The sequence below is a fragment of the Edwardsiella sp. EA181011 genome, assembly GCF_000800725.1.
In the GTDB taxonomy this organism is placed as follows: domain Bacteria; phylum Pseudomonadota; class Gammaproteobacteria; order Enterobacterales; family Enterobacteriaceae; genus Edwardsiella; species Edwardsiella anguillarum.
Window position 1 is genome coordinate 1265988 of the sequence record NZ_CP011364.1, and the last position, 115343, is coordinate 1381330.

A 115343-nucleotide genomic window follows, 5' to 3' on the forward strand; every position below is an offset into this window, starting at 1 on the left:
CCTTTGAGGGGTCGCTGGGCGTTCCGGGCTGGATCGTCGGGGTGGTTCTGGCCGTGCTGACCGGTGGGGTTATCATGGGCGGGCTGCGCAGTATCGCCTCCTTCACGGAGAAGGTGGTGCCGACCATGGCGGTATTTTATCTGGTCGGCGCGCTGCTGATCCTGGGCCTGAACGCCCACTATATTCTGCCGGCGTTCAAGGCCATCTTCGTGGCGGCCTTCAACCCACAGGCGGTGCTGGGCGGCGGCGCGGGGATCGCTATCCAGCAGGCGATGCGTTTCGGTATTGCCCGCGGCCTGTTCTCGAACGAGGCCGGGATGGGATCAACGCCGCATGCCCACGCGGTGGCCAAGGTGAAACACCCGGAGCAGCAGGGCTTTATCGCCATGATGGGGGTGTTCGTGGTGTGCGTGATCGTCACCCTGACGGCGCTGGTGATCATCACCTCTGGCATGGCGATGTGGCAGCAGGGTGGGCAGGCGCAGGCCTCTTTCCTCGGCGTATTTTCAGGCCAGGGGATTGCTGTGACCCAGCAGGCGTACTCCTATGTTTATGGTCACTTTGGCAGCCTGTTTATTTCCGCCTCACTGTTCTTCTTCGCGTTCTCGACCATCATTGGCTGGTACTACTATGCGGAGACCAACGTGCGCTATCTGTTTAACTCGCAGAAGGCGGTGCGGGTGTATCAGCTGCTGGTGGTCGTCTTTATCTTCATCGCCTCTTTCTTCCACGTGGAGCTGGTGTGGAATATGGCCGATATGTTCAACGGCCTGATGGTGCTGCCGAACCTCGCGGCGCTGCTGCTGCTGTCGCCGGTGGTGATCCGTCTGACCCGCGAGATCGGCCAGCGCCGCCACGGTAGCGCGGTCGCCGAAGGCGAATGACCTAGTCGGGCGTTAGCATCACGGCGGCAGGGGGCTCCTCTGCCGCCGTTTTACTTAGAGGTACAGATAGATAGCGAAGAAGTGACAGGCGCTGCCGCCGAGGACAAAGGCATGCCAGATGGCATGATTGTAGGGAATGCGCCGGCAGACGTAGAAGATAACCCCCAGGGTATACACGATCCCCCCAGCGCCAGCAGCGCGATCCCCGCGCCGGAGAGGCGCATCGCCAGCTGATAAATCACGATTAGCGAGAGCCAGCCCATGGTCAGATAGGTGATCAGCGAGACGATCTTAAAGCGGTGGGCGAAGGCCAGCTTAAACAGGATCCCCAGCAGCGCCAGCGTCCAAATTACCGCCATCAGCCCGCGCGCCAGCGGTGAATCCAGCCCGATCAGTAAAAAGGGGGTATAGGTTCCGGCGATCAGCAGATAGATGGCGCAGTGGTCAAAAACTTTCAGCCAGCGCTTGGCCGCCCGGTTAGGGATGGCGTGGTAGAGGGTCGAGGCCAGAAACAGCAGGATCATGCTGCCGCCGTACAGGCTGTAGCTGGTAATGGCCATCGCGCTGGCGCCGCTGCCGACGGCCTGTACCAGCAGCAGAACCAGCCCGACGATCCCCAGAATAAAACCGATGCCGTGGCTGATGCTATTGGCGATCTCTTCGGTCAGAGAGTACCCCGGTTGCAGCGGGGAAGCGGTTGTCATCATCGTATGATCTCACGCAGCGAAGCCCGATCCACGTCGGACTTAGGTAAGCCGGGGACATGCCTCCCAGCTCCAGGTCATTCCGCCAGCGACGGAACGACCTAGAGTAGCTGAGAATGATTCCAGTGTACACGTGTACGCTAAAAAAGCGGCGCGGCGCGCGGCCATATAATGAGAGTTGATGTGCTTAAAATCACAAATAGTCACCGTGATTATTACTTTTACAACAGCGGATCGCCGCCGTCAGGGCCACTTTTTGCCGCTGCGCGGGGGATTGTCGGGGGTTATGGCTATCTTGTTGAATTTATTAAACTGATTTTTAAACAAAAAAGAGATCTTCTGCACGGAAAACGTCCAACTCATTAATTTGATGAGAATCTCAATTAATGTATTATTCCTGCGTCGTTTTTCTCCGCAATCGTGAACGCAATCGATTACGCTTTTTAAAAAACTCTTACTTGATCACAGTTTTCTGTATCCGTTTATTTCTATAATGCGCCAGGCCAACGAGCGGGCGTTCGCGCGAGTGATGGCTGATTTGTGGCGATGTTGACATGTTGTCGTTGTCTCCCTCTGCGCGGGGAGCTTTTTAAGGTAAGTGGCACTCATATGAAAAAAACAATTTTAGCTGCGGGCGCTCTGCTGTCCTGTCTCTCCACCAGCGTCACGGCAACGGCGGCGGACAATAACGGCGAGTATCTTTCCGACTGGTGGCATCAGAGCGTGAACGTGGTGGGTAGCTACCATACTCGCTTTGGGCCGTTCCGTACCAATGATGTGTACCTGGAGTACGAAGCCTTTGCCAAGAAGGACTGGCTCGATTTTTATGGCTATGTTGACGTACCGAAGTTCTTCGGCGCCGGCAACACGGTCGATAAGGGGATCTGGGATAAAGGCTCCCCGCTGTTTATGGAGATCGAGCCGCGCTTCTCTATCGATAAGCTGACCGGCTTGAACCTGGGCTTCGGTCCGTTCAAAGAGTGGTACTTCGCTAACGACTATGTCTTTGACATGGGGCGTAACAGCGATAGCCGCCAGAATACCTGGTATATGGGTCTGGGGACCGACATTGATACCGGTCTGCCGATGGGCCTGTCGCTGAACGTGTACGGCAAGTACCAGTGGGAAAACTACGGTGCAGCCAACGAGAATAGCTGGGACGGCTACCGCGTGAAGGTGAAGTACTTCGTGCCGTTGACCGAGCTGTGGGGCGGCAACCTGAACTATATCGGTTTCACCAACTTTGACTTCGGCTCCCGTCTGGGCGACAAGTCCGGGGTCGGCAGCAACGGCAATCAGCTGCGCTCCAATAACTCCATCGCCTCCAGCCATATTTTGGCGCTGAACTACACCCACTGGCACTACTCCGTGGTGGCTCGTTACTTCCATAACGGCGGCCAGTGGAAAGAGGGTGCCGCGCTGGGTGAAGATCTGCATCCGACCGGCTGGGGTTACTACCTGGTGGTGGGGTACAACTTCTAATCCCACGCCATGTCTGCATCAGGGCCCCGCTGCGACGGGGCCTTTTTCATGGCTAAAAAGAGGAAGGCGCGCAGGAAAACGAGCTGTTTTTCTGTGCCGCGTTTTACGCCATGATGTCGGGATTGTGCGGCGAACTTTCTGGCCTAAGGAGCTATCATGACCCGACACCTCAGCAAGGATACCCAACTGTGCATGTCGCTGGCGGCGCGCCCGGGAAACTTTGGCACCCGCTTTCATAACTACCTGTATGACGCGCTGGATCTGGATTATCTGTATAAGGCCTTCACCACCTGCGATATCGTCGCCGCTATCGGCGGCGTCAGGGCGCTGGGTATCCGCGGCTGCGCTATCTCCATGCCGTTTAAGGAGGCGGTGATCCCGCTGGTGGATGAGATGGATGCCTCGGCCGCCGGGATCGGATCGGTGAATACCCTCGTCAATACGGAGGGCTGGCTGAAGGCCTATAACACCGATTATATCGCCATCGCCCAGCTGCTGCGCCAGTATGCGCTCGATCCCACCATGTGCTTTGCCCTGCACGGCAGCGGCGGCATGGCCAAGGCGGTCGCCTGCGCGCTGCGGGACGCGGGGTTTACCCGTGGCTATATCGTGGCGAAAAACGCCGAGTCCGGTCAGCGTCTGGCCGCGCAGTATGGCTATACCTGGTACCGAGAGCTGCCGGTGCAGGCGCCGGCCGAGCTGCTGATCAACGCCACGCCGGTGGGGATGCTCGGCGGCGAGTTTGCCAGCGCGCTGTCATTTCATCCCGCGCTTATCGCGCAGGCCCGCGCGGTGTTTGAGGTGGTGGCCATACCGATAGCGACGCCGCTGGTTCAGGCGGCGCGGGCGGCGGGCAAAACGGTGATCACCGGGGCCGAGGTGTTCGCCATCCAGGCGGTGGAGCAGTTTGTCCTGTATACCGGCATTCGGCCGGAGCACGGGCTATTTTTACAGGCCGCCGCCCACGCCCGGGGAGAGTGACGCCCGACCGCGGGCGTCGGCTGTGTCGGGCGCGATGGAGGCTATTCCGGTTGATCCGCGATGCGATAGGGCAGGGGCGACAGCGCGAGCTGGCTCCGCGCATCGTCGCGTACCCGTAGTACGCTGTCTGCCGGGAGATCGCTGCTCAGCACCGCCTGCAGGTAGATGTCGCCGTCGGCCAGCCGCTGTGCCGCCAGCACCGTACCGCTGCGCCGCCAGCTGTCGCCCAGACGCAGCTCCAGATCTTCGCTGGCGTGCGGTAGCCGTTCTGCGCTACCGCGCAGCCAGAACAGCGCCCGCCGGTTGGCGCCGCGGTATTTGGCCCGCGCCACCATCTCCTGGCCGCTGTAGCATCCCTTGGTAAACGAGATCCCGCCCAGCGCCTGCAGGTTTACGGCCTGGGGGAGGAACCGATCGCAGCTGGGCTCATCGATGATCGGGAGCCCGGCTTCGATATCCAGCGCCAGCCACTGGGCGCTATCCGCCAGGCGTGCGCGCGCGGCCAGCGGGGTGAGGAGCCGCGCCGCTTCATCCGCATCATCGCAGATCAGCAGGTAGCGCGGCTGCGGCCAGGCCATATAGAGCAGATGGCTACGGCCGGCCTGCAGCAGCGGCGCATCGGCGTCCGGCAGCCGCGGGAAGAGTGTGCCGAGGGCCTCGCTGGCCTGCGCGCCGGCGACGCCCAGCAGCACTGCCGTCTCATCGCTGGCGATGCTGACCTTGGCAAATACCGCATACTTTTTCAGCTCCAGCGTCTGCAGGGTGGCCACGCTGCGGCGCAGCAGATAGGTGAAGCCGTCGCCGCGGCGCAGCAGGCGCAGGCTGCTCCACAGCTTGCCTTGGGCGTCGCAGTGGCCGCACAGCGTATGCTGCGTGGCGGTCAGCGCCAGCACGTCGGCGGTAAGCTGCCCCTGTAGGTAGCTTGGCGCATCCGGGCCGCTGACGTTGATCGGCAGCCAGTCATCCAACCGTATCAGGGTCAGGGGAAGGTGCTCTGCGGCCAGAGGCGGCTGCGGGGAGAAGGGGGCGTTAAGGTTCATGAGAGTTCCCTGTAAGGTCATACCGGACGTAGTGACCATGGTAAGAAAGCTCGCCCGCAATGCCAATGGTTAATTGCGCTCGATGTGGTTACGTTCAGAAACTGGGCGGTCTCGGCATGAGGTGTTGCGTAACACATTGCAAATCCTGAATAAAAAAGCACGAATAACAAATATTATCCGTGGCAGCGTGGGCAAAATATGACAGAGTGTTAAGGGATTTTCTAAATCAAACGGGTTTTCGCGCTAGAATAAGAGTCAGATTGGCGCGGGATACCGCCAGCGATGCCGGCGTGTGGGCCGGCGTCCCGTCAGTTACCAAATAGAAAACGAAGTCGGAGTGGATGAGTCATGGATATCAATAATAAAGCGCGGGTTCACTGGGCGTGCCGCCGCGGAATGCGCGAGCTGGATATCGCGATTATGCCTTTCTTTGAACATGAGTATGATGCGCTTAACGATGCCGATAAACAGACCTTTGTCCGCCTGCTGGCCTGCGACGATCCTGAGCTATTTAAATGGCTGATGAACCAGGGTAAGCCGGACGACGCTGATCTGGCCCGTATGATTACGCTGATTCAGACGCGAAATAAAGAACGTGGTCCTTTGGCGCTGTAACGTTCACGTCTCCTGGCGTACCCAGGTGATGTTTCTGCTGGGGCACGGCGCGCTGGTTTTGGCGATCCTGCTGGCGCCCTGGCCGGAAAACTACAGCGCATTCTGGCTGGTTCTGCTGGTGGCGGTGATCTTTGAGTGTATCCGCAGCCAGCGTCGGATTGCGCGTAACCGCGGTGAGCTGCAGCTGCTGGCGCCGCAGGTGTGGCACTGGCAGCTGCGCGAGTGGCGCCTGGCCCGGCGCCCCTGGGTTAGCGATCTGGGGGCGCTGCTGATTCTGCAGAGTACCCATGGTGTACCGTGCCGCCGCCGTCTGTGGCTGGCGGCCGACAGCATGAGCCGAGAAGAGTGGGGGCAGCTGCGCCGCGCGCTGCTCGATACGGGCGACGATCGCGCATAGCGAATCGCCGCGCTGGCGTGGTCGCTACAGCAGCTCGGCCGTCTCTAGCATGATCTGCTGGCACCAGCGCTGGAGCCGTGCCTCGCTGAGATCGAACTGGCTAACCTCGTCCAGCGCAAGGCCGGCAAATAGGCGTCCATCGTCCAGCGTTGCCCGAGAGGCGGTGAACGTATAGCCCGCCGTCGGCCAGTAGCCAACCGGGCGGGCGCCGAGCGTCAGCAGGCGATCGTGCAGCATGCCGAGCGCGTCCTGAAACCATTCTCCGTACCCCTGCTGATCGCCCATGCCATACAGCGCGACGATTTTTCCCGGCAGCGGCGGCAGCGCGTCCCACGCGGCCTGCCAATCCTCCTGCTGCTCACCGAAGTCCCAGGTGGGGATCCCCATGATCAGCATGTCGTATTCCGTCATTCGCGCGGGCGAGGTGTCGCGGATGTTGTGCAGGGTGACCAGATCGGCGCCCAGAATGTCGCGAATTCTCTCGGCGGCCATCTCGGTGTAGCAGGTGCTGGAGCCATAAAAAAGACCGATTTTCATTGTGCGTTTGCCATGATTGCCCAAGCGGATACGGGCAGTGTAACAGATTTGAAACCACTGACCGCATCCTGTAGGCTGGCCGTCGATAAGGCGCCGCACGTAGCGTGCAGGCGGGATACCATACAGCGATATTACGGGTTAAGGAGTCGGGGTGCACGAACAGGATCAGGCGCTGATCGAACAGTTTTTGGATGCGCTGTGGCTGGAGAAGAATCTGGCGGAGAATACCCTGGCCTCCTATCGTCAGGATCTGCGCACGCTGGCCGAATGGCTGGCCTGTCACGATCTGACCCTGCTGACGGCGGCGCACGGCGATCTGCAGGACTTCTTCGCCCAGCGCATGGACGGGGGCTATAAGGCGTCCAGCTCGGCCCGTCTGCTCAGCGCGCTGCGCCGCTGCTATCAGTATCTGTACCGGGAGACGCTGCGTGGCGACGATCCGAGCGCGCAGTTGGCCTCGCCCAGGCTGCCGCAGCGGCTGCCGAAAGACCTTTCTGAAGCCCAGGTGGGCGCCCTGCTGCAGGCGCCCTCCATCGATACGCCGCTGGAGCTGCGTGATAAGGCGATGCTGGAGCTGCTGTACGCCACCGGCCTGCGGGTGTCCGAACTGGTGGGGCTGGCGCAGGAGGATATCAGCCTGCGTCAGGGCGTAGTACGGGTGATCGGCAAAGGCAACAAAGAGCGCCTGGTTCCCCTTGGGGAGGAGGCGATCTACTGGATTGAGTACTATCTGGAGTATGGCCGTCCGTGGCTGGTGAACGGCCAGACGGTTGCGGCGCTGTTTCCCAGCAATCGCGCCCGCCAGATGACGCGCCAGACCTTCTGGCACCGGATTAAGCACTATGCCGTCCTGGCGGGGATCGATGCGGAGCGCCTGTCACCGCACGTGCTGCGCCATGCGTTCGCTACCCATCTGTTGAACCATGGCGCGGATTTACGTGTCGTACAGATGCTTTTGGGGCACAGCGATCTTTCCACTACCCAGATTTATACCCATGTAGCGACAGAGCGTCTGAGACAGCTACATCAACAGCATCATCCCCGCGCCTGAGCGGAGGGCAATTCAAAGGAATTCATTATGAAGAAAAGCGTGATTTGGTTGGCATTACTGGCGACATCCGTCAGCGGCCTGGCCCGGGCAGATGATGCCGCGATCCAGCAGTCCCTGAAAAAGCTGGGGATCCAGCAGGCGCAGATCCAGGCGTCGCCGGTGGCCGGTTTGAAGACGGTCTTCAGCGAGGGCGGCGTGCTGTATGTAACGGACGATGGCAAGCATATCCTGCAGGGGCCGATGTATGACGTCAGCGGCGCGGTGCCGGAAAACGTCACCAATCAGCTGCTGATGAAGCGCCTGGATAAGCTGGCGCCAGAAATGATCGTCTATAAGGCACCGAAGCAGAAGTATGTGATCACCGTCTTTACCGATATCACCTGCGGCTACTGCCATAAGCTGCACGCCCAGATTAAGGAGTACAACGATCTGGGGATCACCGTGCGCTATCTAGCCTTCCCGCGCCAGGGGCCGGACTCCAAGGCGGAGAAGGATATGCAGTCGATCTGGTGTATGGCGGATCGCCGCAAGGCCTTCGACGATGCGCTGAAGGGCGAGACGATTTCACCGGCGACCTGTGATGTGAACATCAAGTCTCACTATGAGCTGGGCGTGCAGTTTGGCATTCAGGGGACGCCGGCGATCGTGCTGAGCAACGGAATGGTGATCCCTGGCTATCAGGGGCCGAAAGAGATGCTGGCGATGCTGGATGCCCAGGCCCAGATGAGCCAGAAGAAAGGTTAATGTTTTGACGATGAAGACACGGCTTTGCCGGCGAGAGGCGGCGGCGGAGAGTCAGCTGCCGGATGAGATACCGCCGCTGCTGCGCCGTCTGTACGGTAACCGCGGCGTGCGCAGCGCCGCCGAGCTGGAGCGCGGGGTGAAGGGGCTGCTGTCGTATCAGCAGTTGAGCGGTATTGAGCGGGCGGTGACGCTGCTGCAGGAGGCACTGGCGCAGCGTCTGCGGTTGGTGATCGTCGGTGACTTTGATGCGGACGGCGCGACCAGCACCGCGCTGTCGGTTCTGGCGTTGCGCGCCATGGGCTGCGATAGCGTGCAGTATCTGGTGCCCAACCGTTTTGAGGATGGCTACGGCCTTAGCCCGGAGGTGGTCGAACAGGCCGCCGCCATGGGGGCGGAGCTGATCATGACCGTGGATAACGGCGTCTCGTCGCACGCGGGGGTCGAGGCGGCCCACGCGCGCGGGATCCGCGTGCTGGTGACCGATCACCACCTGCCGGGAGAGACGCTGCCGGCGGCGGAGGCCATCGTCAACCCGAATCTGGCCGACTGCGATTTTCCCTCCAAGTCGCTGGCCGGCGTCGGCGTCGCCTTCTACCTGATGCTGGCGCTGCGCCGTCATCTGGTAGAGCAGGGCTGGTTTGAGCGTCTGGGGCGCCCTGCGCCCAATCTGGCCGATCTGCTGGATCTGGTGGCGCTGGGCACCGTGGCGGACGTGGTCGCGCTGGATACCAACAACCGTATCCTGGTGCACCAGGGGCTGAACCGTATTCGTGCCGGGCGCTGTCGTCCGGGGATCCGCGCGCTGCTGGAGGTAGCCAAGCGCGATGCCCTGCGTCTGAGCGCCAGCGATCTCGGTTTTGCCCTGGGGCCGCGCCTCAACGCCGCCGGGCGGCTGGACGACATGTCGCTGGGGGTGGCGCTGCTGCTGAGCGAGGATATGCCGCAGGCGCGTGCGCTGGCCTGCGATCTGGATACGCTAAACCAGACGCGCCGCGAGATAGAGCAGGGGATGCAGAGCGAGGCGTTGGCGATCTGTGCCGGGCTGGAGCGCACCCTGACGCAGCTGCCCTACGGGCTGGCGCTCTACCATCCCGAATGGCATCAGGGTGTCGTGGGGATTCTGGCCTCGCGTATCAAAGAGCGCTTTTACCGTCCGGTGATCGCCTTTGCTCCGGCCGGAGAGGGGCTGCTGAAGGGATCGGGGCGCTCGCTGCCGGGGCTGCACATGCGCGATGCGCTAGAGCGTCTGGACACCCAATACCCGGGGCTGATGCAGAAATTTGGTGGCCATGCGATGGCGGCGGGGCTGACCATTGAGGCGGCGCGCTTTGACGACTTCCGTCATCACTTTGATGCGCTGGTGGGCGAGTGGCTCGATCCGGCCCAGCTGGAAGGGGTGGTTTGGTCGGACGGGGCGCTGAGCAGCGATGAGCTGACGCTGCCGGTGGCGGAGCTGCTGCGCGACGGTGGACCCTGGGGACAGGCGTTTCCGGAGCCGACCTTTGACGGTCAGTTTCGCATTCTGCAGCAGCGTCTGGTCGGGGAGCGCCACCTTAAGCTGATGCTGGAACCGCTGGGCGGTGGCCCGCTGCTGGACGGCATCGCGTTTAATGTGGATACCGCCCTGTGGCCGGACGCCAGCGTGCGTGAGGTGGAGCTGGCCTATCGGCTGGACATCAATGAGTACCGTGGCAATCGCAGTGTACAGTTAATGATCCAACACCTCTGGCCGCGCTGAGGCAGGGTCAGCAAAATCATGTATTGTAGAGGGGTAACGAAAGTTACCCCTCTTGTTTATTAGCATAATTAATAACTGGGGCGCGCAGATTAGTAAATTCGTTGAACTTCCGCGTTAAGTGCCGGATTTTACAGCAACAGTGCAGGATCTCTGCGTAGGGTCTGCCATTTCTGCAAACGAGTTGCTATAGTCTGTAGGGGTAATGGGATGGGGATTTAGGTTATGCCTTTGCCAGCGTATGGCGAGATATCCCGTTACTTTGCGTTTGTCCTTTTGGCCGGGGGCCGTATGACGGCACCGTGTTTCCCGACCGTTGCACTTTTAAAGAAGATAACAATCTATGTTTGAAATTAATCCGGTAAAACACCGTATTCAGGACCTGTCTGCGCGGACAGATGTTCTGAGGGGGTATCTTTGACTACGATGCCAAGAAAGAGCGCCTGGAAGAAGTAAACGCCGAGCTGGAACAGCCGGATGTCTGGAATGAACCGGAGCGTGCGCAGGCACTGGGCAAAGAGCGTTCCTCCCTGGAAACCATCGTCAACACCATCGATGAAATGCACCAGGGGCTGGAGGATGTATCCGGATTACTGGAGCTGGCGGTAGAGGCCGACGACGAAGAGACCTTTAACGAGGCCGTCGCCGAACTCGATCTGCTGGACGTGAAGTTGGGGCAGCTGGAGTTCCGCCGCATGTTCTCCGGCGAATACGACAGCGCCGACTGCTACCTGGATATTCAGGCCGGCTCCGGGGGAACCGAAGCGCAGGACTGGGCCAGCATGCTGCTGCGTATGTATCTGCGCTGGGCTGAATCCAAGGGCTTCAAAACCGAGATTATCGAAGAATCTGAGGGTGAAGTGGCCGGTCTGAAGTCCGCCACCATCAAAATTAGCGGTGACTATGCCTATGGCTGGCTGCGTACCGAAACCGGCGTGCATCGCCTGGTGCGCAAGAGCCCGTTTGACTCGGGCGGTCGTCGCCATACGTCGTTCAGCTCCGCCTTTGTTTATCCTGAAGTGGATGACGATATCGATATCGATATCAATCCGGCGGATCTGCGTATCGACGTTTACCGCGCCTCTGGCGCCGGTGGTCAGCACGTCAACAAGACGGAGTCCGCCGTGCGTATTACCCACATTCCGACCGGGCTGGTGACGCAGTGCCAGAACGACCGTTCCCAGCATAAGAACAAAGATCAGGCCATGAAGCAGATGAAAGCCAAGCTTTATGAACTTGAGATGCAAAAGAAAAATGCTGAACGGCAGCAGATGGAAGATACCAAGTCCGATATCGGTTGGGGTAGTCAGATCCGTTCTTATGTGCTGGATGACTCCCGCATAAAAGATTTACGTACTAGCGTTGAGACACGTAATACACAGGCCGTGTTAGATGGCGACCTGGATAGGTTTATTGAGGCAAGTTTAAAAGCCGGGTTATGAGGAAACACTATGTCTGAACAACAGCAACAAGGCGCCGAACAGGCTCTGGACTTAAACAACGAAATGCAGGCTCGCCGCGAGAAACTGGCGGCTCTGCGTAAGGAAGGCATCGCTTTCCCTAACGATTTCCGCCGCGACACCACCTCCGATAAGCTGCACAGCCTGTATGACGGTAAGAGCAAGGAAGAGCTGGAAGCGCTGAACGTTGAAGTTTCCGTTGCCGGGCGCATGATGACCCGCCGTATCATGGGTAAAGCCTCTTTCGTTACGCTGCAGGATATGGGTGGCCGTATTCAGCTGTATGTTGCCCGTGACGATCTGAAAGATGATGTTTACAGCGAACAGTTCAAGAAATGGGACCTGGGTGACATCATCGGCGCACGCGGTACTCTGTTCCGCACTCAGACCGGCGAGCTGTCCATTCATTGCCACTCTATCCATCTGCTGACTAAGGCCCTGCGCCCGCTGCCGGACAAATTCCACGGTCTGTCTGACCAGGAAACCCGCTATCGCCAGCGTTATCTGGACCTGATCGCCAACGAGTCTTCCCGCGAGACTTTCCGTACTCGCTCCAAGATCCTGGCCGCTATCCGCAACTTCATGGTCAACAAAGGCTTCATGGAGGTCGAAACCCCGATGATGCAGGTGATCCCGGGGGGCGCCTCCGCCCGTCCGTTCATCACCCATCACAATGCGCTGGACATCGATATGTACCTGCGTATCGCGCCGGAGCTGTACCTGAAGCGTCTGGTGGTCGGCGGCTTCGAGCGCGTGTTCGAAATCAACCGTAACTTCCGTAACGAAGGCGTCTCTCCGCGTCATAACCCCGAGTTCACTATGATGGAACTCTATATGGCCTACGCGGACTACAAAGACCTGATTGTGCTGACCGAAGAGCTGTTCCGCACCATCAGCCAGGATGTTCTGGGCAGCAGTGTGGTGCAGTACGGCGATCAGACCTTCGATTTCGGCAAGCCGTTCATCAAGATGAGCATGAAAGAGGCCATCTGCCACTACCGTCCAGACATCGCCTCTGCCGATCTGGATGACATGGATAAGGCCTGCAAGATCGCCGAGTCCCTGGGCATCAAGATCGAGAAAAGCTGGGGCCTGGGCCGCGTACAGTGCGAAATCTTTGATGAAACGGCAGAGAGCCAGCTGATTCAGCCGACCTTCATCACCGAATATCCGGCTGAGGTTTCTCCGCTGGCGCGCCGTAACGACGAGAACCCGTTCATCACCGACCGCTTTGAATTCTTCATCGGCGGCCGTGAGATCGGTAACGGCTTCTCCGAGCTGAACGACGCCGAAGATCAGGCGGAGCGTTTCCTGGATCAGGTGAAAGCCAAAGATGCCGGCGACGACGAAGCCATGTTCTACGACGAAGACTACGTGACCGCGCTGGAGCACGGCCTGCCGCCGACCGCCGGTCTGGGCGTGGGTATCGACCGTATGATGATGCTGTTCACCAACAGCCACACCATCCGTGACGTGATCCTGTTCCCGGCGATGCGTCCGCAGAAATAAGCGTTGTCCTCATCGCGTATCAGCCCCGGCATCGCCGGGGCTTTTTTTTTGTCATCTACGCCGGTTTTCGCCTGTTACCAGCCATAGGCGATACCGGCACCCACGACATCCCCTTCGGCGCTGTTCCACGCAGAGGCCAGACGAATGTCGGTGTGCGGCGTTACCTGGTACTGCGCCCCGACGGCCAGCGCGTTGGCGTTCTGATAGTTGGCGACGCCCACCCCGACGCTAACGGTCTGCCGGGGGGTATAGGGAATATCGGCCATCGCGGTGACGGAGGCGATACCGCCATTGCTCTCGTTATGCTGGTCGGTCATCTGCTGCTGCAGCCGGTTGACTCGTCCTTCTATCGCATGGCCGAACCGGTTGAGGCGCGCATTGGCTGCCTGCATATCGTTACGCTCTGTATTGCTTAAGCTACGGCTATATCCCCGTAGCTGGCTGACGTTGACCGCATCCGTCGCCTGCGTGCCTGCGCTGAGGTGGGTGAGCTGACGCGTGCTGCCGGGGGCGCCGATAGAGACGCTGTTGACGCGCGCGGTCTGGCTGTTGGCGCCGAGGGCGACGCTGTTCATATAGGAGGCTTGGCTATCGTTGCCCAGCGCCATGCTGCTATACCCGGATGCTCGTCCGCTGACGCCGATGGCGGTGGAGTAGCTGGCGCTGGCCTGGGCATCGTCGCCCAGCGCTATCGCGTTATCGGGCGTGGCCTGGGCCCCATCGCCGAGCGCCGTGGAGTGCTGTCCCGCCAGGCTGGCGGCCCCGGCGGCCAGCCCAGACTGTTGGCTGCGGTTTTCGTTACCGATGGCGACGCTGTTGGCGCCGCCGGAGTAGGACTCGGCGCCGATGGCGGTAGCGGCGTCGCCGCGGGTACGGCTGCTGGCGCTGAGCGCCATATCATAGCTGCCGCCCGCGCAGTTACTGTCGTTGCCCAGATGCACATCCAGGATCCCGCGATGGACGGCGGCGGCGTTAGGGAGTGCCGGCGCCGCGACGGCGTCGTCAAACGGTGAGACGGTCAAAAGAACGGCGGTAGAAATAATACTGATGCGGAATAGGGACATCGTAATATCCTCTTTTTTATCAATGATGGCTCAAGTATTAAAACTGTTGGATATTATGATGTTGTATTTGTAATCTGCCGTTTTCTTATGCAAATTGCGCTCTGTATTTTTAGATAATCTCCCGCCGTGTCAGCTTTCGGTTGCAAATGTTTTCTCTGACATACTTATTGGCTATTTCAGGCGATCAATTACGTTGTGATTACTGTTTCAGGTGATATTTCAGGGCATGTTTCAACTGTCATCCTCTCGCCAGCGCTCCCGGGGAGAGCGCTGGCGAGAGGGGCGAAAGGGTAGAACGTCTGCCGTGGAGAGGGAAGGCGGCGGCCGAAATGGTGAAGAAAACGGCACATGGGCGGGTTGATAAGATATCTGCTGAAATATTCATCACTTAGCTCAGTTTCCTCTTGCTGCGGCGAGGGAAGTGACTATAATGGTTCACACATCGCGGGCGTAGTTCAATGGTAGAACGAGAGCTTCCCAAGCTCTATACGAGGGTTCGATTCCCTTCGCCCGCTCCAGATTTGCAAACCCTCGCCTCGGCGGGGGTTTTTGCTTTTCGGGCCCGGAGCGGGTCCCCCGGCATAGCCCGCGGCTTTCACGAGATAAAAAAAGGGACAGGCCGTCGCCTGTCCCATCGCGTCAGAGCGGATCAGTTAAACCATCCGCTGGCCTTGTCTGCGGCGGCCTTGCCCGCATTCTCAATCCCGCTTCCCATCCGCTCCTTGAGGTGCTTATCGCCCTCGCTCTCGTTGCGAATGGCGTCGCCGACGGCGGATTTGTTGCTGATTTCAGCGCGTCGTTCAGCCGCATCCAGCTGCATCTGGTTTTTCTGCTCTTCATCCACCAGCTTGCTGCGGGCATGATTACGGGCTTTGGACAGCTCCAGCTCCGCGCGGCGCGCGTCCATCTCCATTTTCATGTTCTCCAGCTCCATCTGTCGCAGCTGATCTTGGTAGGACTGCTCGCGCTGCTTATCGGCCATCCGTTCCTGATGCGCCTCCCGCTGTGCGGCAAGCTGCTGCTGCTCCCGCTTGAGGCGGGCTTGCGCGGCGGCACGCTGGTGCTGTGCGGCGACGGCCTGCTCATGGCGTAGGTGGGCCTGGCGGGCGGCTTCTTCCTGCGCCTGTCTGCTGGCCTCCTCTCTCACTCCCTGCTGTTCGGCGGCGGCGACCGCGTTTAGCTGGGATGAAAGCGGATTGGCGCAGGTCAGCGTCGGTATCGCCAGCAGCAGGGCGATTAATGGCTTGCGCATATTAGACCCCGCTTATGACTTTTTCGGGCAGGCCGCGTTTGGCTGGATACGGGTTTCCCCTTGCTCCATAGAGATCACCAGCGCGACACCCGGCTGGAACTGGCAGGTTTCGCCAACCTGAGTCGAGGTGTAGATCTTGCTGCCCTCTTTATAGGTCAGGGAGACGCCGTGCACCAGTACCTTGTCTTTGACCAGTGAGCCCGCGGCGGCGCCGGTCGCGGCGCCGGCGGCACCGCCGGCAACGGCGCCGGCCTTGGAACCATGCCCCAGGTTGTAGCCGCCGGCGGCGCCGGCAACGGTGCCCAGGATCGCGCCGACGGTCTGCGCCATCTCTTTGTTCTCTTTATTATCTACAGCAACCTTGGCAGGCAGAATAGAAATAATATTGACGGTTTTGCTCTCCTGCTTCTGATTCAGCTGCGTCGGATTATAAACATCGGCGGCATATTGGTCCGCATTATTCATACAGCCGGAAAGGAATAAAGAGGAGGATAACGCTAGCAGTGCACAGGAAGTTTTTAATTTCATTTAATATACCATTCTCTGTCAAAAAACGCATGGCGGCACGAGATGCCGCGGCGGAATATCGTTACGCAAGAGTTCTCTCACCGTCTATGACGGTGAGTGGGAGGAAGAGGAGTTGGACAATCGAATTATTCTGCCGGTTTGATTATAAAAGTTGATGCATTTGCACTCTAGGACGATGATGCATCGTCCCTGATGCAGCGCAAGGAACGACAGACTAATTTATAACTGATTGGATTTAACGCTTTTTATCTTCCGGGAGTGATTCTATGACCGATGTCTCATGCTGTAAACCCTGAGGTTGGGCCATTGTGCTTTGGAAAATGCTTAACATTTGACTTAGTACGCTATTGCCGGCTGCTGATTTGGCTTAGTCCGCGGCGCTGAGGGGGATAAGGTATAATATATAAAATGAGTTAATGTGTTTGTCGTGTATTTACCGATAGACATAAACCGTTAGGTTATTTGACGATGGTCAAACTGGAGGGCGCAATAGTATAAAAAATGGTTTAATGTTGGCTTGGTTTTTTCAGTTTATTACATTCCTGTTGTCTGGTTTTCTCTATTATATTCCGTGTTGTTATTTTATGTTGTATAAAATAGTGGATTAAGCCCCAGTGCCGATAGTCGATCGACGTCTCTGTTCGTTAACCCGGCAGCGGAGGTATATCAAGATATCAACTGCCGGGTAAACGATGCCGTGGGCGGTGTGGTCTAACGGGTATACAGCGACGGCATGCCCTCTGGGCGGGTCTTAAAGCGGCGGTGTAGCCAGAGATACTGCTCTGGTGCACGCAGGATTTCGCGCTCGACGATGCGGTTCATGAAGGTGGCGGCCTGTACCATGTCGTGCGCCGGGTAGCCTTCCAGCTCGGGCTCGATAATTAACTGATAGCCCTGAGCGTCGGGTTTGCGGATCAGGACGGTGGTCAGTATCACGGCGTTGGATAGCCGGGCCAGGGTGGCGGTGCCGTTGGTGGTGGCGGCGTTGCTGACGGCAAAGAATGGCGCAAAGGAGCTGCCGCGCGGGCCGTAGTCCTGATCGGGGGCGAACCAGACCGCCTCGCCGCTTTTCAGCGCTCCGACGATCCCTTTCAGGTTTTTGCGATCCAGCATCTGTTTATTGCCGCGCGAGCGCCCGCGGGTCTGTAGATATTCCAGCACCGGGTTGTTATGCGGGCGGTAGACCGCCATCATGGGGTTGCACAGCCCCATGACCCGTCCCCCGAGATCGAGCGACATAAAGTGGACGCCGACGACCAATACCCCTTTCCCTTTCGCGCGCGCCGCCTGCATATGCTCCAGGCCAGAGACATCGAACCAGCGGCGGATGCGGCGATCTGACCAAAACCAGGCGATGCCGAGCTCAAACAGTGAGATCCCCAGGGACTTAAAGTTTTCCCGGACGATGTGTTCGATCTGCGCCGGCGTCTTCTGTGGAAAGCATAGCGTCAGGTTTTGACGGGCGATGGAGGCGCGCCGGGCCATCAGCCGCATGGCGCACAGGCCCAGAAAGCGCCCCAGGGCGCAGATCCAGCGGTAGGGCATCTGTACCAGCAGGTAGAGCAGGCCGATACCCAGCCACAGGCTAAGGTAGCGGGGATGCAGGTACGCCTGGCGGAAGTGAAACGGCTTTTTCATTGAAAACCTTATTTTTATCTATTGGACTGCTTATTATTTTTATCGCGATGGCAGGATGGTGCAGCCATGGTTTTTTGATGTTATTTTTATCTGTGTCTTTGGGTGTTGATATCTATCTATTTAATTAATGTGCCTCTATTTCCTATATATATTGACAGGTTTTATGACGCTTCTTTTGTATTATGCCTGTTTCCAGCCATGGTGACGCCGCGGAGAGGGGAGCATGTCCGCTGATCTCTGATTTTCAGATAAAACCTACTGTTAGCGGGTAAACGGCGCATCAGAGAAGAAGGCCGGCGGGAAGACCCCCGGGAGCTTAGGTCGAATAAATGCGGAATGTTTGCCCTATGGCTGCAAACCAGCATCGCATTAACTCACGCACGGGGGGTTTTAGCAAGTTCTATTTTGTCAGGATAGTGCGGTGGAGGTAGAGGATTAGTCTGATAAATATTGTTGCGCTAGTGATATATAAAATATATTCACCTGGTACCGTTTGATTTAAGCGTATCCGGAGTGGCGAAGGGCGGCGTTGCTGCGGCCCCTCGCTTACCGATAGGCGGGCGTTAGCCGCGGTTGAGCGTTAGCTCCAGCGGCTGCGCGGCGCGGGTGGTGACGCGCAGCAAGGTATTATCGCCCTGGCGGATCAGGCTGGCGCCGCTGGCCGGCTGCGCCAGCTGCCAGTGCCCTTTCAGCGTCAGCTGTGCGTGCTGGGGCGTCGGCTCACTGCTGCGCCAGGGACGGGAGTAGATGCTGACCTCTTTCTGTTTGCCGTCGGCGCCGCGCTGTTCGGGATCGTCCCCCTGATACAGCGCCAGATCCGGGTTGACGATGCTCAGGCGCAGGGTGTCTTCGCCCGGCGCCAGCATGGCCATCAGCGGCGCGTCGACGGCGAGCAGCAGACCGTCGCCCTGGCGCTGGGCGGCGCGGAAGAAGGCGTAGCCCTCCTGCCCGCTGTTCTGATCGCGGACGGCGTGCAGCGTGTCGTCCTTTTGCAGAACCCGGTAGGCGGGGGCCTTGGCACCGGGATCATCGATAGCGATGGCATACTCATATCCCTGCTGCTGCGGCGCGGTGCCGTGCAGCAGGCTGGCGACGGCAAACAGCCCCTGCGTCGGCGCATCGTTGCGATCGTCGACGGAGTGCTGCTGGCGGTAGCTGACCCGTACCTGCTGACCCGCCGGTAGCCAGTAGCTGTTACCCGCCGGATCGACCAGATGGGCCGCGCCCTGCAGCGTCCGCAGGCTGTCCGGCTGATTGATTCGCTCTCCGTTGACGCCGATCGGCTGCTGCTGTGGGACGGCAAACTGGAACAGGGTGGTCTCTGTCGGGTGCTGACTGTCGCTGTTACTAATGCCGGAGCCCAGGGCGATCACGCGGTTATCGAACAGGAAGTAGGATTTATTCGCGCGCAGACTCTCCTGCCCATACTTGCTGTGGCCGTGCAGCTTCATCGCAAACATGCTGTTGCCGTCCAGCGCGTTGGCGCCAGCGTAGTTTTCCGTCGACAGCAGCATCTCCTCAATGCCCGCCCCCGGCAGCTGGTTCAGCTGTGCCTTGAGTTGAGGATAGGGCAGGATCACCGTCGTGGTGCCCGGATAGCGGTTCCAGTCCCAGCCCGCGTGGCGGAATCCCTGTTGTGCCTTATCGGCCGGGATGATCTCCAACTGACCATACTGTAGGTATCGGCCATAGCGGTTGTTCTTCTCATAGCTTTCGTTACCCACCAGATAGCGACTGAAACCGCGGGCGATGGCCAGCCAGGATCGGCCGTCGCTCTGCTGCCCTGCGCGGCGCTGGATGGCCATCGCCGCATAGTTCATCGCCCAGGCGCCGCTGGGCTCGGCCTCGGCGGCGATCGCGGCGAACTGCGCCTCTCCGGCCAGACGGGCATAGGCGGCGGCCAGCGCTGGATCGACCGGCTGACTGCCGTCCGGGGTACCGGCCAGCGCCATCCACTTAAACGGCGCAATGGTAATGCTGTGCAGGCCGGTGGGATGCCGGCCGCTGAGGGTCAGCGGGATCTGGGTCTCTTTGGTGTAGATGCGCATTTTTAGCAGCACCTCTTTCAGTCGCTGGTGCGCCTCCGTCGGCAGGCGGAAAGGCGAGCTACTCATGGCGTAGACCGTCGGTGCCAGTCCGCCGAAGGCATCCTTAGCGTAGGCCGGGTAGTGCTGAGAGTGATGGAAGATAGCGCCATCGGGCTTAAAGCCGCCGCCGACCCCCCTGGAGCTTAATACGGTTTTCGCCAGCCACTGGCTGGTCTGGGCCAGCAGCGCGTCGCGCTGGGCGGGATCGGGTAGCATCAGAATGCTCTTCACCATCCACTGTAGCTGGGTGTTGAGGATGTCCACATTGGCATCCACAATGTCTGCCGCAGGTTCAAAGATGCGCCCGGTGGCGTTGTACCACATCATGGCCTGCTGCGTCGGCGCTAGCAGATGGTGCTGGGCCAGCAGGTTGCGCTGAACAAACCAGGCGTCGAACAGCTCCCGGGTCTGATAGCCGACGTGGGTGATGATCTGGTAGCCGCTGCCGCGGGCGAAGCCCTGATCGAGGACATAGCGGGTGGTATCCAGGAACTGGCGCTGCAGCGCGTCGCGCTGCTGTGCCGTCAGGCTGTCGCTGCGCAGGTAGCGCGCGCTTTGCAGCAGCGTTTTACCGACGTCGCGAATGGGATTTCCCGCGGTGAGGGCATCGAGGGTCTGCGGGGTGAAGACCCCCTTCACCTTCATAAAGTGTTGGCGGTTAGGGTGGTCGAGCGGGGTTCCACCGACGGTACCATCCGCCAGCGTACGGATGCCCAGACGGCGGTAGGCCTCAAGGTTCTGCTCGATCTGTTCGGGGCTGACGCGGCTGTCGCTGCGGATCCCCTGGTAATCGTCGAAGCGACGGTACAGCGAGGCGCTCGGACCGCTGCTGTCGCTGAACGCGACATCGAAGTTGAGGGTGGGGAAGCGCTGACGCAGCATCTCGTCATACATCAGCAGCGCGCTCCAGTTTTTGCTGACCATGTCGTTGACCGCGCGATTGGCAAACGGCGTCGTATAGTCGGGGAGCGGCCAGCGGTTATCCACCGGCACCGCCGGCATCAGCTGATCAAAATAGAGCGTGCCGGCCTGGGTCGGCGCGGTGATGGTCAGACGATCCATCGCGGCGCTCGGCGTACCCTGCATATCGCGATAGGGGACGGCGATGCCGCGCCAGCCCTGAAAGTTGAGGCCGGCCTGAAAGTGGGCGTCGCTGCGTTCGCCCTGGCCAAAGCGGAAGGTGAGCGTATCGTCGACGGGCCGCTCGTTGTAAACCCAGACCATAAAGGTCAGCGGGGTTGCGCTGTCGGCGGCGTCGCGGTAGCTGATCGGGGTCTTCACGGTCAGGGTGGCGCCGGGCTGATAGCGCCACTGCAGCGCATGCTGCCCATCTTTGGCGCGCAGATCGCTGATGCGTAGCGTGGCATTATGGGTGGAGATCGACGCCGGCAGCGTCTGTTCAAACAGATAGACGTGACCGGCGCCCGGCTCCTGGCTGACCGATGGCAGGGCGGCGCAGAGGGGAGCGGACAGACAGGCCAGCAGCCCCAGGGTGATGGTATTGATGCCGTAATGGTTGTGCATGGGCAGGTATCCCGTAATCAAGCGTGGGCGGTGCGGACGGGAGGCCCCGTCCGCGATCCGGTTAGGGCATTTTCTTCAACGCAATCTGCTGTGGAATGCCGAAGTCGATGCTGAACCGCAGGCGGGTTTCGTCGCCGCGCGTGGCGCAGGCGATCCCGTCGACCGGCGTGGCAGGCTGCCAGCGTCCCCGCAGGGTGACCTCGATCGTGACCGGTTTCGCCGCCTTCTGGCGCGTCATGTTCAGATCCGGCGTCACGGCACTGAGCACCAGGCCGCCGTCCTGCGGCCGGGTCATCACGATGGCCGGGCGGTTGACGCCGATCACCGGCCCCTCCTTCAGGGTTTGCGCCCGGTAAAAGGCATAGCCGGTGACCTGGCTGGCGTTGTCGCGGATCACGTGTACGCCATCCCGGCTGCGGATAACCGTGAAGGGTGCATTCCCCGGCTTCAGCTGCTGCGCCAGCTCGCGCATGCGCTGCGGCGTGGCGTCAAGCACTACCAGGTACTGATAGGTGCCGTTCTTGACCGCCGTACCGTGATTGAGCCAGGCGACGCTGAACTCCCCCTCCGTCGGGGCCATGCTCTTATTATCGGCGGAGCGCTGCAGCTGGCGGCGCACCTCTGCCGTCGGCCCCTGCACCAGCAGGTAGCCGTTGCCATCGGCGTCGATCAGCCAGTCGCCGTTCTGCAGGTTGCCCTGCCAGGCGGCTGCGTCGATACGCTGACCGTTGACCCAGATGGCGCTGTCGCGCCCCGGGGCGTTGGCCAGCTGGAACAAGGTGGTCTCCAGCGCGTGTTTACCGTCGCTGCTGTTCAGATCGCTGCCGACCATGATCAGGCGGTCATCAACGGCCAGGACGCTTTTCAGCGCGCTCAACGCCTGATCGAAGCTGGGCTGATCACGCATCGGACGCAGATCGAAGGCCAGCATGCCGTAGCGGCCATCCAGCGACGAGGCGCCGCTGAATGGGTGAGCACCGCGCTGCATCAGGGTGTGGCGATTCGGGCTGTTGAGCGCCTCCAGCGGCAGGTGCAGCGTGGTCGCCCCCGGCATGCGGTTCCAGTCCCATCCCGCCTGGCGGTAGCCCTGCTCCTCCTGCGGGCCGTGAGAGACGATCTGGACGACGCCGTGGCTCTGGTAGCGGCCATAGCGGTTGTCCTTAAGGTAGATCTCAGAGGACCAGACGTTGCTGTTAAACGCCTTCAGGGTCACCATCTTGTCGCGCCAGCGATGAATGCCGAAGGCGCCGCCGTTGAAGGCATAGAACCCCTGCGGCAGTGCCGCCGGTTGAAGGGGCTCGCCGAACAGGGTCTTCGCATCCGCCGCCGTCTTATTCGCCAGGCGCAGGTAGATGGCGGCTAGGGTGGCGTCAGGCCGTTTGCCGTAGGACATGGCCAGCCAGTAATAGGCGTTGGTCAGACTCTCCAGCGAGGGGGAGTTAAACGGGTGGTGCCCGGCCAGCGAGATACCGGTCTGCGGGTTGCTGTAGATCCAGGCGGCCACCATGGCCTGTTTGAGCTTGTCCAGCCCGTCCTGCTGCAGGGCGAAGGGGGTGCCGCGTAGCAGATAGGCCAGCTGGGCCGCATTCTTGAACGCCGGGAAGGAGTAGCCCGGGTAGTTCCCCTCATGGCGCCAGGCGGTGCCGTCGGGACGCAGGCCGTCGTTACTGCCCGGCGGCGTCTGGGCCAGAGCATCGCTGATGTAATGGCTGAAGCTGTTTAGCAGGTCGATACGCTGCTGCGGGTCGGGCTCCAGCAGCAGCAGGGCCAGATGCTGGCGCGACAGGGTATTGAAGTAGTCCAGGTTGCTGCTCTCGGGCCCGACCTTCATGTCGAAGCTAGCCTTAAACTCGCGTGAGTACCACAGCAGGGCGTCGTAGACCGGCTGCGTTAGCTTGGCCTGATCCAGCACCGGGGTCATCAGCAGCGCCGAGATGTACCACCAGCGGGCGCTGTAGCCCCAGTGGTGGGTGGTGACCAGACCGCTGCCCTGGGCGAAGCCCTGGTCGAGCAGGTGACGGGTCATCAGCAGATACATATCGGCCAGCTGGCGCTGCACGGCAGGATCGCGGCTTTGACGATAGGCGTGGCTGATGTTGAACATCAGCGTGGTGTAGTCGCCTAGGATGACGTAGCGATCGAACTTGGCCTTATCCTGCGCGCTCAGGTGCTCCGGCTGGTAAAGGATCTTCTGTTTATCGGTGATCAGGTGGCGGCCGCTGAGGGTGCCGTCGGCGGCCTGGCGGATCTGCAGGGCGTCGAAGGCGGCGCGCAGTTTGCCCAGATCCGCCTCGGCTTTCAGGGTGCTGTCCTGCGGGCCGTTGACGAATTCGTCGATCAGGCGCTGGCGGATCAACTCGACGCCGGCCTGGCTGGCGGGTGTCATCGCCAGCGTCGGCGTGGCGCGATGGAACTGGATCTCCGGCTCGGTATAGCGGGTTTTGACATGGTAGTCAGACCATTGATAGCGTGCGTCATCCACCGAGATCATCACCCGGTCAATGAACAGGCGGCCTGACTTCTCGCCGGACGGCGCTCGGAAGCGAATGGTGTCGATGCGATCGCCGAGGGTGCGGCCCACGCTGGGCTCCGCCGCGTCCTCGTCGCTGCGTACGCCGGCGCCGCTCATCTCCCGGTTGGCCAGATCGTTGTTCAGCGAGACGCCGACGGCGCGCCAGCCGCGGAAGTTCAGCTTGACCTGGGTGCCGGCGTCGGCCTCATTGGTGCCGTTCAGGCCATTGCCAAGATCGACGGTCAGGACGCCATCGATGGGATGCTCGTTATAGATCCAGAAGGAGAGGACCGGCGTGGCGGCCCGTCCCCAAATCTTGGAGACCTGGGCATCCGTTGGAATATTCATGGCGTGGCGCAGCAGCAGGCTGCCGCCGCGCTGCCAGTCCCAGACCAGCGCCCGTTCCCCCATGATGGCGCGCTTATCGCTCAGGGCGACGCGCGAGCCGGATGTGGTGGTGATGTCACGGAGATCTTCCGGCTGATCAAAGCTGTAGATCTGCGAGCGCATCATCTCGGCGCGATCGCGGGCGTTGGCGTCCGGGGCCGCCGTGGCCGCCGCGTTGAGTAGCAGGGCGGCGATGGAGGCCGCCAGCAGGGTGCGATGCATGGATAACATGGTAGATTCCCTTTCCCAAGTGCGCCGATTAGAAACGATTGCCCAGGGTCAGGCCGATAACGCCTTCGCCGTAGCGGTCATCACGGTTATAGCCCAGACCGATCCCCAGGTTGAGCGATTCGCTGATATCCATGCGCGCGCTGGCATCGACGCGCAGCTGATTGCCGCCCACCCGGGCGCCAACGGTCTCAAAGGTCGAGCCGCCGTTGGTGATGGAGACCAGCGCATGCTGCTGGCGGATACGGCGGTCGCCGTCGAGATCGTGCAGATAGCTGACCTGCATCGATGGCGTCAGCGTGCCCCAGCCGGTGGCGTACTGCGCCCAGGCGCTCAGGCCGCCGCCCAGGTGGTTCAGGCTGTATTTCTGGCTGCTGCTGCTCAGGGAGAGGATGGAGCCGTTTTCACGCCAGGAGTCAAAGTTGAGCCACTGGTACTGGTAGGTGAGCATCGGGCGCAGGTGCAGGGCGCCCAGCTCCAGATTCAGGCCCGCGTTGAGCTGGTAGCCCGCCTGGATGCCGGTATAGTCACCGTTGGCCTGGGTTTCGCCCTGCCAGCCGCTGTCGCCGCCGATATGACGCTCGCTGTTGACGCGCAGATAGCCGATGTTGAGGTTACCGTCGGCGAATAGCATGCCGCTGCGCCAGCCGAGGTAGGGCATCAGCTCGACCGCATCGATGCGTTTGCTCTGGGTCACGCCGCGGCTATCGGCCTGGCTATGGCTATAGCCGAGGGCGAAGCCGAGCATGGCGCTATCGTCGATCTCCTGATCGGCGCCCAGGCTGATGCCGTAGCGGTTCATGCGAAAGCCGGTGGCGTAGTCATTGCCGCTCTGGGTGCCGTGGCCGTACAGGGTATTGACCCACAGGTTCCAGCCGCTGTCACGCTCCTGCAGCGGCAGTTGACCCAGGTAGCCGAGCTGGCGCTGGGCGATATTGTTCCGCATGTCGCCGACCAGCTGGTTGGCGGCGCGGATCTCACTGCCGTCGCCGTTGGGGGTCATCTGGTTGGCCAGCGTCGCGATGGCTTCGGCATTGCTGCCGGCGGAGACCAGCAGCGCCAGCGCCTGGTCAGAGGCGGCGCTGTGGGTACCGTTAAATTCGCTGAGTACGTTGGGGACGATAAAGGCGGTGGTGCGCAGCGCGTTGGCCGAGGCGCCGCCGTAGCTGACGCCGTAGTTGACGATCAGCTGATTGCCGCTGACGCCGCCGTTCATCTGCGGTGGAGAGGGCTCTATCCAGGAGTTGGTCTGGGTCAGCAGCGGGGAGATGTCGAACTTGGCGCCATCCGTGCCGGTGATAGTGACCTTGTCGGGGTTGGTGATGCCCCCGGTGGCCTCGATCAGGATGATATCTTTATTGATAATGTTCGAAATATTACTGCCGTTGTAGCCCATGCTGACGGTGCTGCCCTCCTTATGGAGAGAGAGCTTGTCGACCCGCAGTATGGCCTCATCCAGGTTGGTCCGGTCGTTGAGCTGAAAGAGCAGATTACTGCCTTTCTGGTTTACAAAGGTTCCGCCGAAGTGGATGGTGCTGTCTTGTCCGATTATGGTCAGCGTGCCCCAGTTTTCGATCGTATTAAACCCGCTGATATTGTTACCGTTGAAGATGGCGGTACTGTTGTTAAGGGCAAAGTTGATCTTGTTACCTTTTTCGGCGTTACCGTTGCCCAGGATATCGCCGATAATAGTGCTGCCGTCGACGATGTCTGCACGCATCGGACCGCTGGCTTGACGAAAGTCCATGGCGATGCCATTGCCACCTTGAACGGTCGCACCGCCTTTGACACTGAAGATACGCCCGGGAGTGAAACTCCCGTCGACCTGAATGGCGGTGCCCTGTTCACTGATAACGTTGGCGCCGTTGATATAGACATTGCCGGTGACCGTGGTGCCAGCTGCAACCAGTATCGCGGGGGTGTCCGGAGCATTGACGACAATATTTTTATTTAGCGTCGCGCCACTCCCGCCAATGATCATGGTATCGCAGATATCGCTGGCAGGATCGCAATCTGCCGCCCAGGCAGTATTGTAGAGTGCAGAGATAATGGCGGTATAAAGGAAAAGATGCTGGTATTTATTCACGTGATAACCTCGGCGTTGGCAAAATTTATTAATGAATTAGAAACTCGCGCGTACGGCGACCTTAAAGTAGTCGTACTCGGTTTTCTTATCGCTATCTTTGGTTTTGATTTTTTCGTGATAATACTCAGTCATGACACGCCACTGGTTATTAATTGGGTAAGCCAGTTGCAGTGTGTAGCGTGACATATCCTTCTTGATCACATCACCCAGAGCGTTGCGCTCGGTAATTTCGCTGAATACCGACTGACGGGTTGAGGGTGAAATGACTAAGCCGATGGGGGTGTTCCAGTTTAAATACACACGCACCTGCTGGTTACGCTGGAGTTCACGGGTTGCAAACTCATTTTGCTTATTGGCGTGTTTGCCACTTTGAAAATAGGCGACGGTGGTGTTGATATTCGGGGTGATAAAGTAGCGGATGCCTGGCTCTAGCTCCCAGGAGAGATAGTCGGTATTGGTGGTCAGTCCCTTTGCCAGGTTCTCCTTCTTCTCCATGCTGAACATGCCGCTGCCCGCCAGCGCCCAGCTGTTGGAGAGGTTATAGTAATAGGATGTCTTGGTGCTGTAGAAGTCAACGGTAATACGGTTACCGTTGTCATACGTGGTTGTGTCCTGACGCACCTTGAAGCTGGGCTGAACCCAACCATTATTGATCTTGTAACGATAGCCAGCCTGGAGATCCAGACGCTGATAGCGGCTGTTATTATCGGCTTCACGCTGACGTAGTCCGGCATCAAAATACCAATTGGATTTGGTTGGGTTAATATTGATATCTAAGCGGTAACCCGAGTAGTTCGCCGGCGTATCATAATCGGCGGTTTCCCAAGAAAATATAGTGTTAATATTGGCCGCCTGCGTGCTCAGGGAGGTCAGCGACAGCGCAATAAGCGATCCCAGAAGTAATTGATTGTGCTTGTTCATAGCATTCCTTACGATAATAACAACCGTGATGAATTAATGCTTTTGCTGGTATTGTTATGATTATTTTCGAACGCAAACCAAACACCGCCCTTACTGTCGACAGCGCCGACAGTAAGGATGCGGGGGAAATACGTACGATGGGTGGCGTTAGCTGGCTTTAGCGCACTCGGCCACTTTTTTGTTCAGTTTATTGGTGGTGGCGGTGGTAAATTCGACCGGGCGCCAGGAGTCACCGGTTTTTTCCAGCCATGGAATTAATTCTTCATCGGTGATTTTTTTAATCAGAGCGTCATTGCCAGAGGCAATATTCTTCATCTGATAGGGATCGTTAACATTATCGTACAGGGTATATTTCAGCGGCTGGCCATCTTGGCGATCGATAACCAGAGTGTGGCTGGCCGTGCGTACGCCGCGGCGGCCGAAGGAGGGCTCGCCGTAGGGGACAAACAGGTATAGCTGAGAGCTGGCCGTTTCGCCCTTGCCGTGGGTGATACGCGCTGCCAGGTTGCTGCCCTCGACCGTGCCGGGGATCCACTGCTCCAGCCCCATCAGACCGAGGATGGTCGGGTAGATGTCCGGCGCCGACATCAGCGCATCATCGCTGCCCGGGGCAATCTTGCCCGGCAGGCGGAACATCATCGGGATACGCATCGCCTCTTCATAGGGAACGTTCTTGGTCGGCTGACCGTTGGCGCCCAGGCAGCAGCCGTGATCGGAGAAGAACACCACCAGGGTGTTCTCCGCCAGCCCCTGCTTGTCCAGCTCGGCCAGAATACGGCCAAACTGTTCATCGACCCCGTTGACCATCGCCATATACTCCTTGAAGTACTGCGGGCCATAGCCCTCCTGGTAGTTGGCCTGCCAGTCGACGTTAGGGCGGGTGTTGAGATCGCGCGAGCTCTTGCCCGGGAAGCGGTCTAAGTATTTTTGTGGTACCTGATCGTAGGGGGAGTGCGGCGGGTTCATGGACACCACCAGCGCGAACGGCTTGTCGGCGGCGCGGAAGCTGCCTTTCTCATTGCGCAGGAATTTAATGGCCATGTCGGCTTCGTGTTCGGCGCTCCACTGATCGACATACATCGGCGATTCGCGCGGCGTATTATTGCCCCAGTACATCGGGCGCATATGCAGATCGTAGGTGCCGTAGGAGTACCAGAAGTCAAAGCCATGGCGACGATCCGGGGCGGTCCAGTCGTTCCAGTAGCGCCCTTCCATCGGGTTGTTGTAGCTCTCGATAAAGGGGGCCTGGGGAGCGTCCAGATGCCATTTGCCGATGTAGCCGGTGCTGTAGTCCAGCTTTTTCAGTACGTCTGACCAGCACTGGGCGTAGCGCGATAGCTCAATCCCGACCTTGCCGCCAAAGTCATGCGCGTTGCCGGTGATGCCGTTGCGGATCGGGTACTGCCCGGTCATCAGCATGCCGCGAAATGGCGTGCATAGCGGGTAGTTGGATACGGCCTGGCGCATCACGCGAGACTGCTTGGCGAAGGTGTTCAAATTCGGCGTCAGCGAGGGGTCCTGTCCCATAAACTGCAGCGCCTGGGCGCGGAATTCGTCGGGAAACACGATCAGCAGATTCGGCGCATCCGCCGGTCTGGCCTGGGCGCCTTTTCCCTGCTCCTGCCCCAGCGTGGCGGCGAGGGCGGCCGGCGCAGAGATGGCTGCACCTCCGGCGGCCAATCCTTTCAGAAAGCTCCTGCGAGTAACGGACATCAAACCCCCCTTCTTTATTTTTGCGTTTTCTTTCGTTTGGTTTTTACACATCTTATTTATACTTTTTGTGCAGCTCAAATCATAAATTAACGAAAGTTATGGAAATAAAAGCAAGATCACACTAAATGCACCACAGCGTGACGAAGGGGGGGATGAGGGATAAAAAAACTGTGAGGTACTTAACAGGTATTACCGCATAGCATACGGTTTTTAAAGGCGTTAATGTGCGAGCGCTGGACGGAAATCGCGAAGGTTAAGGGGGGATTTTCGTGGTGAGCCGCCGCGGTGCCGGGGGGGATTGTCGCGCGCCGAAAATAGCACCGCATGCAATCGAAAGCGTCGTGATTAATAGATAAATAACTATAAATCATGTTATTGCATATGTTTTGTTTTATAAAAATCAAAACGAAAGCTTTTTCCGAGGTGATATTGTGCAATAAATGATCTTTCGCTTTCAATTTTTTTCGTTATTGGCGTGGGGCGCCCGCAGCAGCCCGGCGACGGCCGTGATCTCCTCCTGCAGCGAGGCGATAAAGGTCTCTACGGCGGCGGAGCCGGGGCGGTGGCGGGGGCGGATCAGGCTGACGGTAAAGGGGACGGCTACGCTGAAGGGACGCCACGCCAGCCCGCGGCCGGCGAAGTCCAGCGCGGTCAGCGGATTGACGATGGAGAGCCCGATGCCCTGACGCACTAGGGCGCAGACGGCGGCGGCGCTGTGGGTTTCTGCCACCATCCGGCGTGCGACCCCGGCCCGTTGAAACAGGGCATCCAAGGTATGGCGATAGCTATCGCCGGCCGACAGGCTGATATAGGGCTGCGCCGCAAAGTGCGCCGGGGTCAGGATGGCGTGGCGCAGCAGCGGGTGGTCGTCCGGCAGTACGCAGACCTCATTCAGCGTCGCCAGGGCGTGGCGCTCGCAGCCCGGCGGCGTGCTGCACTCTTCCGTCAGCCCCAGATCGTAGCGCTGGGCCGACAGCCACTCCTCCAGCAGGGGGGACTCCTGTGGGGTAATGGTAAGGCTGACCTCCGGATAGGGGGCGAGAAAGCGGCGGCAGACCTGCGGCAGCAGGGACTGGGAAAATGCCGGCAGACAGACGATATCCAGCGTGGCCCGGCGAAACTGGCGGATCTGGCTGGCGGCATCCTCGATACGCTCAAGGCCATAGTAGGCGCGCTTCACCTCTTCAAACAGCTGCAGCCCCTGGGCGGTTGGCCGCAGACGACCGCGCACCCGCTCGAACAGCTTTAGCGCCAGCAGCTGCTCAAAGCGGGCCAGTTCGCGGCTGACGGTCGGCTGAGAGGTGTGCAGCTGCGCGGCGGCCTCGGTGAGGTTGCCGCTGGTCATCACGGCATGAAAGATGGCGACCTGACGCAGGGAAATGCGGTGCATGGCGGGCTCCGGCGGCGCGTGGCTGTACAGGAAACGGGCTGATTCTATATCATAAATGAATAGACTCGTGACAAATAGATATTTTTTATTCGCTCTGCGCGCTGTTACATAAAGGGGAATGCTGATTTTTCCGGAGTCTTTTGCCATGCCCTATCCTCTGAATCAGGCCGGTTATGCCCTGAATGACACGCTGCTCTCCTCTCTGCCGGGCCGCTTTGGTACGCCGTTGTGGGTTTATGACGCTGCGCTGATCGAACGCCAGATTTCCTCCCTGCGCGCCTTCGACACCATTCGCTTCGCGCAGAAAGCCTGCTCTAACCTGCATATTCTGCGCCTGATGCGTCAGGCCGGTGTGAAGGTGGATGCGGTATCGCTGGGGGAGATTGAGCGGGCGCTGGTGGCGGGGTTTCGCCCGGGCGGCGACGATGAGGAGATCGTTTTTACCGCCGACGTGATCGATGAGGCGACGCTGGATCGGATCTGCGCGCTGGGGATCACGGTTAACGCGGGATCCTGCGACATGCTGCGTCAGCTGGGCCGTCGGGCATCCGGGCATCCGGTCTGGCTGCGCATTAATCCAGGCTTTGGCCATGGCCACAGCCAGAAGACTAATACCGGCGGAGAAAACAGCAAGCACGGCATCTGGCATCAGGATTTGGCACAGGCGCTGGCCCTGATCGATACCTATGGCCTGCGTCTGGTCGGCCTGCATATGCACATTGGCTCCGGCGTGGATTACGACCACCTGGCTCGGGTCTGCGATACGCTGGCCAACCAGGCGATTGCGCTGGGGCGTGATATCCGGGCGATTTCCGCCGGCGGGGGGCTCAGCATCCCCTACCGCGACGGCGACGCCGCGGTGGATGTCAGGCACTACTATGGGCTGTGGGATGCCGCGCGGCGGCGTATCGCCGCACATCTGGGGCATCCGGTGGGTCTGGAGATTGAGCCGGGACGCTATCTGGTGGCGCAGTCCGGCGTGCTGCTGGCGCAGGTGCGGGCGGTGAAGTCGATGGGACAGCGCCACTTTGTCCTGGCAGACGCCGGGTTTAACGATCTGATGCGTCCGGCGATGTACGGTAGCCATCACCATATCTCACTGCTGCCACAGGACGGGCGCGACGTCGCGACGCCGTGTATCGAAACGGTGGTGGGGGGCCGCTGTGCGAGTCGGGCGATGTGTTTACCCAGCGCGAGGGGGGAAAGGTGACCTCGTGCGCGCTGCCGGCGGCGCAGGTGGGAGACTGGCTGGTGTTTCACGATACCGGCGCCTACGGCGCCTCGATGTCTTCCAACTATAATAGTCGTCCGCTGCTGCCGGAGGTGCTGGTGGAGGGGGATAGGGTCCGGCTGATCCGTCGTCGTCAGCGAATGGATGAGCTATTGGCGCTGGAGCAGGTATAATGATTTCAGGCGTTGTTCTGCGCTATTGCTCTCAAATTAAACATATTAAATTGTTGCCTTATGTTTCATAGGCCAACAATAACGTTATTTAACTAATTAGATCATATTTCCCCCAGAGCGGATCGCCTACACTCAGCGGCCTGATTTCTTACTGCGAGATTGGGTTGGGGCGTTTCCCGTAGCGGGGCGGCAGCGGCGATCATATTGGCCCGGAGCAAGGCGCGAGCGGCAAGATGCGTCACCCCCGATACGCCGTGAGTCACGCAGCGCCGGGCCTCAGGCCCCGCTGCGTGACGCGCGCCAGAAATGGGAGCGCCGCACCGTCGGATCGGTGTCACAGGGCCTTTGCGTCCCGCCCCCCCATTTCTGGCTCAGCGTCGACGCCACGCACCGTTACAGCCATGGGATACAGTCGAGTATGAATAGCACGAAAACCTGTTCGTTATCGCGCCTGGAGCCGATCTGGCAGGATTTGTTGCATCAGGCGACGCAGAGTCTGCTGGCTCAGCGTTCGCTTCTCGAGCTGATGCGTGCCCTGCATCAGCTCTCCTTCTCCGCGATCCGCTTCGATCGCGTCAATATCCTGCGCTTGGATCCGCTGCATAACCGCATCACCCTGTATCGCTACGATCCGCAGCAGGATCGAGTGATTCAGGACGGCGATGTCCTGCTGGCCGATGGCCCAGGCGGGCGGGTCTGGACCGAACAGCGTCCGGTCTGCTGCTCGGGCGCCGATTTCTGCACTGACTTCGCCGCCGTCGCCACGCTGCCGCACTATGCCGGGATTACGGCCTATTGCCAGCTGCCGCTGACCACGGATCGGCAGCGTCTGGGCGGTATCGAATTCATTAAGTATCGAGCCGATGCCTTCAGTGAGGGAGAGCTGGCGCTGGCGGCGCCGCTGGCTGAGATCGTGGCGCAGATCTTTGAGCGTCTGCTGGAGCGGGAGCAGTTTCAGCAGCAGGAGGAGCTGCTGCGCCGGGAGCGCGACCACTTCCGTATTTTGGTGGACGTGACCAACGCGGTGACCTCCAAGCTGGAGATGGATGCGCTGGCGGCCGAGGTTTCCAAGGAGATCCACCGCTTCTTCGGCATCGACTACATCGGGCTGTCGCTGATCGAGCAGGGCGACGAGCGCCTTAAGTCCTATATCACCGGCTATCAGAACGGTAAGGCGGTGCTGCGTGAGCAAAAGCTGCTGCCGCTGGCCGGCTCGCTGGCCCAGCGGGTGATCCAGGATAAGACCCTGTTGTTGATGGATCTCTCCGACTCCGCCCGCCTAGCGCCGCAGGATCGTCAGCTGGCGCAGATGCTGAGCTTTGGCAACCGTACCGTCTGCCAGCTGCCGCTGATCTTTGGCAATAAGGTGCTGGGGGTGCTGAAGCTGGCCCAGTGTCAGGCGGGGGTCTTTAATCAGCGTAACCTGAAGCTGCTGCGTCAGATCGCCGCCCGCATCGCCATTGCCGTCGATAATGCGCTGGCCTACGGCGAGATTTCACGCCTGAAGGACAGCCTGGTGCATGAGAACCGCTATCTGACGGAGTGCATCCGCCAGGAGGGCGATTTTGGCGAGATTGTCGGCCAGAGCGAGGCGATGCGCAGCGTGCTGGAGCAGGTAGAGATGGTGGCGGCCAGCGACTGCAGCGTGCTGATCCTGGGGGAGACCGGCACCGGTAAGGAGCTGATCGCGCAGGCGATCCATAACCTCAGCCTGCGTAATCAGAAGCGGATGGTCAAGATGAACTGCGCCGCCATTCCCAGCGGCCTTCTGGAGAGCGATCTGTTCGGCCACGAGAAGGGGGCCTTTACCGGCGCCAGCGCCCTGCGCATGGGGCGCTTTGAACTGGCCAACCACGGCACGCTGTTTCTGGACGAGGTCGGGGATATTCCGCTGGAGCTGCAGCCCAAGCTGCTGCGGGTGCTGCAGGAGCGCGAGATCGAGCGTCTGGGCGGCAGCCGGGTGATCCCGGTGGACGTGCGACTGATCGCCGCCACCAACCGCGATCTGAAGCAGATGGTGCAGGATCGCCAGTACCGCAGCGATCTCTACTACCGGCTCAACGTTTTTCCTATCGTGATTCCACCGCTGCGGGAGCGCCCCGAGGATATCCCGCTGCTGGTTAAGTTCTTCACGCGCAAGATAGCCAAGCGGATGAACCGCACTATCGACAGCATTCCAACGGAGACCATCCGCGTGCTGAGCCAGCTGCCCTGGCCGGGCAACGTGCGTGAGCTGGAGAATATTATCGAGCGGGCGGTGATCCTGAGCCGTGGCCCGGTGCTGAATCTGCCGCTGGATGAGCTGCAGTATCATCTTTCTCCGCCGCTGGCCAGCCGCAGTATGCCGGGTCAGGCGCCGATGGCACTCGCGTCGCCGGCGCCGGGGGAGCAGAGCGAGCGAGAGCGCATCCTGCAGGTGCTGCGCGAATGCAACGGTATCGTCGCCGGGCCGCGCGGTGCGGCGGTTCGCCTGGGGCTGAAGCGTACGACGCTGATTTCGCGCATGCAGCGCCTGGGGATCTCGGCCCACGACGCCACCCCGTAGCGTCAGGCGTCGCCAGTGGTGTCACGGCGGCATCGACATTAGTGTCGATGCCGCCGTCGTTTTGGGGGGACCGCACGCCGCGCGGCATTCCCTCTGGCGATAAACGCATCATCTGCGCTGAAATACGTTATTTAAGTTACTAATTTCCTGTAAAACATCATACAAATAATTAATAATTAAAACTGGCACGTATCCTGCTTATTTTGGTGACCGACGGGCGGTGATATAGACTGCGCGCCGGCCGCACGGCGCATCACATCGCGATGCGCGCAATCTCTGGAGTATGGTGGAGTAATTACTATGAAGGTCAGCGAACTAACTGAGAAGTCGCTATTTATCCATAATAAGAATGAGAAGCTGATGGCGCAGTGGGCGACCTATAAAAGCAGCCTGATCAAGGCGACCACCTCTTCCCGGCTGAAGATTTTCCATGAGTTCAGCTGCGGTGACGGCGACAGCGTCAACTTTACCGTGTTTGACCACTTTATGGTGGAGATCCGTCTGGCCGGGGAGTTTTACAGCAAGACCATTCAGTACGGCCTGCGGCTGAGCGGCGGCGATGAGGATCGCTTTGTCGAGCTGGGACGGGCGACCTTTGACGACGAGGGGGTCCTGGATGGCCGGGTTAGCAACCGCGACCGCGATGGCGTGCTGGAGCACTACCTGGAAAAAATTCAGTCGCTGTATGACACCCTGTATCATGCCATGCAGGACAGCCGTCCGCTGCATGAGGTGCTGTTTGCCCGCTGGGGCGGCAACGTTCCCGCCTGATATTCAGGGGGAAAACACCGGGCGGAGATGCCCGGTGTTGAGCCGCTATCAGCAGATGCGCGGCAGCGGTTCGCTGTGCGGCAGGTCGAGCAGACGCGCCGCGCCGAACAGGCCGACCAGACGCACCTGACGCCGATCGGTGGCGACGCCGATGGTGGCGGCATCTGCCCCCAGCGGGTGGGCATGCAGGCAATCCAGCACTGCCTGCTCCGCCTCGGGCGCGACGGCCAGCACCAGCTTGCCCTCGTTGGCGAAGTTGAGCGGCTCCAGCCCCAGCAGCTCGCAGATCCCGCGCACCGCGTCTTTTACCGGCAGCGACTTCTCGTCGACATCCATGCCGCAGCCGCTGGCCTGGGCAAACTCATGCAGAATGGCGGTAACGCCGCCGCGGGTGGCATCGCGCAGGGCGCGTACGCCTGGGATGTTGCGTAGCGGCGCGATCAGCGGCGCCAGCACGGCGCAGTCGCTGCTCAGCTCGGCCTCCAGCCCCAGCTTTTCCCGCAGATTGAGGATGGTGGCGCCGTGATCGCCCAGGGTGCCGCTGACGATCAGACGATCGCCCGGCTGGATCTCGGCGGCCGCCCAGCGGATGTCCGCCGGAATAGCGCCGATGCCGGCGGTATTGATAAAGATCTTATCCGCCGCGCCGCGCTGCACCACCTTGGTATCGCCGGTGACGATCTGGATCCCGGCGTCGCGTGCCGTCTGGGCCATGCTCTGTACCACCTGCTCCAGATCGCGCAGCGGCAGCCCTTCTTCCAGGATGAAGCCGCAGGAGAGAAACTTGGGATAGGCGCCGCTGACCGCCAGATCGTTGGCCGTGCCGCAGACCGCCAGCTTACCGATGTTACCGCCGGGGAAGAAGATAGGATCGATCACGTAGCTGTCGGTAGTGAAGGCCAGCCGATCGCCCAGCTGGTTGAAGCCGCACAGTGGCAGACGCGCCTGATCTTCACGGGCGTTGAGCGCCGGATTGTCAAACAGCGGTAAAAACAGGGTATCGAGCAGCTGTTGCATCGCCAGGCCGCCGCTACCGTGCGCCATGGTAATCACATCGTCCTCAGACCATTTGCTCATGCTTATTGCTCCATTCCTCGACGGTACTGGTAGAACGCCGCGCAGGCCCCTTCCGAAGAGACCATCAGCGCGCCAAAGGCATTCTGGGGGTTACAGCGGGTGCCGAACAGCGGGCACTCCGCCGGTTTGCAGCGTCCGGTCAGCACATCGCCGCAGCGGGCGAGTGGATCGTCGGCCACGCACTGGCGCCGGGGGTGAAAACGCTGCTCGGCGTCAAACTCGGCGTAGGCCGGGCTCAGGGCCACCCCGGAGTGTGCGATTTCGCCGAGACCGCGCCATTCGCTGCTGTCGCGGGTGACAAACACCTCATCCAGCGCCCGCTGCGCCAGGGCGTTACCGCTGTCTGGGACGATACGGCGGTACTGGTTTTCCACCTCGCAGCGCCCATCGCACACCTGGGCCAGCAGCATGTCCAGAGACTGCAGGATATCCAGCGGCTCAAAGCCGGTGATCACCAGCGGCTTGTGAAACTCATCGCAGATAAAGGCATAGGGGTGGGCGCCGATCACCATGCTGACGTGCCCCGGTGCGATAAAGCCATCTATGCGCACGTCGGGCTGCTGCAGCAGGCTGCGCAGCGTCGGGGTAATGGTGATGTGCTGGCAGAAGACGCTGAAGTTTTTCACATTCTGGGCGCGCGCCTGCTGCAGGGTGACGGCGGTGCTGGGCATGGTGGTCTCAAAGCCAAGGCCGAAGAAGACCACCTCGCGATCCGGCATCTGCTGCGCCAGATTCAGCGCATCGAGGGGGGAGTAAACGATGCGTACGTCCGCCCCCTGACGCTTGGCGTCGAGCAGGGAACCGCTGCGGCCCGGCACGCGCATGGCGTCGCCAAAGGTGCAGAACACCACGCCGGGGCGGCGGGCGATCTCCACGCACTGGTCGATACGTCCCATCGGCAGTACGCAGACCGGACAGCCCGGGCCGTGTACGAACTCGATCTCCTTGGGCAGCAGCTGATCGAGGCCAAACTTGAAGATGGCATGGGTATGCCCCCCGCACACCTCCATGATCTGCAGCGGCAGGCGGCAGGTGGCCGGCAGCTGGCTGACGCGCTGGCGGATCTTCGTCAGCAGCGCCTCCGCCAGCTGGGGATCGCGGAATTCATCAACAAACTGCATTTATCACTCTCCGCTGCGCGCCGCGCCGGCGCCGACGCGCATAAAGTGCGCCACGTCGGCCTCTACCGCTTCCATGGACTTCAGCGCCTCCAGCGTATCCTGCGCCTCCTGCTCGTCCAGCACGCTCATGGCGAAGCCGACGTGCACCAGCACCCACTGACCCAGCAGATCGCGGGTGTCGCCTTCGCACACCAGCGCGATGTTGACGTCACGCTTCACGCCGCAGACGTCGACCTGCGCCAGCTGGTGGATATCGTCGCCGACGGCGACCACTTTTCCCGGAATTCCCAGACACATTATTGATTTTCTCCCAGCGTGGTTTCCAGCCAGGCCAGCCAGGCGTCCATTCCCTCTCCGCTGGTGGCGGACAGCTGGATCACCTGGATCTGCGGGTTGATGCGTCGCGCGTTGGCAATGCAGGCGTCGACGTCGAACTGCAGGTAGGGCAGCAGATCGATCTTATTGATGATCATCAGGCTGGAGGCTGCAAACATATGTGGATATTTCAGCGGCTTGTCTTCACCCTCGGTGACAGACAGCACCGCGACTTTATGGCGTTCGCCCAGATCGAAGCTGGCCGGGCAGACCAGATTGCCGACGTTTTCAATGAACAGCAGGCTGTGGTCCGGCAGCGCCAGGCGGTGCATGGCGTCATGTACCATCTGAGCATCCAGGTGGCAGCCTTTGCCGGTGTTGACCTGAATCGCGCTGACGCCGGTGGCGCGAATGCGTTCGGCGTCGTTGGTGGTCTGCTGATCGCCTTCGATCACCGCGCACGGGAAGCGACTGGCGATGCGCTTCAGGGTTTCAGTCAGCAGGGTGGTTTTACCGGAGCCAGGGCTGGAGACCAGATTCAGCGCAGCAATATGCTGGCGGGTGAAGTGTTCGCGATTATGCTCGGCCAGCGCGTTGTTTTTGCTCAGTACGTCCTGCTCTATCTGCACCATGCGGCGCTGGCTGATGCCCGGCGCGTGGGCGCCCGCCTCACCGTGGCCATAGTCCAGATCGTCGTGATGCTGATGGGGCGCGAACGCCGTCTCTTCGGCATGGCTATGGGCATGAGAGTGGGCATGGCTATGCTCGTGCTCGTGCGCATGGTCATGATGGTGGTTATGCTCATGACTGTGGGCATGCTCAGGGTGGCCATCGTGGCTATGGGCATGCTGCTGTGCCTGTTCAGGCGTCGCGAAGACATAGTGATAGTGGTGGTGCACATCGCCATTATGGTGGTAGTGATGATGCACATTCACGACGCGTGCGGCGTCCTGGCTCTCATGGCGATGGCCATGATGGTGGTGACCGTGGTGATGCGCATGACCGTCGCTGTCGTGACGGTGGGCGTGATGGTGTTCGTCGCCTTCAATATGCAGTTCGCCGGCTGCACAGCCGCAGGTGGTACACATATAGGGGATCTCCTGAGCGTTAGGGTTACTCAATCTCAATCTGTTTGATTTGCATGCTGTCACCGCCGTCGACGCGCAGATTGTGGCTCTGGCAGTGCGGGCAGCCCGCATCGTGGCTGGTTACCGTGATCGGGCGGCTGCAGCTCCAGCACCAGGCCTGGGCCGGAACGGTGTTGATCCGCAGCGCGCAGCCTTCGGCCAAGGTGCCGCGACAGACGATGTCAAAACAGAAGGTTAATGCGCTCTCTTCAATACAGGAGAGGGCGCCAATGTCCAGCCAGACCGACGTGACACGCTTGGCGCCGCTGTCGCGCGCCTGGCGTTCAATGATGTCAAATGCGCTTTGGCAAAGGGATAATTCATGCATGGTCATTTTTCTTTCGTTGTGCCGGGCTTATCCTCGGGGAAAGCGGACGGCTGAACCTTGATTACCGTCATCAGTTCACCGATTCCTCGGCGCTGCATGACGCCTGCGCGGGATCTATCGCATCTTTTAGGCAGTGAGCGGCGATGATGGCCTGACCGAGAGCCAACGCGCCGTCTCCGGCGGGCAGGCGCAGGGGCAGCAGCAGACGGTAGTCCGCCAGGCGCGCCAGCAACAGCTGACGCAGCAGTCGATTGTGCAGTACCCCGCCGGACAATACCAGCGTTTGGCACCCTTCGCGTTCGGCGTGGTAGCGCAGCAGCGCCGCCAGACCGTCGGCGAGCGCCCGGTGAAAGGCCAGCGCGCGCAGGGGCACCGGCGCCTGCCAGCCGAGCCAGTTGCGCCAGAAATCGCCCATTGCCAGCTCGCCCTGCGCGTCGAGGCTCAGGGTTACCGGCGTCTCCTGGGGCCAGGCTAGCCAGGCCTGCGCCTCTAAGCGGCAGGCCGCCTCACCCTCAAAGCTTATCTGCTCGTGACAGAGATCCAGCGCCGCCGCCGCCGCGTCAAACAGGCGCCCGCAGGAGGAGGCGCGCGGACAGTTCAGGTCGCGATCGATGGCCCGGGCCAGCAGCGGCCAGTTTTTTGCCTGTATCCGCTGAGTTTCCGGGTAACGCGGCCACTCAGGGACAAAGCGCAGCAGCTGGGCTAGCAGATTACGCCAGGGCTGACGGGCGGCCAGATCGCCGCCGGGCAGCGCCACCGCCGGCAGACCGCCCAGGCGGGTGTACCCCCGGTAGTCGACCCGCAGGCATTCGCCGCCCCAGAGCTCCCCCGACTCACCGTAGCCGATGCCGTCCAGCGCCAGACCGATCAGCGGGGTCTCCTGCGGCGTAATCCCGTGCTCGGCCATGCAGGCCGCCAGGTGCGCATGGTGATGCTGCACCGCGATCAGCGGCAGTCCGCGCGCGTCGGCCTGCTGCTGCGCCAGCCTGTGGCTGTGGTAGCCGGGGTGGCGATCGCAGGCGATGGCGCGCGGGCTGAATTGGTACGTTTGCAGTAGTAGCTGCCAGGTCTGCAGGAACTGCTGTTGAATGCGCGCCTCGCCCAGATCGCCCAGATGCTGGCTGAGCAGGGCGCGTCCGCGCTGCAGCAGGCAGAAGGTGTTTTTCAGATCGCCGCCGACGGCGGCGATGTCTGGGAGCGTGCTAAAGGGCGCGGGCAGCGCGATGGTGTCCGGCACATAGCCGCGCGCCCGGCGCAGCATCTCGCTCCCCTCCGGCGCGTAGCGCACTAGCGAGTCGTCGGCGCGCTGGACGATATCGCGGTTGTGCAGCAGCCACAGATCGGCGATCCCCGCCAGATCGCTCAGCGCCTGGGCGTTATCCAGCGCCGGCGGCTGGCCGCTGGCGTTACCGGAGGTCATCACCAGCGGCCGTCCGATACGCGCCATCAGCAGGTGGTGCAGCGGCGTGCCCGGTAGCATCACGCCGACTTCGTCCAGGCCGGGGGCGACCCCGGTCGGTACCGCGTCGGAGGCGGGGATCAGGACGATGGGCGCCGCCGGGCTGCTCAGCAGGGCCAGCAGCCCGGCGTCCGGCACGGTGCGGCAGTAGCGCGCCAGCCAGCTTAGGTCGGGCAGCATCAGGGCCAGCGGCTTGCCGGGGCGCCGCTTGCGTTCGCGCAGGCGGGCGATGGCGGCGTCGTTTTCGGCGTCACAGGCCAGATGAAATCCCCCAGCCCTTTGACGGCGACGATATGTCCGGCATTCAGCGCCCGGGTGACGGCCTGCCAGGCCGCCTCGCCTTCGCGCCGGTCGGCGCCGTCGGCGCCGCAGCTCCACATCGTCGGGCCGCAGAGGGCGCAGGCGGTCGGCTGGGCATGAAAGCGCCGGTCGGCGGGATCGCGGTACTCGCGGGCGCAGGCCGGGCACAGCGGAAAGTCGGCCATGGCGGTAAAGGGGCGATCGTAGGGCATACGGCGGATGATGGTAAAACGCGGGCCGCAGTGGGTACAGTTGATGAACGGGTAGCCGTAGCGGCGGTTGGCCGGGTCGCGCATCTCAGCCAGGCAGCGCGGGCAGGTGGCGGCGTCGGGCACGATCTGGGTATCCATGGCACCCTGGCGGCTGTCGACGATCCGGAAGCCGTCCGCGGGCGTCTCTGCCCAGGGGTGCCGTTCGATGGTATCGATACGCGCCAGCGGCGGACAGTCTGCGTACAGTCGCTGAATCAGCGTGTCCAGATCTGCCGGCAGACGGACCACCAGCCAGACGCCGCCGGCGTCGTTGCTGACCTCGCCGTGTAGCCCCAGCGCCTGGGCTATCTGCCAGACATAGGGGCGAAAGCCGACGCCCTGAACCTTTCCTTTTATCCGTAATGCGATGGCGTTGTGTTCCAAAAAATAACTCCGTGCCAGCGCGCTGCGGGGCTGGCTTTGATACCTGGGTTGTCCGGGGATAGCGGCGCTGCGCTGGTTGACCGGGGATAAGCCTAGCGGCAGCGGCGCCAGGCCGCTTTGATATCAGGCAGCCTACACGCAAATCGCAGCGCGTTAAATAAAGCGAACGGTGAATAAATTGTCGCAAATGGGCCGAGGGCCGTGCAACGCGGCATGTCACATCTGAGCGTTGGCTCTCGCTTTGCCGCGGTGCGCCGGTGGCGGGGGAGACCCCCGCGAGAACGGTGGAGAGGGGCGTACGCCCGTTTACAGCAGATCGCCCAGGTTATCGAAGGCGGCGCGCTGGCGTCGCTCCTGGATCAGCGCCTGCATGGCGTTGCGATCGATAAGCTTCAGGGCCTTGGTCGGGCAGGCCTCCACGCAGGCCGGGCCGTTGGCGCGGTGGTTGCACAGATCGCACTTGTTGGCCTCAGCCTTGCTGCTGCTGATACAGCCGCTGCTGCCGTAGCGCTGTGTCACCGTGGTGGTGACGACCTCCATGGTGCCGTAAGGACAGGCGACCACGCAGGTCTTGCAGCCGATGCATTTTTCCTGGTCAACGCAGATGAAGTCCTGCTGGCGGCTGATGGCGCCGTTGGGGCAGACATTGGCACAGGGGGCGTCTTCGCACTGACGACACAGGATCGCCGTGCTGATGTTGTCTCCCTTAATGACGTGAATGCGCGGGGTGAAGTTATCGCGACTGAGGTTATGCAGCTCGCTCTCCTCCCGGTGGGCCATGACGCAGGCGATTTCGCAGGTACGGCAGCCGATGCATGTTTTGGGATCCGCAATGACAAACCGATTCATTCAATTACTCCCGATATCGTTATAGTGTCGCGCCGTGGAACCCCGGCGGAGCCGCTGCTGCCGACCCCGCCGGACGGTTATCAAAAGTGATACGCGGCGTGTTAGTTTGATAATCCGCTGCGCACCCCGTTGATAAGGCGTTCAAAGGCGCGTTATTGTTTTGAGAGCCGTAGCCCGTTACCCCTCTGCGCTTTCGCGCAGATGTCGCTTGATACTGTCATACTCACGTTCCACGTAGGCTTCCGCCGCCGGCTGATCGGCGATGGCCTCCAGGGTGACCGCGCAGTATTTGTATTCCGGCGTCTTGGTAATGGGGCTCAGGTTCTCCGCGACCAGCTCGTTGCAGGCGCCGATCCACCACTGGTAGGTCATGTAGACTGCCCCGCGGTTGGCGCGCTCGCTGACGGCCGCCCGGCTGATGACCTTGCCCTGACGGGAGCGGATCCACACCAGATCCTGATCGCGGATGCCAAAGATCTTGGCGTCCTCGGTATTGATCTGGATATAGCCCGGTTCGTCGGCCAGCGCGGCCAGCGCCTTGCAGTTACCGGTCATGGAGCGACAGGAGTAATGGCCCACTTCGCGAACCGTCGCCAGCACCAGCGGATAGTCGTCGCTGACGCGATCGATCGGCGGGCGCCATTCGCAGGTAAAGAACTGGCCTTTGCCATTGGGCGTGTCGAACTTGCCGCCCTGGTACAGGTACTGGGTGCCGGGGCTTTCCAGCGTCGGGCACGGCCACTGGATATAGGCCAGATCCGCCATCTTCTCATAGGTGGCGCCGTAGTAGATCGGGCACAGCTCGCGCAGCTCGTCCCAAATCTCCTGGGTATCGCTGTAGCGCATCGGGTAGCCCATCGCCGTTGACATCAGGCCGATGATCTCCCAGTCGCGCTTCACGTCGCCCACCGGCTCCACCGCTTTATAGAAGCGCTGGAAACCGCGATCCGCGGAGGTATATACACCTTCGTGTTCGCCCCAGCTGGTGGCCGGGAAGATCACGTCGGCGATGGCCGCGGTCTTGGTCATGAAGATGTCCTGCACGATCAGCAGATCGAGCTGTTCGAAGGTGCGGCGAATCGTGGCGAGATCCGGCTCGGTCTGCAGCGGATCTTCGCCCATCACGTAGTGCGCCTTGATCAGCCCGTGATCGATATTGTGCGGTACCTCGCTCAGGGCGTAGCCGATCTTGTCATTCAGCTTTTCAACGCCCCAGGCCTGGGCAAACTTCTCCAGTACGCCCGGCTGATTCACGTACTGATAGCCGGGGAGGGTGTTGGGTAGCGCGCCCATATCGCAGGCGCCCTGTACGTTGTTCTGCCCGCGCACCGGGCCGACGCCGACGTGGGGCTTGCCCAGGTTGCCGGTCAACAGTGCGATGCTGGTCAGGGTACGTACGGTCTCCACCCCCTGATAGAACTGGGTAACCCCCATGCCCCACAGAATGGTGGCGCTGGGTGCCTTGGCATACATCCGCGCCGTCTCGCGGATCATCTGGGCGCTGATGCCGGTGGTCTCTTCAACCGATTCCGGGGTGTAGGCGGCGACCAGCTCGCGGAAGGTATCAAACTCCTCGGTATGCTGTTCGATAAACGCGCGATCGTGCAGGTTCTCCGCGATGATCACCTGCGCCATCGCGTTGAGGAACGCAATGTTAGAGCCGTTCCTCAACGGAACGTGGATGTCGGCGATGCGCGCGGTTTCAATGCGACGCGGATCGCAGACAATGATTTTTGCCCCTTTCGCCTTCGCATGGAGGATGCGACGGGCGACGATGGGGTGAGAGTCCGCGGCGTTGTAGCCGAAGACAAAAATGCAGTCAGTATCTTCAAGTTCGACGATAGAGTTGCTCATGGCGCCGTTACCGACCGATCGCTGCAGACCTGCAACCGAAGGGCCGTGTCAGACGCGTGCGCAGCAGTCGATATTGTTAGTACCGATAGCCGCGCGGGCGAACTTTTGCATCACGTAGTTGGCTTCGTTGCCGGGACCGCGCGATGAGCCGGTGGTCATAATGGCATCTGGGCCGTACTTCTCTTTGACCGCCAGCAGACGGGAGCTGGCGAAGGCGATCGCCTCGTCCCAGGAAACCGCTTCCAGTTTGCCGCCGCGCTCGCGGCGGATCATCGGTGACTTCAGGCGCGGGGTCAGGATTTTGGTATCGTGGATAAAATCCCAGCCGTAGTACCCTTTCAGGCACAGCTCGCCCTGGTTCGTCACGCCATTCGCCCCTTCGGCACGAATAATTCTGCCGTTATCCACCACCAGGTTGATTTTGCAACCCGAGGCGCAATAAGGGCAGACCGTGATGACTTTCTTCATCAACATTGCTCCTATTTTTATGACCACCGGACGTCGCGTACCCGTCCGGCGTAACTATCTACAGAGAGCCTTGGCGCATCGGTGTGCGTCCCGCCTGTCATGTACGGGCGGCGGCACAGAGGCCGTTCGCCGCGCTCTCCCGATTACATATGCATGATGCGTGCCAGGTTTTCCTATCAAGCCAGGTGGCCTAATTGCCTGAACTATAAAGGCTGGCGTGGGAATCCCGTGATGATCCGCATCAAAGTGCCGATGGACTCGACAAAACTGTCGCACAATTTTGGCACCCTGCCCGGCATCGCACGTCAGATCTCGCCTGAGGGCACCGTCAGGCGTGCGATGCCGCCGTCGTCGCCCCAGCGGTGCAGGCGCTGATACAGCGTCTCGACCGCCTCTTTGACCGGCTGCATCATCGGCGCGTAGAAGGCCACGATGGCCGGCTGGATCCCGATGAAGGTGATATCGTCCACGTCTTCGCGCAGCTGGGCTATCAGGTAGCTCAACGGCAGGTTATGGGTGGTGACGATAAACAGCTCGGCGATGTCGCGCTCGTCGATAATGCGGATTTCGCCCGGCTCTAGCCCCATTTCCGTCGCATCGACGATCAGCAGCTTCTGCGGGCGCAGTTCGCGCACAGTGTGGGCGCAGCTTTCCGGGCTGCTGCCGCCGTCAATGACCTGCCAGCCGGGGATGGGGTGCCCGCACAGCTTCTCCGCCAGCAGCGGGCCGGCGCCGTCGTCGCCCATCATGCTGTTGCCTACGCACAGGATTAGATTGTCAGCCATTGTGTCGTTTCACCATCAGATAGATTGTTGGTTCATTCTCGATCAGCTGCAGCGCGTCGATCAGGCTGCGGCTCCACGCCTGCTGCGGGGGCGTCATCGCCGGCAGCGCCCGATCCAGCGCGCAGGCCAGCGTGTGGATATGGCTGATATCGATGCCGATCTCGCCAAAGCGCAGCACGCCTTCCAGCTTGCGCCGCGCCTCGCCGGTCTCCAACTGCGCTATCCACGCCCGGTAGTCGCTCAGGGGCAGGGACATGCAGGGCTTCAGGCAGTCGATCACTCCCAGGTGATGACCGATGGCCAGGCTGTAGTAGATAACCTCTCGCGCCGCCGGCGGCGTTGCTGCTTCATCTTCAGCCTGCTGGACAAACTTGGCGTTGAGGATGTGAAACACCACCGTTGGATCGGGAAAGTAGGCGGACGCGCGTTCGGTCATCGGCGGTCTCCCCGCGGGGCGGCATCGCTGCACACCTGCATCAGCCGTCCCATGACCTCGCTCAGGCGCGGATCGTTTTCCGCCGCCAGGAAGCGGTCGAGGCGCTGCTCCAGGGTATCGGCGTCGCGGCTGGCCAGCAGGGCCATAAACTTGTCGGCCAGTTGGCGACCATAGCGGTAGCCGGACATGCGTCGCGCCTCGCGGTCGATCAGCACCCGCAGGGTCTGCGGGATATCCGGGTGCAGGATGGCCGCCTGCTCATCATCCTGCTGGCTATGGTGCTGCGCCTTGAGCTTTTGATCCAGCAGGCCGAGGGCGACGGCAAAGCCATACAGGGTCGCCGCCGGCGTCGGCGGACAGCCGGGGATATAGACATCCACCGGGACGATTTTATCGGTGCCGCCCCAGACGCAGTACAGATCGTGAAAGATGCCGCCGCTGCAGCCGCAGGCGCCGTAGGAGATAACGATTTTGGGGTCGGGGGCCGACTGGTAGGCGCGGATCGCCGGAATGCGCATGGCGCGGGTCACCGCGCCGGTGAACAGCAGAATATCGGCGTGGCGCGGCGAGGCAACCACCTTGATGCCGAAGCGCTCCGCGTCGAACAGCGGTGAGATGGCGGCGAAAATTTCAATTTCGCAGCCGTTGCAGCCGCCGCAGTCAACGCGGTAGACATAGGCCGATCGGCGGATGTCCTTCAGCAGGGTCTGCTTCAGGCGGGCCGCCTGCGCATCCAGCGTGATGGGCACCGGCTGGCCGTTAGCGTCGCGCGGACCGATTAACGCGCCCGCCGCCGGCGGGGTAGTGATGATCTGGCTCATTGTGACGCCTCCGGCATCAGGTGACGGCCCAGCGCAATGCGCGCCGTCGGGATCATGTTGTGTTGACGCTTGCACGCCGGACAGGTTTCAAACTGGGCCCGGCGCGCCTCGGCCTGTTCGACCGTTAGGTGACCGGCCTGGACCAGCAGGGCCATGGCGTAGTCGATCTCTTTCTGCGCGGCGTAAGGCGCGCCGCACTCGATGCAGCGGCAGACGCGGAACTCGGCGCGCTGCTGCAGATCCTCTTTGCGCCACACCGCCAGCTCAAACTCCGGCGACAGCACGATGGCGGCGGTGGGGCAAACCTCCTCACAGCGGGCGCAGAAGATGCAGCGCCCCAGATTGAGTGCCCAGGTCCGTACGCCGCTGGCGGCGTCGGTCTGCATGGTCAGGGCGTTGGCCGGGCAGGCGGCGGTGCAGGCGCCGCAGGCGATGCACTGCTGGGCATCATACTGCGGCTTGCCGCGGAAGTTGGCGTCGACATCCAGCGGACGCGCCGGATAGGCGACGGTAGCGTGGCGATGACGCAGGGCAGTTTTTAACAGTTTCAGCATAGTCTCTCGTCTCCGGCGATCACTTCAGCGGTGAGTCCTTGCGCTCCAGTCCATAGCGTTCGATCTCCTTATAGGGCACGGTGACCGATTTGCGTCGGTTGACGTCCACCAGGGTGACGCGGTCGGTACAGGAGTAACAGGGGTCAAGACTGCCGATGATCAGCGGCGCATCGGATACGGTATTGCCGCGCAGCATGTAGCGCAGGGTCGGCCAGTTGGCATAGGTCGCCGCGCGGCAGCGCCAGCGATACAGCTTCTGGTTGTCGCCGGTCATCGACCAGTGGATGTCGTCGCCGCGCGGCGCCTCGGTAAAGCCCAGGGCAAAGCGCTGCGGAATATAGGTAAAGCCCTCGACCGCCAGCGGGCCGCCCGGCAGGTTGTCCAGGCCGAACTCGATCATGTTGAGGGCGGTAAACACCTCGTTAATACGCACCTTGACGCGCGAGATGACGTCGCAGCCCTGCTCGCTGTGAACCTGCATCGGTAGCAGATCGTAACCGGCGAACGGATGGTCGGCGCGGGTATCGCGCGCGTGGCCGCTGGCGCGCACCATCGGGCCGACGTTGCTGAAGTCGCGGGCGATCTGCGGGTCGAGGCGGCCGATACCGACGGTGCGCTGTTCGATATTGGGGGTGCTGAACAGGATGTCGACCAGGGTTTTGACCTCGGCGCGCATCTCTGCGGCCAGACGGCGGGTGGCGATCATGTCCTCTTTGAGCATGTCGCGACGGATGCCGCCGATCAGGTTCAGTCCGTAGGTTTTGCGCGAGCCGGTGAGGATCTCCGCCATCTTCATCGATTTTTCACGTACCCGGAAGAACTGCATGAAGCCCGAGTCGAAGCCGACGAAGTGGCAGGAGAGCCCCAGGTTGAGCAGGTGGCTGTGCAGACGCTCCACCTCCAGCAGGATGGAGCGGATGGCCTGGGCGCGCTGCGGCACCTGGATGCCCAGCGCGTTTTCGACCGAGCTGGTGTAGGCGGTGCTGTGGGCAAAGCCGCAGATACCGCAGACGCGGTCGGAGAGAAAGGTGACCTCGTTGTAGCCCATGCGGGTCTCCGCCAGCTTTTCCATGCCGCGGTGGACATAGAACAGGCGATAGTCGGCGTCGACGATGTCTTCGCCGTCCACGAACAGGCGGAAGTGGCCCGGCTCGTCAGAGGTGATGTGCAACGGGCCGATAGGAACGATTTTACCGCTGCTGCTGTCGTTGACGAAGGGGTAGGTCTCGCGATCGGTGGTCGGCGCCGGGCGCTGACGATAGTCCATCGCATCCTTGCGCAGTGGGTAGAGCTCGTCCGGCCAATCGTCCGGCAGCACCAGGCGGCGCTCGTCCGGCAGGCCGACGGCGATAAGCCCATACATGTCGCGGACTTCGCGCTCGCCCCACACGGCGGCGGGCACCCGCGGCGTGACCGACGGGTATTCGCGGGTCGTGGCGTCGACCAGCACCTTGACGGTTATCCAGCACTTGGTACCGCGCTCCATCGATAGAACGTAGTAGACCGCGTAGCTGCCGCACAGCGGGCGCTCGTCGTTGCCGAACAGGACGGAAAGCCAGCCGCCCTGCTGGTAGTACAGGTATTCGACCACCTCCGGCAGCATGCCGGTCTTCACCGTGATGGTGGCCTGGGTATCGGTCTGCCAGCTCTCCTCGATAATGGCGTGGGGGAACTGTTGGCGCAGCGCCGCAATGTAGTGTTGTCCGGTGTGTTGTGTCATTTTACTTTGCGGCCTCATGGAGTGTGCCAAAAAAGGGAAAACGGGTCGTCGTGGCGATGGATGTCATGGTTCGCCTCACGCGATCAGCCAGGAGAAGAACGCCAGCAGCGCCAGGCCGAAGCCGGTCCAGGTGGCGTAGCCGGTCTTCAGGAAACGCAGGCGCGCCATGCTGTTTTCCAGCAGGGAGATGACGACGATGCCGATCAGCAGCTTGACCAGCGCGATGACCAGCGCCAGCAGCAGGGCACCGCCGCTCAGGGTGGTGCTCTGCCCCCAGGGGATGAACACCGCGATGAACAGCTGCAGCACCACCAGCTGCTTTAGACTGATGCCCAGCTTGAGGATGCCCAGTGCGCAGCCGGCGTACTCCGTCAGGGGCCCCTCCTGCAGCTCCTGCTCGGCCTCGGCCAGATCGAACGGTAGCTTGCCCATTTCAATGAAGGTGGCGAAGACGCAGGCCAGCAGCGCCAGGCCGAGCGCCAGCGAGGCGTGCTGATGCCAGTCATACACATAGCCCCCCATCAGCCCCAGGTTGCTGGAGCCGGCCAGCAGCGCGGTCACCCACAGTCCGAGCATCAGGATCGGCTCGACCAGAATGCCCAGCAGGGATTCACGGCTGGCACCGATGGCGCTGAACGGGCTGCCGGTGTCCAGCCCCGCCAGGATGAAGAAGAAGCGGGCGACGGCGAACAGGTAGACCAGGGTAATGACGTCGCCCAGTCCCGGCAGCGGCGTGCTGCGGGTGACCAGCGGCAGGGCGCTGGCGATGGTCAGCATGGTGCCGACCATGACATAGGGCATCATCTGGAACAGCGCGCCGCTGCACTGCGGCGCGATATTCTGGCGCCGCAGCAGCTTAGCGATATCGCGGTACTCCTGCAGGAGACCGGGGCCTTGTCGGCTGTGCATGCGCGCCCGCAGTACGCGCGAGATACCGCTGGCCAGCGGCGCCAGCGCCAGCAGGATCAGCGCCTGGCCCAGAGCCAGGGCAAAAATGGAAAGTGAACTCATCATCACATCATCTCCTCAGGAGAACACGGCAACCAGCAGCAGCGCCAGTTCGCACAGCGCCAGTACCGGGTAGACACGCAGGGCGCCCTCGCTCAGCAGTCCACCGCACAGCGGCGCCGGATTGCAGACCCGACGCAGGGCAAACAGCGGGGAGAACAGGACGCGCAGCGGCTGGGCAAAGCCGCCGGCGGTAACCACCATGCCCGCCTCATGGCCGTAGCCACAGGTCCAGGCGTCGCCGTGGCGGCGCGCCGGCAGGCGGCTGCCGCGGTACAGGGCGGCCAGCAGCAGCGGCAGCAGCGGGAAGGCCAGCAGCAGGAGGGTCATCAGCGGCGGCGACAGCAGGGTCAGATTACCGCTGCCCGGCGACATGATGGCGCCCATCGTCAGCGCATCGCTGCCGATGGCCAGCCGCAGCACCTGCGCGCTGAGACGCAGCAGCGCGGGAACGACCCAGGGGGCGCCGACCCCAAACAGCACGCAGCACAGGCTGAGCAGCAGGGTTGGCAGCAGCATATTCCACGGCGTCGTGCCCGGGTTGGCCGCCGCCTCGCTACGCGGGGCTCCCAGGAAGGTCATGCCGAAGATTTTGGCTACGCACATTACCGCCAGCGCACCGGCGATCGCCAATGCCACCATCGCCAGCGGCGCCAGCAGGCGCAGGGCGCCGGCGCCGTTCTGGCTTAGGCTGAACAGGGACTGGTAGGTGTACCATTCACTGACAAACCCGCTCAGTGGTGGCAGGGCCGCCATGGCCATCAGCGCCAACAGCATCATCAGTCCCAGTAGCGGCATACGGCGCAGTAGGCCCCCCATCTTATCGATGTCGTGCAGGCCGGTGGCGTGGATCAGGGCGCCGCTGCCGAAGAACAGCCCGCCCTTAAACAGGGTGTGGTTGATCAGGTGGAACAGCCCGGCCAACAGCCCCATCACCGCCAGCAGCGGACTGCCTAGTGCGACACCGATGACGCAGGCCGACAGGCCGAGCAGGATGATGCCGCTGTTTTCCACGGTGTGATAGGCCAGCAGGCGGCGCAGATCGTGCTCCGCCAGGGCGTATAGCCCGCCGATAAAGGCGGTGAGGGCGCCGCAGCACAGCAGCAGCAGCCCCCACCACAGCGGCGGGACGCCGAGCCAGTCGATGCTGAGCTTCAGCAGGCCAAACAGGCCGATCTTGATCATGACGCTGGCGAACAGCGTGGCTGCAGGCGCCGGGGCGTTGGCATGCAGCTCCGGGATCCAGCCGTGCAGCGGCACCAGGCCGGTGACGATGCCAAAGCCGAGCAGGCCGAGCAGCAGGACGACGCTCTGCTGCGCGTGGCCGAGGCTGGCCAGATGGAACTCGCTCAGCAGCAGCGTGCCGCTGGCGCGCCACAGCAGCCAGAAGCAGAGCAGCAGCGCCAGCGAGCCCAGGCGGGACATCAGCCAGTACAGTCCGGCGGCGCGGCGCGCTTTGGCGCTGCCGCCCTGGCAGACCAGCAGCGCGGCGCTCAGGCTCATCAGCTCCAGCATCACCATAAAGGTTGGCGCATCGTTCGATACCACCAGCAGACTGATAGCGGCGCTCAGCAGGTTCATCAGACAGCCGCTGCGCGCGGCTTTACCGGCGTCGTGTCGGGATACGCTAAAGGCGGACAGCGCACACAGCAGGCTGATCAGCGAAGTGAGCAGCAGCATCAGGTTATTCAGCGGGCTGAACAGCACCGGCAGACGGTTGAACAGCAGGATCGCCGGAGGAAACTGCGGCGCCTGCAGTAACAGGGCGGCGGCGGCGGCGCTGCCGCAGAGGCCGGCCAGTAGCCCGCCGGCGGCGGCGATGCGGGCGCCCAGTCGGCCGATGCCGCTGAACGCCAGCGCGATGGCGGCGCTGCACAGGTACAGCGCCAGCATCAGATTAAACAGCTGCAGAATACTCATAGGGCGTCATTTCCCCCGGATAAACGAGCGAGAGCCAGCAGGTCGGCGCGCTGGGCATCGAGTACGTTCAGGCGTTTGGCGGCGCTGGCATCCTCTAGGCGACGCGCATCCACCAGTACGATGGCATGGGTTGGACAGGCGCGGACGCAGGCCGGTCCGGCATCGCTAAACTGGCACAGATCGCACTTCACCGCGATGCTGCGGATACCGGGATACCAGTCCAGGAACGGGCCGACGCTGAGGGGGGCCGGGGGCGCAGGCGGCGCCAGCGGCGTATTGCTGTTGGCGGGAATATGCAGCGGTTTGCTGCCGCCCAGGGCGATGGCGCCGAAGGGGCAGGCGATACCGCACAGTTTGCAGCCGACGCACAGGCTTTCATTGAGCTGAATCGCGCCGTCCTGGCGGGTAATGGCATTGACCGGGCAGACCAGGGCGCAGGGGGCATCTTCGCAGTGATGACACATCTGCGGCGCCGACTCGTGGCTGGTCTTGACCAGCGTCAGGCGCGGCAGTGCCTGCAGGCCCTGTGCCTCATGCTCCTGCGAGCAGGCGGCCATGCAGGTATTGCACCCGATGCACAGTCGGGGATCCGCAATCACAAAGCGGTTCATGTTATGTCCTCAAAGACAGACTATAAAAAAGATCCGCCCCGGATAAGCATAAACCATGCCAAATAAACAATTTCTTTGCTTATTGTTTTAAATCAATGGATTGTGATGCGGCGCCGTCTGTCGACAGCGAGCGATAAGGTGACGATGTCGACAGCGTATATGGCATATCGACACTTATGACGATGCGCTACTGCGCCGCGGGGGCGTCCGCCACCGACTCACGCAGACGCATTTCGCCGTGAAAGGGCGGCAGGGCGTCGACGGGGTCGCCGCGGCTCAGGCGCAGGGCCTGTTGAATCGCGGCGGCGATCATGGCGTCTATGGGCAGGTAGACCGTGGAGAGCGCCGGCATCAGGTAGGCGGCGATGGGCTGGTCGTCAAAGCCGAACAGGGAGACCTCCTGCGGGACGCGCAGTCCGGCCTGACGTAGGGCGCGCAGGGCGCCGATGGCCATATCATCGTTGCAGCAGAACAGGGCGCTGAACGGCGCGTCGCGCTGCTCCAGCAGCCGCAGGCAGGCGTGGTATCCGCCCTCCACGCTGTTATCGCCGTGGGCGACGCGTTGGGCGGGCGCGCAGAGCCCATGGGCCTGCAGCGCGTCGCGGTAGCCCTGCAGGCGCGCCTGTCCGGTCGGGGTGTCGATGGTCAGGGTGATACAGGCGATGCGGCGATGGCCGCGCCCGATCAGATACTCTACCGCCTGACGCGCCGCCGCGCGCTGTTCAAAGAAGATACAGCGCTGCGCCGCCTGGGGCAGCGCACGGTTGATTACCACTAGTGAGGGGTACTGAGATACCAGCTTCATCAGATCGGCTTCGGCCATAAAGCGGGTGTACAGTACGATGGCGTCGCAGCGCCTGTCGCTGAGCATCTGCACCGCCTGGCGTTCGCCGTCGGGCGTATCGTGGCCGTCGGTCACGATCAGCTGTTTGCCGCTGGCTTCGACCTGCGCGGCGGCCTGGCGTAGCAGGCGGCCAAAGTAGGGGCCGTCAAAGTGGGAGATCACCAGCCCCAGGGTGTTGGAGGTCTGGTTGGCCAGCGCCTGGGCCAGCAGGTTGGGGCGGTAGCCCAGCTCCTCCATCGCGCGGAATACGGCGCTACGGGTGCTTTGCCTGACCTGCCCGGTGGTGTTGAGCACGCGGGATACCGTCGCTTTGGATACGCCTGCGCGGCGTGCGACGTCCAGCATGGTGATCATAGTTCCCTCTCTCCCTTGGCTGACGGCGATGACGTGCAGCAGTGTATCACAGCGCTCGCAGGGGAGAGACGGAATGGCGGCATACCAGCGTGGGACTGAACACGTTGGTGGTTTCCGGCGGCGTTTTCCCCGCGGCCAGCGCCAGCGCCAGCTCCGCCGCCTGAGTCGCCATGGCCACTACCGGATAGCGGATGGTGGTCAGACGCGGGCGCAGGTAGCGTGAGATCAGCACGTCGTCAAAGCCGATCAGGGAGACCGCGCCCGGCACCTCAATGCCGTTGTCATTCAGCACCGATAGCGCGCCGGCGGCCATGGGATCGTTATAGCAGGTGACCGCGCTGAATTTACGCCCGTGCCCCAGCAGTTCGGTCATCGCCTGCTCGCCGCCGAGCTCATCGGGCGAGGCATGGACGATCAGCCGTTCATCGATCGGCAGATCGTGCTGGCGCATGGCCTCCAGATACCCCTGCAGGCGGTCGTGGGCGTCGGAGATCGCATGGTTGGAACAGATGCAGGCGATGCGGCGGTGCCCCTGCTGGATCAGATGACGCGTCGCCAGCCAGCCGCCGTGGCGGTCGTCCAGCGCCACACAGCGCAGCTCATAGCCAGGTAGCGTTCGGTTGATCAGCACCATGCCGGGGATCTGCTGCATCAGCGCCGCCAGCTCATCGTCGGGGATCATTTTGGCGTGGACCACCAGCGCCGCGCAGCGGTGGCGGATCAGCTGTTCGATGGCCTGCCGCTCCTTGTGCTGTTCATGGTATCCATTGCCGATCAGCAGAAAGTTGCCGGTGGCATAGGCCACCTGCTCGACCGCCTTGACCATGGCACCAAAGAACGGGTCGGAGACATCGCAGACCACCAGCCCCAGGGTCTCCGTCGACTGCTGAGCCAGCGCCCGCGCGTTGGCGTTGGGGTGATAGCGCAGCTGCGCCATGGCGGCGTGCACCGCTGCGCGCGAGACTTCGCTGGCCTTGGGAGAGTTATTGATAACCCGGGAGACGGTGGCTACCGATACGCCGGCAAGCCTGGCAACATCTTTGATCGTAGCCATATTCTTGTATGTCCAACTGCAAACCGTAAACGTTTACACCAGTGTTGCGGAAAAGCGCCGCGCCTGCAAGCCGGGGATGGGCGTTTGGGCCCCTAATATGTGCGAAAAACAACAAAGTACACCGCTGGTTACATTTTGCAGTCGAATGTTGCCATTCGGGACTTCATGGAGAGCGGGGATGCCCCGTATGCTGAATGTCCCAGAGGTATTGATTGGTGAGAGTTCAGTTTTCAGTTGCTGAAGCCAACAAAATTACACCGACCTACGCGGATGCGTAGGTTTTTTTTTGCCTCATTTTCTCCCTGATTACACTCTGTTTCATTTTGAATGGTTAGCTTGCGAATTATTCATGGCGGCGTCGGCCATTATTTTCCTACACTGATTGTCCCAGAGGTATTGATTGGTGATGTTCTGGTTTTCCCGCCGGAAAGCCGACCAACGCTTACACCGACCTACGCAGATGCGTAGGTTTTTTTTTGCCCGCCGCGCCCGTCCGTGCCGGGGCGCAGATATTCCCGCCTGCGCAGTTTGCGGCGCTTCTGGCATGGGGTAGTATGCTAGCCGCGCTATCCTGTCGCACATAGGGAGATGTCCATGCTGTACCGATTCATCGGCGCGCTGCTGAAAACGCTGTTCCGTCTTCGTTTGACCGGCTTCGATCAGCGCTTCGATCACCCGAAGCTGTTAATCGTTCCCAACCACGTCTCCTTCTTGGATGGCGTTCTGCTGACGCTGTATCTGCCGGTCCGGCCGGTGTTTGCCGTCTACAGTTCGATAGCCGATAGCTGGCTGATGCGCCTAGTCGGGCGCTTTGTCGATATCGTCGCCCTGGATCCGCGCAAGCCGATGGCGATCAAGCGCTTGATTCGCCTGGTTGAGCAGGGAAGGCCGGTGGTGATCTTTCCTGAGGGACGTATCACCGTGACCGGTTCGCTGATGAAGGTCTATGACGGCGCGGCGTTTGTGGCGGCCCGCTCCGGCGCAGCCCTGCTGCCGGTGCGCATCGAGGGCGCTGAGTTCAGCCATTTTGGCCGTCTGAAGGGGCTGTTCCGCCTGCGCCTGCTGCCGCCGCTCTCCCTTCATCTGCTGCCGGTGACGCATCTGGCGATGCCGCAGGCCGCGCGGGCGCGCGAGCGGCGCCTGCTGGCCGGTGAACGCCTGCGCGACATTATGATGCGCGCGCGTCTGGACGCACAGCCGATGACCACGCTGTTTGCCGCCTATCTGGCGGCGATGCGGCGCTATGGGGCGGGCAGCCGGGCTATCGACGACATTAACCTGCGTGAGGACAGCTACCGCGGGCTGTTGAAAAAGAGCCTCGCCGTCAGCCGGATCCTGCAGCGCTTTACCCGCGAGGATGAGCACGTCGGTATGCTGCTGCCCAACGCCACCGTCACGGCGGCGGCAATCCTGGGGGCGACGCTGCGCAATCGGGTACCGGCGATGCTGAACTACACCACCGGCGCTGCCGGGCTGCGCAACGCCCTGCTGGCCGCCGGGATCGAGACCGTGGTCACCTCGCGGCAATTTTTGCAGAAGGCGCATCTGGAGCAGCTACCGCAGCAGGTGGACGGCGCACGCTGGATCTATCTGGAGGATCTGCGGGATACGCTAGGGTGGCGGGATAAGCTCTGGGTGTTGTGGCGCCTGTGGCGTCCAGCGGGTGCGATGCTGCCGCGCCAGCCTGACGATGCGGCGCTGATCCTGTTTACCTCCGGTTCAGAGGGCGCACCCAAAGGGGTGGTACACACTCACCGTAGCCTGTTGGCCAACGTGGAGCAGATCCGCTGCGTAGCGGACTTTACTCCGCGCGATCGCTTTATGTCGGCGCTGCCGCTGTTTCACGCCTTCGGGCTGACGGTGGGGCTGCTGACGCCGCTGCTGTGCGGTAGCCGGGTCTTTCTGTACCCCAGCCCACTGCACTACCGCATGGTGCCGGAGATGGTGTATGACCGGAACTGCACCGTGCTGTTCGCTACATCGACGTTCCTGGGGCACTACGCGCGCTTCGCTCATCCCTATGACTTTGCCCGTCTGCGCTATGTGGTTGCCGGCGCAGAGAAGCTAGCGCCGGAGACGGCCCGGCTGTGGTTTGAGAAGTTTGGCATCCGTATTCTGGAGGGATACGGGGTGACCGAGTGTGCGCCGGTGGTGGCGATCAATGTGCCGATGGCGACCCGCACCGGCAGCGTCGGCCGTATTCTACCGGGAATGGAGGCGCGGCTGATCCCGGTGGCGGGGATCGCGCAGGGCGGCTGCCTGCAGCTGCGTGGCTCCAATATTATGAAAGGTTACCTGCGGGTCGAGGCGCCGGGGGTTCTGGTGCCGCCTGCGGCGGCGAACGCACAGGGTGAGATGGCGGCGGGCTGGTACGATACCGGTGATATTGTGACGCTGGACGCACAGGGCTACTGTACGATTATTGGACGTCTCAAGCGGTTTGCCAAACTGGCCGGCGAAATGGTATCGCTGGAGCGGGTTGAACTGCTGGCGCGCACAGCGTCGCCGCAGGGCGAGCATGCCGCCAGCGCGCGAAGCGATCGGCTCAAGGGGGAGGCGCTGGTGCTGTTTACCACCGATGCCGAACTGGGACGGGAGCAGCTGCTGGCGGCGGCTCGCGCCAGCGGCGCCCCTGAGCTGGCGGTGGCGCGGGATATTCGCTACCTGAAGGCCCTGCCGCTGTTGGGCAGCGGCAAGGTGGATTTTGTGACGCTACGCCGTATGGCGGAGTCTGAGGATAGCGTGGATGGATGAGACACAGCGCGCCGCCGTCGGCGGGAGCGGACGGGGAATGCGAGCGGTTGTTGTGGCGCAGTTTTTCTCTGCGTTTGGCGACAATGCCCTGCTGTTTGTGACGCTGGCGCTGCTGAAGGGGCTGCATTTCCCGCAGTGGAGTCAGCCGGCGCTGCAGATGGCTTTTGTCGCGGCCTATATCGTGTTTGCCCCCTTTGTCGGACACCTGGCCGACGGCTTTGCCAAAGGGCGGGTGATGATGGGGGCTAACGCCCTCAAGCTGCTGGGGGCGCTGCTGATCTGCCTCGGGGTGAACCCCTTTGTCGGCTATACCCTGGTCGGGATTGGCGCGGCGGCCTACTCTCCGGCCAAGTATGGGATCCTGGGCGAACTGACGGACGGCGGTCGCCTGGTGAAGGCCAACGGCGTCCTGGAGGCGTCGACGATCGCGGCGATCCTCGCGGGGTCGGTCGCCGGCGGCATGTTGGCCGACTGGCACGTCAGCGCGGCGCTGGCTATCTGCGCGCTGATCTATGGCGCGGCGCTGATCGCCAACCTGTATATTCCGCGCCTCGCGCCGGCGCGCCGGATTGAGGCGTGCCGGCCGGGCGCGATGCTGGCGGAGTTTAGCGCGGCCTGTCGCACCCTGTGGCGTCATCCGCAGGCCCGCTTTTCGCTGGTGGGAACCAGCCTCTTCTGGGGCGCCGGGGTGACCCTGCGCTTTCTGTTGGTGCTGTGGGTGCCGACGGTGCTCGGCATCGCGGATAACACCACCCCGACGCTGCTGAACGCCATGGTGGCCATCGGCATCGTGATCGGCGCGGCGGCGGCGGGGCGGCTGGTCACCCTGAGCACGGCGCAGCGCTGCATGCCCGCGGGGATCCTGATCGGCCTGCTGGTGCTGCTGTTCTCCCTGCAGCACAGCCTGGCGCTCTCCTACCCGCTGCTGCTGCTGGTCGGGGTGTGCGGCGGCTTTTTCGTGGTTCCGCTCAACGCGCTGCTGCAGCAGCGCGGGCGTGAAAGCGTCGGCGCCGGCCACGCTATCGCGGTGCAGAATCTGGGAGAGAATGGGGCCATGCTGCTGATGCTGGCGTGCTATTCCGCCGCGATTCGCTGCGGGGTGCCGGTGGTGGCGACCGGCGCGGGTTTTGGCCTGCTGTTTGCCCTGGCGATCGTCGCGGTCTGGCGCTGGGGGCGGCGCTGAGGCGCCGCCTGTCATTCCGCCTTCACCGGAGTGTCACCTAACCGACATTATCTCTCCTTATACTTCGTGCCAACTCATTCATTAGTTGATCGATTTTCCTCTTGGACACGGAGTCTTATCATGGCAAGCCATCCCCCTTTTTCCCTTTCTCTGCTGATGCTTTCTCTTAGCTTGGCCCTGCCGCTGCAGGCCGCGCCCTCCGCGCCGAGCGCAGAGCAGGTGCTTACCGAACGCGCCGCGCGCGGCGATATCACCCAGCGGGGAGGCGCCCGCCGCCTGCTCGGCGATCAGACCGCGGCGCTGCAGGCGTCGCTGAGCGCCCGTCCGGCCAAGAACGTGATCTTACTGATCGGTGATGGCATGGGCGATGCGGAGATCACCGCCGCCCGTAATTATGCGGCCGGCGCGGGCGGAATGCTGCGCGGCATCGATGCCCTGCCGCTGACCGGGCAGTACACGCACTATTCGCTGGATCGCCAAACCCACCGACCGAACTATGTCACCGACTCGGCGGCCTCGGCGACCGCCTGGAGCAGCGGGGTAAAGACCTATAACGGCGCCTTGGGCATCGATGTGACGGGTAAGCCGCATCCGACGCTACTGGAGCTGGCGCGCGCGGCGGGCAAGGCCACCGGAAACGTCTCGACCGCAGAGCTGCAGGACGCCACGCCAGCGGCGATGTTCGCCCACGTCAGTGGGCGCAAATGCTATGGCCCGCAGCAGACCCTGGAGAAATGCCCGGAGAATGCGCTGGATAACGGCGGCGCCGGATCGATCACCGAGCAGATGCTGAAGGCGCGTGCCGATGTGACGCTGGGCGGCGGGGCGAAGACCTTTACGCAGACGGTGAGCTCGGGGGCGTTTAAGGGAAAAAACCTGCGCCAGCAGGCGCAGGCGCAGGGCTACCACATCGTCAGCAATCTGGATGAGATGAACGCTGTCACGGAGGCGGACGATCGGCGTCCTTTGCTGGGCCTGTTCGCCGAGGGCAACATGCCGGTGCGCTGGCTGGGGCCCAAGGCCACGCGACATGGCAACCGTCAGGCGCCGGTGACCTGCCAGCCGAATCCGCAGCGCAGCGACAGCCAGCCGAGCCTGGCGCAGATGACCGATAAGGCCATCTCGCTGCTGAGTAAGAATCCCAACGGCTTTTTCCTGCAGGTTGAGGGGGCGTCGATCGATAAGCAGGATCACGCCGCCAATCCGTGCGGTCAGTTTGGCGAGACGGTCGATCTGGACGAGGCGGTGCAGAAGGCGCTGGCGTTTGCCCGCCGCGATGGCAACACCCTGGTGGTGGTCACGGCCGACCACGCCCACACCAGCCAGATCATCCCCAACGATGCCAAGGCGCCGGGGCTGACGCAGACGCTGATCACCCAGGATGGGGTACCGATGACCATCAGCTACGGCACCGCCGAGGAGGCGGATAGCCAGGAGCATACCGGCTCTCAGCTGCGCATCGCCGCCTACGGTCCCCACGGGGCCAACGTGGTCGGCCTGACGGATCAGACCGATCTGTTCTTTACCCTGCGCGATGCGCTGGGACTGAAGAGCGCCCCTTAAGCCGTGACCGAGATCGGCGGCCCGGGGGCTATTGCCAGCCGGGCCGTTTTTTTTATCCCGGATCACGGATAAAAGTATCAGTGAACTATTTATTATTCTTATGGTATGTTTTATGTGCATTTATTTACACCTCTAATTAAATATGTTCATAAAACATCCTGTTTCGCCCGGTGCGGACGACGACACCGATGCTGAGCCGGGTGAACATCTACGCTTTTATCAGCTGTGCGGCGTCATGGCGGCGGCCAGCAGCGCCCTGCTGACGCTAATGATGGTGCTGATGTTCCCCGGTGATTTTAAAGAGCGCACCTATATGCTGGCCGGGGTCTATCTGGGGCCGGTGACCCTGTTGCTGCTGCTGGGGATGCTGCGTTTTCCGCGCACCTGCGCCTGGGCGCTGCTGATTGGGTTTAATGCGCTGCTGCTGTATCTGTTTTTACGGGGAACCGCCTTTAATCTGGCGATCAGCTTCCTGTTCGTCCTGTTTTTCCTGTTTGGTGCGATCGCGACGACGCAGCGCCAACGTCAGGCGCGCGGTGCGGTGCGGCCGCTGTGGCTGGCGCGGCGCGGCTGGCGGCCGGTGCTGGTATTGATGCTGCTGGCGCTGCTGCTAAGCTGCTTCAGCAGCGGTTTTGCCCTGCGCTGGCTGGAGAAAAAGCGGGAGAATCCACTGCTGTGGATCGAGTATCGCCGCCAGATGCTGGGACGCTATCAGCACCTGACGATTGCCGAAACGCCGAATGCCCCGGGGATTTGGCTGCGGCGGGTGCGCCTAGAGGGACGCACGCTGGTGTTTGTCTATCGCGTGCGTCTGGAGGGAGAGGGGGCCAGCGAGGCATCTCTGCGCCGTCACGCCCTGACCGACTTCCTCCAACACTGCCACGAGCGCGGCGTGCGTCAGTTCGGCATGAAGGTGATGTATGTCTATCGGGTGCATCAGGAGGAGCGTATTCTGATGCTGAATCGCAGGGACTGCGTGGAGTGAGTCGTACGGGCGGGGAATCGCTGGGATAAGCAGAGGGGGCGTTTACGCCCCCTCTGTCGTTGGCGCCGCGTGGCTTATTCGCCGTCGCTGGCCTTTTTGCTACGGACCAGATTGAGGCTTTCCACCGCCATGGAGAAGAACATGGCGAAGTAGATGTAGCCTTTGGGGACGTGTACCGCAAAGCTTTCCAGGATCAGGGTGAAGCCCACCAGGATCAGGAAGGCCAGCGCCAGCATCTTGACCGACGGATGGCGGGCGACAAACTCGCCGATCGGTCGGGCGGCGAACATCATCACGCCCACGGCGATGATCACCGCCGCCATCATGATGAACAGGTGATCGGACAGGCCAATGGCGGTGATCACGGAGTCCAGGCTAAAGATGATATCCAGCATCATGATTTGCACGATGGCCCCCATAAAAGAGTGCACGTGGGTCGCATGATTATCGTTGCTGCCCTCGATGGTCTCGTGCACCTCTTTACTGGCCTTATAGATCAGGAACAGTCCGCCGAGCAGCAGGATCAGATCGCGGGCGGAGACCGCGTGGCCCAATAGGTTGAACAGCGGATGCACCAGGTGGGCTACCCAGGCGATCGAGGCCAGCAGGCACAGGCGCATCCCCATGGCGGCCAGCAGGCCGATGCGGCGCGCTTTGTTTTGCTGTTTCTTGGGCAGCTTAGCCACTACCAGGGAGAGGAAGATGATGTTATCGATGCCCAGAACGATTTCCAGAATCGTTAAGGTCCCCAGCGCCAGCCAGGCGTTAGGATCGGCAATCCACGCAAACATAGAGATAAATACCTAAACAAATCATAAACGGGAATTATACACCGAGAGTGTCCCGCTGCGCAGCGCCCGCGGGGTGTAAAACAGAATTTACAGCAGAAAGTGGCGGGCCAGCAGCGCCGCCGTGAAGTTCTTTTTCAGATAGAAGCCGCGCGGCAGGGTCATTATCGGCTCGCCGCGCTGGCCGATGCCTTCGGTCAGAGCCCGGCTGTTGGCCGCCTTGGGGCGCAGCTGCAGTACCTCGCCGTGGCGGGCGGTGATCGACTCAACCCGCCCCAGTACGATCAGATCCATCAGCTCTTCCCAATCTCGCCGCAGCGCCAGCTCCTCCTGTGCAGAGGGGGTCCACAGCAGCGGGGCGCCGACCCGGCGCTCCGCCAGCGGGATCTGGCGCTCCCCCTCCACCGGGATCCACAGTACGCACTGCAGCTTGTGGCGCAGATGGCAGTGTTCCCAGGTCAACCCGGTATTTCCCGTCAGCGGAGCCACGCAGACAAAGGTAGTCTCCAGGGGCCGTCCCTGGGCATCGATAGGGATGCTCTTCAGTTCGACGCCCAGCGCAGGGAAGTCCTGCTGCGCCTTACTGCCCGAGCAGGCGCCGAGGCAGCGCTCCAGCAGCAGGCCGACCCAGCCCTTATCGCGTCGCAGATCGCGCGGTAGGGTCAGGCCGGCCAGCGCGGCCAGCTCGGTATAGGTATATCCGGCCAGACGCAGGGCGCGCTGCAGCAGCGCCTGACGATCCGCCGGCGGCGAGTGAGGGGGAAACGGTTCGTTTATCATCTGGTCAAAAAATGTACGCTCATTCAGGGCTTATCAACAGCTCGGGCGGCAGCGGCGCAGGCTATAAATAATATTATGATTCATAATGAAATTTTTTATAACGCGCTCCCCACACCGGGCCGGGATCTGCTATTGTGCACCACTAGCCACTGACAATGAACAGGATCTTACACCTATTTATCCACAGATATTTTGGATAACCCGTTTTATCGGCGGGCACTGGTTTGATTTACAGCCTTGACGGACGCTGTTTTTTGCGAAATTGCTGCCGCAGTGTGCAAGTTTTGCGGATATGTTGTGGATAAAATCGGCGTTGCGCGATCTTTAGACAGCGCGGGATCCTAAGCGTGCATGGATCACATTTTTATCGTGTGCACAGTGTGGAGTTGTTGATTAATTAATTGAAAGATATTGAAATATTTTTTGGTGGTACAGGGTGGTTGTCGCGGTGGTGATAAGTTTTACCCCTCTTTCCAGACAGTTCTACACAAATATATCCACAGAAAAAGTGAATAAAAGCCGCCTCGCCATCGGGTGTGTGTTTATAACTTTGCATTTATCTGTGAGTTATCCCGAAATCATGCGGCGCCCGCGCGAGAAATCCCGACGTTGAGCCAATGGTTTACCGCTTGGTGCGAGTGTGAAACAATCATGTCATCTTGCGATTTTGCTATTGAGGTAGTCTGGTGATCGATGATGATGGCTACCGCCCGAACGTAGGTATTGTAATCTGTAACCGGCAGGGGCAGGTGCTGTGGGCACGCCGCTATGGGCAAAACTCCTGGCAGTTCCCGCAGGGCGGGATCAACGCCGGGGAGACCGCCGAGCAGGCGATGTACCGCGAACTGTTTGAAGAGGTGGGGCTGGGACGTAAGGATGTGAAAATTCTGGCTTCTACCCGCAACTGGTTACGCTATAAATTACCTAAACGTTTGGTGCGTTGGGATACCAAGCCGGTGTGTATCGGCCAAAAGCAGCGCTGGTTTTTACTGCAGCTGCAGTGCAGTGAGGCGGAGATCAATATGCAGCGCAGTAATACGCCGGAGTTTGATGGCTGGCGCTGGGTCAGCTATTGGTATCCGGTGCGTCAGGTAGTGTCGTTTAAGCGCGATGTTTACCGCCGGGTGATGAAGGAGTTCTCATCCGTTGTCATGTCATTGCAGGAGAGCGTAGCCCAGGGGGGGCGTTCGTCTCCCGGCTATCGCCGTAAAAGAGGTTAAGTGGCAGTAATCATGCTTACACGCCTGCGCGAGATCGTGGAGAAGGTGGCCGCGGCCGCCAGCCTGAATGACGCGTTGAATGTGCTGGTGGACGAAACCTGTCGGGCGATGGAGACGGAGGTCTGCTCGGTTTACCTGGCCGACAACGATCGTCAGTGCTACTACCTGATGGCGACTCGCGGTCTGCAAAAGCCGCGCGGCCGCGTGGTGGCGCTCTCTTTCGACGAAGGGATCGTCGGCCTGGTGGGCCGTCTGGCGGAGCCGGTGAACCTGGCGGATGCGCCTAGCCATCCCAGCTTTAAATACCTGCCGCAGGTGCGCGAGGAGTGCTACCGCGCATTCCTGGGCGTGCCGATGATCTATCGCCGTCAGCTGCTGGGGGTGCTGGTCATACAGCAGCGTGCGTCCCGTCAGTTTGATGAGGTCGAAGAGTCCTTTCTGGTGACCCTGGCGACCCAGCTGGCCGGGATCCTGTCGCAAACCCAGCTTAACAGCCTGTTTGGCCGCCTGCGCCAGAATCGTCTGCGCGCCATCGCCGCGGCGCCCGGCGTCGCGGTGGCCAAGGGATGGATGGATATCAGCCAGCCGGCGCTGGAGCATGTCTATGAGGCCTCCACGCTGGATACCGACAGCGAACGCGAGCGGCTGGCGCGGGCGCTGGAGGAGGCGGCCAGCGAGTTTCGCCGCTACAGCAAGCGCTTTGGCGCCAGCGCCCAGAAAGAGAGCGCGGCGATCTTCGATCTCTACTCCCACCTGCTCAACGATCCGCGTCTGAAGCGCGAGCTGATGCGTCACGTCGACGGCGGCGCGGTAGCCGAATGGGCCGTGAAGCAGGTCACCGAGCACTTTGCAGACCAGTTTGCCAGCCTGCAGGACAGCTATATGCGCGACCGCGCCAGCGATTTGCGCGCGCTCGGGCAGCGTCTGCTGTTCCATCTTGATGATAACGCCATCGGTCCGGCGCCGTGGCCGGAGCGCTTTATTCTGGTGGCCGATGAGCTGACGCCGACTCTGCTGGCGGAGATCCCGCAGTCCTGTCTGCTGGGGGTGGTGGTGCGCGACGGCGCTTCGAACTCCCACGCGGCGATCATCCTGCGCGCGATGGGTGTACCGACGGTGATGGGGGCCGATATTCGCCCTGCGCTGCTCCATGAGCGGCTGCTGATCATCGACGGCTACCGCGGAGAGGTGCTGGTTGAGCCGGAGCCGGTGTTGGTGCAGGAGTACCAGCGCCTGATCAGCGAAGAGCAGGCGCTGAGCCGTAAGACAGAGGCTGAGTCGGATCGCCCGGCGCAGCTGCGCAGTGGCGAACGGATCGCCGTGCTGCTGAACGCCGGCCTGAGCGCGGAGCATGAGCAGCGTCTGGAGGCCTGCGTCGACGGCGTAGGACTGTACCGTACCGAAATTCCCTTTATGCTGCAGAGCGGCTTCCCGTCAGAGGAGGAGCAGGTCGCACAGTATCAGGGCATGCTGCAGATCAACCCGGCGAAGCCGGTGGTGCTGCGCACCCTAGATATCGGCGCCGACAAGCAGCTGCCCTATATGCCGATCAGCGAGGAGAACCCCAGCCTGGGCTGGCGTGGGCTGCGGATCACCCTCGATCAGCCGGAGATCTTTCTGGTGCAGGTGCGCGCCATGCTGCGCGCCAATGCGGCCAGCGGCAACCTGGGGATCCTGCTGCCGATGGTGACCACCCTGGCCGAGGTGGATGAGGCGCGTCGCCTGATCGATCGTGCCGGGAGGGAGGTCGAGGAGATGCTGGGCTATGCTCTGCCGCGTCCGCGTATCGGGGTGATGCTGGAGGTGCCGGCGTTGGCCTTTATGCTGTCGGGGCTGGCCTCACGGGTCGACTTTATTTCGGTCGGCACCAACGATTTGACCCAGTATCTGCTGGCGGTGGATCGCAACAATACCCGAGTGGCGGCGCTGTATGATGGCCTACACCCGGCGATGCTGCGCCTGCTGCAGCAGGTGGTGCGCGAGTGCGCCGAGTTGGGGCTGCCGGTCAGCGTTTGCGGCGAGATGGCCGGCGATCCGATGGGCGCACTGCTGCTGGTGGGGCTGGGATTTCGTCAGCTGAGCATGAACGGCCACAGCGTGCCGCGTATCAAGTATCTGCTGCGTCACCTGGATCTGCAAGATGTCGAAGGGCTGGCCGCCCGTATGGTGGCGACCCATTCATCGACCGAGGTGCGTCACCTCACCGCCTCGTTTTTGGAGCGGCGCGGCGTCGGCGGTCTGATCCGAGGCGGGATGTAGGGCGCGTCCGGGGAATTTTGCCGTCATGATGGAGTCCTGACGGAAGTTATGGGATGATTGGGCGGTTTTTCAGGGGGCGTGAATGGGTAAACTGACGCTATTATTGGTGGTGCTGTTGGGCTGGCTGCAGTATTCGCTGTGGGTCGGCAAAAACGGCGTCCATGACTATATGCGGGTGAAGCAGGATGTCGCGACGCAGCTGGCGAATAATGCCAAGCTGAAATCGCGCAACGATCAATTGTTTGCCGAGATCGACGATCTTAACGGCGGGCAAGAGGCGATCGAAGAGCGCGCGCGCAATGAGCTGGGGATGATTAAACCGGGCGAGACCTTCTACCGCCTGGTGCCCGATCAGAACAAACGCCGTACGGCGGGAACGGCCTCCCAGCCAGCCGCGTCCTACCCGTCAGTGACGGCGAGTCACTGACTTCTTTGCATGGCCCGCGCCATGCCTTCATATCCGATAACGATAATTCACCGATGAACGACAACGACTCCGTTAACGAACCGTCCATTGTCGCCATTGTACCGGCCGCCGGGATCGGCAGCCGGATGCAAAGCGCTACCCCCAAGCAATATCTTACGCTGAATGGCAAGACCATTCTGGAGCATGCCGTGACGGCGCTGTTCGCCCACCCGTCGGTGCGCCGGGCGATAGTTGCGCTGCACCCGCAGGACAGGTGTTTTGACGCGCTGCCGCTGGCGGCGGATCGGCGGGTGAGCCGTGTTACGGGCGGCGTGAGCCGCGCCGAGTCGGTGCTGGCCGCGCTGCTGGCCGCCGCCGATGCCGACTGGGTCCTGGTGCACGATGCGGCGCGCCCCTGCCTGCGGCCCGACGATCTGGCGCAACTGGTGGCCTGCGTGGACGCAGCGCATCAGGGGGCGATACTGGCGACGCCGGTCTGTGACACGATGAAGCGGGCCGAGGCCGGTCTCCCGCGGATCGCCCATACGGTGGCGCGTCAGGATCTGTGGCATGCGCTGACGCCGCAGCTGTTTCCCCGTGCGCTGCTGATCCAGTGCCTGCAGCGCGCCCTGAGCGAGGGGGCGACGGTGACCGATGAGGCCTCGGCGCTGGAGCACTGCGGCTACCATCCACGCTTGGTCAACGGGCGTTCGGATAATATTAAAGTTACCCGTCCAGAGGATTTGGCGCTGGCAGAGTTCTATCTGGCGCGCCATGCCTCTATGACGCACTCACAGGAGCAATAACCGATGAGAGTTGGTCACGGTTTTGACGTTCACCGCTTCGGCGGCGAAGGGCCGCTGATTATCGGCGGCGTGCGCATCGCGCATCCACAGGGGCTGCTGGCCCATTCCGATGGCGATGTCGCCCTGCATGCGGCGACTGATGCCCTGCTGGGGGCGGCAGCCCTGGGGGATATCGGCAAGCTGTTCCCGGATACGGATCCCGCCTATAAGGGGGCGGACAGCCGCGCGCTGCTGCGTGAGGCGTACCGTCGCATTCGCGCCAGGGGCTACCGTCTGGGGAATTTGGACATTACCCTGATCGCCCAGGCGCCGAAAATGGCACCGCACATCCCGCAGATGCGGGTGTTTCTGGCTGAGGATTTGCAGTGCCCGATCGATGATGTCAACGTGAAGGCGACCACCACTGAAAAGCTGGGTTTTACCGGGCGCGGCGAGGGGATCGCCTGCGAGGCGGTGGCCCTGCTGGTCAAGGAGTGATCGATGGAGTTTTCCACGCTGCAGTATCTGCACGGGCGCCCGGCGGCGACCGGGGTGGTCAAGGCGTTCGCCGAGGATTTTTTCGTCGCGGAGGATCTGGGGTTTGCCCCGGACGGCGAGGGTGAGCATGTGCTGGTTCGTCTGCGTAAAGAGGGGTGCAATACCCAGTTTGTGGCGGAGAATCTGGCCCGCTTTGCCCGTATCGCCGCGCGCTCGGTCAGCTACGCCGGCCTGAAGGATCGTCATGCGGTGACCGAGCAGTGGTTCTGCCTGCACCTGCCGGGGCGTGATACCCCAGACTTCAGCCAGTTTGTGCTGGAGGGGTGCCAGGTCCTGACCGTGGCTCGCCACCGGAAGAAGCTGCGTATCGGTACGCTGCGCGGCAACCAGTTCCGCCTGGTACTGCATCATATCAGCGATAGCGCCGAGGTCGAAGAGCGCCTGCGTCGGGTGGCGGCACAGGGCGTGCCCAACTATTTCGGCGAGCAGCGCTTTGGCCGCGGCGGCAATAACCTGCAGCAGGCGCGTCGCTGGGCCACCGATCAGATTCGGGTGAAAGAGCGCGCCAAGCGCGGTTTCTATCTCTCCGCGGCGCGCAGCGCGCTGTTTAATCGGCTGGTGAGCGAGCGGCTGGCGGCGGGCTGTTTTTCTCGAGCCCTGGCCGGCGATGCGCTGCAGCTGACCGGTCGCGGCAGCTGGTTTGTCGCCCAGGAGGCGGAGCTGGCGGCGCTGCAGCAGCGGCTGGACGCCGGCGAGCTGCGCATTACGGCGGCGCTGCCGGGCGACGGTGACGGCGGCGTCGCCGGCGATGCGGCGGAGTTTGAACGTCGCGTGCTGTCTGAGTATGCTGATCTGCAGGCCCTGCTGACGCGTGAGCGGGTAGAGCCGGCGCGCCGTGCGGTGCTGCTGCAGCCGCAGGTGATGGCCTGGAACTGGTGGGATGACGCCACCGTCGAGCTGACCTTCGATCTGCCCGCCGGTAGTTTCGCCACCAGCGTGGTGCGTGAACTGTTCTGTCAGGAAAACCCCGATGCGGATCTTGCTGAGTAATGATGATGGCGTAACGGCTCCCGGTATTCAGACGCTGGCGGCGGCGCTGCGAGAGTTTGCCCAGGTGCAGGTCGTCGCCCCGAACCGCAACCGCAGCGGGGCCTCCAATGCCTTGACGCTGGAGTCGCCGCTGCGCAGCGAAACCTTGGCCAATGGCGATATCAGCGTGATCGATGGTACGCCGACCGACTGCGTCTATCTGGGGGTCAATGCGCTGATGCGTCCGCGCCCGGATATCGTGATCGCCGGCATCAACGCCGGTCCTAACCTGGGCGATGACGTGATCTATTCCGGCACGGTGGCGGCGGCGATGGAGGGGCGTCATCTGGGCTTTCCGGCGCTGGCGGTGTCGCTGGACGGCGAGCGACACTATGATACGGCGGCGGCAGTCACCTGCCGGCTGCTGCGCATGCTGTCCGATACGCCGCTGCGCAGCGGGCGCATCCTGAATGTGAACGTGCCGGACGTTCCGCTGGCGGCGATCCGCGGCTGGCGCGTGACCCGCTGCGGCAGCCGTCATCCGGCGCAGACGGTGATCCATCAGCAGGATCCGCGCGGTAAGCCGCTGATGTGGATCGGTCCGCCGGGGGCCAAACAGGACGCCGGCGAAGAGACTGATTTTGCCGCCGTTGCGGCGGGCTATGTCTCCGTGACGCCGCTGCAGGTGGATCTGACCGCCCACGGCGCGCGCGACCGGCTGGCGGAGTGGCTGGGCCGGGTGGATAAGGGCGGTGCGGCATGGTAGACGTCGATCGCCGGGTTCTGCTGCTGATCCAGCAGCTGATGCGTCAGGGGATCCGCGATGAGGCGGCGCTGAAGGCTATCGCCTCGGTGCCGCGCGAGCGCTTTATCGATGAGGCCATGTCTCATAAGGCCTATGACAACACGGCGCTGCCGATAGGGTTAGGACAGACCATCTCCCAGCCCTATATGGTGGCGCGGATGACCGAGCTGCTGGTGCTGCAGGCGGCCTCCCGGGTGCTGGAGATCGGCACCGGCTCCGGCTATCAGACGGCGGTGCTGGCGCACCTGGTGCCTCACGTCTATTCGGTCGAGCGGATCAAGAGCCTGCAATGGCAGGCCAAACGGCGTCTTAAGCAGCTGGATTTACACAATGTATCGACCCGCCACGGCGATGGCTGGCAGGGCTGGGCGTCGCGCGGCCCCTTCGATGCTATTATCGTGACCGCCGCCGCCCCGGAGATCCCGTCGGCGCTGTTGGCGCAGCTGGCCGAGGGGGGGCGCCTGGTGCTGCCGGTCGGTGAGCCGTCCCAGCCCCAGTTTTTGCGGCGCATCCAGCGGCGCGGCGACGAATACCTGGTCGAATCGATCGAGCCGGTGCGCTTTGTCCCGCTGGTGAGCTGCGAGCTGGCCTGACGGGGCAATGGCACGCCTCGCCGTGCAGGGCGGCGCAATTGCCGTTATGCTGGGATACGGATGAGCGGCGGCGGAGCGTGCCGTAGACTTTCCCATCGCGTCCTGCCGGGACGAATAGGGATAATTCTTACTGAATCCGTATTTGACCTGCGGGCGCTTTTTAGTGTCCAATCCCTGCCTTAGGGAATGAGTAGAATAATTGGCTAAGCGATATCAATGCCTTTCGGCCAGTGCCGGCCGATGCTAATCCGGCGTTTTCCGGGTATATCGAATGACTTATTTAAGAGAAGAATGCTGTCATGGGGGAGTCATGAGCATGGGAAGCCCAATGATTAAATGGCGCCGGGTGGCGATGTGTACGCTGGTTACAATGTGGCTGGCGGGGTGTAGCAGTAGTGATAATTCCGCACCGATAAGCTCTGTGAATGGCTCGGGCGGTGGCCGCATGCTTTCTTCCGGCGGTCATGTGCAAACGGATGCCAGCGGGCATATTGTTTATAACCGCAGCTACCAGTCGATTCCCAAGGGAAGCTATAACGGCGAAGCCTACACCGTGAAGCGCGGCGATACGCTGTTTTATATCGCCTGGATCACCGGCAGTGATTTCCGCGATCTGGCCGCGCGCAATAATATTCAGGCGCCTTATAGCCTGAATGTCGGGCAGGTTATCCGCATCGGCGGAAACGGCGGCGGCGGTATGTTGGCCTCCAATAATATTGTTCCCGTTCAGCCAAGCAGTGCACAAATTCAGACGACGAATGTTGATTCTAAATCGGCCAGCGCGTATTCTGACCCTTCGGGTAAACAGAATGTAGGCAGAATGTTGCCTGCAGCCGGGGCGGTTAGCGCTGCTCCCGCCGTTTCCGCATCGTCATCCAGCTCTGCGCCGGTAGGGACTTGGCGCTGGCCGACTGACGGTAAGATTATCGAAAACTTCTCGTCGGCCGAAGGGGGCAACAAGGGGATCGATATCGCAGGCTCGCGTGGACAGCCGGTGCTGGCCACCGCCGATGGGCGGGTGGTGTATGCCGGTAACGCGCTGCGCGGCTACGGAAACTTGATTATCATTAAGCATAATGATGATTACCTGAGCGCCTACGCCCATAACGACACCATGCTGGTCCGGGAGCAACAAGAGGTGAAGGCGGGTCAAAAAATTGCCACCATGGGCAGTACCGGTGCCAGCTCAGTTAGATTGCACTTTGAAATTCGTTACAAGGGAAAATCCGTAAACCCGCTGCAATATCTGCCGCAGCGATAGTTTGAGCAGGATCGCTGTATCCTGCTCGCAAATCACGGGTAGGGTACAGCTATGAGTCACACTACGCTGAAAGTTAACGAATTACATGATGAAGTCGAGTTGGAGGATGGCGTTGAGGACGGTTTTGACGAGAAGGCCCTCGTTGAAGAGTCCATGGAAAATGACATTACCGATGATGAATTGCTGTCTCAGTCTGTTTCACAGCGTGTTTTGGACGCCACGCAGCTCTATCTTGGCGAAATCGGCTATGCGCCGCTGCTGACGGCAGAGGAGGAGGTTTTCTTCGCCCGCCGCGCCCTACGAGGGGATGAGGCGTCGCGTAAGCGGATGATCGAAAGCAACCTGCGGCTGGTGGTCAAGATATCCCGCCGCTATAGCAACCGCGGTCTGGCGCTGTTGGATCTGATCGAAGAGGGTAACCTGGGTCTGATCCGCGCGGTAGAGAAGTTTGACCCGGAGCGCGGCTTCCGCTTTTCGACCTACGCCACCTGGTGGATCCGTCAGACCATTGAACGAGCCATCATGAACCAGACCCGCACCATCCGCCTGCCTATCCATATCGTTAAAGAGCTTAACGTCTATCTGCGCACCGCCCGCGAACTCTCTCATAAGCTGGACCATGAGCCGAGCGCGGAGGAGATCGCCGAGCGGCTGGAGAAGCCGGTGCATGACGTCAGTCGCATGCTGCGTCTCAACGAGCGGATCACCTCGGTGGACACCCCGCTGGGCGGCGATTCGGAGAAGGCGCTGCTGGATATTCTGACCGATGAGAACGAAAGCGGGCCGGAGGATTGTACCCAGAGCGACGACATGAAGCAGAGCATCGTCAAGTGGCTGTTTGAGCTTAACGCTAAGCAGCGCGAGGTGCTGGCGCGCCGCTTTGGCCTGCTGGGCTATGAGGCCGCCACGCTGGAGGATGTCGGGCGAGAGATTGGCCTGACCCGTGAGCGGGTGCGTCAAATCCAGGTTGAAGGGCTGCGACGCCTGCGTGAGATCCTGCAGATGCAGGGGCTGAGTATCGAGGCCCTGTTCCGCTGAGCGGTACGGTCACAAAAAAACGGTGAAGCCAAGGCTTCACCGTTTTTTTTATCGCTATAGCATCCCCTTGAGGCGATAGAGCCAGTCCAGCGCCTGGCGCGGCGTCAGCGCATCGGGATCGATCGCCGTCAACGCCTCCAGCGCCGCCGACGGCTCCGCCTCGACCAGTAGCGGTAGCTGAGCGCTGTCTGCCTGGCTCTGGCTGCCGTGCTGCGACAGGGTTTCCAGCTCGCGCAGTTTCTGGCGCGCGCGCTTGATCACCTCGCGCGGCACCCCGGCCAGCGCCGCCACCGCTAGCCCGTAGCTCTTGCTGGCTGCGCCGTCCTGTACGCTGTGCATAAAGGCGATGGTCTCGCCGTGCTCCAGCGCGTCCAGATGCACGTTGTAGACCCCCTCCAGCTTCTCCGGCAAGGTGGTCAGCTCAAAGTAGTGGGTGGCGAACAGCGTCATCGCCTTGATACGACTGGCCAGGCTTTCGGCGCAGGCCCAGGCCAGCGACAGGCCGTCGTAGGTGGAGGTGCCGCGGCCAATCTCATCCATCAGTACCAGACTGTGCTCGGTCGCGTTGTGTAGGATATTGGCCGTTTCGGTCATCTCCACCATAAAGGTGGAGCGGCCGGAGGCCAGATCGTCGGCGGCGCCGACGCGGGTAAAGATGCGATCGACTGGGCCAATGACGGCGCGCTGCGCCGGGACGAAGCTGCCGATGTGCGCCATCAGCACGATCAGCGCCGCCTGGCGCATGTAGGTGCTCTTGCCGCCCATGTTGGGGCCGGTGATCACCAGCATGCGCCGTGCGCCGGACAAGGTCAGCGGGTTGGCGATGAAGGGCTCTCTGAGCACCTGCTCCACGACCGGGTGTCGCCCCTCGTCGATATTGATTCCAGCGCGTTCGCTCAGCTGTGGGCGGACGTAGCCGTAGCGGTCGGCCCGCTCGGCCAGGCCGCTCAGGACGTCCAGCTCGGCCAGCGCCGTCGCGCTTTGCTGCAGCGCCGCCAGGTGCGGCAGTAGTAGGTCGAACAGCTCGTCATACAGCTGCTTCTCCAGCGCCAGCGCCTTGCCCTTAGAGGTCAGCACCTTATCCTCATACTCTTTCAGCTCGGGGATAATGTAGCGCTCGGCGTTTTTCAGCGTCTGGCGGCGAACGTAGTGAATAGGTACCAGGTGACTCTGTCCGCGGCTGACCTGAATATAGTAGCCGTGCACCGCGTTAAAGCCGACCTTCAGGGTATCCAGCCCCAGCTTCTCACGCTCGCGGATCTCCAGCCGGTCGAGGTAGTCGCTGGCGCCATCCGCCAGCGCACGCCACTCGTCGAGCTCGGCGTGATAGCCGCTGGCGATCACGCCGCCGTCGCGTACCAGCACCGGTGGCGTCTCGACCAGCGCCCGCTCCAGCAGCTCGCACAGGGCATCGAAGCGGCCAGCCTGATGCGCCAGCGGCGCCAGCGCCTCACCGCCGCGCTCGCCGAGCAGTGTTTGCAGGGTTGGCAGCTGCTGGAAGGCGACGCGCATGCGCGCCAGATCGCGTGGGCGGGCGCTGCGCAGCGCCAGCCGGGCCAGAATGCGCTCCAGATCGCCGACCTGGCGCAGCAGGGGCTGCAGCTCGTCAATCAGCGGCAGCAGCGCCTCAATGGCATCCTGACGCAGCTGCAGCGCTTGGCGATCGCGGATCGGCATATGCAGCCAGCGCTTGAGCATCCGGCTGCCCATCGCAGTGACGCTGGCGTCCAGCACCGCCGCCAGGGTGTTTTCCTGGCCCCCGGCCAGATTCTGGGTCAGCTCCAGATTACGCCGGGTGGCGGCGTCCATAATGATGCCGTCCTGCTGGCGCTCCATGGTGATGGCACGGATATGGGGCAGCATGGTGCGCTGGGTATCTTTGGCATACTGCAGCAGGCAGCCAGCGGCGCGCAGCGCCAGAGGGGCTTGTTCGACGCCGAAGCCGCTCAGATCGCGGGTGCCAAACTGCAGGTTGAGCTGCTGGCGGGCGGTTTCCAGCTCGAACTCCCACATCGGGCGGCGACGCAGCCCGCGGCGCTGCTCGATCAGCGCCATGGCGGCAAAACCCTCTGGATACAGCAGCTCCGCCGGATTGGTGCGCTGCAGCTCCGCGGCCATGCTATCGGCGTCCTGCGGTTCGGCGGCGCGGAAGCGTCCGGAGCTGATATCCAGCGTGGCGTAGCCAAAGCCGTTGGGCGACTGCCAGATCGCCGCCAGCAGGTTGTCCTGCCGCTCGCTGAGCAGGGCCTCATCGCTAACGGTGCCCGGCGTCACGATCCTCACCACCTTGCGCTCTACCGGCCCCTTGCTGGCGGCGGGATCGCCAATCTGTTCGCAGATAGCCACCGACTCCCCCAGCTGCACCAGCTTGGCCAGGTAGTTCTCTACCGCGTGATACGGTACGCCGGCCATCGGGATCGGCTCCCCGGCGGAGGCGCCGCGTTTGGTCAGGGAGATATCCAGCAGCTGTGACGCACGGCGGGCATCGTCATAAAACAGTTCGTAAAAGTCTCCCATCCGGTAAAACAGCAGGATGTCGGGGTGCTGTGCCTTGAGACGCAGATACTGCTGCATCATGGGGGTGTGAGCGTCAAGATTGTCCGTGGTGGTCATAGGTCTGCGTATCCGTGTGATAGAACCGGCCTGATGGGAGAGCGGCGGGCGGGTACGCCCGCGACCGGGCGAACCCAGGCCAGAAAACCGTTAACTAAGCATGATAACCAACTCTTTAGGGCAGGGGAACCGCGAGCGCGTTTTGCGCGGCACTCAGGCCGGCGGCGTGCGGCGGCGTTTGATGGCAAAAGGGGGGGTACGCAGCAGAGAGGCGGAGAGCTGTAGCCACTCGCGGGTACGGGTCAGCCCTAGCTTATGCAGCGCGGAGCGGCGCTGACTGTAGAGGCTTTTCACGCTGACGCCGTGCTGCTGGGCCATGGTCGGCAGCGAGGCGCCCTCGGCGCTCCACTTCAGGACCCGCAGCTCCCGTTCGGTGAGATAGGGACGAACGGCGATCCGCCCCGCCGTGGGGCGGATGTCGAGCCAGTGGGCCAGATGCAGCAGCCACTGGGTCAGGTTTAGGCGGTCATACCAGACGGCGTCGAACCCCATCGCCAGCAGCAGGCGCTCCAGGCCGGGATGTCGGGCATCCAGCACGGCCAGCAGCTGCAGCCCCGCAGGATGGCGTCGCCGCAGGCGGGCGACCAGCTGACTCAGTTCGCCAAGGCGCTGGCTATTCAGCGTGCCGGTGCAGACGATGGCCCTCGCCGGCCCGGTGTCCTGCCGATCGTGGCTTAGCGCCTGTAGAGAGGGGAGCAGGTGGATCTCCAGATACGGGGCCAGCAGGGCCGACAGTCCCTGGGCAAAAAAGGGGCAGGGGGCGACGATGTAGACGCAGTGGGGCCTATCGGGTGACGCCTGTGGGGATATCGCTGGCCGCATGGCGCCTCCGCGCTTGGCTGATTGGGAGCCCATTAAGTGTAGGCACTGCGGGCGGGCTGTCCATTCGGCGTGGGGCGGCGGGGGAGAAACGCACCCGACTCAACGGAGCCGGGCGCCGGTGGATTAGTGCGCCGCGTTGCCGGCAGGTTTAATCTGACCTTTGATATCCATGACTTTCTTCTGCGGATGCTGCTTGCAGACTTCCATGACCTGGGGAACGGCGACGGTTTCGACCTCATTCCAGTCGACGTAGTCACCGCCTTTATAGTCGGTATCTTTATTGAGCATCCAGAAGGCGACCGGCGTCATCGCCTTAGGATTCAGGTTCACAAACTCTTTGCAGGTCATGTTCTGCGGCGTGGTTTCCGTGGCGGCCTGGGCCAGGCTGGTGCCGCCCAGCGTCAGGGCGCCCAGAACCGCGGCGAGTAGCGTCATTTTCATTGCTGTCACTGCCTCACTTAATTGATCGATAAATAGAATATGCATTTTGTATTACATATTTTACGCCATCTTGCCAGCAACGCGGAGCCTTTTCAAGGGATGCCCGGGGGGCCGACGCCGAGCTGCCGGAAAACGCGTTATTAGCACTATAGCCGCGAATGGCGTACGGCGGCGCAAAATCTGCCGGGTTATCTGCTCCGGGCCGAACGGGCGATCCGCCGGGGGGGAGCCCCGCATCCTGAGCAAGAAAGCGCCATGATTCCGCTAGCGCAGGATTGATTCGCCATTGCTATCTCATCGATAGGTAAATAAAGCGGCGAGATGACTGAATTGTTGCCGCGTCTGGCCGATATAGCGTAGTTACGGATAACCATTTCAGAACGGTGTCGGTTATCGATGAGACTGGCGAGCGGGGTGGCGCTGGGGTTACCCCACGGCAGGATAACGATAAAACCTATTTAGCCGATGCGCGGTCGGTATTTTATTTGAGGGAAAGTCATGTTGGCGGCAGTACGCAGTTATTTTCAGCGAGTGACAATTGGGGAGCGGATCGTCATCTGCTTTGGCGTGGTATTGGTACTGGTGCTGCTGCTGGCATCGGTCAGCGTGTGGCAGGTCGGCAAGATTAAAAGCTCGCTGGAGCAGATTAACGATGTGAATAACGTGAAGCAGCAGCTAGCGGTCGATCTGCGCGGCAGCGTGCACGATCGCGCCATTGCGCTGCGCGACGTCGTGCTGGTGGAGCCGGGCGCCCTGGCGCCCATCGTGCGGGATATTACCCGTCTGGGGGGCGACTATCAGCGGGCCTGGCAGCGTCTGGAGCAGCTGCGCAGCGGCAACGCCGGATTCAGCGCAGAGGAGCAGCGAGTCTATCGCGAACTGGCGGCGACGGAGTCCCAGACTCTGCCGCTGATCGCGCAGGTGATCGCCCTGCGCGAGGCGGGGCAGCGCGAGCAGGCGTCTCAGCTGCTGCTGCAGCAGGCCGGCCCCCGCTTTGTGACCTGGCTGAAGCAGATCAATGCCTTTATCACCATCGAGGATGGCTATAGCAACGCGCAGACCCAAGTTGCGCGCGGGGTCTCCGAACACTTTCGCTTTCTGATGCTGGCGCTGGCTGCGCTGGCGGTCGCCACGGTGGTGCTGATCGCCCTGTCGATCCGGCGCACCATCAGCGGTACGCTGGGCGCAGAGCCGGTTGCCCTGCGTCGCCTAATTAACGCCATTGCCGCGGGCGATCTGCAGTATCGATTGGCGATAGCGCCGGTGCCGGCGGGCAGCATTCTGGCGGCGACTCAGGAGATGCAGCGGGCGTTGACCGACCTGCTGGGGCAGGTGAAAACGTCGGTACAGCAGGTTTCCGGCGTCAGCCAGGGCTTGACCGGTGGCAGCGGCGATCTGGCCGCCCGTAGCGACAGTCAGTCCTCGTCCATTCAGCAGACGGCGGCGGCGATCGCGCAGTTTGCGGCGGCGGTGAAGCGTAACTCCGAGAACGCCGGCCAGGCGGACAGTCTGGTGGCCGACGCCGGCGAGCAGGTGGCCGAGGGCAGCCGGGTGATCCATGCCGTGGTGGCGGATATGGAGCACATCATCAAGGATTCTGCGGAGATCTCCGATATTACTCGCATCATCGAGTCCATCGCGTTTCAGACCAATATCCTGGCGCTGAACGCGGCGGTTGAAGCGGCGCGGGCCGGCAGTCAGGGACGCGGCTTTGCCGTGGTGGCCGCCGAGGTTCGCTCTCTGGCCCAGCGTTCGTCGGTCGCCGCCCGCGACATCGGCCAGCTGCTGGCCCGCTCGGTACAGCGAGTGCGCAGCAACGCCCACTCCGTTGACAGCGCCGAGCGCTGTATGACCCAAATCGATGCGGCGATGCAGCAGGTGAAACGCGCGGTGAACCTGATCAGCGCAGACTCCGCCGAGCAGGCCGGAACGGTGGATGGGGTCGTCAGCGCGGTGGCCTTCATGGACAGTGGTATCCGCCAGAACGCGGCCCTTTCCGAGCAGCTGGCGGGCGATGCCCGCGCGCTGGAGGAGCACGCCCGGTCGCTGCACGGCACTATCGCACAGTTCCGTATCTGATTCCTGATCGCCCGTCCGGGCACAATGTCGCCGTCCCGCGTTGCGGGCGGCGAATGATTTTATTCCCTGCCATAGTTTTCTTTCTTATCTATTAGTTAGCGTTATTTTTCTCATCATTATCTTAATCATTCTATAAATAATTGTTGTTAATAATTTGCCTGTTTACCTATTTTGGCGATCACTTAAGGAGGAATAGGGAACGGGCGGTGCATAACGACTGCCCTTTTCTCCTGAGTCTGTCTTTTGGTCATCAGCGATTTACCATTTGGGAGAGAGAGAATGAAAAAAGGTACTGACACCCGTGGGGGATATTTGGATTCCCGCTTTGGTTCAGAGACTATTCGCACGGCGGCGGAGGCTCACCATTTTCCTCAGGGAGAAATGCGCGAAGACATTGCTTTCCAGATTATTAACGATGAGCTGTTTTTAGATGGCAATGCCCGGCAAAACCTGGCGACGTTTTGCCAGACCTGGGATGACGACTATGTACACCGCCTGATGGATATTTCGATCAATAAAAACTGGATCGATAAAGAGGAGTATCCACAGTCGGCAGCGATCGATCTGCGCTGCGTCAACATGGTGGCCGATCTGTGGCATGCGCCGCGTCCGGCGGACGGGCAGGCCATCGGTACCAATACCATCGGCTCCTCCGAGGCCTGCATGCTGGGCGGCATGGCGATGAAGTGGCGCTGGCGCGCCAAGCGTCTGGCGCAGGGAAAACCAGCGGATAAACCCAATATGGTGTGCGGGCCGGTACAGGTCTGCTGGCATAAGTTTGCCCGCTACTGGGATGTCGAACTGCGCGAGATCCCGATGGCGCCCGGCAAGCTGTTTATGGATCCGGAGCGGATGATCGCCGCCTGCGATGAGAACACCATCGGCGTCGTGCCGACCTTCGGCGTAACCTACACCGGTAACTATGAGATGCCTGATGTGCTGCACAAGGCGTTGGACGATCTGCAGGCGCGTACCGGGCTGGATATCGACATGCACGTCGACGCTGCCAGCGGCGGCTTCCTGGCGCCGTTCTGCGCCCCGGATATCGTCTGGGACTTCCGCCTGCCGCGGGTCAAATCCATCAGCTCATCCGGGCATAAGTTCGGCTTGGCGCCGCTCGGCTGCGGCTGGGTGGTGTGGCGCGACGCCGCCTCCCTGCCGGAGGATCTGATCTTTAAGGTGGACTATCTGGGTGGACAGGTCGGTACCTTTGCCATTAACTTTTCCCGTCCCGCGGGCCAGGTGATCGCGCAGTACTATGAGTTCCTGCGTCTGGGACGCGAGGGCTACACCAAGGTGCATACCGCCAGCTATCAGGTGGCGCAGTTCCTGGCGGCGGAGATCGCTAAGCTGGGGCCCTATGAGTTTATCTGTAGCGGTGATCCGCAGCAGGGCATCCCGGCGGTGTGCTTCCGCATTCCGGCCGGCAAGGAGTTGGGCTATAGCCTGTACGATCTCTCCGAGCGCCTGCGCCTGCGCGGCTGGCAGGTTCCGGCCTTTGCCCTGAACGGCGAAATGTCCGATGTGGTGGTGATGCGCATCATGTGCCGCCGCGGCTTTGAGATGGACTTCGCTCAGCTGCTGATGGCGGACTTCCGCGCGGCGCTGGCCTATCTCAAGGCCCATCCGGCAGTGGCCCATGTGGCGCATCAGAACAGCTTCAAGCATTCCTGAGGCGCCTGTCCACCCTTGAGGTAAGGAGTGACTATCATGGCTACAAAATCGACCGCCGCCTCCCCCGTGTCGGTGAAGAAACTGAGTATCATGACCCTGGCGATCATGAATATCGTCGCGGTGGTCAGCCTGCGCGGACTGCCGGCAGAGGCGGAATATGGGTTGAGCTCCATTTTCTACTACCTGTTTGCGGCGATCTTCTTCCTGATCCCGGTCTCGCTGGTGGCCGCTGAGCTGGCGACCGGCTGGCCGGAGAAAGGGGGGATATTCCGCTGGGTCGGCGAGGCCTTCGGACCGCACTGGGCTTTCCTGGCGATGTGCATGCTGTGGATTGAGGTGACGGTATGGTTCCCGACGGCGCTGACCTTCGGCGCCGTCTCCCTGGCGTTTATCGGCCCTGATCAGCGCTGGGATGAGGCCCTCTCCGCCAACCGATTCTTTATCTTGCCCATCGTACTGTTCATCTACTGGCTGGCGACCTTTATTGCCTTTAAAGGAGTGAATACCTTTGCCAAGGTCTCCAAATGGGGCGGGATGATCGGCACCATCATTCCGGCGATTATCCTGATCGTGCTGGGATTTGCTTACCTGATCGGCGGCGGTACGCCGCAAATCACGTTAAGCTGGGATCAGGTGGTACCCGACTTCACCAATTTCGACAACGTGGTGCTGGCGGCGAGTATCTTCCTGTTTTACGCCGGGGTGGAGATGAACGCCATTCACGTCAAGGATGTGGACAACCCGCAGCGTAACTACCCCATCGCCATCATGCTGGCGGCGCTGGGTACCGTAGTGATCTTCGTCTTCGGGACCCTGGCCATCGCCTTTATCATTCCCCAGTCCGATATCAACCTGACCCAGAGTCTGCTGGTGGCCTTTGACGACATGTTCAAATGGGCGCACGTGGAGTGGCTCGGGCCAGTGATGGCCTGCGCGCTGGCGATCGGCGTACTGGCGGGGGTGGTGACCTGGGTCGGCGGCCCCAGTACCGGTCTGCTGGTCGTGGCGAAGGCGGGTTACCTGCCGCGCTGGTGGCAGCACACCAACCAGAATGGCATGGCGACCCATATCCTGCTGCTGCAGGCGGTGATCGTCACCATTCTGTCGATCCTGTTCGTGATCCTGCCGTCGGTGCAGGCGACGTATCAGATCCTCAGTCAGCTGACAGTGATCCTGTATCTGATCATGTACATCCTGATGTTCTGCTCGGCGATTTACCTGCGCTATAGCCAGCCTAACCGCCCGCGGCCTTACCGCATTCCCGGCGGCGCGATCGGCATGTGGATCATCGGCGGGGCGGGGCTGGTGGGCTCGATTCTGGCCTTTATCCTCAGCTTTGTGCCGCCCAGCCAGATCGCGGTGGGTAGCCCGATGGCGTATGTCGGTATCCTAATAGCCCTGTCGCTGTTCTTCTGTCTGGTGCCGTTTGTTATCTATGCCATCCGTAAGCCGCACTGGCGCGATGACAACAGCGATTTTGCGCCGTTCACCTGGCAGGCCGAGGGGGGCATCCGGGCATCCCGACGGACTCCTCTGCTCACCCCAGCGTGCTGGCGGCCCAGGCACAGCAGGCCGCCGCGGCGCCCGGCAATAAACCGCCGACGTCACCGGTCTGATCCCGTCCGTAAGACATTGGGCAGGGCATATGCCCTGCCTGCATTTTAACCCGGAGTGGTATCAGGAGTTATATCATGACGTTAGATGCACAGAAATTGCAGCAGGCCGTCGATGCGGCCCACGCACAGTATGCGACGCTGGTGGGAGGGAAAAACGCGGACTACATACCCTATCTGGCCAGCGTGCCGAGCCAGCTGGCGGCGGTGGCGGTGGTCACGCGCGATGGCGCGGTGTACTGCGCCGGCGACAGCGGCTACCGTTTCGCCCTGGAGTCGATCTCCAAGGTATGTACCCTGGCGCTGGCGCTGGAGGACGTGGGGCCCGAGGCGGTGCAGGATAAGATCGGCGCCGATCCGACCGGCCTGCCGTTCAACTCGGTGATGGCGCTGGAGCTGCACGGCGGCAAGCCGCTGTCGCCGCTGGTCAATGCGGGGGCCATGGCTTCGGCCAGCCTGATTAAGGCCGATAACCGTGAGCAGCGCTGGCAGCGTATCTTGGCCATCCAGCAGCAGCTGGCCGGCGAGACGGTGGCGCTATCGGACGAGGTAAACCAGTCGGAGCAGACCACCAACTTCCACAACCGCGCCATCGCCTGGCTGCTCTACTCGGCCGGCACCATGTACTGCGATCCGATGGAGGCCTGCGACGTGTATACCCGCCAGTGCTCCACGCTCATTGATACCGTTGAGCTGGCGACGCTGGGCGCCACGCTGGCGGCGGGGGGCGTCAATCCGCGCAGCGGACGGCGGGTGCTGCAGGTCGACAACGTGCCGTATATCCTGGCGGAGATGACCATGGAGGGGCTGTACGGACAATCCGGCGACTGGGCCTACCGCGTCGGTCTGCCGGGCAAAAGCGGGGTCGGCGGCGGGATCCTGGCCGTGGTACCGGGGGTGATGGGCATCGCGGCCTTTTCTCCGCCGCTGGATGAGGCGGGTAACAGCGTCCGTGGGCAAAAAATGGTGGCGGACGTCGCCGCGCGGCTGGGATATAACCTGTATAAGGCCTAAATACGATGAACGCGGGCGATGGCGACAACGAGAAACCCCTGGGGCTGTGGCATGTGGTCGCCATCGGTATCGGGGCGATGGTCGGCGCGGGGATCTTCGCGCTGCTGGGGCAGGCGGCGCTGCTGATGCGCTCGTCGACCTGGCTGGCCTTTGTCTTCGGCGGCGTGGTGGCCATGTTTTCGGGCTACGCCTACGCCCGTCTGGGGGCACGCTACCCCAGCAACGGCGGCATAATCGACTTCTTTCGCCGTGGGCTGGGCGACGGGCTGCTGACGCTGTCGCTGTCGCTGCTGTATCTGGTGACGCTGGTGCTGACCATCGCCATGGTAGCGCGGGCGTTTGGTGCCTATGCCGCCGATCTGCTGCATGATGGCAGTCAGGATCAGCGGGTGATCCTGAGTTATGCGCTGGGGTGATCGCGCTGATGGCGCTGTTCAACGCCCTGAGCAGCCATGCCGTCGGGCGGCTGGAGGTGGTGCTGGTGGCCGTCAAGCTGGGGATCCTGCTGGTGCTGATCGCCGCCGGGGTATGGGCGCTGCACCCGGCCTCGCTGACGCTGACGTCATCGCCCGGCGGTGGGGCCTTCTTCTCCGCCATCGGCATTACCTTTCTCGCCTACGCGGGCTTTGGCATGATGGCCAACGCGGCCGATAAGGTGCGCAGCCCGGCCACCACCATGCCGCGGGCTTTCACGCTGGCCATCGGCGTCACGGCGCTGCTGTATGTGACGCTGGCGCTGGTGCTGGTCAGCGATGTGCCGGCGGCGCAGCTGGAGCGCTATGCCGATACGGCGGTGGCACAGGCCGCCTATCCGCTGCTGGGGCGTGTGGGCTATACCATCGTGGCGATCGGCGCGCTGCTGGCGACGGCCTCGGCGATCAACGCGACGCTGTTTGCGGCCTTTAACATCATGGCCAGCATGGGCAGCGAGGGTGAGCTGCCGGAGGCGTTCCACCGCCCGCTGTGGCGCCAGAGTACGCCCGGCAACCTGACGGTGATGGCGCTGATTATGCTGATAACGCTGCTGCTGGATCTCGGCGCGCTGGCCAACGTCGCCAGCGCGACCTTTCTGTTCTGCTATCTGGCGGTCTTTGTCGTGGCCTGGCGCCTGCGCCGGGAGATCGGCGCCGCCGCGCCGCTGCTGCTGTGCGGGGCGCTGGTGATGCTGCTGGTGATCGTCGGCTTTATCTTTAGTCTGTGGCAGCAGGGCGGGCCGGCGCTACTGTGGGTACTGGGCGCTCTGTTGCTGAGCCTGGCGCTGGCGCTGTTTTTCCGACGGGGACGGACGGTATGGAAACGTGGCTGATTCATTTTTTGCTCACCTATGTCACCTTTCTGTCGATGTTTTGTCCCCCGGCCACCATCACGGCGGCGACGATCCTGCTGGGCCAGGTGCCACCCCATACGCTGCGCCAGCTGGCCTGGAAGGTGGCGCTCGAATATGTGGCGGTGATGCTGATCGCGATCTGGATCGGGAACTACCTGCTGATGGCGCTGGGGCTGAACGCCCACGCGCTGACCGCGACCGGCGGCGCGGCGCTGCTGTTTCAGGGTTGGCCGCTGATGACCAAGGGGACCAAGGCGGAGCCGGCGCGGATGGTCGTCGCGCCCGATGCCCGCCCCAACGTGCAGGATATGGTGCTGGTGCCGCTGCTGTTTCCGCTGACCATCGGCGGGGGAACCATCGCCGTCGGCATTTCGCTGGCCAGCCACGGCTCTCTGGCGGGATTGCTGCAGCTGTCGGCGGTGATTTTGCTGATGGCGCCGACTATTGCTCTGACATTTCTGGCGGTCGGTCCGCTGCACGGACGCCTCTCGGGCGGGGCGATCGATGCCATGGCGCGCATCGCCGGCATTGTGTTGGTGACGCTGTCGCTGCAGCTGCTGGCCTCCGGGCTGACGCAGCTGGTGCTGCAGTATGGCCTGGTGAAGTAGCCGACGGCGCTGCCTACGGAGGGGAGAGGGCGGATAGCGCGGCGCGATGGCGCCGCGCGGACACGACCTGAGACGCTGCTCAGGATACCGGCGCACGCGGGGCGCGCGCCGGAGGGTTGGGCCGTTGGAGGTTAGAAGCGGGCGCCTACGAGAAGGGCCGCGCTGCCGCCGCCGCGCTTATCGCCGACGGTGCCGTCGGCGCGCAGCGCCAGCGACCAGGGGCCATAGCCGACGCCCAGCTCTGCGCCGCCGCGCAGCTGGTTATCGCCGCGGACGTGGACGATCGGATCCAGCGTCGCGCTACCCAGACGCAGATCCGCCCGGCTGTTTTTATCGCCCAGGCCATAGCGGTATTCGGCGAACAGCCGTGGCGCTATCTGCCAGTCGCCGAGGCTGATGCGATAATCGCTGTCCAGGCGCAGGGCGATATCGTTACGGCTGTCGCTGAAGCGGGCGACGTCGAGGGCCAGCGTATCGTGTCCCGACTCGTGGAACGCGTCCTGGCGCAGATAGCTACCCTGCAGCGCCAGCGACGGCGTCAGACGCCATGCCGAGCTCAGGCTGGCTTCATAGCCGGCCGTCAGCGCATAGCTGTAAAGCCACCCATCGCTCTCTGCCCGCGCCTGTCCCAGGCTCCCCATCTGCCGGCGTGGCTCATACTGGCTCCAGCCCAGCCCGGCGCTCAGAGAGACAAAGGGGGTGCTGCTCTCCTCCGTCATCTGCGGGCGGAAGGTGAGGGCGAGCGTCAGGCTGTTGACATCCACGTCGGCCTCGCTGGCGCCGCTGCTCAGGCTGCCGTAGGTCTTCGCCAACTGACCGTACAGCGTCAGGGTATCGGTTACGCCAGCGCCCAGTCCCAGCGCGATGCCGGAGGTCTGCCCCTTACTGCCCGCGCCGCCGTTGCCGCCGTCATCGGTGCGGTTGTCGGCCAGGTAGTTCAGATAGACATCCAGCTCGCCCTCCTGCAGACGCACGCTGCGCTCGCGAGCCTGCAGCGTGTCGTTGAGCATCCCCGGGACCTCCAACAGGTAGTTAAAGGCATCGACATGCAGCGCGCTGCCGGGGATATGGCTGACCCGGGTTGCGCTCAGCGCGTTGATGTCGACGCTGGCCTGGATGCCGGCGGGGGTTTTGACCTGCATCTGCGCCCCGTCAATCGCGACCAGCAGCGTATTCTCCGGCGCGGCGCGGGTGGCGATATCCCGCACCAGCAGGGCATCTTGGGTCAGGGTAAGCGGCTTGCCGGGATCGAGGACGCGCGGCTCCGTGAAGCGCTCCATGCGGGGAGCGCCGTTGGCGTCAGGGAGCAGGACATAGGTGGGCTCGCTGGGCACCTCGACCCTGCCGGTGACCAGCCCCGGCAGCGGCGTACCGGCGCGGACCAGCAGGCCGTCGCTGCGCAGTCGATAGCCCTGCGGGGTAACGACGGCGTTTGGCGTCAGGCGCCAGTCGCCGACGCGCATCTCGGCGCCGCGTAGGGTAACGCGGTCACTATCCTGCACGGGCAGGGCGAAGTCCGCCTGATAGCCGTTGGCGAAGGTATAGCGGTAGGCTTGGATCAGCGGGCGCAGCGGCGGTGGAACATCGCGGCTCAGCAGCGCGACATCGGAAACGCTGCCGTCCGCCGTAACCTGGTAGACATTGAACGGGTTCAGCGCGCCGTAGCGGACGTCTGCGATGGTGTGGGTGTCACCGCCGACGGGCGCGGTGCTGACAACCCTGAAGCTGTCTTCGCCTTGAATGAGCTGAATACAGCTACTGTCGCTGCAGGAGGGGGTGTAGATGTAGAGGCTATCGGTAAACCGATAGTCTGGCGTTATCTGTCCACGCAGAGTGACGTCACGGCTGCTTTCGTCCAGCACGAAGATATCGTTACCGTTGCTCAGGGCGATGTCGCCGTACAGCGCGCTGTTGAAGCTGAGCAGGAAGTCGTCTCCCGCGGTCTGGGTGATATCGCCGCCCACCAGACTGTTATTGAGGATCAGCGTCGGCACGTTGGTAAAGGCTTTTGTCAGACTAGGCAATACACCGTCCTTCAAACGCACAGCGATGTTGGCCGCATTATCCAGAACGACGACGCTTTGGCTGAACGCCTGACGCTGCCCGCTGTCATAACCTTCATCTGTCAGCAGGCTATAGGCATTGCTGTTACCGTGGTAGATACCGTGTGAGGTGACACCGTCGCCGATGGACAGATTCAGTGAGTTCTGCAGCAGCAGCAGGTTGTCCTGACTGCTGGCGTTTTGGAATACCCCATAAGCGGCCAGGGCATTGCTGTAGGCCAGGTTGATGCTGCGGTTCAGGTGCAGCGAATTATGGTCCGCGGAGGCGTCCAGCCAGATCCCGGCAGAGTAGACGTTAGCGCTGTTATCCTGAGTCCGCTGATAAACGCCACCGTTAAAGACGTGGTCTAGCGTCACGTCGTTATCTTCCTTAGTGATAAACAGCCCCGGATTCATGCTGCGCGCCGGCTGGCGCGTTTTCAGATTAGCATCTGCATCGGCTGCAGTGTGAGCCGGCTGGTTAACGGCAAGATTAACCTGATTGCTCAGGGCCAGTGTTTCGCCTTTGTGTGCAGAGACTCTGTCTGCCATCGCTTCTGCGCTGAGGTAGTAGCGATTGACTTCGGGCGGGTTTTCCGCCTGTTGATAACGGGTGGAGATCAGCCCGATGCGTGCCTGTTGCAGCAGCGCGTTTCGATTGGGGGCACTGTTATCCAGGTTCGCGATATCCCATACCAGATGGAAGCCAGTCTGGTAGCGGTTATTGTCGCTGTCGGTGTAGGCATACTCCTGTAGGTTATCACGCAGGTAGCCCGGCACATCGGATGCTATCTTGCGGCCATCGCGTTGTGGCCCGGCCGTTTCAGCTTTGACGACCTCACCTTCGTTGCGCGGTAGGGTTACCGGCAGTGCACCAGAGGGGTTGACGTTACCGGCGAGTACATCCACGACCGCTTCAGAAAGAGTGGCAAAGCTGGCGGTGATGGCAGCCGCACCCGGCTCCAGATTTTCCAACAGCCACGGTTGGGACAGGTTAACATTGACGATGGTGGGAACTTTCGCCTGGATCATATTAATGCGATCGATATCGATGCCGTTATGATCATTAACTTGCAGGTTGTAGACAAATTCTGCGCTCTGTTCGAATAGGCCGACGCCGTCTGCCGGTTTGACGAACAGCAAGGCATAGTCAGCATTATTGATGTCAAACGTAACGTTTAGCCAGGGCGCCTGGCGTTTGATCGCCTGGTATAGCGTCAGCGTGTCCGTCGCCCGCTGCGCCTCGGCGTCGCGTGAGAAGAACTCGATGTAGACCGGCGCATCGCCGATCTTTTCTTCGGTCAACGGCAGCAGATTGCCGCTGTTCTTCAGCACCACGACCGACTTCTGATGGGCCTGGTAGGCGGCCTCGTGTCGCGCCGGCTCATTGAAAATATCAACGGCCTGCTGCGGGTCGCGGTAGGGGTCTTCAAATAACCTCAGACTGAACATCTCCGTCAGTAGGCGGCCAGCGGCCTGATCCAATATGGCTTGGTTAAAGCTTTGTTCGCTGTCGAACGCATCGCGGAACAGGAAAACATCAGAGAGATCGCTGAACACATCTACGCCGTTGGCGGCGCCGAGGGCGACGCGCTGGGCCAGCGTTGCGTTTTCCAGCCCCCAGGCCATGCCGGTCAGAATACCGGAGTCGCTGTTGATGTAGCCGGTAAAGCCGAGTTGATCGCGCAGCAGACGGTCGATCAGCTTATGGCTATAGGCAAAGCCCAGCTCTTCACTGAAACCCTGATCCAGGAATTTCTCCGGAACTTTTTTGGCCAGATACTGCGGGTCGTAGATACGGTTGCCGAAGCGGTCACGGGTAAACAGGGTAGAGCCGTCGCCGGCGCTATTGACGATCTTCTCCGCCTCGGGAATATCGCTGAGATACAGCTGGGGCAGGCTCATGGCGTCGCTGGGGCGCGCATAGTAGGGCATGATCGAGGAGGTTCCGGCATCGACGGCGGCGATAAAGCCCGGCAGGTGGTAGCGGTACAAGCTGTCTTTGGTCGGGTAGGGGGAGTATTGGCCGTAGACATAGTGGGGATCGGTGCCGCGATCGCGGGCGCCACCGCCGGGAAAATGCTTGGTGGTCATGGCAATATCCAGGTTACTTGGCTGATCCCCCTGAAATCCGGTAACGACCTGGCGCGTTGCCTCGGCTACGATTTCCGGGCTATCGCCGAAAGTATCGGCCAGCCGGAACCAGCGCGGATCGGTGGCGGTATCGGCCATATAGCCATATATCTTGCGAACGCCGGTGGCCTCCCACTCCTGTGCCGCCATGTTGGCGAAGTCTTGGATAAGACTGCTGCGGGCGTTGCGGGTTTGCATTTCACCAATAAAAGCAGCCCCCATTCCCAGGGTGCTGGGCCATAGAGAGAATGTGCCGGAAGATTCCTGAAGCCCAAAGCCGACATTGTTGGTGTTGTGATTACGTGGGTTGGAGGTGACCACGACGGGGATGCCGTGCGTGGAGCCCTCCGCCACCTGCTGCAGGGCGTTGGTCCAGATGGCCAGCGTCAGCGGATCGGCGTTGCTGCGATCGATCATAAAGCGCACTTTCCAGTCGAGGATCCCTTCAGTCGCTGGCGCGCTACGTTCAATAACCGGCTTTTCAAAGAATTCAAAGCTGTCGCCGGGCGCACTGAATACGTTACTGGTAAATTGGCGGTAGGTCTCACATAAAATACCGTTGGCGTTGGGGCTTGAGCAGCCTGTTGATCCCAATGACTGTGAGCCGATGACCATCAGTCCCAGTTTATCTTCATTGCGCATTTTACTCAGCAGATCGATGGCCCGCAGCGCGGCGGGGTTGCGCCAGTCTTCATAGAGATCCAGTGTGCCGTTTTTATTGGCGTCTTTAAAATAATAGGTATTAGTTGCATCATTAAGCGTAATAATCGGTGTTGTGCGGCTGGAGAGACGGGGCTGATCGGCGGCAGCCTCGCGGGGGAATATGGCGCCGGTACCGAGCAGCAGTGCGATGGAGAGTGCGAGCGTAGACCGGCGGAAAGTCGTATTTCGTTTTTTCTTCATAGCGGTGTCCTTGCATTAATGGGAAATAAAACGCGACACACATCGGCTCGGCCCGACGGTAGGGGCGTCAGCGGCTTTATGGTTATGGTGTTTTCTCAGTTTCTTTTTCGAGATTAATGCTGTGTCAACCGCTAATTAACATGTTTTCGCTGCGCCGTTTTTAAATTTGACGTTATTGTGTGAGCGACCTAACGGGAATATTGAGATTATTTTTTTGAGGTATTTTTATTATTTCAGTATTGGCCTGTTGAATATAATATCTATATATTCTATTAACCTTATTTATTTTTCCTCATTATTTTAACCCTGCGCTCCGCCGCCGGGGCCTCCCGCGGCAGAACGTGCTACTATGCCGTCAGTTCCGCTATGAACCAAGGAGTCGCTATGGAACAATCGCTCACGGCGTTAAGCCGAAAGGTGGGCGAGCGTCTGCGTGTGCGCGGGGAGCAGATCACCTGCGCCGAATCCTGCACCGGGGGGCTGATCGCCAAGCTGTTGACCGATATTGCCGGTAGCTCGTGCTATTTTGAGCGCGGCTTTGTCACGTACAGCAATCGGGCCAAAGAGGAGATGCTGGGGGTGGCAGGCGGCGTGCTGGCGCAGCATGGGGCGGTCAGCGAGCCGGTGGTAGCGGCGATGGCCGTCGGTGCTCTGCGCGCGGCGCGGGCCGACCTGGCCGTGGCGGTGAGTGGGATTGCCGGGCCCGACGGAGGCAGCGTGCAGAAGCCGGTCGGCACCGTCTGGTTTGGCTTTGCCGCTCGCGGCGGGGAGCCCCTGTGCCTGTGCCGACGTTTTGCCGGCGATCGGGAGGCCGTGCGGCGGCAGGCGGCGCAGTTTGCGCTGCAGACGCTGCTGGAAAAATTTCTTACGTGAGTCTTGATACTGTATGAGCATACAGTATAATCAAGGTCAATTTCAGATTTGCTATGCGTGGAGTAAACGGATGGACGAGAACAAACAACGTGCCCTGGCTGCGGCGTTAGGCCAGATTGAAAAGCAGTTTGGTAAAGGTTCTATCATGCGTCTGGGGGATACCCAAACGCTGGACATTGAGTCCATTTCAACCGGTTCTCTGAGTCTGGACGTGGCGCTGGGCATCGGCGGTCTGCCGATGGGGCGCGTCGTTGAGATCTTCGGGCCGGAGTCCTCCGGTAAAACCACGCTGACCCTGTCCGTCATCGCGCGCGCCCAGGCGGCGGGGAAGACCTGCGCTTTTATTGACGCCGAACACGCGCTGGATCCGATCTATGCCGCCAAGCTGGGGGTCAACGTCGATGATCTGCTGGTATCGCAGCCGGATACCGGTGAGCAGGCGCTGGAGATCTGTGATGCGCTGGTACGCTCCGGCGCCGTCGATGTGATCATCGTGGACTCCGTGGCTGCCCTGACGCCGAAGGCGGAGATCGAAGGCGAAATGGGGGACTCTCACGTTGGTCTGCAGGCGCGTCTGATGTCGCAGGCGTTGCGTAAGCTGACCGCCAATATCAAAAATGCCAACTGTCTGGTGGTTTTTATCAACCAGATCCGTATGAAGATCGGGGTGATGTTCGGTAACCCAGAGACCACCACTGGCGGTAACGCGCTGAAGTTCTACTCCTCCGTGCGCCTGGATATCCGTCGCATCGGCGCCATAAAAGAGGGCGATGAGGTGGTCGGCAACGAGACCCGCGTTAAGGTGGTCAAGAACAAGGTGGCCCCGCCGTTCCGTCAGGCTGAGTTCCAGATCCTGTACGGCGCCGGTATCTCTAAGGAGAGCGAGCTGATCGATCTGGGCGTTAAGCACAAGCTGCTGGATAAATCCGGCGCCTGGTACAGCTACAATGGCGACAAGATCGGCCAGGGTAAAGCGAACTCCATGAAGTTTCTGCAGGAGAATACGACGATCTCCGCTGAGCTGGAGGGCAAGCTGCGTGAGCTGCTGCTGAGTCACGCCGCGGCGACCGACGCCGAGCGCGCGGGGGCCGAGCGCGAAGACGATGCGGCGACGGATGATGAAAACTTCTAATCCCGCCGGCCACGGGCGCGACGCGGCGAGGTCTGCGTGAGCGACGCGCTTAACCGGGCCATGCGTCTGCTGGCCCAGCGTGACCACAGCGAGAATGAACTGCGCCGCAAACTTGCGGCGCAGGGCGTTTCTGAGGGGGAGATAGCGTTGACTATCGCCCACTGTCAGCGCTATCAGTGGCTGGACGACGCCCGCTTTGCTCAGCGTTATATCGAGTCCCGCAGCCGTAAAGGCTATGGCGCGCAGCGCGTTCGTCAGGAGCTGGGGGTGCGCGGCGTGGCGCGCGATCTCATCCAGCAGGCGCTGGCCGAGTGTGAGATCGACTGGAGCGCACAGGCGCGCCGGGCGTTGGAGCGCCACTTCTCCTTACCGCTCTCGCCCGATTGGGCTACTCGGGTTAAAGTGCAGCGCTATCTGCTGTACCGAGGCTTCTTTTCGGAGGAGATCCAGGATGCCCTGCGCGATTTAACTTCGTGAACGCACGCGGCGTTTTACTTCGGTGAGAAGAAATTTTATCTTAGTGTCACTTTGTGTTCGTGAGCGGGCGTCGGCAGCGGAATGCGGGCTGTTTTGTTCACGGACTGTTCTTCTAGCCAGACTCCGGGACATTTATGAGCAAGAGTACCGCTGAGATCCGTCAAGCGTTTCTCGATTTTTATCACAGTAAGGGCCACCAGGTGGTGGACAGCAGCTCCCTGGTGCCGAACAACGATCCGACACTGTTGTTTACCAACGCCGGGATGAACCAGTTTAAAGATGTTTTCCTTGGTATCGATAAGCGCAGCTATAGCCGTGCAACTACGGCACAGCGCTGCGTACGCGCCGGCGGTAAGCATAATGACCTGGAGAACGTCGGTTATACCGCCCGTCACCACACCTTCTTTGAAATGCTGGGCAACTTTAGCTTTGGCGACTACTTCAAGCATGACGCCATCAATTTTGCCTGGGAGCTGCTGACCGGCGTGCAGTGGTTTAACCTGCCGAAAGAGAAGCTGTGGGTGACGGTGTACGAAAGCGACGACGAGGCTTACGACATCTGGGCCAACGAGGTCGGGGTACCGCGCGAGCGTATTATTCGCATAGGCGACAATAAAGGTGCGCCCTACGCCTCCGATAACTTCTGGCAGATGGGCGATACCGGTCCGTGCGGCCCGTGCACCGAGATCTTCTATGACCACGGCGCCCACATCGCCGGGGGACCTCCGGGCAGCCCAGATGAGGACGGTGATCGCTATATTGAGATCTGGAACATCGTCTTTATGCAGTTTAACCGCCAGAGCGACGGCACGCTGCTGCCGCTGCCTAAGCCTTCCGTCGATACCGGGATGGGGCTGGAGCGTATTGCGGCGGTGCTGCAGCACGTTAACTCCAACTATGATATCGATCTGTTCCGTACCCTGATCGCGGAGACCGCGCGGGTGATCGGCGTCAGCGATCTGAGCAGCAAATCGCTGCGGGTGATCGCCGATCATATCCGCTCCTGCGCATTCTTGGTTTCCGACGGCGTGCTGCCCTCCAACGAAGGCCGCGGCTACGTGCTGCGCCGTATCATCCGCCGCGCCGTGCGCCACGGACATATGCTGGGTGCCAAAGAGGCTTTCTTCTATAAGCTGGTGAAGCCGCTGATCGCCGTGATGGGGTCGGCCGCCGATGCGCTGGCGCAGCAGCAGGCGATGGTGGAGCAGGTGCTGAAGACGGAGGAGGAGCAGTTTGCGCGCACGCTGGAACGTGGGCTGACGCTGCTGGACGACGAGCTGTCCACGCTGGACGGGGATACCCTGGACGGCGAGACCGCATTCCGCCTGTACGATACCTATGGCTTCCCGCTGGATCTGACCGCCGACGTGTGCCGCGAGCGCGGTCTGAAGGTGAATGAAGAGGGCTTCGAGCGGGCGATGGAGGCTCAGCGCCGTCGTGCGCGCGAGTCCAGCGGCTTCGGCGCCGACTACAACAGCATGATCCGCGTTGACGGTAGCACGGACTTTACCGGTTATCACCTGCAGCAGCAGGATGCCCTGGTGACGGCCCTGTTTCACAGCGGGCAGGCGGTTGATGTCCTGCAGGCCGGCGAGGAAGGGGTTGTCGTGCTAGCGCAGACGCCGTTCTACGCCGAGTCCGGCGGTCAGGTGGGCGATCGCGGTGAGCTGACGGCGCAGGGCTGCCGTTTTGTGGTTGAGGATACCCAGAAGTACGGTCAGGCTATCGGACATCTCGGTAAGGTAGCCCAGGGCAGCCTGCGGGTCGGAGAGCGGGTCCAGGCCGGCATCGACGGCGCGCGCCGCGAGCGTATCCGCCAGAGCCACTCGGCGACGCACCTGATGCATGCCGCCCTGCGCAGCGTACTGGGTGAGCATGTCGCGCAGAAAGGTTCGCTGGTGAGCGATGGCGCTCTGCGTTTTGACTTCTCGCACGCGGAGGCGATGAAGCCGCAGCAGATCCGTCAGGTTGAGGATATCGTTAACGCCCAGATCCGTCGCAACCTGCCTATAGACACGCAGGAGATGGGGCTGGAGGAGGCTAAGGCCAAAGGGGCCATGGCGCTGTTCGGCGAGAAGTACGACGCCCAGGTTCGCGTGCTGAGCATGGGTGACTTCTCCACCGAGCTGTGCGGCGGTACGCACGCAGAGCGCACCGGCGATATCGGCCTATTCCGCATTGTCAGCGAGAGCGGCACCGCGGCCGGCGTGCGCCGCATCGAGGCGGTGACCGGTGAGCAGGCGCTGCTGGCGATGCACCAGGAGAGCGATATGCTGCGTGAGGCTGCATCCCTGGTGAAAGGTGATGCCCAAAGCGTTGCAGAGAAGATCCGCGCCGTGATGGAAAAGAGCCGCCAGCTGGAGAAAGCGCTGCAGCAGCTCAAGGATCAGCAGGCTGCGCAGGAGAGCGCCTCGCTGAGCGGGAAAGCCATCGAGGTTAACGGGGTGAAGCTGCTGGTGAGTCAGCTGGACGGCGTGGAGCCGAAGATGCTGCGTACCATGGTGGATGACCTGAAAAACCAGATGGGCTCCTGCATTGTGGTGCTGGCGACGGCGGAGGCGAGTAAAGTTAGCCTGATCGCCGGCGTGACCAAGGATCTGACCGCCAAGGTGAAGGCCGGCGAGCTGATCGGTATGGTCGCGCAGCAGGTCGGTGGCAAAGGCGGCGGACGTCCCGATATGGCGCAGGCCGGAGGAACCGATGCTGCAGCCCTGCCTCAGGCGCTGGCTAGCGTGGCGGACTGGGTTGCCGCTAAGCTGTAATCCGCGCTAGAACGGTGAAAACGCCGTATCCATTTGTTGGATACGGCGTTTTTTTGTTTTTTCGCCCGCTTGGTGTTATAAATTTTGCAATGGTGTTTGTGGTTTGAGCTAAACTTGTACTAAGAATGTAGTAGGCGGGAATCTGCTTACACATTATAGATTTGTTGCTGTTTACGTTTTTACTACAGATGATGGATAATGGCGGGGAAAAACTGAGAGACCCGACTCTAATTAATCTTTCAAGGAGCAAAGAATGCTTATTCTGACTCGTCGAGTGGGTGAGACCCTCATGATTGGCGATGAAGTAACGGTCACCGTGTTGGGGGTGAAGGGAAACCAGGTACGTATCGGTGTGAATGCTCCGAAAGAGGTTTCCGTGCACCGTGAAGAGATCTACCAGCGTATTCAGGCGGAAAAGTCCCAACCGACGACGTATTAATTTCGGTATAGCGTCTCGCATCGCAGCGGGGCGCTTACGCGGTGCCTGCTGCGACCTCTGTCGCTCCCCCCTCGTATCCTCTTTCTTCCGTCGCTTTCTCCTTTTACGCTTCTCTGTTACGTTTCTCTGCCGGCGTCATCTCCGCCTGTGGCGTGGATTCCTGTCCGGCGATCGCCCCAGCGAGGAGAGGCGCACTTTTTTTTTATCCAAACGGTTTGGCGGCGCGCGCTCGGTAGGCATGGCGCGCGCGCCATGCTGGATAAAGCGGGGGGTTTTTGCGGTTCATAAAAACAGCAGGTTGACGCTATTCACAGCGGTTTGCCTGTGAATTGTGCAAACGAATCAGATTGCGTGAAAACTCAGGAAAAATTGTTTGACTTATCAGCCCGTGAAAGTAATATGTGCGCCACGCAGTGCCGATGAGACAACGAAAGGTTGAGTGGGCACAGCTCGCAAGAGTCGCGTGTGGTGAGGTGGCCGAGAGGCTGAAGGCGCTCCCCTGCTAAGGGAGTATGCGGTCAAAAGCTGCATCGGGGGTTCGAATCCCCCCTCACCGCCATTTGCATCCGTAGCTCAGCTGGATAGAGTACTCGGCTACGAACCGAGCGGTCGGAGGTTCGAATCCTCCCGGATGCACCATCTTTCAGGTTTATCGCCTCGCGGCGGTAAATCGGATACGGGAATCAGAACGGCCCGTGTCATCAGGTAAGTTCTCTGTGCATCCGTAGCTCAGCTGGATAGAGTACTCGGCTACGAACCGAGCGGTCGGAGGTTCGAATCCTCCCGGATGCACCATCTTTTCGATTCATGGTGATTAGCGGTGAATCAGACAGCGGGGTAACCCTTCTGTCAACATTGTTATTCTGTGCATCCGTAGCTCAGCTGGATAGAGTACTCGGCTACGAACCGAGCGGTCGGAGGTTCGAATCCTCCCGGATGCACCATCTTTCGCAGAGCGTGATGCTAACATCATGCTTCGCCTACGCTAAAGACTGTATAGGATTGCACACTAGACTGGTCAAGGTTGCGTAGCAACGACCCCTGCGGTGAGACGTGCAGCGTCAAATTATCCGCCTAGATGCTTTCTCGCTGGATAAAAAAGCCCGCTTTTGCGGGTTTTTTTGCATTCAGTCGCCCCTTCCTCCCTCTGATCCACTTTTCCTGCCCAGTCCTCCCGCAGCTATCACGGCGATGCGGCGACGGCCCGCGACAGCCAGCCTGCTTTTACGCTAAAGTAGCTCTCTTTTCCCCGTTTCAGAGGATGAGCATGACGATGTATGACCGTTATGACGGGCTGATTTTCGATATGGATGGTACCCTGCTCGACAGCGAGCCGACGCACCGGCGGGCGTGGGACGCGGTGCTGGGGCGTTACGGTATGGATTATGACCTAACGGCGGTGATCGCACTCAATGGCTCTCCCACATGGCGTATTGCTCAGGCTATCATTGAACACAATCAGTCCGATCTCGATCCTCATGCGCTGGCCGCGGAAAAAATGAGGGCGGTAGAGAGTATGCTGTTGGACTGCGTACGTCCGCTGCCGCTGGCGGAGGTTGCCTTGGCCTATAAGGGGCGTCGTCCCATGGCCGTCGGCACCGGCAGCGAACATCGCCTGGCCGATGCCCTGCTGCGCCATCTGGGGCTGCGCGACTGTTTTCAGGCGATCGTGGCCGCTGATGATGTACAGCGCCATAAGCCGGATCCGCAAACCTTTTTACGCTGTGCTGCGTTGCTCGGCGTTGCGCCGACCCGCTGCGTGGTGTTTGAGGATGCGGATTTGGGGATTCAGGCCGCCCGGCGAGCGGGGATGGACTGGATCGACGTGCGCGACCTGTAATGAGTGAATTTTGGGCTGTCACTGGCATGTTTGTCAGCAGCTTTACCAGCGCGACGCTGCTGCCGGGTAATTCGGAGGTGGTGCTGAGCGGGCTGCTGATCGCAGCTCAGGCGCCGCTGCTCTGGCTGCTGACGGCGGCGATCGTGGGTAACGTACTGGGCGGACTGACCAATGTGATCATTGGTCGGGCGCTGCCCCAGGTGACGCCGCAGCGCGGGCTGGCGATGGCGTTGGGCTGGATGCAGCGCTACGGTGCCGCGGTGCTGTTGCTCAGCTGGCTGCCGCTGATCGGCGATCTGCTGTGCCTCCTGGCCGGATGGTTGAGGATGCCGTGGGGAAAGGTTGCGCTGTATCTGACCCTGGGCAAGGCCGCACGCTATGTGGCGCTGGCATGGTTGACGCTGTACGGCATGTCGTGGTGGCATTAGGCGTACATTGCGGTAAGACGCGGTGGGCGCGATTAACTCTTCTTATTAGCGGGAGGTCAATTTGATCCCGGACGTATCTCAGGCCCTTAGCTGGCTAGAATCTCATCCGAATGCCCTGGACGGCATCCGGCGTGGTATCGAGCGCGAAACGCTGCGCGTCACTCCCGAGGGGCATTTGGCCGCTACGCCGCATCCGGCGGTGTTGGGCAAGGCGTTGACCCACCCCTGGATCACCACCGACTTCGCCGAAAGCCTGCTGGAGTTCATCACGCCCGTCGATGGTAGCATCGACCATATGCTGGCGTTCCTCAGCGATATTCACCGCTATGTGGCGCGCAATCTCGGCGATGAGCGGATGTGGCCCCTGAGCATGCCCTGTTTTATCGGGAGCGAGCAGGATATCACCCTGGCCCAGTACGGCAGCAGCAACCTGGGGCGCTTTAAAACGCTCTACCGCGAGGGGCTGAAGAACCGTTATGGGGCGCTGATGCAGACCATCTCCGGCGTGCACTATAACTTCTCCCTGCCGCTGTCGTTTTGGCAGGCGCGCGCTGGCGTACAGGATGCGGATAGCGGTAAGGCTGCCATTTCCGACGGCTATTTCCGCCTGATCCGGAACTACTACCGCTTTGGCTGGGTGATCCCCTATCTGTTTGGCGCCTCGCCGGCCATCTGCGGCTCCTTTCTGAACGGTCGGGAGAGCACGCTGCCGTTTGAACGCAGCGGCGGAACACTGTTCCTGCCCTATGCTACCTCGCTGCGCCTGAGCGATCTGGGATACACCAATAAGTCGCAGAGCAATCTCGGGATCACGTTTAACCACCTTGACCAGTATGTCGAAGGGCTGAAGCGCGCCATTCATACCCCCTCCGCCGAGTTTGCCCGCCTGGGCGTGGAGGAAGACGGCCGTTATCGCCAGCTGAATGCCAATATTCTGCAGATCGAGAATGAGCTCTATGCGCCGATCCGGCCCAAGCGCGTGACGCGTGACGGTGAGTCGCCGTCCGATGCGCTGCTGCGTGGCGGCGTAGAGTACATTGAGGTTCGCTCTCTGGACATTAACCCGTTCACCCCCATCGGCGTCGATGCCGATCAGGCCCGCTTCCTCGATCTGTTCCTGATCTGGTGCGTGCTGGCCGACGCGCCAGAAATGAGCAGCGACGAGCTGCTGTGTACGCGCCAAAACTGGAACCGGGTGATCCTTGAGGGACGTAAGCCGGGGCAGACCATCGGCATTGGCTGTCATGATGCCCGTCAGCCGCTGGCGCACGTGGGGCAGTCACTCTTTGCCGACCTGCATCGGGTCGCCGAGGTGCTGGATGGCATTAACGGCGATGCGCGCTACCAGCAGGTCTGCGCTCGCCTGGTCGCGGCCTTCGAGGACGTCTCACTGACCTACTCGGCTCGGGTCGTGGCCCAGATGGGGGATCGGGGGATCGGTGACTATGGCCTGGCGCTGGCGCAGCATTACCGAGATCGGCTGTGCAGCGAGCCGCTGACGCTATTGGATGAGGCGACGCTGACGGCGCAGGCGCAGCGCTCGGTGAGTCGTCAAGCGGCGCTGGAGTCACAGGACAGCGAGTCCTTCGCGGCCTATCTCCGGCAGCACGCCGGACGCTAGAAAAGAAAAAGGCCACAATACCTGTGGCCAAAATAAGCATCTCTGAGGACAGGGATGATGATGATAACAAATGCGCGTCTTTCATATACTGAGAGTCGCAGTATGGGAAAAGGTTTCCTAACAAAGGAAAAAAATATTTTTTTATTGAGGAGGTGACGAAATGCCGTTACTGGATAGCTTCACTGTCGACCATACTCGCATGGCCGCACCCGCCGTTCGCATAGCAAAAAATATGACCACCCCGCACGGCGATCAGATCACCGTATTCGATCTGCGCTTCTGCCGTCCCAACCATGCTATTCTGCCGGAGCGCGGTATTCATACCCTTGAGCACCTGTTTGCCGGCTTTATGCGTGACCATCTGAACGGCGACGGCGTTGAGATCATTGATATTTCACCGATGGGCTGCCGCACGGGCTTCTATATGAGCCTGATCGGTACACCGGATGAAGCGCGGGTTGCCGCGGCCTGGAAGGCGGCGATGGAGGACGTGCTGCGGGTCACCGATCAGCGCAGCATTCCAGAGCTGAATGAGTTTCAGTGTGGTACCTACAGCATGCACTCGCTGGAAGAGGCTCACCAGATTGCCCGCCAGATCCTGGTGGCCGGGATCGGTATCAACCATAACGATGCGCTGGCGCTCTCCGCCGAACAGCTGGTCCGTCTGCACCCCTAGGGGGGCCCGGATAACAGCGCGCGGCGTCGACGCTGAGCCAAAAGCGCATCATCGAGGCGCAGGAGATCGTGGATCTATGCGCAACTCCGACAGCGCAAGGTATGCGTTCCTGGCACGGGCCCCGTAGGGCTGGGGCCTTTTTGCCCAGGGTTGCGTTACTCACGGTGCCTTTGGGCCCCCGACCTTGCCCTGGGCTAAAATGACCGCCAGCGCCGCTCACGGCCGGTTGCGGGACACGCCCTAGGCATCCTCGATAAAAAAGCCCCCACAGCGCTAACCTGCGGGGGCTTTTTTATGTCTGCGATGCGGGGGAAAATGCGCAGATCAGGCACCGTCGCCCGGCAGGTGGGCGCGCAGCAGAGAGACTCTCACCCGCTTGATCATGTTGTCCTGCACATCGAGAATTTCGATGAAGTAGTTACCGATGGTGACCTGGGTGCCCGGCAGCGGGATCTCCTCCAGGGTTTCCAGCAGCATCCCGTTGATGGTGCGCGCCCCCTCTGCAGGCAGGGTCCAGTTAAAGGCCTTGTTCAGCTCGCGGATATTGGCGCTGCCGTCGATCAGTACGCTGCCGTCGCTCTGCGGTAGCACTTCTTCAGCCAGCGAGGGGGACATGGAGGTAGTAAAGTCGCCGACGATCTCCTCAAGGATATCTTCGACGGAGATAAGCCCCTTGATGTCGCCGTATTCATCAACCACGATGCCGACCTTTTCCTTATTGCGCTGGAACTTCAGCAACTGCACGTTGAGGTGGGTTCCCTCCGGGATATAGTAGATTTCGTCGGCGGCGCGCAGCAGGTTTTCTTTGTTGAACTCCTGCTTTTCAATCATCTGGCGGTAGGCTTCGCGCACGCGCAGCATACCGATAGCGTCGTCCAGGGTATCGCGGAACAGCACGATGCGCCCGTGGGGGGAGTGGGTGAGCTGGCGCAGGATCGATTTCCAGTCGTCGTTGACGTCGATGCCGACGATCTCGGTGCGCGGTACCATGATGTCCTCGACCGACACCTTATCCAGATCCAGTACCGAGATCAGCATATCCTGGTTACGCCGCGAAATCTGAGCGCGCGACTCGTTCACGATGGTGCGCAGCTCCTCTTTGCTTACCGCATCGCTGGGGCCCGCGTGCGGCTGAACGCCGCACAGCCGCAGCAGCAAGCGGGTGATGCCGTTCAGCAGCCAGACCAGCGGCATCATGACCTTCTGCAGCGGGCCCAGCAGTAGGCTGCTGGGGAATGCCACCTTTTCCGGGTACAGCGCCGCGAAAGTTTTTGGCATCACTTCGGCAAAGATCAGAATGACAAAGGTCAGGATACCGGTGGCGATGGCCACGCCGCTGTCGCCGTACAGACGCATACCGACGATGGTCGCCAGCGCCGAGGCCAGTATATTGACCAGATTATTGCCAATCAACACCAGGCTTATCAGGCGATCCGGGTGTCGCAGCAGGCGCTCGACGCGCCGGGCGGGCCGCAGTCCCTGCTTGGCCAGGTGGCGCAGGCGATAGCGGTTGAGGGTCATCATCCCGGTTTCCGAGGCGGAGAAGTAGGCGGAGACGATCACCATCAGCAGAAGAATGGCGATCAGCGTACCGGTCGAGACGTGCTCCAAACGGGTATTCCTTATGGTGGTTAACGGTCAGCCCCGCGCGACGGCGGGGCGCGAAAATCGGTGTGGGGGCGTAGGATTACTGCGCCAGATCCAGAATGATCCGGCTGCCGAAGTAGGCGAGCGTCAGCAGCGCCGCGCCGGCCAGGTTACACCATACGACCGGACGACCCCGCCATCCCCGGCGATAGTGCCCCCACAGCAATATGATATACACGCACCAGGCCAATAGCGACAGCAGCGCCTTGTGCATATTTTCGGCGCTGAACAGCTGCGCCATATACAGGCTGCCGCTGATCAGCGTCAGGGTTAGCAGCACCACGCCCACCTGGGTAATGTGGAACATCTTGCGCTCAATGCTCATTAACGGCGGCATGTCGGCGCGCAGGCTCAGCTTTTTATTCTTCAGCAGGTGATCCATCCACGCCACTTGAAAGGCATACAGCGCGGCGATGATCAGCGTGGCGTAAGAGAACAGCGCCAGCCCGATATGGAACAGCAGAGAGGGGCTGGCCTCCAGATGGGTAATAAACTCCCCGGGAACAAAGCTGGCCAGACCGAGGTTGATCAGGGCGAAGCTGTAGACGATCGGCAGCAGAAACCAGCCGCGATCGCGTGAGGCGACTACGGTCATAACCAGACAGATCAGCAGGCTGACCGACGATCCCATATTCAGCAGACTGAGGTTCTGCCCTGCGCTGACATCAAAGATGCGCTGGTAGAGGGCGATGGCATGGCACAGCAGCGCCGCGGCGGCAAAGGTCAGCGCCAGACGCCGGTATGCGCGATTATTGCGCGCCAGACCGGGAACAATCAGTCCCAGGCTGAGCAGATAGGCAATCATGGCCGTGATGGCAAATTCGGGCATAGCGAGTTCATTGATGGCTGAGTGAATGAGGCGTTCAGTATAGCCGCAGCGGCGCTACGCTCCAACCGCTGGCGCCGACCAATGCGCGCCGTGGGGGAGAGAATCGCGGGGCTTCGTGTTATACTCGCCGCCATCTTTAGCGATGTCGTCGCCTGACGGCCCGTTTTGCATTGGTACTACGTTGAGCATAAACCATGTTTGAAAATCTAAGCGATCGATTGTCGCGCACGCTGCGCAACATCAGTGGCCGCGGGCGACTGACCGAAGATAATATCAAGGATACCCTGCGCGAGGTGCGCATGGCGCTGCTGGAAGCCGACGTGGCGCTGCCGGTGGTGCGCGAGTTCATCAGTCGGGTGAAAGAGAGCGCGCTGGGTCAGGAGGTCAACAAGAGCCTGACGCCGGGACAGGAGTTCGTCAAAATCGTTCAGGATGAGCTGACCCGCGCAATGGGGGAGGCCAACACCGAGCTGAATCTGGCGGCGCAGCCGCCGGCCGTGGTGCTGATGGCCGGCTTGCAGGGCGCCGGTAAGACGACCAGCGTGGGTAAGCTGGGTAAGTTCCTCAAGGAAAAACAGAAGAAGAAAGTGCTGGTCGTATCAGCCGACGTGTATCGCCCGGCGGCGATCAAACAGCTGGAGACGCTAGCAGAGGGCGTAGGCGTCGATTTTTTCCCCTCTGACGTGCAGGAGCGTCCGCTGGATATCGTGCAGCGCGCGCTGACCCACGCCAAACAGAAGTTTTATGATGTGCTGATCGTCGATACTGCAGGCCGCCTGCACGTCGATGAAGCGATGATGGGTGAGATCAAGCAGATCCACGCGGCGATTAACCCGGTGGAAACGCTGTTTGTGGTCGATGCGATGACCGGCCAGGATGCGGCCAATACCGCCAGCGCCTTTAATCAGGCGCTGCCGCTGACCGGCGTGGTGCTGACCAAGGTAGACGGCGACGCCCGCGGCGGTGCGGCGCTGTCGATCCGCCACATCACGGGGAAACCGATCAAGTTCCTCGGCGTCGGGGAGAAGACCGAGGCGCTGGAGCCGTTTTATCCGGACCGCGTGGCCTCGCGTATTCTGGGCATGGGCGACGTGCTATCGCTGATCGAAGAGCTGGAGAGCAAGGTTGACCGCGCCCAGGCCGAGAAGCTGGCGACCAAGCTGAAGAAGGGAGACGGCTTCGATCTCAACGACTTTATGGATCAGCTCAAGCAGATGCGCAACATGGGGGGCATGACCTCCATGCTGGCCAAGCTGCCGGGTGTCGGCCAGCTGCCGGACAACGTGAAGGCGCAGATGGATGACAAGGTGCTGGTGCGGATGGAGGCGATCATCAGCTCGATGACGCTGAAAGAGCGCAGCAATCCGGAGATCATCAAAGGCTCACGCAAACGCCGCATCGCTCAGGGCTCCGGCATGCAGGTGCAGGACGTGAACCGCTTGCTGAAGCAGTTTGACGAAATGCAGCGCATGATGAAAAAGATGAAGAAAGGCGGAATGGCAAAAATGATGCGCGGCATGCGCGGCATGATGCCGCCGGGGTTCCCGGGGCGTTAATCGCCGTCGTTGGTGCGAAAGCCTATAGCGGCAGTTGCTTTTCGCGCCAAAATGAGTAAAATTTTCGGGCTTTTATGTTCGTATGAACAAGGACACCGGGCTCCGTTCCTCGATGGGGTCTGGTGTTTTATTTACTAATGAGGATGTTATGGTAACCATTCGTTTAGCACGTGGCGGCGCGAAAAAGCGTCCGTTTTATCAAGTAGTAGTGACCGACAGCCGTAATGCCCGTGACGGTCGTTTCATCGAGCGCGTAGGTTTCTTCAACCCGATCGCGACCGGTAGCGCCGAAGGCCTGCGTCTGGATCTGGATCGCGTAAGCTACTGGGTTTCCCAGGGCGCAACCGTTTCTGATCGCGTAGCTGCGCTGATCAAAGAAGCTCAGAAAGCAGCTTAACCCGTTGCGGTGGTCACGATGAGCACAGAGAATAAGCCGGCGGTGAGCAATGCGGTCGTTCTGGGGAAACTCGGTTCTGCGTATGGCATCCGCGGCTGGCTCAGAGTGTTTTCCTCCACCGAGGATGCTGAAAGCATTTTTGATTACCAGCCCTGGTTTATCCAGCAGGCGGGTAAGTGGGTTGCGATCGAGCTGGAAAGTTGGCGCAGCCACAATCAGGATTGGGTCGTCAAAATTAAAGGTATTGACGATCGTGATGCGGCCAATGCCATGGTTAATCGAGAGATTATCGTGGATGAGTCGCAGCTGCCGTCGCTGGATGAGGGCGACTACTACTGGAAAGACCTGATGGGTTGCCAGGTAGTCACCGTGTCTGGCTATGCGCTGGGTAAAGTCACTGCGATGATGGAAACCGGCTCCAACGACGTATTGGTCGTGAAGGCGAACCTGAAAGATGCATTTGGTATGAAGGAGCGGTTGATTCCGTTCCTCGACGGACAGGTGATCAAGAAAGTCGATCTCACTGCTAAATCTATTGAAGTAGATTGGGATCCTGGTTTTTGACCTCCGATATTAACGGTAGAACTGAGTGGAACGCCACGATGTGGATTGGGGTAATTAGTCTGTTTCCCGAGATGTTCCGCGCAATCACCGATTACGGGGTAACTGGCCGGGCCGTAAAAAAAGGCCTGCTTAGCGTGCAGTGCTGGAATCCGCGCGATTTCACGCACGATCGGCATCGAACCGTGGACGATCGCCCCTATGGCGGCGGACCGGGGATGCTGATGATGGTTCAACCCCTGCGGGATGCCATCCATGCGGCAAAGGCAGCGGCAGGCGAAGGGGCGAAGGTGATTTATCTTTCGCCTCAGGGGCGCAAACTGGACCAGCAGGGCGTTTGCGAACTCTCCGCCAGCCAGAAGTTAATTCTGGTCTGCGGGCGTTATGAGGGTATTGATGAGCGCGTAATCAAAACCGAAATCGATGAAGAGTGGTCGATCGGCGATTACGTTCTCAGCGGCGGCGAACTACCGGCCATGACCCTGATTGACTCGATCTCCCGGTTTGTTCCGGGGGTGTTGGGCGATCAGGCCTCGGCTGAGGAGGATTCGTTTGTCGACGGTCTGCTGGACTGTCCACACTATACCCGCCCTGAGGTGTTACAGGATATGGAGGTACCGCCAGTGCTGCTGTCGGGAAACCATGCCGAGATACGTCGCTGGCGCTTAAAGCAGTCGCTGGGCCGAACCTGGCTTAGAAGACCTGAACTTCTAGAAAGCCTAGCTCTGACTGACGAGCAAGCAAAGCTGCTGGCGCAGTTCCGCGAGGAGCATGCCGCGCAGCAGGATCATGAAGGCTGCGACTAAAAGGTCGGGCCGATATATCAGTTTACCTAGGGTAAGAGATTATTATGAACAATATCATTAAACAGATTGAACAAGAGCAGATGAAGCAAGACGTACCTGCGTTCCGTCCGGGTGACTCCGTGGAAGTGAAGGTATGGGTCGTTGAAGGTTCCAAAAAGCGTCTGCAGGCATTCGAGGGCGTGGTTATCGCTATCCGTAACCGCGGTCTGCACTCTGCATTCACTGTTCGCAAAATTTCCAACGGCGAAGGTGTTGAGCGTGTATTCCAGACTCACTCACCGGTTATCGACAGCATCGCTGTGAAACGCCGTGGTGCCGTTCGTAAAGCTAAACTGTACTACCTGCGTGAGCGTACTGGTAAGGCTGCCCGTATTAAAGAGCGCCTGAACTAAGACGACGCTTTCGCTACATCCGAAAGTAGTTAAATGATAAGGGGTTGGCCATTTGGTCAACCCCTTTTTTTGTCTTTGTGTCTAAGTGTCTTGATCCCCCTGCGCGGCAGGGGGCTGTTTTACCCTCTCATCGTGCGCGCCCGGCACAGGTAGACAAAGGCGGGGGGAAGATTGCGCCATACCAGGGTACGCTGCCAGAGAAAGTGGGCAGAAAGGCTGTCTTCCAGCAGCGAGCTGTATTGGAACTGGATAAATACCCCGTCGGGCGTCAGGGCGTGGGCGGCCTGAGCCAGGATCGTCTGGCGCAGTGCCTGGGGGAAAGCCAGTAGCGGCAGGCCGGAAAAGATCGCATCGTATTTTTGCGTGATCGCCGCCGCCGAGGCGCAGTGTACCGCTGTGCGTCGATCGGCAATATTGCGCAGGGCCTGGCAAAAGTGCGGGTTGGTCTCAAAGATATCCAGCCTGGCATCCGCCCGCATATGACGCTGAATATGATGCGTCAGAACCCCGGTACCCGCACCGAACTCCGCAACGCGGCGGCTATAGGCCCAGTCAGCGGAGCTTACCATCTGGCGGCACAGATAGGGGGTGGAGGGGGCGATGGCGCCAACCGTGCGGGGTGAGCGGACGAACTGGGTAATGAAGTTTGCCGTCGTTTTCAGTGATTCGGTCAATAGCATGATACCGCTTCCTCTCGCTTCTCATATCGTGGTTTCCATTAGAGCGATAAATGCTTAAGCGGATATTAAGCTGCGGTGTAAAGAAAGCATAAGAAGGGTAAGGTCGTGTCAGGCGCGCCACGACCGACCCGTGGCGCAGGCGCAGACACCCTCCCGGGGGGAGGGCGGCCGTTACAGGTTGTACTGTAGGGTGATCGCGCTGGTGCGGTCGGTGTGCTTGGGCGCACTGGCCGGCGGCTCGCTGTTGTAGGTCACGTTATAGGAGAGACGCAGCGAGAAAGCATCGTTAATGCCGACGTTGAGCGCCGTTTCCGAGTTGAGGGAGGTATCTTCGTTAGAGAGCGCAGAGACTCCCTGGGTAAACTGGGTGTTCTTGGTGAGCTGATAGGTGTAGTTCGCGGCGCCGTAGGCCAGTGCGCGGGTGGATCGCCCCCCTCCCGATATTCGTCATGGCGGATGCCAGGACCGAATTCGACGCGCAGATCCTGCGACGGCGAGGAGAAGATCTGACGACCGTAGCCTGCGGTACCGGTGGTGCGGGAGGCGTAGCCGGCAAAGCGATCGTTCAGCCAGTTAACCTGGCCAAACATATAGTTATCAGCCGTGACGTTATAGCGGGTGCGGGCGCCGGCTTGGTATTTTTCGGCGGAGCGGGTGCCGTTAGACTCGGCATTGTTCGCCGTTCCCCATAGGCTATAGGCGGTGGCAGCATCCCGGTTAAACCAGGTCATGGTGGTGTCGGCCAGTAGGCTGGCGTTATTGCTGTTTCCTGACTGTGAGTTATAACCGGCCTGTATGTTTCCGGTAAAGGGCTGTTTCGCCGTTGACGGATCGTCCAACGCGGTAAACAGGGTGCTATCGGCACAGGCATTGACGCCGTACAGGGCAGTAGTAATGCCAATGAGGATCGGCAGTGAACGGGTGACGCATAAGCGGAGCATGATGTTTCCAGTAAAAATAGGGATGTTGCCAAAGTTGACAGGCGTCACATTATAGCGGGTGATATTGTGGCCAAAAATGGTAATGATTAGCTTATTTTTGCAAGGTTGACGGGAGCGTTATACGCTTTTTTTATATCGGCCTCCCGCCGGAGGCCGGGGAAGGTATGTCTTAATAGAATGCGGCAACCAGCAGATAGCCTACCGTACACGAGGTGATAACACCGATAAATCCGGGCAGGATAAAGCTGTGGTTAATAATAAATTTCCCGATACGGGTGGTCCCGGAGCGGTCAAAGCCGATACAGGCCAGATCGCTGGGGTAGGTCGGCAGAACGAAGTAGCCATAGGCCGCCGGAAAGAACGCCAGCAGCATCTTGGGTTCTACGCCTAGCGATAGCCCCATCGGTGCGATGGCGGTCAGCGCGGCCGCCTGGCTGTTTACCAGCTTGGAGACCAAAAACAGTACCAGCGCATAGGTCCAGGGATGGCTCTTCACGACATCTTCCAGCACTAGGCGCAGATCCTGCATGTGTGCCTGGAAGAAGGTATCACTCATCCAGGCGACGCCAAAGACGGAGAAGATGGCGACCATACCGGCTTTAAAGACGGCGCCGTTGGAGATGTCACCCGGCTTGACCTTGCAGGACATCAGAATGATGGCGCCAGCGATCAGCATCATCATCTGGATGACCAGGTTCATCGAGAGGGGTTTCATCACCCCTTTAACCTCAAAGGCTGGCCGCAGATCGGCGAAGGCGCCCAAGATGACGACGATGGCGATAGCGGTAAAAAAGATCCAGGTAGCCCAGTAGGACTGTTTGGGGAACGTCTGGTTCAGCAGCGTCTGGCTATCGCCATAGATGTAGGCGCGCTGCTCCGGATCTTTGATTTTCTCCTGAAATACTGGATCCTTGTCTAGATCTTTACCGCGGCGCAGGCTCCACAGCGCGGCAACCAATACCCCGCACAGCGAGGCTGGCACTGACACGGCCAGAATATCTAGAATGGTGAAGGCCTGGCCAATGCCGTGCGCGGCGCCGAGGATCGAGACCAGCGAAACCACGGCGACGGAGACCGGCGATGCGGTGATGGCCATCTGTGACGCGACGGAGGCGACCGCCATCGGACGCTCCGGGCGGATGCCTTTCTTCAGCGCAATATCGGCGATGATGGGGAACATGGTATAGACCACGTGCCCGGTGCCGCAGAGGAACGTCAGCATCCAGGTGGTCAGCGGCGCCAGAATGGTGATGTGCTGTGGGTGACGGCGCAGCAGGCGTTCGGCAAACTGCATCATCACATTGAGGCCGCCGGCGGTTTGCAGCACGGCGGCGCAGCCGATGACGGCCAGGATGGTCAGGATCACCTCGACCGGCGGCTTGCCGGGCACCAGATCGAAGACAAAGGTCAGGATGAAGAGACCAATACCACTGATAAGCCCCAGCCCCATCCCGCCATAGCGTGTCCCCAGCAATAGACAGATTATTATAACGGCAAATTGTAGTGTGACCATATATTCCCTTTGTTTTTATTCTCCCGCGCCGTGGTTCATGTTATGAGAGCGTCGGGCATTCATGACAGCGAAAATCGTATACAGCGTGATGCTGCGTAATAATCTTTTGGGTCTGCACGTGATTCTGAGAGATTGCTCTCCCTTTATAAAAATACAGAATATAAATTCAATGAAAATTGATCTGAATAAACTATTGTGGAAAAAATGAAAACTCCGGAGAAGCGGAGAGGCACATAAAATAGAATTGATATCATGAGGTAAATCCGTTCGTCATCATGCCGTAAGCGTACAGGCGTCGCCGGTTGCTTATCCTGCTTATAGTGTATCGCGGACGCGGCATAGGCTGCGGTCTGTCATTCAATAACCGTAATTGATCTGTCCCTTTGCTTTTATCTCGATATCTAACGCCGCGATTTGGCGACTTTCCTCGGCCGGCAATCGTCGGTTTTTTCACGCCTTCAGTGATATCGCGAGAGAGCCGGACGCCTCCTCGGTACGTTGTATTTTGGTGTGATTTGTGTGATGAGATTACACCATCATGTTAATAAAAAATAATTATATTTTGCACGTTATATCATAAATTGCGCATTTTGGATGCGTGTGACGCAATTGACAAATAATATATGCAAAAATTGTTATTGATGATTCCTATTGTTGTTTTTCGGATGCCTTTGGGGAGGCGGGATGGTATCACTGTATCTAACCGATGAGCTGAGGCATAAGATGAAGAAAAACCTGCGTATCAGGCATCAGCTATTTATTTTCCCGTTTTGTCTATTATTTCTTTTGGCTTTGATTTTATATTTTAGTATGGCTTGCGCGGCGTCTGAAAAAATAACTGGAAGATCTGATGATATCATAAAAGAAAAACACCACTACGCTATCCAGGATAAGGTCGGTAGCATTTCCAGCGTGTCAGTAATACGGGGTGGAGCGGTTGTTTTGTATGGTGAAATAGGTCAGCGGTCGATGGCTATACACCAGATTGAAAACGCCGATGGCGGGAAAATTATTGACGAACCAATAAGCGATGTCATTGCCATAAAGAATAATAAAAAGCATGAAAGCGCTGAGTCATTGACTCAAGAACACCGCCCTCTGGATGCACTGCCCATTCGCGGCATGGGTAGCGCGCTAGCTGCATCGGGGCGGGCGGATGCGTTACATAATATAGCGCGTACCATGGCGACGTCGGCGGTAAATGATCAGATAGGGCAATGGCTAAATCGCTATGGGAGCGCGCGGATCCAGCTAAATACCGATCGGTATTTTTCATTGGCAGAGAGCGCTCTGGACTGGCAGCTGCCGCTGTATGATTCACAGGCGTCTATCCTGTTTACACAGCTGGGTTTCAGGAATAAGGATCGGCGTAATATTGCGAATGTTGGAATCGGTGCCCGGCTCATTCACTGTGAGTGGATTATGGGTGGGAATGCTTTTTATGATAATGATTTCACAGGGCAAAACAGGCGTATCGGGCTCGGCGCCGAGCTCTGGACTGACTATTTTCAACTGTCGGCTAACGGTTACCTCGGGCTGACGGAGTGGCATCCGTCGCGCGATCGCAGCGACTATAATGAGCGGCCGGCCAACGGGGTCGATCTGCGCGTCAACGGCTGGCTTCCGGCACAGCCTCAGCTGGGGGAGCGCTGATATATGAGCACTATTTTGGCGATAGCGTTGCGCTTTTTGGTAAAGAGCATCTGCAGCGTAACCCTTATGCCATTACGATAGGAGGGAAGTACACGCCATTCTCGCTGTTGACGCTGGAGGTTAAGCAGCGCTTGGGTAAACAGGGAAATCAGGATACTCAGCTGGGGCTACAAATAAATTATCGTATTGGCGCTGAGGTGCTGCCTCAGCTTGATCCCGCCGAGCTGATCGCCGCAAGGACAATAGTAAAAACCCGCTATGACCTAGTGGAGCGGAATCATAATATTGTCCTGCAGTACCAAGAGCAGCAGATGCTAAAAATTAAAAGTACTGAATATCTTGAGGGGTATCCCGGTAATAGCAGTGAAATATATACCGAGGTGGTCAGCAAGTATGGCGTACGCAATCTACAGTGGATGCGCTCCGCGGCGTTAGTTGCTGCTGGAGGGCAGATCATGATGTTGCCAAACAATCGGTTGCAAATCACATATCCCCCGTATAATGACAATGGGGAGAATATCTATCATATCGATGTTATGGCCTATGATACCCGAGGACAGCGCTCGAATATCAGTACTACGCGGATCACGGTATTAAAGCCCGAGAGGGATAATGAAGCGTGGATTTTGAGCGGCAACCTCACGCTGCTCCGGGACAACGCGAAGGCCGACGGCGTTGATAAAAATCAGGTGCGCGCGCGGGTGACGAACGCCGCGGGGACACCGCTGAGTCATCAGCGCGTCGTGTTCTCGGCGGATAACGGCGCCACGCTGGAGGAGACGCAGGTTACCACCGGCGAGGATGGGGTCGCCGAGGTCTCGTTGAGCAGTACGGCGGTTGGTGTCAGCCGGGTGAGCGCTACGCTGAGTAATAACCGACAGTCTGCGCTGGATACCCACTTTGTGCCAAACGATCGGTTTACCGCGGTGATGGTTAACGGCGCACGCTTTGATGCCAGCGCAGGGTTTCCGACGACGGGTTTTGCCAATGCTAAGTTTTTATTGGAAATTAACGGTGACAGTGCGCAAAACGCCGACTATGAGTGGCGCAGCAGCGCATCGGAGTGGGTCATGGTCGACAGCGGTGGCTACGTGCAGTTTCTGGCCGAACCGACGGCGCGCCAAGAGGTTACGATCACGGCGAGGTCTAAGCGCTATGGTCATGACGTCTCCTACCGCTTTACCGTATCGCGCTGGTTTATCAGCAATGGCATTGAGTATATTTCCAGTGCGGCGGCCGATGCCTATTGTGCCGCAAGGCGCGGTTACGAGGTGCCCAGCTACCGTTGGGTGACCACTGCCGTTTATAAAGGTCAAACGGGCTGGCGTGCGGTTGGCCCGCTGTGGTCGGAGTGGGGAGATATTACCAGGCTAGACGTCATGTTTGGCGCCGAACAGAGCTGGAGCGCGGAATATACCGATGAGAGCCGTAGCGTCCGCTATAGCGTTGGCCGAATGACGGGATATCTTGCAACAGAGCTGATCGCTAACAATGGGTGGCCGACGCTCAGAATGGCGATGTGTGTAAAAACGCTTTAACCATATATTCAGGGTTCTGCCCTTCATGCCGGATTATTGCGGATGTGAAGGGCGTCGCTGGATATATATCGAACGGCATCAAAATATTAAGAAAAATGGGAGGCTGCATATTTTGACGTAGGTTGCGTCTACTGCCGGCACGATTAAGTTTGCCTGTGTACAATTTTTCTTATTTTAAGGGTGTGGATCTATGGCGGACATTATTACACGCACATTCTTTGCATACGGCATCGAGCATTTTTCAGGATGGGGCGACTTTTTCCAACAGCAGGCACGCTGCGGCAAGATAAAAATTAATGTGCATAATGATGATTTTTTTGGTGAGAGTGAGATTCACCATCTGGCCAGTGGGGAGAGGGTGATAGTCATCCGCACCACGCCGGGCGTTATCGAGAAGTGTGAATACTCTGAACCCGTGTTCGGCATCGTGTATTCGGATGCACCGCTGCGGTGTACGCTGGGTGGGCGGGCGATCGCCGTGCGCAGTAAGGAGTGCGTGTTGATGAACGGTGGGCTGCCGTTTATCCTGGATTCGGCGGTCCCTCGGGCGACCATCTCGGTACTGATTCCCGCCACCAGCTTTGGTCCGCATGCGCAGGCGGTTACCCCAATGTTTGATGGGCGCCTGGCCTCGACGCTGCCCTTTGGCAAGCTGATCAATAAGCTGGCCGCAGAATGTCATAGCGTGGCGGCGCTGCAGGAAAAGGTGGCGGCGCTGGTCAACCTGTTGATTATCTCCTGTGGGATGTCACTGGGGCGTACGCTGAATAAGTTCGCCTATCTCAGTAGCCTGATAGACGAACACTGTGTAGAGCGCAGCTTTTCCCTCGAGGGGCTGGTCAGCGTCAGCGGGATGTCCAAGCGCTCGATTCAGTATGTGTTTGCGCAGCAGAATACGCGTTTTCAAGATGTCCTGATCCAGGCTCGCCTAGATCGCCTGCTGAGAGAGATGCAGCGTAACCCCTCGCAGTCTTTAGTCGAGCTGGCCAGCGGCTGCGGCTATCGCTCGCTGCTGACCGCCTCGCGGAACTTCAGACGCTATTACCGCGAGTCGCTGGAGGGATACTACATAAAATACTGCCTATAAGCGGGGACGGCTATTGACCACTGGCGCTGAGATAATCGGTGATTGACTGATTGAATTTACGCTTAAAATGTCTGGCCGCCGTTGAAAACGAGTTATAGCCGCTGAGAAAGACGATCTCGTTGATTCTTTTGTTTTTCATCTTGTGTATGTTTTCGCACAGTAGCCTGAGTCGAATATCGGCGCTCAGACGGTTAAACGAGGTACCGTGCGACGCCAGGATATACTGAATGGTGCGGGCTGACATGGCGCACAGATGCGCCAGCTTGGGCAGCGTGAGGGACTCATCGTAAATATTCATGGTGATTTTTTTGACGATACGATCGTATTTACCGTTGCCCTCAGGAGGTTCATTGTAGGTGATCACCTTGATCAGGTTGGTCACGATGTCTAGGCGTTCGGCGAGCCCCGGCGCATGATAGGTGGTCGATAGGATTTTGTTGATCTCATCCCCATACTTGATCGTCGAGAGCTTCCTTCCGGTTAATCCATTGATCACATGCTCCAGCCGATCGCCCAGCAGGGAAAATGGGATGCCGAAAGAGCGTGTTTTTTGATATCCCGGCGAGGCGATACGGAAGCTTTTGGTGCTGTCGATCAGAAAAGAGTCCCGATAGGGCAGGGTGCAGTTGAGCCCCTCTTCACCCCACTGCATCTTGTGATCGGAGTAGATAAGGTATAGCCGCCGATTGTGCAGATCGCAGGCGATATGATGTTCAATACGGTAGCCGCAGGCGTTCATGGTCATGAAGTGGGCGCCGTTCTCCAGCGCGGTGATCGTGGCCTGCGCATAGAAATCATCAGCGGTCATTTCGATGCTCAGCTCTCCACACTGTAGATTCCGCTGCAGAAAGGCTAATAGCGCAGGAATATCCTCATAGCCTTTGGCTTCAAATGAGACAGTTGTATTCATCATATTTAATCAATGTTACTGGCGCAGGGCAGAGAGCTCGCGCTACCGATGGGTAAGCATAAAATAATATGCGCTAACTTCTATGCTGTTTATTTTATGCAAAACGGATGCAAAAGTGCACAAAATATTTTATATGCACCGCAATATTTTATTGTCTCGTTCGGTTTAGCGCGGTCGCTAGCATTTCGTTTGCGGCGCTGACGCTGGATCATGTCTCCGTTCTCACACGGATAGGACAGGTCGGCACCCCAAAGGGGGTACCCATCGATGAATGGTAGATTATTTCGTAGTAATAAAGCGGAAATATAACCTTTATTGCAGCGATCTTATAAAATGGATGTGCGTGGAATGATGAACGGATGAGGATTAGCGATCAGCGTGTTATGAGTATATGAAATATAATAAAATCTGAGGTGGCACGCCGGCTCGGCTATTTTTATCCACGCCAGCGGACGATGCCAGCATGATATTTTATCAGGCGAGCTAATCAGTCTATTCGCGGAGGCATTAGGCGATCCCCAGATGTTCTTTTAAATTTTT

At 60.6% G+C, this 115343-nt stretch carries 87 protein-coding genes, 5 tRNA genes and 7 pseudogenes (2 of these 99 cut by a window edge); 55 read left to right on the forward strand and 44 right to left on the reverse strand.

Going from position 1 to position 115343, the window contains the following annotated elements; all coding sequences use genetic code 11:
• Nucleotides 1-884, forward strand: partial view of a sodium:alanine symporter family protein gene (locus tag QY76_RS05620; RefSeq protein WP_034164696.1) — the 3' portion only. It extends 529 nt beyond the left edge of the window; only the last 884 of its 1413 coding nucleotides appear in the window; its start codon lies beyond the left edge, outside the window; its stop codon occupies nt 882-884.
• A 54-nt stretch (nt 885-938) separates the two neighbouring features.
• Here QY76_RS05620 and QY76_RS05625 read toward each other — a convergent pair.
• Nucleotides 939-1588 (reverse strand): annotated as a pseudogene (locus tag QY76_RS05625) (hemolysin III family protein).
• 609 nt (nt 1589-2197) lie between these two features.
• Between QY76_RS05625 and QY76_RS05630 the strand changes: the two are divergent.
• Both QY76_RS05630 and QY76_RS05635 read left to right on the forward strand, forming a co-directional pair.
• Nucleotides 2198-3070 carry a nucleoside-specific channel-forming protein Tsx gene (locus tag QY76_RS05630; protein WP_034164695.1) on the forward strand — a complete coding sequence of 291 codons (873 nt, stop codon included), beginning with the start codon at nt 2198-2200 and terminating at the stop codon, nt 3068-3070.
• 156 nt (nt 3071-3226) lie between these two features.
• Complete coding sequence (locus QY76_RS05635; RefSeq protein ID WP_034164693.1) at nt 3227-4051, forward strand: shikimate 5-dehydrogenase; 825 nt, start codon at nt 3227-3229, stop codon at nt 4049-4051.
• Between the two features lie 41 nt (nt 4052-4092).
• Here the strand turns inward: QY76_RS05635 and ygfZ are convergent, their stop codons facing one another.
• Entirely contained in the window at nt 4093-5091 is a 999-nt protein-coding gene (gene ygfZ / locus QY76_RS05640; protein WP_034164692.1) for a tRNA-modifying protein YgfZ, read from the reverse strand.
• 348 nt (nt 5092-5439) lie between these two features.
• Between ygfZ and sdhE the strand changes: the two genes are divergently transcribed.
• Entirely contained in the window at nt 5440-5706 is a 267-nt protein-coding gene (sdhE, locus tag QY76_RS05645; protein WP_012849755.1) for an FAD assembly factor SdhE, read from the forward strand.
• Complete coding sequence (locus QY76_RS05650) at nt 5687-6103, forward strand: protein YgfX (protein WP_071844118.1); 417 nt, start codon at nt 5687-5689, stop codon at nt 6101-6103. The genes sdhE and QY76_RS05650 overlap by 20 nt, the downstream gene beginning before the upstream one ends.
• Nucleotides 6104-6127: 24 nt before the next feature.
• On the opposite strand, the gene fldB is transcribed toward QY76_RS05650, so the two are convergent.
• The gene (gene fldB, locus QY76_RS05655; protein WP_034164689.1) at nt 6128-6640 is read right to left on the reverse strand and encodes a flavodoxin FldB; all 513 of its coding nucleotides are present in this window, start codon (nt 6638-6640) and stop codon (nt 6128-6130) included.
• A gap of 151 nt (nt 6641-6791) precedes the next feature.
• Here fldB and xerD point away from each other — a divergent pair, with 151 nt between their 5' ends.
• The 5 genes from xerD to lysS all read left to right on the forward strand — a co-directional run bounded on the left by xerD (nt 6792) and on the right by lysS (nt 13139).
• Nucleotides 6792-7691, forward strand: coding sequence for a site-specific tyrosine recombinase XerD (gene xerD / locus QY76_RS05660; protein ID WP_034164688.1), 900 nt, complete (start codon nt 6792-6794; stop codon nt 7689-7691).
• Between the two features lie 27 nt (nt 7692-7718).
• Nucleotides 7719-8435: a bifunctional protein-disulfide isomerase/oxidoreductase DsbC gene (dsbC, locus tag QY76_RS05665; RefSeq protein ID WP_045426732.1), complete on the forward strand. Its 717-nt coding sequence runs from the start codon at nt 7719-7721 to the stop codon at nt 8433-8435.
• 4 nt (nt 8436-8439) lie between these two features.
• Nucleotides 8440-10173, forward strand: coding sequence for a single-stranded-DNA-specific exonuclease RecJ (gene recJ, locus QY76_RS05670; protein ID WP_034164685.1), 1734 nt, complete (start codon nt 8440-8442; stop codon nt 10171-10173).
• A 340-nt stretch (nt 10174-10513) separates the two neighbouring features.
• A protein-coding gene (gene prfB, locus QY76_RS05680; protein WP_107775223.1) for a peptide chain release factor 2 occupies nt 10514-11612 on the forward strand; the annotation gives its coding sequence in 2 pieces (ribosomal slippage) (nt 10514-10588 and nt 10590-11612; 1098 coding nt in all).
• Nucleotides 11613-11621: 9 nt separating this feature from the next.
• Entirely contained in the window at nt 11622-13139 is a 1518-nt protein-coding gene (gene lysS / locus QY76_RS05685) for a lysine--tRNA ligase (RefSeq protein ID WP_034164683.1), read from the forward strand.
• Nucleotides 13140-13213: 74 nt separating this feature from the next.
• Here the strand turns inward: lysS and QY76_RS05690 are convergent, their stop codons facing one another.
• Nucleotides 13214-14203 carry a YadA-like family protein gene (locus QY76_RS05690; protein WP_045426735.1) on the reverse strand — a complete coding sequence of 330 codons (990 nt, stop codon included), beginning with the start codon at nt 14201-14203 and terminating at the stop codon, nt 13214-13216.
• A gap of 444 nt (nt 14204-14647) precedes the next feature.
• Between QY76_RS05690 and QY76_RS05695 the strand changes: the two genes are divergently transcribed.
• A tRNA-Gly gene (locus QY76_RS05695) sits at nt 14648-14721 on the forward strand.
• Nucleotides 14722-14852: 131 nt separating this feature from the next.
• Here QY76_RS05695 and QY76_RS05700 read toward each other — a convergent pair.
• From QY76_RS05700 to QY76_RS05740, 9 genes are all read right to left on the reverse strand, one after another.
• Entirely contained in the window at nt 14853-15455 is a 603-nt protein-coding gene (locus QY76_RS05700) for a DUF5384 family protein (protein WP_034164682.1), read from the reverse strand.
• Between the two features lie 12 nt (nt 15456-15467).
• Nucleotides 15468-15983 carry a hypothetical protein gene (locus tag QY76_RS05705; protein ID WP_034164681.1) on the reverse strand — a complete coding sequence of 172 codons (516 nt, stop codon included), beginning with the start codon at nt 15981-15983 and terminating at the stop codon, nt 15468-15470.
• A gap of 711 nt (nt 15984-16694) precedes the next feature.
• Complete coding sequence (lpxL, locus tag QY76_RS05710) at nt 16695-17621, reverse strand: LpxL/LpxP family Kdo(2)-lipid IV(A) lauroyl/palmitoleoyl acyltransferase (protein ID WP_034164680.1); 927 nt, start codon at nt 17619-17621, stop codon at nt 16695-16697.
• 563 nt (nt 17622-18184) lie between these two features.
• Nucleotides 18185-21232, reverse strand: a complete 3048-nt coding sequence (locus QY76_RS05715; RefSeq protein WP_045426739.1) for a chondroitinase family polysaccharide lyase — start codon at nt 21230-21232, stop codon at nt 18185-18187.
• Nucleotides 21233-21293: 61 nt separating this feature from the next.
• Entirely contained in the window at nt 21294-24362 is a 3069-nt protein-coding gene (locus tag QY76_RS05720) for a chondroitinase family polysaccharide lyase (RefSeq protein WP_045426742.1), read from the reverse strand.
• A gap of 28 nt (nt 24363-24390) precedes the next feature.
• Complete coding sequence (locus QY76_RS05725) at nt 24391-26445, reverse strand: autotransporter outer membrane beta-barrel domain-containing protein (protein WP_045426744.1); 2055 nt, start codon at nt 26443-26445, stop codon at nt 24391-24393.
• A gap of 36 nt (nt 26446-26481) precedes the next feature.
• Nucleotides 26482-27366 (reverse strand): OmpG porin family protein, encoded by an 885-nt coding sequence (locus tag QY76_RS05730; protein WP_034164675.1) that lies wholly within the window; start codon nt 27364-27366, stop codon nt 26482-26484.
• Nucleotides 27367-27513: 147 nt separating this feature from the next.
• The gene (locus tag QY76_RS05735) at nt 27514-29079 is read right to left on the reverse strand and encodes a sulfatase (protein ID WP_034164673.1); all 1566 of its coding nucleotides are present in this window, start codon (nt 29077-29079) and stop codon (nt 27514-27516) included.
• A 454-nt stretch (nt 29080-29533) separates the two neighbouring features.
• The gene (locus QY76_RS05740; protein WP_045426747.1) at nt 29534-30469 is read right to left on the reverse strand and encodes a LysR family transcriptional regulator; all 936 of its coding nucleotides are present in this window, start codon (nt 30467-30469) and stop codon (nt 29534-29536) included.
• A gap of 145 nt (nt 30470-30614) precedes the next feature.
• Here QY76_RS05740 and lysA point away from each other — a divergent pair.
• From lysA to hycA, 3 genes and pseudogenes are all read left to right on the forward strand, one after another.
• Nucleotides 30615-31873, forward strand: a pseudogene (gene lysA, locus QY76_RS05745) (diaminopimelate decarboxylase).
• Between the two features lie 418 nt (nt 31874-32291).
• Nucleotides 32292-34418, forward strand: coding sequence for a formate hydrogenlyase transcriptional activator FlhA (gene flhA, locus QY76_RS05750; RefSeq protein ID WP_081854107.1), 2127 nt, complete (start codon nt 32292-32294; stop codon nt 34416-34418).
• Nucleotides 34419-34718: 300 nt separating this feature from the next.
• On the forward strand, nt 34719-35189 hold the full coding sequence (gene hycA, locus QY76_RS05755) for a formate hydrogenlyase regulator HycA (RefSeq protein ID WP_034164671.1): 471 nt from the start codon (nt 34719-34721) through the stop codon (nt 35187-35189).
• A gap of 48 nt (nt 35190-35237) precedes the next feature.
• Here the strand turns inward: hycA and hypE are convergent, their stop codons facing one another.
• The 18 genes and pseudogenes from hypE to galR form a co-directional block, all read right to left on the reverse strand.
• Nucleotides 35238-36266 (reverse strand): hydrogenase expression/formation protein HypE, encoded by a 1029-nt coding sequence (gene hypE / locus QY76_RS05760; protein WP_045426750.1) that lies wholly within the window; start codon nt 36264-36266, stop codon nt 35238-35240.
• Nucleotides 36267-36268: 2 nt separating this feature from the next.
• Nucleotides 36269-37387 (reverse strand): hydrogenase formation protein HypD, encoded by a 1119-nt coding sequence (gene hypD, locus QY76_RS05765; RefSeq protein ID WP_034164669.1) that lies wholly within the window; start codon nt 37385-37387, stop codon nt 36269-36271.
• A gap of 3 nt (nt 37388-37390) precedes the next feature.
• Nucleotides 37391-37684 carry a hydrogenase maturation factor HybG gene (hybG, locus tag QY76_RS05770; protein WP_012849729.1) on the reverse strand — a complete coding sequence of 98 codons (294 nt, stop codon included), beginning with the start codon at nt 37682-37684 and terminating at the stop codon, nt 37391-37393.
• Nucleotides 37684-38790, reverse strand: coding sequence for a hydrogenase nickel incorporation protein HypB (gene hypB, locus QY76_RS05775; protein ID WP_034164667.1), 1107 nt, complete (start codon nt 38788-38790; stop codon nt 37684-37686). The genes hybG and hypB overlap by 1 nt, the downstream gene beginning before the upstream one ends.
• Before the next feature lie 25 nt (nt 38791-38815).
• Entirely contained in the window at nt 38816-39157 is a 342-nt protein-coding gene (hypA, locus tag QY76_RS05780) for a hydrogenase maturation nickel metallochaperone HypA (RefSeq protein ID WP_034164742.1), read from the reverse strand.
• A 70-nt stretch (nt 39158-39227) separates the two neighbouring features.
• Nucleotides 39228-41551, reverse strand: a pseudogene (hypF, locus tag QY76_RS05785) (carbamoyltransferase HypF).
• A gap of 306 nt (nt 41552-41857) precedes the next feature.
• Entirely contained in the window at nt 41858-42400 is a 543-nt protein-coding gene (gene hydN / locus QY76_RS05790) for an electron transport protein HydN (RefSeq protein ID WP_015462257.1), read from the reverse strand.
• A 177-nt stretch (nt 42401-42577) separates the two neighbouring features.
• A complete protein-coding gene (gene fdhF / locus QY76_RS05795) occupies nt 42578-44722 on the reverse strand; it encodes a formate dehydrogenase subunit alpha (protein ID WP_081854108.1) in 2145 nt (714 codons plus the stop codon).
• A 305-nt stretch (nt 44723-45027) separates the two neighbouring features.
• Complete coding sequence (gene hycI / locus QY76_RS05805) at nt 45028-45507, reverse strand: hydrogenase maturation peptidase HycI (RefSeq protein WP_034164663.1); 480 nt, start codon at nt 45505-45507, stop codon at nt 45028-45030.
• A complete protein-coding gene (locus tag QY76_RS05810; RefSeq protein WP_045426760.1) occupies nt 45500-45943 on the reverse strand; it encodes a formate hydrogenlyase maturation HycH family protein in 444 nt (147 codons plus the stop codon). The genes hycI and QY76_RS05810 overlap by 8 nt, the downstream gene beginning before the upstream one ends.
• Complete coding sequence (locus tag QY76_RS05815; RefSeq protein ID WP_034164661.1) at nt 45940-46764, reverse strand: NADH-quinone oxidoreductase subunit B family protein; 825 nt, start codon at nt 46762-46764, stop codon at nt 45940-45942. The genes QY76_RS05810 and QY76_RS05815 overlap by 4 nt, the downstream gene beginning before the upstream one ends.
• Complete coding sequence (locus QY76_RS05820) at nt 46761-47318, reverse strand: formate hydrogenlyase complex iron-sulfur subunit (RefSeq protein ID WP_034164660.1); 558 nt, start codon at nt 47316-47318, stop codon at nt 46761-46763. Before QY76_RS05820 ends, QY76_RS05815 begins: the two co-directional genes overlap by 4 nt.
• Nucleotides 47319-47337: 19 nt before the next feature.
• Nucleotides 47338-49038 (reverse strand): NADH-quinone oxidoreductase subunit C, encoded by a 1701-nt coding sequence (locus tag QY76_RS05825; protein ID WP_034164658.1) that lies wholly within the window; start codon nt 49036-49038, stop codon nt 47338-47340.
• Between the two features lie 75 nt (nt 49039-49113).
• A complete protein-coding gene (locus QY76_RS05830) occupies nt 49114-50052 on the reverse strand; it encodes a respiratory chain complex I subunit 1 family protein (protein WP_081854109.1) in 939 nt (312 codons plus the stop codon).
• Nucleotides 50053-50064: 12 nt separating this feature from the next.
• Nucleotides 50065-51966 carry a proton-conducting transporter membrane subunit gene (locus QY76_RS05835; RefSeq protein WP_045426763.1) on the reverse strand — a complete coding sequence of 634 codons (1902 nt, stop codon included), beginning with the start codon at nt 51964-51966 and terminating at the stop codon, nt 50065-50067.
• Nucleotides 51963-52577, reverse strand: coding sequence for a 4Fe-4S dicluster domain-containing protein (locus QY76_RS05840; RefSeq protein ID WP_034164655.1), 615 nt, complete (start codon nt 52575-52577; stop codon nt 51963-51965). Before QY76_RS05840 ends, QY76_RS05835 begins: the two co-directional genes overlap by 4 nt.
• Before the next feature lie 187 nt (nt 52578-52764).
• Nucleotides 52765-53775: a LacI family DNA-binding transcriptional regulator gene (locus QY76_RS05845; protein WP_045426766.1), complete on the reverse strand. Its 1011-nt coding sequence runs from the start codon at nt 53773-53775 to the stop codon at nt 52765-52767.
• 46 nt (nt 53776-53821) lie between these two features.
• Nucleotides 53822-54829 (reverse strand): HTH-type transcriptional regulator GalR, encoded by a 1008-nt coding sequence (gene galR, locus QY76_RS05850; protein ID WP_034164653.1) that lies wholly within the window; start codon nt 54827-54829, stop codon nt 53822-53824.
• Nucleotides 54830-55423: 594 nt separating this feature from the next.
• On the opposite strand from galR, the gene aas reads away from it, so the two are divergent.
• The 4 genes from aas to QY76_RS05870 all read left to right on the forward strand — a co-directional run bounded on the left by aas (nt 55424) and on the right by QY76_RS05870 (nt 61314).
• The gene (gene aas / locus QY76_RS05855) at nt 55424-57583 is read left to right on the forward strand and encodes a bifunctional acyl-ACP--phospholipid O-acyltransferase/long-chain-fatty-acid--ACP ligase (RefSeq protein ID WP_045426769.1); all 2160 of its coding nucleotides are present in this window, start codon (nt 55424-55426) and stop codon (nt 57581-57583) included.
• Nucleotides 57576-58766 (forward strand): lysophospholipid transporter LplT, encoded by a 1191-nt coding sequence (gene lplT, locus QY76_RS05860; RefSeq protein ID WP_045426772.1) that lies wholly within the window; start codon nt 57576-57578, stop codon nt 58764-58766. Before aas ends, lplT begins: the two co-directional genes overlap by 8 nt.
• A gap of 120 nt (nt 58767-58886) precedes the next feature.
• Nucleotides 58887-60329, forward strand: a complete 1443-nt coding sequence (gene phoA / locus QY76_RS05865) for an alkaline phosphatase (protein ID WP_034164650.1) — start codon at nt 58887-58889, stop codon at nt 60327-60329.
• 142 nt (nt 60330-60471) lie between these two features.
• Nucleotides 60472-61314, forward strand: a complete 843-nt coding sequence (locus QY76_RS05870; protein ID WP_034164649.1) for a hypothetical protein — start codon at nt 60472-60474, stop codon at nt 61312-61314.
• A gap of 74 nt (nt 61315-61388) precedes the next feature.
• On the opposite strand, the gene QY76_RS05875 is transcribed toward QY76_RS05870, so the two are convergent.
• Together QY76_RS05875 and mutH are read right to left on the reverse strand one after the other, a co-directional pair.
• Nucleotides 61389-62105, reverse strand: a complete 717-nt coding sequence (locus QY76_RS05875; protein ID WP_034164648.1) for a TerC family protein — start codon at nt 62103-62105, stop codon at nt 61389-61391.
• A gap of 87 nt (nt 62106-62192) precedes the next feature.
• The gene (mutH, locus tag QY76_RS05880) at nt 62193-62882 is read right to left on the reverse strand and encodes a DNA mismatch repair endonuclease MutH (RefSeq protein WP_034164646.1); all 690 of its coding nucleotides are present in this window, start codon (nt 62880-62882) and stop codon (nt 62193-62195) included.
• Nucleotides 62883-63568: 686 nt separating this feature from the next.
• Here mutH and rppH point away from each other — a divergent pair.
• From rppH to rpoS, 10 genes are all read left to right on the forward strand, one after another.
• Nucleotides 63569-64102: an RNA pyrophosphohydrolase gene (gene rppH / locus QY76_RS05885; RefSeq protein WP_034164645.1), complete on the forward strand. Its 534-nt coding sequence runs from the start codon at nt 63569-63571 to the stop codon at nt 64100-64102.
• A 12-nt stretch (nt 64103-64114) separates the two neighbouring features.
• Nucleotides 64115-66361 (forward strand): phosphoenolpyruvate--protein phosphotransferase, encoded by a 2247-nt coding sequence (gene ptsP / locus QY76_RS05890; RefSeq protein ID WP_034164644.1) that lies wholly within the window; start codon nt 64115-64117, stop codon nt 66359-66361.
• A gap of 82 nt (nt 66362-66443) precedes the next feature.
• Entirely contained in the window at nt 66444-66788 is a 345-nt protein-coding gene (ftsB, locus tag QY76_RS05895) for a cell division protein FtsB (RefSeq protein WP_034164643.1), read from the forward strand.
• A gap of 53 nt (nt 66789-66841) precedes the next feature.
• Nucleotides 66842-67573, forward strand: coding sequence for a 2-C-methyl-D-erythritol 4-phosphate cytidylyltransferase (gene ispD / locus QY76_RS05900; protein WP_045426838.1), 732 nt, complete (start codon nt 66842-66844; stop codon nt 67571-67573).
• A 3-nt stretch (nt 67574-67576) separates the two neighbouring features.
• Nucleotides 67577-68050 carry a 2-C-methyl-D-erythritol 2,4-cyclodiphosphate synthase gene (ispF, locus tag QY76_RS05905; RefSeq protein ID WP_034164642.1) on the forward strand — a complete coding sequence of 158 codons (474 nt, stop codon included), beginning with the start codon at nt 67577-67579 and terminating at the stop codon, nt 68048-68050.
• A gap of 3 nt (nt 68051-68053) precedes the next feature.
• Entirely contained in the window at nt 68054-69100 is a 1047-nt protein-coding gene (gene truD, locus QY76_RS05910; RefSeq protein ID WP_045426775.1) for a tRNA pseudouridine(13) synthase TruD, read from the forward strand.
• A complete protein-coding gene (gene surE, locus QY76_RS05915) occupies nt 69081-69845 on the forward strand; it encodes a 5'/3'-nucleotidase SurE (RefSeq protein WP_034164639.1) in 765 nt (254 codons plus the stop codon). The genes truD and surE overlap by 20 nt, the downstream gene beginning before the upstream one ends.
• Nucleotides 69839-70477 (forward strand): protein-L-isoaspartate(D-aspartate) O-methyltransferase, encoded by a 639-nt coding sequence (locus tag QY76_RS05920; RefSeq protein ID WP_045426777.1) that lies wholly within the window; start codon nt 69839-69841, stop codon nt 70475-70477. Before surE ends, QY76_RS05920 begins: the two co-directional genes overlap by 7 nt.
• A gap of 328 nt (nt 70478-70805) precedes the next feature.
• Nucleotides 70806-71738, forward strand: a complete 933-nt coding sequence (gene nlpD / locus QY76_RS05925; RefSeq protein WP_081854110.1) for a murein hydrolase activator NlpD — start codon at nt 70806-70808, stop codon at nt 71736-71738.
• A 51-nt stretch (nt 71739-71789) separates the two neighbouring features.
• Nucleotides 71790-72776: an RNA polymerase sigma factor RpoS gene (gene rpoS, locus QY76_RS05930; RefSeq protein ID WP_034164635.1), complete on the forward strand. Its 987-nt coding sequence runs from the start codon at nt 71790-71792 to the stop codon at nt 72774-72776.
• A 54-nt stretch (nt 72777-72830) separates the two neighbouring features.
• On the opposite strand, the gene mutS is transcribed toward rpoS, so the two are convergent.
• From mutS to hdeB, 3 genes are all read right to left on the reverse strand, one after another.
• The gene (gene mutS, locus QY76_RS05935; protein WP_034164634.1) at nt 72831-75389 is read right to left on the reverse strand and encodes a DNA mismatch repair protein MutS; all 2559 of its coding nucleotides are present in this window, start codon (nt 75387-75389) and stop codon (nt 72831-72833) included.
• A 153-nt stretch (nt 75390-75542) separates the two neighbouring features.
• Complete coding sequence (locus tag QY76_RS05940; RefSeq protein ID WP_034164633.1) at nt 75543-76211, reverse strand: LuxR C-terminal-related transcriptional regulator; 669 nt, start codon at nt 76209-76211, stop codon at nt 75543-75545.
• Between the two features lie 123 nt (nt 76212-76334).
• Nucleotides 76335-76652, reverse strand: a complete 318-nt coding sequence (hdeB, locus tag QY76_RS05945) for an acid-activated periplasmic chaperone HdeB (protein WP_045426783.1) — start codon at nt 76650-76652, stop codon at nt 76335-76337.
• Nucleotides 76653-77150: 498 nt separating this feature from the next.
• On the opposite strand from hdeB, the gene QY76_RS05950 reads away from it, so the two are divergent.
• The 6 genes and pseudogenes from QY76_RS05950 to QY76_RS05975 all read left to right on the forward strand — a co-directional run bounded on the left by QY76_RS05950 (nt 77151) and on the right by QY76_RS05975 (nt 84967).
• On the forward strand, nt 77151-78731 hold the full coding sequence (locus tag QY76_RS05950) for a methyl-accepting chemotaxis protein (RefSeq protein ID WP_045426787.1): 1581 nt from the start codon (nt 77151-77153) through the stop codon (nt 78729-78731).
• Nucleotides 78732-79010: 279 nt separating this feature from the next.
• The gene (locus tag QY76_RS05955; protein ID WP_045426790.1) at nt 79011-80405 is read left to right on the forward strand and encodes a glutamate decarboxylase; all 1395 of its coding nucleotides are present in this window, start codon (nt 79011-79013) and stop codon (nt 80403-80405) included.
• A 36-nt stretch (nt 80406-80441) separates the two neighbouring features.
• Nucleotides 80442-82021: pseudogene (gene gadC, locus QY76_RS05960) on the forward strand (putative glutamine/gamma-aminobutyrate antiporter GadC).
• A gap of 75 nt (nt 82022-82096) precedes the next feature.
• Complete coding sequence (glsA, locus tag QY76_RS05965; protein ID WP_045426795.1) at nt 82097-83032, forward strand: glutaminase A; 936 nt, start codon at nt 82097-82099, stop codon at nt 83030-83032.
• Between the two features lie 5 nt (nt 83033-83037).
• A pseudogene (locus QY76_RS05970) lies at nt 83038-84338 on the forward strand (APC family permease).
• Nucleotides 84323-84967, forward strand: coding sequence for a MarC family protein (locus QY76_RS05975; protein WP_034164625.1), 645 nt, complete (start codon nt 84323-84325; stop codon nt 84965-84967). The pseudogene QY76_RS05970 and the gene QY76_RS05975 overlap by 16 nt, the downstream one beginning before the upstream one ends.
• A 131-nt stretch (nt 84968-85098) precedes the next feature.
• Here the strand turns inward: QY76_RS05975 and QY76_RS05980 are convergent, their stop codons facing one another.
• The gene (locus QY76_RS05980; RefSeq protein WP_045426801.1) at nt 85099-90045 is read right to left on the reverse strand and encodes an autotransporter domain-containing protein; all 4947 of its coding nucleotides are present in this window, start codon (nt 90043-90045) and stop codon (nt 85099-85101) included.
• Nucleotides 90046-90429: 384 nt separating this feature from the next.
• Here QY76_RS05980 and pncC point away from each other — a divergent pair, with 384 nt between their 5' ends.
• From pncC to luxS, 13 genes are all read left to right on the forward strand, one after another.
• Entirely contained in the window at nt 90430-90918 is a 489-nt protein-coding gene (pncC, locus tag QY76_RS05985; RefSeq protein ID WP_034164622.1) for a nicotinamide-nucleotide amidase, read from the forward strand.
• A 70-nt stretch (nt 90919-90988) separates the two neighbouring features.
• Nucleotides 90989-92050: a recombinase RecA gene (gene recA / locus QY76_RS05990; protein WP_012849684.1), complete on the forward strand. Its 1062-nt coding sequence runs from the start codon at nt 90989-90991 to the stop codon at nt 92048-92050.
• A 36-nt stretch (nt 92051-92086) separates the two neighbouring features.
• On the forward strand, nt 92087-92527 hold the full coding sequence (locus tag QY76_RS05995; RefSeq protein WP_034164621.1) for a regulatory protein RecX: 441 nt from the start codon (nt 92087-92089) through the stop codon (nt 92525-92527).
• 134 nt (nt 92528-92661) lie between these two features.
• Nucleotides 92662-95289 (forward strand): alanine--tRNA ligase, encoded by a 2628-nt coding sequence (alaS, locus tag QY76_RS06000; RefSeq protein WP_045426803.1) that lies wholly within the window; start codon nt 92662-92664, stop codon nt 95287-95289.
• A gap of 253 nt (nt 95290-95542) precedes the next feature.
• A complete protein-coding gene (gene csrA / locus QY76_RS06005; RefSeq protein WP_002209449.1) occupies nt 95543-95728 on the forward strand; it encodes a carbon storage regulator CsrA in 186 nt (61 codons plus the stop codon).
• Nucleotides 95729-96195: 467 nt separating this feature from the next.
• Nucleotides 96196-96287 (forward strand) — tRNA-Ser (locus QY76_RS06010).
• Nucleotides 96288-96290: 3 nt separating this feature from the next.
• Nucleotides 96291-96367: transfer RNA gene (locus QY76_RS06015), tRNA-Arg, on the forward strand.
• A gap of 79 nt (nt 96368-96446) precedes the next feature.
• Nucleotides 96447-96523: transfer RNA gene (locus QY76_RS06020), tRNA-Arg, on the forward strand.
• Between the two features lie 72 nt (nt 96524-96595).
• Nucleotides 96596-96672: transfer RNA gene (locus tag QY76_RS06025), tRNA-Arg, on the forward strand.
• 329 nt (nt 96673-97001) lie between these two features.
• Nucleotides 97002-97568, forward strand: coding sequence for a fructose-1-phosphate/6-phosphogluconate phosphatase (gene yqaB, locus QY76_RS06030; RefSeq protein WP_034164614.1), 567 nt, complete (start codon nt 97002-97004; stop codon nt 97566-97568).
• Nucleotides 97568-97996 carry a YqaA family protein gene (locus QY76_RS06035; RefSeq protein ID WP_045426807.1) on the forward strand — a complete coding sequence of 143 codons (429 nt, stop codon included), beginning with the start codon at nt 97568-97570 and terminating at the stop codon, nt 97994-97996. The genes yqaB and QY76_RS06035 overlap by 1 nt, the downstream gene beginning before the upstream one ends.
• A 61-nt stretch (nt 97997-98057) precedes the next feature.
• Nucleotides 98058-99617, forward strand: coding sequence for a glutamate--cysteine ligase (gshA, locus tag QY76_RS06040; RefSeq protein ID WP_034164612.1), 1560 nt, complete (start codon nt 98058-98060; stop codon nt 99615-99617).
• 160 nt (nt 99618-99777) lie between these two features.
• On the forward strand, nt 99778-100293 hold the full coding sequence (luxS, locus tag QY76_RS06045) for an S-ribosylhomocysteine lyase (RefSeq protein WP_034164611.1): 516 nt from the start codon (nt 99778-99780) through the stop codon (nt 100291-100293).
• Between the two features lie 324 nt (nt 100294-100617).
• On the opposite strand, the gene QY76_RS06050 is transcribed toward luxS, so the two are convergent.
• Nucleotides 100618-101904, reverse strand: a complete 1287-nt coding sequence (locus QY76_RS06050) for an HlyC/CorC family transporter (protein WP_034164610.1) — start codon at nt 101902-101904, stop codon at nt 100618-100620.
• Nucleotides 101905-101980: 76 nt separating this feature from the next.
• Nucleotides 101981-102769: an inner membrane protein YpjD gene (locus QY76_RS06055; RefSeq protein ID WP_034164609.1), complete on the reverse strand. Its 789-nt coding sequence runs from the start codon at nt 102767-102769 to the stop codon at nt 101981-101983.
• Nucleotides 102770-102963: 194 nt separating this feature from the next.
• Here QY76_RS06055 and ffh point away from each other — a divergent pair, with 194 nt between their 5' ends.
• The 5 genes from ffh to rplS all read left to right on the forward strand — a co-directional run bounded on the left by ffh (nt 102964) and on the right by rplS (nt 106481).
• Nucleotides 102964-104325 carry a signal recognition particle protein gene (ffh, locus tag QY76_RS06060; protein ID WP_045426810.1) on the forward strand — a complete coding sequence of 454 codons (1362 nt, stop codon included), beginning with the start codon at nt 102964-102966 and terminating at the stop codon, nt 104323-104325.
• Between the two features lie 148 nt (nt 104326-104473).
• Nucleotides 104474-104722 carry a 30S ribosomal protein S16 gene (rpsP, locus tag QY76_RS06065; RefSeq protein ID WP_045426813.1) on the forward strand — a complete coding sequence of 83 codons (249 nt, stop codon included), beginning with the start codon at nt 104474-104476 and terminating at the stop codon, nt 104720-104722.
• Between the two features lie 18 nt (nt 104723-104740).
• On the forward strand, nt 104741-105286 hold the full coding sequence (gene rimM, locus QY76_RS06070; protein WP_034164607.1) for a ribosome maturation factor RimM: 546 nt from the start codon (nt 104741-104743) through the stop codon (nt 105284-105286).
• Between the two features lie 38 nt (nt 105287-105324).
• A complete protein-coding gene (gene trmD / locus QY76_RS06075) occupies nt 105325-106089 on the forward strand; it encodes a tRNA (guanosine(37)-N1)-methyltransferase TrmD (RefSeq protein WP_034164606.1) in 765 nt (254 codons plus the stop codon).
• Nucleotides 106090-106133: 44 nt separating this feature from the next.
• A complete protein-coding gene (gene rplS, locus QY76_RS06080) occupies nt 106134-106481 on the forward strand; it encodes a 50S ribosomal protein L19 (protein WP_015872450.1) in 348 nt (115 codons plus the stop codon).
• 119 nt (nt 106482-106600) lie between these two features.
• Here the strand turns inward: rplS and QY76_RS06085 are convergent, their stop codons facing one another.
• The 3 genes and pseudogenes from QY76_RS06085 to QY76_RS06095 all read right to left on the reverse strand — a co-directional run bounded on the left by QY76_RS06085 (nt 106601) and on the right by QY76_RS06095 (nt 109615).
• Nucleotides 106601-107161 carry a class I SAM-dependent methyltransferase gene (locus tag QY76_RS06085; protein ID WP_034164605.1) on the reverse strand — a complete coding sequence of 187 codons (561 nt, stop codon included), beginning with the start codon at nt 107159-107161 and terminating at the stop codon, nt 106601-106603.
• A 171-nt stretch (nt 107162-107332) separates the two neighbouring features.
• Nucleotides 107333-108102, reverse strand: a pseudogene (locus tag QY76_RS06090) (YdiY family protein).
• Nucleotides 108103-108271: 169 nt separating this feature from the next.
• Complete coding sequence (locus tag QY76_RS06095) at nt 108272-109615, reverse strand: anaerobic C4-dicarboxylate transporter (protein ID WP_045426817.1); 1344 nt, start codon at nt 109613-109615, stop codon at nt 108272-108274.
• Nucleotides 109616-110797: 1182 nt separating this feature from the next.
• Between QY76_RS06095 and QY76_RS19180 the strand changes: the two are divergent.
• The 3 genes and pseudogenes from QY76_RS19180 to QY76_RS06105 form a co-directional block, all read left to right on the forward strand.
• Nucleotides 110798-111486, forward strand: a pseudogene (locus tag QY76_RS19180) (inverse autotransporter beta domain-containing protein); the annotation flags it as partial.
• Between the two features lie 408 nt (nt 111487-111894).
• Nucleotides 111895-112806 carry an Ig-like domain-containing protein gene (locus tag QY76_RS19185; RefSeq protein WP_235439474.1) on the forward strand — a complete coding sequence of 304 codons (912 nt, stop codon included), beginning with the start codon at nt 111895-111897 and terminating at the stop codon, nt 112804-112806.
• A 190-nt stretch (nt 112807-112996) separates the two neighbouring features.
• The gene (locus QY76_RS06105) at nt 112997-113893 is read left to right on the forward strand and encodes an AraC family transcriptional regulator (protein WP_045426823.1); all 897 of its coding nucleotides are present in this window, start codon (nt 112997-112999) and stop codon (nt 113891-113893) included.
• 10 nt (nt 113894-113903) lie between these two features.
• Here the strand turns inward: QY76_RS06105 and QY76_RS06110 are convergent, their stop codons facing one another.
• Together QY76_RS06110 and btsR are read right to left on the reverse strand one after the other, a co-directional pair.
• Complete coding sequence (locus QY76_RS06110) at nt 113904-114806, reverse strand: helix-turn-helix domain-containing protein (protein ID WP_034164600.1); 903 nt, start codon at nt 114804-114806, stop codon at nt 113904-113906.
• A 504-nt stretch (nt 114807-115310) separates the two neighbouring features.
• Nucleotides 115311-115343, reverse strand: partial view of a two-component system response regulator BtsR gene (gene btsR / locus QY76_RS06115; RefSeq protein ID WP_034164599.1) — the end only. Its footprint extends 684 nt past the window's final position; only the last 33 of its 717 coding nucleotides appear in the window; its start codon lies beyond the right edge, outside the window; the stop codon is at nt 115311-115313.

Coding starts and splice junctions, on each gene's coding strand:
- QY76_RS05630 (WP_034164695.1), top strand. CDS start 2,198: ATGAAAAAAACAATTTTAGCTGCGGGCGCTCTGCTGTCCTGTCTCTCC.
- QY76_RS05635 (WP_034164693.1), top strand. CDS start 3,227: ATGACCCGACACCTCAGCAAGGATACCCAACTGTGCATGTCGCTGGCG.
- ygfZ (WP_034164692.1), bottom strand. CDS start 5,091: ATGAACCTTAACGCCCCCTTCTCCCCGCAGCCGCCTCTGGCCGCAGAG.
- sdhE (WP_012849755.1), top strand. CDS start 5,440: ATGGATATCAATAATAAAGCGCGGGTTCACTGGGCGTGCCGCCGCGGA.
- fldB (WP_034164689.1), bottom strand. CDS start 6,640: ATGAAAATCGGTCTTTTTTATGGCTCCAGCACCTGCTACACCGAGATG.
- dsbC (WP_045426732.1), top strand. CDS start 7,719: ATGAAGAAAAGCGTGATTTGGTTGGCATTACTGGCGACATCCGTCAGC.
- lysS (WP_034164683.1), top strand. CDS start 11,622: ATGTCTGAACAACAGCAACAAGGCGCCGAACAGGCTCTGGACTTAAAC.
- QY76_RS05690 (WP_045426735.1), bottom strand. CDS start 14,203: ATGTCCCTATTCCGCATCAGTATTATTTCTACCGCCGTTCTTTTGACC.
- QY76_RS05700 (WP_034164682.1), bottom strand. CDS start 15,455: ATGCGCAAGCCATTAATCGCCCTGCTGCTGGCGATACCGACGCTGACC.
- QY76_RS05705 (WP_034164681.1), bottom strand. CDS start 15,983: ATGAAATTAAAAACTTCCTGTGCACTGCTAGCGTTATCCTCCTCTTTA.
- lpxL (WP_034164680.1), bottom strand. CDS start 17,621: ATGAAAAAGCCGTTTCACTTCCGCCAGGCGTACCTGCATCCCCGCTAC.
- QY76_RS05715 (WP_045426739.1), bottom strand. CDS start 21,232: ATGCACAACCATTACGGCATCAATACCATCACCCTGGGGCTGCTGGCC.
- QY76_RS05720 (WP_045426742.1), bottom strand. CDS start 24,362: ATGTTATCCATGCATCGCACCCTGCTGGCGGCCTCCATCGCCGCCCTG.
- QY76_RS05730 (WP_034164675.1), bottom strand. CDS start 27,366: ATGAACAAGCACAATCAATTACTTCTGGGATCGCTTATTGCGCTGTCG.
- QY76_RS05735 (WP_034164673.1), bottom strand. CDS start 29,079: ATGTCCGTTACTCGCAGGAGCTTTCTGAAAGGATTGGCCGCCGGAGGT.
- QY76_RS05740 (WP_045426747.1), bottom strand. CDS start 30,469: ATGCACCGCATTTCCCTGCGTCAGGTCGCCATCTTTCATGCCGTGATG.
- flhA (WP_081854107.1), top strand. CDS start 32,292: ATGAATAGCACGAAAACCTGTTCGTTATCGCGCCTGGAGCCGATCTGG.
- hycA (WP_034164671.1), top strand. CDS start 34,719: ATGAAGGTCAGCGAACTAACTGAGAAGTCGCTATTTATCCATAATAAG.
- hypE (WP_045426750.1), bottom strand. CDS start 36,266: ATGAGCAAATGGTCTGAGGACGATGTGATTACCATGGCGCACGGTAGC.
- hypD (WP_034164669.1), bottom strand. CDS start 37,387: ATGCAGTTTGTTGATGAATTCCGCGATCCCCAGCTGGCGGAGGCGCTG.
- hybG (WP_012849729.1), bottom strand. CDS start 37,684: ATGTGTCTGGGAATTCCGGGAAAAGTGGTCGCCGTCGGCGACGATATC.
- hypB (WP_034164667.1), bottom strand. CDS start 38,790: ATGTGTACCACCTGCGGCTGTGCAGCCGGCGAACTGCATATTGAAGGC.
- hypA (WP_034164742.1), bottom strand. CDS start 39,157: ATGCATGAATTATCCCTTTGCCAAAGCGCATTTGACATCATTGAACGC.
- hydN (WP_015462257.1), bottom strand. CDS start 42,400: ATGAATCGGTTTGTCATTGCGGATCCCAAAACATGCATCGGCTGCCGT.
- hycI (WP_034164663.1), bottom strand. CDS start 45,507: ATGGCTGACAATCTAATCCTGTGCGTAGGCAACAGCATGATGGGCGAC.
- QY76_RS05810 (WP_045426760.1), bottom strand. CDS start 45,943: ATGACCGAACGCGCGTCCGCCTACTTTCCCGATCCAACGGTGGTGTTT.
- QY76_RS05815 (WP_034164661.1), bottom strand. CDS start 46,764: ATGAGCCAGATCATCACTACCCCGCCGGCGGCGGGCGCGTTAATCGGT.
- QY76_RS05820 (WP_034164660.1), bottom strand. CDS start 47,318: ATGCTGAAACTGTTAAAAACTGCCCTGCGTCATCGCCACGCTACCGTC.
- QY76_RS05825 (WP_034164658.1), bottom strand. CDS start 49,038: ATGACACAACACACCGGACAACACTACATTGCGGCGCTGCGCCAACAG.
- QY76_RS05830 (WP_081854109.1), bottom strand. CDS start 50,052: ATGATGAGTTCACTTTCCATTTTTGCCCTGGCTCTGGGCCAGGCGCTG.
- QY76_RS05835 (WP_045426763.1), bottom strand. CDS start 51,966: ATGAGTATTCTGCAGCTGTTTAATCTGATGCTGGCGCTGTACCTGTGC.
- QY76_RS05840 (WP_034164655.1), bottom strand. CDS start 52,577: ATGAACCGCTTTGTGATTGCGGATCCCCGACTGTGCATCGGGTGCAAT.
- QY76_RS05845 (WP_045426766.1), bottom strand. CDS start 53,775: ATGATCACCATGCTGGACGTCGCACGCCGCGCAGGCGTATCCAAAGCG.
- galR (WP_034164653.1), bottom strand. CDS start 54,829: ATGGCTACGATCAAAGATGTTGCCAGGCTTGCCGGCGTATCGGTAGCC.
- aas (WP_045426769.1), top strand. CDS start 55,424: ATGCTGTACCGATTCATCGGCGCGCTGCTGAAAACGCTGTTCCGTCTT.
- lplT (WP_045426772.1), top strand. CDS start 57,576: ATGGATGAGACACAGCGCGCCGCCGTCGGCGGGAGCGGACGGGGAATG.
- phoA (WP_034164650.1), top strand. CDS start 58,887: ATGGCAAGCCATCCCCCTTTTTCCCTTTCTCTGCTGATGCTTTCTCTT.
- QY76_RS05870 (WP_034164649.1), top strand. CDS start 60,472: ATGTTCATAAAACATCCTGTTTCGCCCGGTGCGGACGACGACACCGAT.
- QY76_RS05875 (WP_034164648.1), bottom strand. CDS start 62,105: ATGTTTGCGTGGATTGCCGATCCTAACGCCTGGCTGGCGCTGGGGACC.
- mutH (WP_034164646.1), bottom strand. CDS start 62,882: ATGATAAACGAACCGTTTCCCCCTCACTCGCCGCCGGCGGATCGTCAG.
- ptsP (WP_034164644.1), top strand. CDS start 64,115: ATGCTTACACGCCTGCGCGAGATCGTGGAGAAGGTGGCCGCGGCCGCC.
- ftsB (WP_034164643.1), top strand. CDS start 66,444: ATGGGTAAACTGACGCTATTATTGGTGGTGCTGTTGGGCTGGCTGCAG.
- ispD (WP_045426838.1), top strand. CDS start 66,842: ATGAACGACAACGACTCCGTTAACGAACCGTCCATTGTCGCCATTGTA.
- ispF (WP_034164642.1), top strand. CDS start 67,577: ATGAGAGTTGGTCACGGTTTTGACGTTCACCGCTTCGGCGGCGAAGGG.
- truD (WP_045426775.1), top strand. CDS start 68,054: ATGGAGTTTTCCACGCTGCAGTATCTGCACGGGCGCCCGGCGGCGACC.
- surE (WP_034164639.1), top strand. CDS start 69,081: ATGCGGATCTTGCTGAGTAATGATGATGGCGTAACGGCTCCCGGTATT.
- QY76_RS05920 (WP_045426777.1), top strand. CDS start 69,839: ATGGTAGACGTCGATCGCCGGGTTCTGCTGCTGATCCAGCAGCTGATG.
- nlpD (WP_081854110.1), top strand. CDS start 70,806: ATGATTAAATGGCGCCGGGTGGCGATGTGTACGCTGGTTACAATGTGG.
- rpoS (WP_034164635.1), top strand. CDS start 71,790: ATGAGTCACACTACGCTGAAAGTTAACGAATTACATGATGAAGTCGAG.
- mutS (WP_034164634.1), bottom strand. CDS start 75,389: ATGACCACCACGGACAATCTTGACGCTCACACCCCCATGATGCAGCAG.
- QY76_RS05940 (WP_034164633.1), bottom strand. CDS start 76,211: ATGCGGCCAGCGATATCCCCACAGGCGTCACCCGATAGGCCCCACTGC.
- hdeB (WP_045426783.1), bottom strand. CDS start 76,652: ATGAAAATGACGCTACTCGCCGCGGTTCTGGGCGCCCTGACGCTGGGC.
- QY76_RS05950 (WP_045426787.1), top strand. CDS start 77,151: ATGTTGGCGGCAGTACGCAGTTATTTTCAGCGAGTGACAATTGGGGAG.
- QY76_RS05955 (WP_045426790.1), top strand. CDS start 79,011: ATGAAAAAAGGTACTGACACCCGTGGGGGATATTTGGATTCCCGCTTT.
- glsA (WP_045426795.1), top strand. CDS start 82,097: ATGACGTTAGATGCACAGAAATTGCAGCAGGCCGTCGATGCGGCCCAC.
- QY76_RS05975 (WP_034164625.1), top strand. CDS start 84,323: ATGGAAACGTGGCTGATTCATTTTTTGCTCACCTATGTCACCTTTCTG.
- QY76_RS05980 (WP_045426801.1), bottom strand. CDS start 90,045: ATGAAGAAAAAACGAAATACGACTTTCCGCCGGTCTACGCTCGCACTC.
- pncC (WP_034164622.1), top strand. CDS start 90,430: ATGGAACAATCGCTCACGGCGTTAAGCCGAAAGGTGGGCGAGCGTCTG.
- recA (WP_012849684.1), top strand. CDS start 90,989: ATGGACGAGAACAAACAACGTGCCCTGGCTGCGGCGTTAGGCCAGATT.
- alaS (WP_045426803.1), top strand. CDS start 92,662: ATGAGCAAGAGTACCGCTGAGATCCGTCAAGCGTTTCTCGATTTTTAT.
- csrA (WP_002209449.1), top strand. CDS start 95,543: ATGCTTATTCTGACTCGTCGAGTGGGTGAGACCCTCATGATTGGCGAT.
- yqaB (WP_034164614.1), top strand. CDS start 97,002: ATGTATGACCGTTATGACGGGCTGATTTTCGATATGGATGGTACCCTG.
- QY76_RS06035 (WP_045426807.1), top strand. CDS start 97,568: ATGAGTGAATTTTGGGCTGTCACTGGCATGTTTGTCAGCAGCTTTACC.
- luxS (WP_034164611.1), top strand. CDS start 99,778: ATGCCGTTACTGGATAGCTTCACTGTCGACCATACTCGCATGGCCGCA.
- QY76_RS06055 (WP_034164609.1), bottom strand. CDS start 102,769: ATGCCCGAATTTGCCATCACGGCCATGATTGCCTATCTGCTCAGCCTG.
- ffh (WP_045426810.1), top strand. CDS start 102,964: ATGTTTGAAAATCTAAGCGATCGATTGTCGCGCACGCTGCGCAACATC.
- rpsP (WP_045426813.1), top strand. CDS start 104,474: ATGGTAACCATTCGTTTAGCACGTGGCGGCGCGAAAAAGCGTCCGTTT.
- rimM (WP_034164607.1), top strand. CDS start 104,741: ATGAGCACAGAGAATAAGCCGGCGGTGAGCAATGCGGTCGTTCTGGGG.
- trmD (WP_034164606.1), top strand. CDS start 105,325: ATGTGGATTGGGGTAATTAGTCTGTTTCCCGAGATGTTCCGCGCAATC.
- rplS (WP_015872450.1), top strand. CDS start 106,134: ATGAACAATATCATTAAACAGATTGAACAAGAGCAGATGAAGCAAGAC.
- QY76_RS06085 (WP_034164605.1), bottom strand. CDS start 107,161: ATGCTATTGACCGAATCACTGAAAACGACGGCAAACTTCATTACCCAG.
- QY76_RS06095 (WP_045426817.1), bottom strand. CDS start 109,615: ATGGTCACACTACAATTTGCCGTTATAATAATCTGTCTATTGCTGGGG.
- QY76_RS06105 (WP_045426823.1), top strand. CDS start 112,997: ATGGCGGACATTATTACACGCACATTCTTTGCATACGGCATCGAGCAT.
- QY76_RS06110 (WP_034164600.1), bottom strand. CDS start 114,806: ATGATGAATACAACTGTCTCATTTGAAGCCAAAGGCTATGAGGATATT.